The organism is Amycolatopsis sp. NPDC005232, assembly GCF_040607795.1.
In the GTDB taxonomy this organism is placed as follows: domain Bacteria; phylum Actinomycetota; class Actinomycetes; order Mycobacteriales; family Pseudonocardiaceae; genus Amycolatopsis.
This window is the reverse complement of the sequence record NZ_JBEXHL010000008.1, coordinates 225,091-334,797: the sequence shown is the minus strand read 5'-3', so window position 1 is coordinate 334,797 and position 109,707 is coordinate 225,091. Positions and strand designations below refer to the sequence as shown.

The 109,707-nt window shown below is 68.2% G+C and carries 119 protein-coding genes and 7 pseudogenes (1 of these 126 only partly in view); 46 read left to right on the top strand and 80 right to left on the bottom strand.

What is annotated here, in order from left to right; all coding sequences use genetic code 11:
• Positions 1 to 294: SDR family NAD(P)-dependent oxidoreductase (locus tag ABZU76_RS18580; RefSeq protein ID WP_354870834.1), on the bottom strand; the 294-nt coding region annotated here is incomplete at its 3' end.
• Between the two features lie 698 nt (positions 295 to 992).
• Between ABZU76_RS18580 and ABZU76_RS18575 the strand changes: the two genes are divergently transcribed.
• From ABZU76_RS18575 to ABZU76_RS18550, 6 genes are all read left to right on the top strand, one after another.
• The gene (locus tag ABZU76_RS18575; protein ID WP_354870832.1) at positions 993 to 1,511 is read left to right on the top strand and encodes a cupin domain-containing protein; all 519 of its coding nucleotides are present in this window, start codon (positions 993 to 995) and stop codon (positions 1,509 to 1,511) included.
• 142 nt (positions 1,512 to 1,653) lie between these two features.
• The gene (locus ABZU76_RS18570) at positions 1,654 to 1,797 is read left to right on the top strand and encodes a hypothetical protein (protein ID WP_354870829.1); all 144 of its coding nucleotides are present in this window, start codon (positions 1,654 to 1,656) and stop codon (positions 1,795 to 1,797) included.
• The gene (locus ABZU76_RS18565) at positions 1,797 to 2,924 is read left to right on the top strand and encodes an esterase-like activity of phytase family protein (RefSeq protein ID WP_354870826.1); all 1,128 of its coding nucleotides are present in this window, start codon (positions 1,797 to 1,799) and stop codon (positions 2,922 to 2,924) included. The genes ABZU76_RS18570 and ABZU76_RS18565 overlap by 1 nt, the downstream gene beginning before the upstream one ends.
• A 261-nt stretch (positions 2,925 to 3,185) precedes the next feature.
• A complete protein-coding gene (locus ABZU76_RS18560; protein WP_354870824.1) occupies positions 3,186 to 4,064 on the top strand; it encodes an NAD-dependent epimerase/dehydratase family protein in 879 nt (292 codons plus the stop codon).
• A 490-nt stretch (positions 4,065 to 4,554) separates the two neighbouring features.
• The gene (locus ABZU76_RS18555; RefSeq protein ID WP_354870821.1) at positions 4,555 to 5,511 is read left to right on the top strand and encodes an MBL fold metallo-hydrolase; all 957 of its coding nucleotides are present in this window, start codon (positions 4,555 to 4,557) and stop codon (positions 5,509 to 5,511) included.
• Positions 5,512 to 5,556: 45 nt separating this feature from the next.
• Positions 5,557 to 5,772, top strand: coding sequence for a hypothetical protein (locus ABZU76_RS18550; protein ID WP_354870819.1), 216 nt, complete (start codon positions 5,557 to 5,559; stop codon positions 5,770 to 5,772).
• A gap of 215 nt (positions 5,773 to 5,987) precedes the next feature.
• Here ABZU76_RS18550 and ABZU76_RS18545 read toward each other — a convergent pair whose 3' ends face one another.
• The gene (locus tag ABZU76_RS18545; protein ID WP_354870817.1) at positions 5,988 to 6,365 is read right to left on the bottom strand and encodes a hypothetical protein; all 378 of its coding nucleotides are present in this window, start codon (positions 6,363 to 6,365) and stop codon (positions 5,988 to 5,990) included.
• Between ABZU76_RS18545 and ABZU76_RS18540 the strand changes: the two genes are divergently transcribed.
• Positions 6,331 to 6,834: an IS630 family transposase gene (locus ABZU76_RS18540; RefSeq protein ID WP_354870815.1), complete on the top strand. Its 504-nt coding sequence runs from the start codon at positions 6,331 to 6,333 to the stop codon at positions 6,832 to 6,834. The two genes, ABZU76_RS18545 and ABZU76_RS18540, sit on opposite strands and share 35 nt — an antisense overlap.
• A 306-nt stretch (positions 6,835 to 7,140) precedes the next feature.
• Here the strand turns inward: ABZU76_RS18540 and ABZU76_RS18535 are convergent, their stop codons facing one another.
• A complete protein-coding gene (locus ABZU76_RS18535) occupies positions 7,141 to 7,830 on the bottom strand; it encodes a GntR family transcriptional regulator (RefSeq protein WP_354870813.1) in 690 nt (229 codons plus the stop codon).
• Positions 7,831 to 7,929: 99 nt separating this feature from the next.
• Here ABZU76_RS18535 and ABZU76_RS18530 point away from each other — a divergent pair, with 99 nt between their 5' ends.
• Positions 7,930 to 9,096: a mandelate racemase/muconate lactonizing enzyme family protein gene (locus ABZU76_RS18530; RefSeq protein WP_354870810.1), complete on the top strand. Its 1,167-nt coding sequence runs from the start codon at positions 7,930 to 7,932 to the stop codon at positions 9,094 to 9,096.
• Between the two features lie 38 nt (positions 9,097 to 9,134).
• Positions 9,135 to 10,514, top strand: a complete 1,380-nt coding sequence (locus ABZU76_RS18525; RefSeq protein WP_354870808.1) for a cation:dicarboxylase symporter family transporter — start codon at positions 9,135 to 9,137, stop codon at positions 10,512 to 10,514.
• 393 nt (positions 10,515 to 10,907) lie between these two features.
• Here the strand turns inward: ABZU76_RS18525 and ABZU76_RS18520 are convergent, their stop codons facing one another.
• Positions 10,908 to 11,222, bottom strand: a complete 315-nt coding sequence (locus ABZU76_RS18520) for a DUF2199 domain-containing protein (RefSeq protein ID WP_354870805.1) — start codon at positions 11,220 to 11,222, stop codon at positions 10,908 to 10,910.
• 148 nt (positions 11,223 to 11,370) lie between these two features.
• Here ABZU76_RS18520 and ABZU76_RS18515 point away from each other — a divergent pair, with 148 nt between their 5' ends.
• Both ABZU76_RS18515 and ABZU76_RS18510 read left to right on the top strand, forming a co-directional pair.
• Positions 11,371 to 12,909 (top strand): RHS repeat-associated core domain-containing protein, encoded by a 1,539-nt coding sequence (locus ABZU76_RS18515; protein ID WP_354870803.1) that lies wholly within the window; start codon positions 11,371 to 11,373, stop codon positions 12,907 to 12,909.
• On the top strand, positions 12,896 to 13,117 hold the full coding sequence (locus ABZU76_RS18510; RefSeq protein WP_354870800.1) for a hypothetical protein: 222 nt from the start codon (positions 12,896 to 12,898) through the stop codon (positions 13,115 to 13,117). The genes ABZU76_RS18515 and ABZU76_RS18510 overlap by 14 nt, the downstream gene beginning before the upstream one ends.
• A 691-nt stretch (positions 13,118 to 13,808) precedes the next feature.
• Here the strand turns inward: ABZU76_RS18510 and ABZU76_RS18505 are convergent.
• The 3 genes and pseudogenes from ABZU76_RS18505 to ABZU76_RS18495 form a co-directional block, all read right to left on the bottom strand.
• A complete protein-coding gene (locus tag ABZU76_RS18505) occupies positions 13,809 to 14,315 on the bottom strand; it encodes a hypothetical protein (RefSeq protein ID WP_354870883.1) in 507 nt (168 codons plus the stop codon).
• Between the two features lie 52 nt (positions 14,316 to 14,367).
• A pseudogene (locus tag ABZU76_RS18500) lies at positions 14,368 to 14,860 on the bottom strand (transposase family protein); the annotation flags it as partial.
• A 99-nt stretch (positions 14,861 to 14,959) separates the two neighbouring features.
• Positions 14,960 to 16,357 carry a M1 family metallopeptidase gene (locus tag ABZU76_RS18495; RefSeq protein WP_354870798.1) on the bottom strand — a complete coding sequence of 466 codons (1,398 nt, stop codon included), beginning with the start codon at positions 16,355 to 16,357 and terminating at the stop codon, positions 14,960 to 14,962.
• A gap of 178 nt (positions 16,358 to 16,535) precedes the next feature.
• On the opposite strand from ABZU76_RS18495, the gene ABZU76_RS18490 reads away from it, so the two are divergent.
• Entirely contained in the window at positions 16,536 to 16,775 is a 240-nt protein-coding gene (locus tag ABZU76_RS18490; protein ID WP_354870795.1) for a hypothetical protein, read from the top strand.
• A gap of 10 nt (positions 16,776 to 16,785) precedes the next feature.
• Here the strand turns inward: ABZU76_RS18490 and ABZU76_RS18485 are convergent, their stop codons facing one another.
• The 5 genes from ABZU76_RS18485 to pxpA are packed head-to-tail and all read right to left on the bottom strand — an operon-like array spanning position 16,786 to position 20,981.
• Positions 16,786 to 17,766, bottom strand: coding sequence for a biotin-dependent carboxyltransferase family protein (locus ABZU76_RS18485; RefSeq protein WP_354870792.1), 981 nt, complete (start codon positions 17,764 to 17,766; stop codon positions 16,786 to 16,788).
• Positions 17,756 to 18,661 carry a carboxyltransferase domain-containing protein gene (locus ABZU76_RS18480; protein ID WP_354870790.1) on the bottom strand — a complete coding sequence of 302 codons (906 nt, stop codon included), beginning with the start codon at positions 18,659 to 18,661 and terminating at the stop codon, positions 17,756 to 17,758. Before ABZU76_RS18480 ends, ABZU76_RS18485 begins: the two co-directional genes overlap by 11 nt.
• The gene (locus ABZU76_RS18475; RefSeq protein WP_354870788.1) at positions 18,658 to 20,007 is read right to left on the bottom strand and encodes an acetyl-CoA carboxylase biotin carboxylase subunit; all 1,350 of its coding nucleotides are present in this window, start codon (positions 20,005 to 20,007) and stop codon (positions 18,658 to 18,660) included. Before ABZU76_RS18475 ends, ABZU76_RS18480 begins: the two co-directional genes overlap by 4 nt.
• Before the next feature lie 3 nt (positions 20,008 to 20,010).
• On the bottom strand, positions 20,011 to 20,247 hold the full coding sequence (locus ABZU76_RS18470; RefSeq protein WP_220240282.1) for an acetyl-CoA carboxylase: 237 nt from the start codon (positions 20,245 to 20,247) through the stop codon (positions 20,011 to 20,013).
• A gap of 11 nt (positions 20,248 to 20,258) precedes the next feature.
• Positions 20,259 to 20,981, bottom strand: a complete 723-nt coding sequence (pxpA, locus tag ABZU76_RS18465; RefSeq protein WP_354870786.1) for a 5-oxoprolinase subunit PxpA — start codon at positions 20,979 to 20,981, stop codon at positions 20,259 to 20,261.
• A gap of 96 nt (positions 20,982 to 21,077) precedes the next feature.
• Here pxpA and ABZU76_RS18460 point away from each other — a divergent pair, with 96 nt between their 5' ends.
• Positions 21,078 to 22,508 (top strand): PucR family transcriptional regulator, encoded by a 1,431-nt coding sequence (locus ABZU76_RS18460; protein ID WP_354870783.1) that lies wholly within the window; start codon positions 21,078 to 21,080, stop codon positions 22,506 to 22,508.
• A 236-nt stretch (positions 22,509 to 22,744) separates the two neighbouring features.
• Here the strand turns inward: ABZU76_RS18460 and ABZU76_RS18455 are convergent, their stop codons facing one another.
• The 3 genes from ABZU76_RS18455 to ABZU76_RS18445 form a co-directional block, all read right to left on the bottom strand.
• Positions 22,745 to 23,008, bottom strand: a complete 264-nt coding sequence (locus ABZU76_RS18455) for a hypothetical protein (protein WP_354870781.1) — start codon at positions 23,006 to 23,008, stop codon at positions 22,745 to 22,747.
• A 281-nt stretch (positions 23,009 to 23,289) separates the two neighbouring features.
• On the bottom strand, positions 23,290 to 23,778 hold the full coding sequence (locus ABZU76_RS18450; protein ID WP_354870778.1) for a hypothetical protein: 489 nt from the start codon (positions 23,776 to 23,778) through the stop codon (positions 23,290 to 23,292).
• A gap of 70 nt (positions 23,779 to 23,848) precedes the next feature.
• On the bottom strand, positions 23,849 to 24,247 hold the full coding sequence (locus tag ABZU76_RS18445) for a hypothetical protein (RefSeq protein WP_354870776.1): 399 nt from the start codon (positions 24,245 to 24,247) through the stop codon (positions 23,849 to 23,851).
• Positions 24,248 to 24,917: 670 nt separating this feature from the next.
• Here ABZU76_RS18445 and ABZU76_RS18440 point away from each other — a divergent pair.
• Both ABZU76_RS18440 and ABZU76_RS18435 read left to right on the top strand, forming a co-directional pair.
• Positions 24,918 to 25,046: pseudogene (locus ABZU76_RS18440) on the top strand (IS630 family transposase); the annotation flags it as partial.
• Between the two features lie 587 nt (positions 25,047 to 25,633).
• Positions 25,634 to 25,792: a hypothetical protein gene (locus ABZU76_RS18435; RefSeq protein WP_354870774.1), complete on the top strand. Its 159-nt coding sequence runs from the start codon at positions 25,634 to 25,636 to the stop codon at positions 25,790 to 25,792.
• A 44-nt stretch (positions 25,793 to 25,836) separates the two neighbouring features.
• On the opposite strand, the gene ABZU76_RS18430 is transcribed toward ABZU76_RS18435, so the two are convergent.
• The 4 genes from ABZU76_RS18430 to ABZU76_RS18415 form a co-directional block, all read right to left on the bottom strand.
• Positions 25,837 to 27,027, bottom strand: a complete 1,191-nt coding sequence (locus ABZU76_RS18430) for an acyl-CoA dehydrogenase family protein (protein ID WP_354870772.1) — start codon at positions 27,025 to 27,027, stop codon at positions 25,837 to 25,839.
• A 159-nt stretch (positions 27,028 to 27,186) separates the two neighbouring features.
• Complete coding sequence (locus tag ABZU76_RS18425; protein WP_354870873.1) at positions 27,187 to 27,513, bottom strand: GMC family oxidoreductase; 327 nt, start codon at positions 27,511 to 27,513, stop codon at positions 27,187 to 27,189.
• A gap of 349 nt (positions 27,514 to 27,862) precedes the next feature.
• Positions 27,863 to 28,039, bottom strand: coding sequence for a hypothetical protein (locus ABZU76_RS18420; RefSeq protein WP_354870769.1), 177 nt, complete (start codon positions 28,037 to 28,039; stop codon positions 27,863 to 27,865).
• Between the two features lie 150 nt (positions 28,040 to 28,189).
• The gene (locus ABZU76_RS18415) at positions 28,190 to 29,050 is read right to left on the bottom strand and encodes an SDR family oxidoreductase (protein WP_354870766.1); all 861 of its coding nucleotides are present in this window, start codon (positions 29,048 to 29,050) and stop codon (positions 28,190 to 28,192) included.
• Between the two features lie 88 nt (positions 29,051 to 29,138).
• Here ABZU76_RS18415 and ABZU76_RS18410 point away from each other — a divergent pair, with 88 nt between their 5' ends.
• Entirely contained in the window at positions 29,139 to 29,867 is a 729-nt protein-coding gene (locus ABZU76_RS18410; protein ID WP_354870763.1) for a TetR/AcrR family transcriptional regulator, read from the top strand.
• 122 nt (positions 29,868 to 29,989) lie between these two features.
• Here the strand turns inward: ABZU76_RS18410 and ABZU76_RS18405 are convergent, their stop codons facing one another.
• From ABZU76_RS18405 to ABZU76_RS18365, 9 genes are all read right to left on the bottom strand, one after another.
• Positions 29,990 to 30,382 carry an ANTAR domain-containing protein gene (locus ABZU76_RS18405; RefSeq protein ID WP_354870761.1) on the bottom strand — a complete coding sequence of 131 codons (393 nt, stop codon included), beginning with the start codon at positions 30,380 to 30,382 and terminating at the stop codon, positions 29,990 to 29,992.
• Between the two features lie 113 nt (positions 30,383 to 30,495).
• Complete coding sequence (gene ligD, locus ABZU76_RS18400) at positions 30,496 to 32,487, bottom strand: DNA ligase D (protein ID WP_354870759.1); 1,992 nt, start codon at positions 32,485 to 32,487, stop codon at positions 30,496 to 30,498.
• Positions 32,488 to 32,735: 248 nt separating this feature from the next.
• Positions 32,736 to 33,512, bottom strand: coding sequence for an aldolase/citrate lyase family protein (locus ABZU76_RS18395; protein ID WP_354870757.1), 777 nt, complete (start codon positions 33,510 to 33,512; stop codon positions 32,736 to 32,738).
• Positions 33,509 to 34,342, bottom strand: a complete 834-nt coding sequence (locus ABZU76_RS18390; protein ID WP_354870755.1) for an SDR family NAD(P)-dependent oxidoreductase — start codon at positions 34,340 to 34,342, stop codon at positions 33,509 to 33,511. The genes ABZU76_RS18395 and ABZU76_RS18390 overlap by 4 nt, the downstream gene beginning before the upstream one ends.
• Positions 34,339 to 35,409, bottom strand: a complete 1,071-nt coding sequence (locus ABZU76_RS18385; RefSeq protein ID WP_354870753.1) for an alcohol dehydrogenase catalytic domain-containing protein — start codon at positions 35,407 to 35,409, stop codon at positions 34,339 to 34,341. The genes ABZU76_RS18390 and ABZU76_RS18385 overlap by 4 nt, the downstream gene beginning before the upstream one ends.
• A gap of 51 nt (positions 35,410 to 35,460) precedes the next feature.
• Positions 35,461 to 36,630, bottom strand: a complete 1,170-nt coding sequence (locus ABZU76_RS18380) for a Xaa-Pro peptidase family protein (RefSeq protein WP_354870751.1) — start codon at positions 36,628 to 36,630, stop codon at positions 35,461 to 35,463.
• A gap of 30 nt (positions 36,631 to 36,660) precedes the next feature.
• Positions 36,661 to 37,599 (bottom strand): ABC transporter permease, encoded by a 939-nt coding sequence (locus ABZU76_RS18375; RefSeq protein WP_354870748.1) that lies wholly within the window; start codon positions 37,597 to 37,599, stop codon positions 36,661 to 36,663.
• Between the two features lie 112 nt (positions 37,600 to 37,711).
• Positions 37,712 to 39,202, bottom strand: coding sequence for a sugar ABC transporter ATP-binding protein (locus ABZU76_RS18370; protein WP_354870746.1), 1,491 nt, complete (start codon positions 39,200 to 39,202; stop codon positions 37,712 to 37,714).
• Entirely contained in the window at positions 39,192 to 40,193 is a 1,002-nt protein-coding gene (locus ABZU76_RS18365) for a sugar ABC transporter substrate-binding protein (RefSeq protein ID WP_354870744.1), read from the bottom strand. The genes ABZU76_RS18370 and ABZU76_RS18365 overlap by 11 nt, the downstream gene beginning before the upstream one ends.
• 228 nt (positions 40,194 to 40,421) lie before the next feature.
• Between ABZU76_RS18365 and ABZU76_RS18360 the strand changes: the two genes are divergently transcribed.
• From ABZU76_RS18360 to ABZU76_RS18350, 3 genes are read left to right on the top strand one after another with little or no spacing between them, the layout of a single operon-like run.
• A complete protein-coding gene (locus ABZU76_RS18360; protein ID WP_354870742.1) occupies positions 40,422 to 41,138 on the top strand; it encodes a GntR family transcriptional regulator in 717 nt (238 codons plus the stop codon).
• A 14-nt stretch (positions 41,139 to 41,152) separates the two neighbouring features.
• Positions 41,153 to 42,016 (top strand): sugar phosphate isomerase/epimerase family protein, encoded by an 864-nt coding sequence (locus ABZU76_RS18355; protein ID WP_354870740.1) that lies wholly within the window; start codon positions 41,153 to 41,155, stop codon positions 42,014 to 42,016.
• 27 nt (positions 42,017 to 42,043) lie between these two features.
• The gene (locus ABZU76_RS18350) at positions 42,044 to 42,313 is read left to right on the top strand and encodes a hypothetical protein (RefSeq protein WP_354870738.1); all 270 of its coding nucleotides are present in this window, start codon (positions 42,044 to 42,046) and stop codon (positions 42,311 to 42,313) included.
• A 176-nt stretch (positions 42,314 to 42,489) separates the two neighbouring features.
• Here the strand turns inward: ABZU76_RS18350 and ABZU76_RS18345 are convergent, their stop codons facing one another.
• Positions 42,490 to 43,989: an FAD-dependent oxidoreductase gene (locus tag ABZU76_RS18345; RefSeq protein ID WP_354870736.1), complete on the bottom strand. Its 1,500-nt coding sequence runs from the start codon at positions 43,987 to 43,989 to the stop codon at positions 42,490 to 42,492.
• 71 nt (positions 43,990 to 44,060) lie between these two features.
• Here ABZU76_RS18345 and ABZU76_RS18340 point away from each other — a divergent pair, with 71 nt between their 5' ends.
• The gene (locus ABZU76_RS18340; protein WP_354870871.1) at positions 44,061 to 44,375 is read left to right on the top strand and encodes a hemerythrin domain-containing protein; all 315 of its coding nucleotides are present in this window, start codon (positions 44,061 to 44,063) and stop codon (positions 44,373 to 44,375) included.
• Positions 44,376 to 44,705: 330 nt separating this feature from the next.
• Positions 44,706 to 44,984, top strand: coding sequence for a GlsB/YeaQ/YmgE family stress response membrane protein (locus ABZU76_RS18335; protein WP_354870734.1), 279 nt, complete (start codon positions 44,706 to 44,708; stop codon positions 44,982 to 44,984).
• Positions 44,985 to 45,060: 76 nt separating this feature from the next.
• Here the strand turns inward: ABZU76_RS18335 and ABZU76_RS18330 are convergent, their stop codons facing one another.
• The gene (locus tag ABZU76_RS18330; protein WP_354870732.1) at positions 45,061 to 45,738 is read right to left on the bottom strand and encodes an HAD family hydrolase; all 678 of its coding nucleotides are present in this window, start codon (positions 45,736 to 45,738) and stop codon (positions 45,061 to 45,063) included.
• 99 nt (positions 45,739 to 45,837) lie between these two features.
• Entirely contained in the window at positions 45,838 to 46,077 is a 240-nt protein-coding gene (locus tag ABZU76_RS18325; RefSeq protein WP_354870729.1) for a hypothetical protein, read from the bottom strand.
• On the opposite strand from ABZU76_RS18325, the gene ABZU76_RS18320 reads away from it, so the two are divergent.
• Positions 46,066 to 46,233: a hypothetical protein gene (locus ABZU76_RS18320; RefSeq protein WP_354870880.1), complete on the top strand. Its 168-nt coding sequence runs from the start codon at positions 46,066 to 46,068 to the stop codon at positions 46,231 to 46,233. The two genes, ABZU76_RS18325 and ABZU76_RS18320, sit on opposite strands and share 12 nt — an antisense overlap.
• On the opposite strand, the gene ABZU76_RS18315 is transcribed toward ABZU76_RS18320, so the two are convergent.
• The 13 genes from ABZU76_RS18315 to ABZU76_RS18255 form a co-directional block, all read right to left on the bottom strand.
• The gene (locus ABZU76_RS18315; protein ID WP_354870727.1) at positions 46,155 to 46,811 is read right to left on the bottom strand and encodes a DUF2231 domain-containing protein; all 657 of its coding nucleotides are present in this window, start codon (positions 46,809 to 46,811) and stop codon (positions 46,155 to 46,157) included. The genes ABZU76_RS18320 and ABZU76_RS18315 overlap by 79 nt on opposite strands.
• 90 nt (positions 46,812 to 46,901) lie before the next feature.
• The gene (locus tag ABZU76_RS18310; RefSeq protein WP_354870725.1) at positions 46,902 to 47,102 is read right to left on the bottom strand and encodes a hypothetical protein; all 201 of its coding nucleotides are present in this window, start codon (positions 47,100 to 47,102) and stop codon (positions 46,902 to 46,904) included.
• A 99-nt stretch (positions 47,103 to 47,201) separates the two neighbouring features.
• The gene (locus ABZU76_RS18305) at positions 47,202 to 48,044 is read right to left on the bottom strand and encodes a hypothetical protein (RefSeq protein ID WP_354870723.1); all 843 of its coding nucleotides are present in this window, start codon (positions 48,042 to 48,044) and stop codon (positions 47,202 to 47,204) included.
• A 175-nt stretch (positions 48,045 to 48,219) separates the two neighbouring features.
• Positions 48,220 to 48,510 (bottom strand): gas vesicle protein K, encoded by a 291-nt coding sequence (locus ABZU76_RS18300; protein WP_354870721.1) that lies wholly within the window; start codon positions 48,508 to 48,510, stop codon positions 48,220 to 48,222.
• A complete protein-coding gene (locus ABZU76_RS18295; protein WP_220239673.1) occupies positions 48,503 to 48,685 on the bottom strand; it encodes a gas vesicle protein in 183 nt (60 codons plus the stop codon). The genes ABZU76_RS18300 and ABZU76_RS18295 overlap by 8 nt, the downstream gene beginning before the upstream one ends.
• Positions 48,682 to 49,452 (bottom strand): GvpL/GvpF family gas vesicle protein, encoded by a 771-nt coding sequence (locus ABZU76_RS18290; RefSeq protein ID WP_354870719.1) that lies wholly within the window; start codon positions 49,450 to 49,452, stop codon positions 48,682 to 48,684. The genes ABZU76_RS18295 and ABZU76_RS18290 overlap by 4 nt, the downstream gene beginning before the upstream one ends.
• Positions 49,442 to 49,795, bottom strand: coding sequence for a gas vesicle protein (locus tag ABZU76_RS18285; RefSeq protein WP_354870717.1), 354 nt, complete (start codon positions 49,793 to 49,795; stop codon positions 49,442 to 49,444). The genes ABZU76_RS18290 and ABZU76_RS18285 overlap by 11 nt, the downstream gene beginning before the upstream one ends.
• 1 nt (position 49,796) lies before the next feature.
• The gene (gene gvpO / locus ABZU76_RS18280) at positions 49,797 to 50,126 is read right to left on the bottom strand and encodes a gas vesicle protein GvpO (RefSeq protein WP_354870715.1); all 330 of its coding nucleotides are present in this window, start codon (positions 50,124 to 50,126) and stop codon (positions 49,797 to 49,799) included.
• Between the two features lie 6 nt (positions 50,127 to 50,132).
• Entirely contained in the window at positions 50,133 to 50,399 is a 267-nt protein-coding gene (locus ABZU76_RS18275) for a gas vesicle protein GvpG (RefSeq protein WP_354870712.1), read from the bottom strand.
• Between the two features lie 4 nt (positions 50,400 to 50,403).
• Positions 50,404 to 51,189: a GvpL/GvpF family gas vesicle protein gene (locus ABZU76_RS18270; protein ID WP_354870710.1), complete on the bottom strand. Its 786-nt coding sequence runs from the start codon at positions 51,187 to 51,189 to the stop codon at positions 50,404 to 50,406.
• A 5-nt stretch (positions 51,190 to 51,194) separates the two neighbouring features.
• Positions 51,195 to 51,593: a gas vesicle protein GvpJ gene (gvpJ, locus tag ABZU76_RS18265; protein WP_354870708.1), complete on the bottom strand. Its 399-nt coding sequence runs from the start codon at positions 51,591 to 51,593 to the stop codon at positions 51,195 to 51,197.
• A complete protein-coding gene (locus ABZU76_RS18260; protein ID WP_354870706.1) occupies positions 51,590 to 52,738 on the bottom strand; it encodes an SRPBCC family protein in 1,149 nt (382 codons plus the stop codon). The genes gvpJ and ABZU76_RS18260 overlap by 4 nt, the downstream gene beginning before the upstream one ends.
• A gap of 5 nt (positions 52,739 to 52,743) precedes the next feature.
• Entirely contained in the window at positions 52,744 to 53,316 is a 573-nt protein-coding gene (locus tag ABZU76_RS18255) for a hypothetical protein (protein ID WP_354870703.1), read from the bottom strand.
• A 521-nt stretch (positions 53,317 to 53,837) separates the two neighbouring features.
• Between ABZU76_RS18255 and ABZU76_RS18250 the strand changes: the two genes are divergently transcribed.
• Entirely contained in the window at positions 53,838 to 54,056 is a 219-nt protein-coding gene (locus tag ABZU76_RS18250; RefSeq protein ID WP_354870701.1) for a CDGSH iron-sulfur domain-containing protein, read from the top strand.
• Here the strand turns inward: ABZU76_RS18250 and ABZU76_RS18245 are convergent.
• Together ABZU76_RS18245 and ABZU76_RS18240 are read right to left on the bottom strand one after the other, a co-directional pair.
• Entirely contained in the window at positions 54,041 to 55,030 is a 990-nt protein-coding gene (locus ABZU76_RS18245; RefSeq protein WP_354870868.1) for an iron-containing redox enzyme family protein, read from the bottom strand. The genes ABZU76_RS18250 and ABZU76_RS18245 overlap by 16 nt on opposite strands.
• A gap of 15 nt (positions 55,031 to 55,045) precedes the next feature.
• Positions 55,046 to 55,312 carry a hypothetical protein gene (locus tag ABZU76_RS18240; RefSeq protein WP_354870699.1) on the bottom strand — a complete coding sequence of 89 codons (267 nt, stop codon included), beginning with the start codon at positions 55,310 to 55,312 and terminating at the stop codon, positions 55,046 to 55,048.
• 208 nt (positions 55,313 to 55,520) lie between these two features.
• Between ABZU76_RS18240 and ABZU76_RS18235 the strand changes: the two genes are divergently transcribed.
• Positions 55,521 to 55,802: a hypothetical protein gene (locus tag ABZU76_RS18235; protein ID WP_354870877.1), complete on the top strand. Its 282-nt coding sequence runs from the start codon at positions 55,521 to 55,523 to the stop codon at positions 55,800 to 55,802.
• Between the two features lie 52 nt (positions 55,803 to 55,854).
• Here ABZU76_RS18235 and ABZU76_RS18230 read toward each other — a convergent pair whose 3' ends face one another.
• Positions 55,855 to 56,037 carry a DUF2795 domain-containing protein gene (locus ABZU76_RS18230; RefSeq protein WP_354870696.1) on the bottom strand — a complete coding sequence of 61 codons (183 nt, stop codon included), beginning with the start codon at positions 56,035 to 56,037 and terminating at the stop codon, positions 55,855 to 55,857.
• A gap of 130 nt (positions 56,038 to 56,167) precedes the next feature.
• Between ABZU76_RS18230 and ABZU76_RS18225 the strand changes: the two genes are divergently transcribed.
• The gene (locus ABZU76_RS18225) at positions 56,168 to 56,512 is read left to right on the top strand and encodes a hypothetical protein (protein ID WP_354870694.1); all 345 of its coding nucleotides are present in this window, start codon (positions 56,168 to 56,170) and stop codon (positions 56,510 to 56,512) included.
• Positions 56,513 to 56,742: 230 nt separating this feature from the next.
• Here the strand turns inward: ABZU76_RS18225 and ABZU76_RS18220 are convergent.
• A pseudogene (locus tag ABZU76_RS18220) lies at positions 56,743 to 57,081 on the bottom strand (ferritin-like domain-containing protein); the annotation flags it as partial.
• A 69-nt stretch (positions 57,082 to 57,150) separates the two neighbouring features.
• Between ABZU76_RS18220 and ABZU76_RS18215 the strand changes: the two are divergent.
• The 3 genes from ABZU76_RS18215 (at position 57,151) to ABZU76_RS18205 (ending at position 58,724) form a co-directional block, all read left to right on the top strand.
• A complete protein-coding gene (locus ABZU76_RS18215) occupies positions 57,151 to 57,693 on the top strand; it encodes a PP2C family protein-serine/threonine phosphatase (RefSeq protein ID WP_354870866.1) in 543 nt (180 codons plus the stop codon).
• Between the two features lie 81 nt (positions 57,694 to 57,774).
• Positions 57,775 to 58,155, top strand: a complete 381-nt coding sequence (locus ABZU76_RS18210) for an STAS domain-containing protein (RefSeq protein ID WP_354870691.1) — start codon at positions 57,775 to 57,777, stop codon at positions 58,153 to 58,155.
• 89 nt (positions 58,156 to 58,244) lie between these two features.
• Positions 58,245 to 58,724, top strand: coding sequence for a hemerythrin domain-containing protein (locus ABZU76_RS18205; RefSeq protein WP_354870688.1), 480 nt, complete (start codon positions 58,245 to 58,247; stop codon positions 58,722 to 58,724).
• Between the two features lie 457 nt (positions 58,725 to 59,181).
• Here ABZU76_RS18205 and ABZU76_RS18200 read toward each other — a convergent pair whose 3' ends face one another.
• From ABZU76_RS18200 to ABZU76_RS18155, 10 genes are all read right to left on the bottom strand, one after another.
• Entirely contained in the window at positions 59,182 to 60,642 is a 1,461-nt protein-coding gene (locus tag ABZU76_RS18200; RefSeq protein ID WP_354870686.1) for a PP2C family protein-serine/threonine phosphatase, read from the bottom strand.
• On the bottom strand, positions 60,639 to 61,361 hold the full coding sequence (locus tag ABZU76_RS18195) for a GAF and ANTAR domain-containing protein (RefSeq protein ID WP_354870683.1): 723 nt from the start codon (positions 61,359 to 61,361) through the stop codon (positions 60,639 to 60,641). Before ABZU76_RS18195 ends, ABZU76_RS18200 begins: the two co-directional genes overlap by 4 nt.
• A 450-nt stretch (positions 61,362 to 61,811) precedes the next feature.
• On the bottom strand, positions 61,812 to 62,360 hold the full coding sequence (locus tag ABZU76_RS18190; protein ID WP_354870680.1) for a Clp protease N-terminal domain-containing protein: 549 nt from the start codon (positions 62,358 to 62,360) through the stop codon (positions 61,812 to 61,814).
• A gap of 415 nt (positions 62,361 to 62,775) precedes the next feature.
• Positions 62,776 to 63,324: a hypothetical protein gene (locus ABZU76_RS18185; protein WP_354870677.1), complete on the bottom strand. Its 549-nt coding sequence runs from the start codon at positions 63,322 to 63,324 to the stop codon at positions 62,776 to 62,778.
• Positions 63,325 to 63,349: 25 nt separating this feature from the next.
• The gene (locus ABZU76_RS18180) at positions 63,350 to 64,084 is read right to left on the bottom strand and encodes an FAD:protein FMN transferase (RefSeq protein ID WP_354870675.1); all 735 of its coding nucleotides are present in this window, start codon (positions 64,082 to 64,084) and stop codon (positions 63,350 to 63,352) included.
• Positions 64,081 to 64,521 carry an FMN-binding protein gene (locus ABZU76_RS18175; protein WP_354870672.1) on the bottom strand — a complete coding sequence of 147 codons (441 nt, stop codon included), beginning with the start codon at positions 64,519 to 64,521 and terminating at the stop codon, positions 64,081 to 64,083. Before ABZU76_RS18175 ends, ABZU76_RS18180 begins: the two co-directional genes overlap by 4 nt.
• An 11-nt stretch (positions 64,522 to 64,532) precedes the next feature.
• A complete protein-coding gene (locus tag ABZU76_RS18170) occupies positions 64,533 to 65,942 on the bottom strand; it encodes a ferredoxin reductase family protein (protein ID WP_354870669.1) in 1,410 nt (469 codons plus the stop codon).
• Positions 65,943 to 65,991: 49 nt separating this feature from the next.
• On the bottom strand, positions 65,992 to 67,380 hold the full coding sequence (locus tag ABZU76_RS18165) for a HAMP domain-containing sensor histidine kinase (protein WP_354870667.1): 1,389 nt from the start codon (positions 67,378 to 67,380) through the stop codon (positions 65,992 to 65,994).
• The gene (locus ABZU76_RS18160) at positions 67,377 to 68,060 is read right to left on the bottom strand and encodes a response regulator transcription factor (RefSeq protein WP_220240312.1); all 684 of its coding nucleotides are present in this window, start codon (positions 68,058 to 68,060) and stop codon (positions 67,377 to 67,379) included. The genes ABZU76_RS18165 and ABZU76_RS18160 overlap by 4 nt, the downstream gene beginning before the upstream one ends.
• A 396-nt stretch (positions 68,061 to 68,456) precedes the next feature.
• The gene (locus tag ABZU76_RS18155) at positions 68,457 to 70,487 is read right to left on the bottom strand and encodes an APC family permease (protein WP_354870665.1); all 2,031 of its coding nucleotides are present in this window, start codon (positions 70,485 to 70,487) and stop codon (positions 68,457 to 68,459) included.
• A 513-nt stretch (positions 70,488 to 71,000) separates the two neighbouring features.
• Here ABZU76_RS18155 and ABZU76_RS18150 point away from each other — a divergent pair.
• Entirely contained in the window at positions 71,001 to 71,396 is a 396-nt protein-coding gene (locus ABZU76_RS18150; protein ID WP_354870663.1) for a hypothetical protein, read from the top strand.
• Between the two features lie 60 nt (positions 71,397 to 71,456).
• On the top strand, positions 71,457 to 76,472 hold the full coding sequence (locus ABZU76_RS18145) for an AAA family ATPase (RefSeq protein WP_354870661.1): 5,016 nt from the start codon (positions 71,457 to 71,459) through the stop codon (positions 76,470 to 76,472).
• A gap of 510 nt (positions 76,473 to 76,982) precedes the next feature.
• On the opposite strand, the gene ABZU76_RS18140 is transcribed toward ABZU76_RS18145, so the two are convergent.
• Positions 76,983 to 78,389, bottom strand: coding sequence for an SdrD B-like domain-containing protein (locus ABZU76_RS18140; protein ID WP_354870658.1), 1,407 nt, complete (start codon positions 78,387 to 78,389; stop codon positions 76,983 to 76,985).
• Positions 78,390 to 78,831: 442 nt separating this feature from the next.
• Between ABZU76_RS18140 and ABZU76_RS18135 the strand changes: the two genes are divergently transcribed.
• A complete protein-coding gene (locus tag ABZU76_RS18135; RefSeq protein ID WP_354870655.1) occupies positions 78,832 to 79,671 on the top strand; it encodes a BTAD domain-containing putative transcriptional regulator in 840 nt (279 codons plus the stop codon).
• A gap of 151 nt (positions 79,672 to 79,822) precedes the next feature.
• Here ABZU76_RS18135 and ABZU76_RS18130 read toward each other — a convergent pair whose 3' ends face one another.
• Positions 79,823 to 80,062 (bottom strand): hypothetical protein, encoded by a 240-nt coding sequence (locus ABZU76_RS18130; RefSeq protein ID WP_354870653.1) that lies wholly within the window; start codon positions 80,060 to 80,062, stop codon positions 79,823 to 79,825.
• A 666-nt stretch (positions 80,063 to 80,728) separates the two neighbouring features.
• Here ABZU76_RS18130 and ABZU76_RS18125 point away from each other — a divergent pair.
• Together ABZU76_RS18125 and ABZU76_RS18120 are read left to right on the top strand one after the other, a co-directional pair.
• Entirely contained in the window at positions 80,729 to 81,130 is a 402-nt protein-coding gene (locus ABZU76_RS18125) for a hypothetical protein (RefSeq protein ID WP_354870651.1), read from the top strand.
• A 205-nt stretch (positions 81,131 to 81,335) separates the two neighbouring features.
• Positions 81,336 to 82,049, top strand: a pseudogene (locus tag ABZU76_RS18120) (DUF5984 family protein); the annotation flags it as partial.
• A 307-nt stretch (positions 82,050 to 82,356) separates the two neighbouring features.
• Here ABZU76_RS18120 and ABZU76_RS18115 read toward each other — a convergent pair.
• Together ABZU76_RS18115 and ABZU76_RS18110 are read right to left on the bottom strand one after the other, a co-directional pair.
• Positions 82,357 to 82,842 (bottom strand): GNAT family N-acetyltransferase, encoded by a 486-nt coding sequence (locus tag ABZU76_RS18115; RefSeq protein ID WP_354870649.1) that lies wholly within the window; start codon positions 82,840 to 82,842, stop codon positions 82,357 to 82,359.
• Positions 82,843 to 82,997: 155 nt separating this feature from the next.
• On the bottom strand, positions 82,998 to 83,933 hold the full coding sequence (locus ABZU76_RS18110) for an NADP-dependent oxidoreductase (protein WP_354870646.1): 936 nt from the start codon (positions 83,931 to 83,933) through the stop codon (positions 82,998 to 83,000).
• Positions 83,934 to 84,029: 96 nt separating this feature from the next.
• Between ABZU76_RS18110 and ABZU76_RS18105 the strand changes: the two genes are divergently transcribed.
• Together ABZU76_RS18105 and ABZU76_RS18100 are read left to right on the top strand one after the other, a co-directional pair.
• Entirely contained in the window at positions 84,030 to 84,632 is a 603-nt protein-coding gene (locus tag ABZU76_RS18105) for a helix-turn-helix domain-containing protein (RefSeq protein WP_354870644.1), read from the top strand.
• 558 nt (positions 84,633 to 85,190) lie between these two features.
• Positions 85,191 to 85,628, top strand: coding sequence for a hypothetical protein (locus ABZU76_RS18100; protein WP_354870641.1), 438 nt, complete (start codon positions 85,191 to 85,193; stop codon positions 85,626 to 85,628).
• Positions 85,629 to 85,900: 272 nt separating this feature from the next.
• Here the strand turns inward: ABZU76_RS18100 and ABZU76_RS18095 are convergent, their stop codons facing one another.
• From ABZU76_RS18095 to ABZU76_RS18085, 3 genes are all read right to left on the bottom strand, one after another.
• On the bottom strand, positions 85,901 to 86,911 hold the full coding sequence (locus ABZU76_RS18095) for an aldo/keto reductase (RefSeq protein WP_354870638.1): 1,011 nt from the start codon (positions 86,909 to 86,911) through the stop codon (positions 85,901 to 85,903).
• A 390-nt stretch (positions 86,912 to 87,301) separates the two neighbouring features.
• The gene (locus ABZU76_RS18090) at positions 87,302 to 87,499 is read right to left on the bottom strand and encodes a hypothetical protein (RefSeq protein ID WP_354870635.1); all 198 of its coding nucleotides are present in this window, start codon (positions 87,497 to 87,499) and stop codon (positions 87,302 to 87,304) included.
• Positions 87,500 to 87,557: 58 nt separating this feature from the next.
• A complete protein-coding gene (locus ABZU76_RS18085) occupies positions 87,558 to 87,920 on the bottom strand; it encodes a helix-turn-helix domain-containing protein (protein WP_354870632.1) in 363 nt (120 codons plus the stop codon).
• Positions 87,921 to 88,590: 670 nt separating this feature from the next.
• Between ABZU76_RS18085 and ABZU76_RS18080 the strand changes: the two genes are divergently transcribed.
• Positions 88,591 to 89,079, top strand: coding sequence for a DUF5684 domain-containing protein (locus ABZU76_RS18080; RefSeq protein WP_354870629.1), 489 nt, complete (start codon positions 88,591 to 88,593; stop codon positions 89,077 to 89,079).
• A gap of 58 nt (positions 89,080 to 89,137) precedes the next feature.
• Positions 89,138 to 89,401: pseudogene (locus ABZU76_RS18075) on the top strand (gamma-glutamyl-gamma-aminobutyrate hydrolase family protein); the annotation flags it as partial.
• Between the two features lie 282 nt (positions 89,402 to 89,683).
• Here ABZU76_RS18075 and ABZU76_RS18070 read toward each other — a convergent pair.
• Both ABZU76_RS18070 and ABZU76_RS18065 read right to left on the bottom strand, forming a co-directional pair.
• Positions 89,684 to 89,824: pseudogene (locus tag ABZU76_RS18070) on the bottom strand (LysR family transcriptional regulator); the annotation flags it as partial.
• Positions 89,825 to 90,098: 274 nt separating this feature from the next.
• On the bottom strand, positions 90,099 to 90,962 hold the full coding sequence (locus tag ABZU76_RS18065) for a LysR family transcriptional regulator (RefSeq protein WP_354870626.1): 864 nt from the start codon (positions 90,960 to 90,962) through the stop codon (positions 90,099 to 90,101).
• 300 nt (positions 90,963 to 91,262) lie between these two features.
• Between ABZU76_RS18065 and ABZU76_RS18060 the strand changes: the two genes are divergently transcribed.
• The 3 genes from ABZU76_RS18060 to ABZU76_RS18050 are packed head-to-tail and all read left to right on the top strand — an operon-like array spanning position 91,263 to position 93,277.
• Positions 91,263 to 91,553 (top strand): hypothetical protein, encoded by a 291-nt coding sequence (locus ABZU76_RS18060; RefSeq protein WP_354870623.1) that lies wholly within the window; start codon positions 91,263 to 91,265, stop codon positions 91,551 to 91,553.
• The gene (locus tag ABZU76_RS18055; RefSeq protein ID WP_354870620.1) at positions 91,550 to 92,476 is read left to right on the top strand and encodes an NAD-dependent epimerase/dehydratase family protein; all 927 of its coding nucleotides are present in this window, start codon (positions 91,550 to 91,552) and stop codon (positions 92,474 to 92,476) included. Before ABZU76_RS18060 ends, ABZU76_RS18055 begins: the two co-directional genes overlap by 4 nt.
• 51 nt (positions 92,477 to 92,527) lie before the next feature.
• Positions 92,528 to 93,277 (top strand): SDR family oxidoreductase, encoded by a 750-nt coding sequence (locus tag ABZU76_RS18050; protein WP_354870617.1) that lies wholly within the window; start codon positions 92,528 to 92,530, stop codon positions 93,275 to 93,277.
• Between the two features lie 14 nt (positions 93,278 to 93,291).
• Here ABZU76_RS18050 and ABZU76_RS18045 read toward each other — a convergent pair whose 3' ends face one another.
• The 5 genes from ABZU76_RS18045 to ABZU76_RS18025 all read right to left on the bottom strand — a co-directional run bounded on the left by ABZU76_RS18045 (position 93,292) and on the right by ABZU76_RS18025 (position 95,619).
• Entirely contained in the window at positions 93,292 to 93,645 is a 354-nt protein-coding gene (locus tag ABZU76_RS18045; RefSeq protein ID WP_354870864.1) for a hypothetical protein, read from the bottom strand.
• Positions 93,646 to 93,712: 67 nt separating this feature from the next.
• Positions 93,713 to 93,961, bottom strand: a complete 249-nt coding sequence (locus ABZU76_RS18040; RefSeq protein WP_354870614.1) for a chromate transporter — start codon at positions 93,959 to 93,961, stop codon at positions 93,713 to 93,715.
• Entirely contained in the window at positions 93,961 to 94,341 is a 381-nt protein-coding gene (locus ABZU76_RS18035) for a VOC family protein (RefSeq protein ID WP_354870611.1), read from the bottom strand. Before ABZU76_RS18035 ends, ABZU76_RS18040 begins: the two co-directional genes overlap by 1 nt.
• Positions 94,338 to 95,072 carry an ArsR family transcriptional regulator gene (locus ABZU76_RS18030; RefSeq protein WP_354870608.1) on the bottom strand — a complete coding sequence of 245 codons (735 nt, stop codon included), beginning with the start codon at positions 95,070 to 95,072 and terminating at the stop codon, positions 94,338 to 94,340. Before ABZU76_RS18030 ends, ABZU76_RS18035 begins: the two co-directional genes overlap by 4 nt.
• A gap of 34 nt (positions 95,073 to 95,106) precedes the next feature.
• Positions 95,107 to 95,619, bottom strand: coding sequence for a DUF6223 family protein (locus ABZU76_RS18025; RefSeq protein WP_354870605.1), 513 nt, complete (start codon positions 95,617 to 95,619; stop codon positions 95,107 to 95,109).
• Positions 95,620 to 95,757: 138 nt separating this feature from the next.
• Here ABZU76_RS18025 and ABZU76_RS18020 point away from each other — a divergent pair, with 138 nt between their 5' ends.
• Both ABZU76_RS18020 and ABZU76_RS18015 read left to right on the top strand, forming a co-directional pair.
• Positions 95,758 to 96,867: a histidine kinase gene (locus tag ABZU76_RS18020; RefSeq protein WP_354870602.1), complete on the top strand. Its 1,110-nt coding sequence runs from the start codon at positions 95,758 to 95,760 to the stop codon at positions 96,865 to 96,867.
• Positions 96,864 to 97,520, top strand: a complete 657-nt coding sequence (locus ABZU76_RS18015) for a response regulator transcription factor (RefSeq protein ID WP_354870599.1) — start codon at positions 96,864 to 96,866, stop codon at positions 97,518 to 97,520. The genes ABZU76_RS18020 and ABZU76_RS18015 overlap by 4 nt, the downstream gene beginning before the upstream one ends.
• 936 nt (positions 97,521 to 98,456) lie before the next feature.
• Here ABZU76_RS18015 and ABZU76_RS18010 read toward each other — a convergent pair.
• From ABZU76_RS18010 to ABZU76_RS17995, 4 genes are all read right to left on the bottom strand, one after another.
• Positions 98,457 to 99,389 (bottom strand): NADP-dependent oxidoreductase, encoded by a 933-nt coding sequence (locus ABZU76_RS18010; protein ID WP_354870596.1) that lies wholly within the window; start codon positions 99,387 to 99,389, stop codon positions 98,457 to 98,459.
• Positions 99,390 to 99,403: 14 nt separating this feature from the next.
• The gene (locus ABZU76_RS18005; RefSeq protein WP_354870594.1) at positions 99,404 to 99,874 is read right to left on the bottom strand and encodes a pyridoxamine 5'-phosphate oxidase family protein; all 471 of its coding nucleotides are present in this window, start codon (positions 99,872 to 99,874) and stop codon (positions 99,404 to 99,406) included.
• 244 nt (positions 99,875 to 100,118) lie between these two features.
• Entirely contained in the window at positions 100,119 to 100,667 is a 549-nt protein-coding gene (locus ABZU76_RS18000; RefSeq protein ID WP_354870591.1) for a carboxymuconolactone decarboxylase family protein, read from the bottom strand.
• Between the two features lie 140 nt (positions 100,668 to 100,807).
• Positions 100,808 to 101,023: a hypothetical protein gene (locus tag ABZU76_RS17995; protein WP_354870588.1), complete on the bottom strand. Its 216-nt coding sequence runs from the start codon at positions 101,021 to 101,023 to the stop codon at positions 100,808 to 100,810.
• Between the two features lie 238 nt (positions 101,024 to 101,261).
• Between ABZU76_RS17995 and ABZU76_RS17990 the strand changes: the two genes are divergently transcribed.
• Positions 101,262 to 102,119, top strand: coding sequence for a universal stress protein (locus ABZU76_RS17990; protein WP_354870585.1), 858 nt, complete (start codon positions 101,262 to 101,264; stop codon positions 102,117 to 102,119).
• Positions 102,120 to 102,651: 532 nt separating this feature from the next.
• On the opposite strand, the gene ABZU76_RS17985 is transcribed toward ABZU76_RS17990, so the two are convergent.
• Entirely contained in the window at positions 102,652 to 103,890 is a 1,239-nt protein-coding gene (locus ABZU76_RS17985) for an MFS transporter (RefSeq protein WP_354870582.1), read from the bottom strand.
• 1,016 nt (positions 103,891 to 104,906) lie between these two features.
• Between ABZU76_RS17985 and ABZU76_RS17980 the strand changes: the two genes are divergently transcribed.
• On the top strand, positions 104,907 to 105,893 hold the full coding sequence (locus ABZU76_RS17980) for a ferritin-like domain-containing protein (protein WP_354870861.1): 987 nt from the start codon (positions 104,907 to 104,909) through the stop codon (positions 105,891 to 105,893).
• 89 nt (positions 105,894 to 105,982) lie between these two features.
• On the opposite strand, the gene ABZU76_RS17975 is transcribed toward ABZU76_RS17980, so the two are convergent.
• From ABZU76_RS17975 to ABZU76_RS17965, 3 genes and pseudogenes are all read right to left on the bottom strand, one after another.
• On the bottom strand, positions 105,983 to 106,372 hold the full coding sequence (locus ABZU76_RS17975; protein ID WP_354870579.1) for a maleylpyruvate isomerase N-terminal domain-containing protein: 390 nt from the start codon (positions 106,370 to 106,372) through the stop codon (positions 105,983 to 105,985).
• Between the two features lie 136 nt (positions 106,373 to 106,508).
• A complete protein-coding gene (locus ABZU76_RS17970; protein WP_354870576.1) occupies positions 106,509 to 106,913 on the bottom strand; it encodes an OsmC family protein in 405 nt (134 codons plus the stop codon).
• Positions 106,914 to 108,042: 1,129 nt separating this feature from the next.
• A pseudogene (locus ABZU76_RS17965) lies at positions 108,043 to 108,386 on the bottom strand (IS481 family transposase); the annotation flags it as partial.
• Between ABZU76_RS17965 and ABZU76_RS17960 the strand changes: the two are divergent.
• Both ABZU76_RS17960 and ABZU76_RS17955 read left to right on the top strand, forming a co-directional pair.
• The gene (locus tag ABZU76_RS17960; RefSeq protein WP_354870573.1) at positions 108,385 to 108,672 is read left to right on the top strand and encodes a hypothetical protein; all 288 of its coding nucleotides are present in this window, start codon (positions 108,385 to 108,387) and stop codon (positions 108,670 to 108,672) included. The pseudogene ABZU76_RS17965 and the gene ABZU76_RS17960 sit on opposite strands and share 2 nt — an antisense overlap.
• A 537-nt stretch (positions 108,673 to 109,209) precedes the next feature.
• A protein-coding gene (locus tag ABZU76_RS17955) for an AAA family ATPase (RefSeq protein WP_354870570.1) crosses the window boundary here: on the top strand, positions 109,210 to 109,707 show its 5' portion. Its footprint extends 4,392 nt past the window's final position; the window shows 498 of its 4,890 coding nt (coding positions 1-498); it begins with the start codon at positions 109,210 to 109,212; its stop codon lies off the right edge, out of view.

Genomic DNA, 109,707 nt, shown 5'->3' with positions numbered 1-109,707 from the left:
GGTGGCGTAATCCTCGGCGGTGTAGTCGGTGAACGGCTTGGCGACGTAGACGCCCGCATTGTTGACCAGGGTGTCGACGCGGCCGAACCGCTCGACGGCGGCGGAGATCACCCGTTCGGCGGTGGCCGGGTCGGCGATGTCGCCCTGGACGGCGAGGACGCCGGTGTCCTCGGCGGGGGTGATGGTGCGCGAGGTGGCGACGACTGCGTGGCCGAGCTTGCGGTAGGCCTCGACCAGGCCGGCGCCGATGCCCTGCGAGGCCCCGGTGATGACGGCGACCTTCTGATTCTGCATGGTGATGACAATCCTCCGGGTGTTCGACCGAGCACGGGCACGGTGACGGGATGGGATTCCTCGACCTCGGCTGCCGCCGGCGTCGTCACTTGATTGGTGTAAGCCAACGAGGGAATCTTTCGGGGGGCGGCAAAACTTGCCCTGAAACTCGCCATTGAGCGGCTGGCGGCGCGGCGACCCGCTGCTGACGGTGTACTCGAGGGACGAATGACCAGGCCCGCGGCTGGTGTGTATCAGCCGACCTGCCAGTCTCCGCGGTCGATGAGCTTCGTCGAGCTCACACAGGACGCCGACAAGGAAGCGGCGCAGGCCGCAACGAACTTGCCCGAGGTCCAGCTCCAGTGACGCGGAGCGGACCGACTGCGGCTGAGCACCCGGCGCGCGAGCAGTTGCCTTGCCCGGATGGGCACCTCATGGGGAACTTCGGGGCGAGTTTTCGCCGACCCTCCGAAAGATTCGTCGTTCGCTTACGCCAATCAAGGATGAGGGCGGCCAACGGTGCCGCAGCCCCAACTGCGATCGGAGGCAGCGATGTCGGTGGAGACCACCGGACGGAATTTCTACCCAGACGACCCGGAGTACTTCATCGCTCAGCTCGCTCGCGACCGCGAAGCCGTGCCCGCTGAGCCGGCCTCGTCACAGAGCGAGTCGGACGACGCCTGCGACAAGTCAGATCGATGACAACGGGAGAAGCTGCCATGGGCGACACCACGCCTCCACCACTGACGATCGTGCAACCAGGAGAGGGACGGACTGAAAATCTCGGAACTACTGGAGTGACCTTCAAGCTCTGGAGCCACCAGACAGGGGGTGCTGTGTCGATCGTGGAGCACCCCTTCCCGGTCGGTGCGCTGGTCGCTCCGCATCGGCACACCCGTGAGGACGAGTACTCGATCGTGACCGAGGGGGAGATCGGTTTCCGGTCGGGCGACCGCGAGGTCGTACTCGGCGCGGGTGGGTACATCACCAAGCCGCGTGGAGAAGTTCACACGATGTGGAACGCGGGCAAAACGCCCGCGCGGATGATCGAGGTGATCACCCCGGGCGGTTTCGAAGGGTTCTTCCACAACCTGTCTGAACTGATCGCGGGCGGCCCGCCACCCGATGGGGAGCTGGTACGCCTCGGTGCTGAGTACGGACTGGAGTTCGTCACCCCCGATTGGCTGCCGGACATCGTCGCGCGGTACCAGCTCAAACCACCGCCCAGCCGTACCTAGCCTTGTCACGGTGGGCGCGCCGCCGCCGAGTGTGGCCCACTGTCCACGAGCCGACCGGCGGCAGCAGCCGAGGTCGAGAAACCCATCCCGTCATCGAGCGCGTAGTCGTGCTCGGTCGAAGAACTGGAGACATGTGATTACCATGCAAAACCAAAAAGTCGCCGTCATCGCCGGAGCCTCGCCGGGCATCGGCGCCGGCCTGGTCGAGGCCTGCCGCAAGCTTGGCCACGCCGTCGTCACCACCTCACGCACCATCCCCTCCGGCGAGGACGAGGGCGTCCTGTGATGACGATCATGAACGGGATCCGCCGAATGTCGGTGATGCTTACCGGTGCGACAGCGGCACTTATGGCCACGGCGATCACAGTGCCTGCCCCCGCCGCCGCGGTGGGTGCTACCGACGGGCCGGGAACCGGCACACGGTGCTCCCCGCGCGTGTCCGCGCTCGGTTTCAGCGACGCCCTGGACAAGCGCGTCGTCAATGGTGCCGAGGTCGGTGGGTTGTCCTCGCTGGCCTTCGACGTCCGGTCGCGTTCCTGGGCGTCTGCTGTGGACAATCACGCCAATGATCCAGCGCGCATCTGGTTCTTCAGCAACCTCGAAGACCCGAGGCCGGTTCGTGACCCGTTGGTGCTCAGGAAGCCGGATGGCACGCCGTATACCGGGACCGGCTCTGATAACGAGGGGCTCGCCGTGCTCCCGGACGGCGACTATGTGGTCAGCTCGGAAACCGAGCCGTCGATCCGGATCTTCGACCGCGCCGGTGTACAGAAAGAGTCGCTGCCGGTTCCGGCGCGGTTCGCGGTCACCGGTACCACCCCCGACGGTCAGGCAACCTCCAACGCCACTCTCGAAGGACTGACAGTCTCGCCGTCCGGGCGTGAAATCATCGCCTCCATGGAGGACGCACTCTCCGGCGACGTCTCCACGACCGGCGACGCCTCCCTGCACCGGTTTCTGGTGTACACCGTCGACGGCACCGGACAATGGCACCTCATCAAGCAGGTCGGCTACCGGGCCGAGCCCGGTATGCGCATCCCCGAAGTCGCCGCATACCGCGATGACGCGATCGTGGTCGAAGAGGCCGCTTTCGACAGCACCTCCGGCAACAGTGTCGACCTTTTCACTGTGACCGGTCTCAGAAAAGCTGCCGACGTCGGTGCCGTGACCAACCTTTCAGACGCGCCGCGTGCGGACATCGTCGCCAAGCAGCACCTGGCCGATCTGGTCAACTGCCCCACACTGGGCGCCCCTGCAAAAGAGGCCCAGGCCAACCCCCTGCTGGACAATTACGAAGGCATGGCCATCACCGGCAACGGCCCAGGCCTGATCGGCGTGAGCCTGATCAGCGACGACAACTTCTCCGCGATGCAGACCACGCGCGTGCTGAACCTGGCCGCACATCTGCCCTGAGCCCGGACGCCCCGATGTCAAGGACGAAGCGCGCGACGTTGGCTGTAATAGTCCACATCGGGGCGAATCTCGTATCCTTCGCTCGGTGAACAGCTAGGACGCCGGGATGTCCCCTTGGCCCGGCGTCCGGTGGCGGTCTGCAGTAGTGGTCGTTCAAACGGGCACTGAGCAAACCACTGATCACTGCTGGTAAGGCGTAGTCGCCCGATGTACTGCGAGTATCGCGGTGATCCCCAACAAACGTCAGCGACGAGGATAACCATGCACGTACTGCTCACAGGTGGCACCGGCTACATCGGAGCCGCGGTGCTTGATCGGCTCGTCTCCAGCGGCCACCAGGTCACTGCCTTGGTCCGCTCTGCCGAGAAGGCCGAGTCGGTACGGGCCAAGGGCGCCCAGCCCGCGATTGCCGACCTGGCAGACCGTGATGCATTGGAGGGACTCGCCGCCGCGAGCGACGGTGTGATCCACTTGGCGTCGCCAGGCGACCAGACTACTGCGACCGTCGAAGAGGTGGCCGTCACCAGCTTCCTGCGCGCGCTTGGGAACACCGACCGGCCGTTCGTATATACCACCGGCGTCTGGCTGCACGGCAGCGGTTCGGGAATCACTGAGTCGACCGGCATGAACGCCCCGCGGCTGATCGCCTGGCGCGTGCCGCTCGGCAAGCTTGTGCGCGCAGCGCAGAGCGTCCGGACCTCGGTTATTGCGCCGGCAGTGGTGTACGGCCACGGCGGCGGTTTGCTGAACCGCGTCGCCGCTGGCCCTCGAACCGCCGGAAATGCCCCGGCGCTCACCATGATCGGTCCGGGTGACCAGCACTGGAGCACCGTGCACGTGGACGACTTGGCCGAGCTATACGTGCTCGCGGTGGAGAAGGCCCCGCGCGGTTCGTACTTCATCGGCGCCAGCGGCACGAACCCGACCGTACGGGAGATCACCGAAGCAGTGAGCCGCTCTCTCGGCCTGGCCGGCCGCGTCGAGCCCGAACCCGTCGCGCGGACGCTCGACCGGCTCGGCATGCTCGGCAACGCCCTTCTCCTCGACCAGCAGGCGTCGGGCGACACGGCCCGGCGTGTCCTGGGCTGGTCTCCCATGGGACCGCCGGTCCTCGACGACATCGCGCATACGGACTTCTGAGAGACCGCGCCGGGCCCCGCCTGCGGCGGCGCCCGGCGCGGGGTGTTGGCCCGTCTGCCATCGGGCGAACCGGTCCGTTGCGCAGACCAGCGTCTTGCATCGAGGCGGGCAGACGCCGTGTGTCCGACCTGGTCCAGCGTCACCAGTTCGCTGCCGGACCAGGCGTGGTGCAGCAGCCACGGCGTGCCGACGATGTCAACGATGTAGAGCACGCCCTGCGTGCGGCGCCGATGGGGGCCGGTGAGCGTGAGCGGGGTTCTTTCGCTGTGGGGCTGAAAAGCTCCGATAGCCGGTGCGCACCCGCCTCAACGGTGAGCACCAGCCGGCGGATGCCGCCCTGCGGTACCAGCCGGGTGGGGCCGCCGGGGTGGAGGCCGAGGCGGCCGGTTCGGCCCCCTGAGGACTCGGGGTAAGAAGCTGCTCACCGAAGGCGCTCATTCTCTGAAGCGATCCAATCTCCGACAGCCAGTACTCAGCGAGGGAGCCACACGTGTCAAAGCCATTTGCCTCTGCCGGCGACACCGCCCCGAAGGCCGAGGCTCTGGAGCCCATCGGAGACGGCATTTGGGCTCTCACCGAGAGTGACAACAACGTCGGTGCCATCGAAGGCGAGGACTTCCTCGTAGCGTTCGATGCGCGTGCGACGCCGCTGATGGCGCGGCGTTGGCTTGAGGAGCTGCGCCAACACACTGACAAGCCGGTCAAGTTCCTGGTGCTGTCGCACTACCACGCCGTTAGGGTCCTCGGCGCCACAGCATTCCAGGCCGAGCAGATCGTGGCGTCCGCTGAGACCGCGCGCCTCATCGCCGAGCGGGGGAAAGAGGACTGGGACGTCGAGCTCGGCCGCCTGCCCTGGTCGTTCGACGGGCACGAGGAGATCCCGGGGCTGACGTGGCCGACGATGACCTTCGACCGGAACCTCAGCATCGACCTCGGCGGCAACCGCGGCACGGTGGAGCTGTCCTGGCTCGGCAAGGGCCACACCTCCGGCGACATCGTCGCCTATGTTCCCTCACAGAAGGTCCTGTTCACGGGTTGTATGGTGGAGAATGGTTCGGTCGTCTACAGCGGCGATGCCTACCATCGCGACTGGATGACCGGTACCCTGGACAAGATCGCCGAACTGGATGTCGAGGTGCTGGTCGGCGGTGGTGGCCAGATTGCACACACCAAGGCTGAAGCTCAGCGCGCGATCGACCTCACCAGGGACTTCATCACCAGGCTGTTCAGGGCCGTGGAGAACGTGAAGAACGCCGGCGGCGATATCAGGGACGCCTACCGGGCCGCCCGTGAACAGTTGCTTCCGGACTACGGTGGCATGCCGGTGTTCGAGCCCGCGATGGTCTTCGACGTCCAGCGCGTGTGGGAGGAACTCGACGGCAAGGCTCCCGCCATCTGGAGCCTCGAGCGGGACCACGAGGTCCGGAGCCAACTCACAAAGGACTGATTCTCTCTCCCCTGTCGAGGGACAATCGCAACGGAGGATGAGCCGATGCAGTTCGAGCAGGACATCAAGCCACTGTTCCGCGAACAGGACCGCAATGCGATGACGTTCGCCTTCGACCTCTGGTCCCTCGATGACGTTTCGGCCCACGCCGACGCCATCCTCGGCCGGCTCGAAGCCGGAACCATGCCGTGCGACGGAGCGTGGCCCGCCGACCGGATCGCCGTCTTCCGCAGCTGGATCGACGCCGGCAAACCCGCGTAGGTCTCGCCGGCCCTCGAACCAAACTCAACGCCCACGGCAGCCAAGTACGATCCGCCGGCCTCGTGCCAGCTCGCCGCCACCATGCGGCCCACAGTGCTCGGCTTGGCGTCCTCATCACCGCCGCCGTGCGCTGGAACCCGTGGTGGTATGTGTTCGTGATGTCGGTGGGTTGTTCGCCTCGTAGCAGGACCTGTTTGCTGGGCTTCGATGTCGGGTCAGCTCGTGCTGATTGCGGGCCAGAATTGGACGCACCAGATCTCTTCAATCGCGCCTGCGTCGCTGTCTTCGAGGGCGCGGGTGGCTAGGCGGCGTGCCTTGAGCTTGTAGTCGCCGGGGTGGGGCGGTGCGACGTTCTTGTCGCTCGGACTCGCTGTGATCGCGGCGATCATGACACGTCCGTTCGGGGTGTGGAATGTGTGTTCGTCGGTTCCGTCAGCATTCGGTGGCCCCGCGGGCGGCCAGATCTCGAGCGTCACTTCTGCGGACAAGGTGGTGTCAGAGGCGTGGAGCAGGGCGCCGCCGCGGCCGGTGGTGACGAGCCAGTCCGGGTTGTGCGGGATGGGGAGGTCGGAGTGGGTCTCGTCGCCGAACACGTCGACTCGGATTGTGCTGGGTTGTGCTGAGCCTGGGTTGACGAACAAGCAGGTCGCCGCGAACCTGCGGGTCGTGCCGAACACGGTGGACAAGTGGCGCCGCCGATTCATTGCCAACCGTTTGGAGGGCTTGGTGGACGAGCCGAGGCCGGGTCGTCCACCGTCGGTTCTGCTGGACGAGGTCGAAGAGGTGATCACTGCGACCATCGGGGAGACGCCGCGGAACGCGACGCAGTGGTCGCGCACGTCGATGGCGGAGAAGTCGGGGTTGTCCAAATCCACGATCTGGAGAATTTGGCGTCAGTTCGACCTCAAGCCGCACCTGGTCGACGGATTCAAGCTCTCGACCGATCCGATGTTCGTGGACAAGGTCGTCGATGTCGTTGGCCTGTACCACAATCCACCCGAGCGAGTCGTCGTGTTGTGCGTGGACGAGAAGTTGGGGATGCAGGCCCTGGATCGCTCCTAGCCGATGATGCCGGCATGCCTGAGCGGCATCGTCACGACCAAGTCCGGCACGGTGTCACCAGCCTGTTCGCCGCGTTCAACATAAAGCGGTCCCGGCCGAGTTGGACGTGCACCTGGTCTGCGACAACCTCGCCACTCACAAATGGACGCAGCGACGACGAAGCCGGCCGACCTCAGTCGCGCTGCCGATCGGGACCGCCGAAACGGGCCGGTGATGGTCGATATGCCCGTGCTAGGACGCCCGGCCCTCTGAGCCCGGTGGCCGGCTTGTGCACGATCGTTTCGATCCTCGCCGGTGATCGAAACGTCAGCCGGCCCCTGCCTCACTGTGCTCGCGCTGCTCCAGTGCTTCGATGGCCGACGCGAGCAGGCTGCGCTCGATGTGGCTGTGCATCAGTTCCCGTGCCCCGCCCTCGTCGCGGGCGGCGACGAGGGAGACGAGCTGGTGGTGCTCCTGGTGGTCGCGCGTGCGGGGTTCGTTGCCGGGCGGGAGTTGCAGCCCCGCGCGGCGATAGCGGTCGGTCTTGTCCCAGATGTCGTCGAGCAGGCGGATCAGCGTGGCGTTGTGGGACGCCACGTACAGCGCCCGGTGGAAAGCCCGGTGTGCGGTCAGCGCCTCTTCGCCCCATTCTCGGGTGACGGGCAGCAGTCGGGCCACCGCGGCGCGCAGGGCCGACAGGTCGTCGTCGGTGCGCCGCCGCGCCGCGTACATCGCGGCGGTCGGGTCGAGCGACAGGCGCACCTCGAAGAGCTGGCGGGCCTCGGCCGCGCTCATCCCGGCCACGCGGGCGTCGCGGTGGGCGTCGAGGTGGATGAGGCCTTCGCTGGACAGCCGGCGGATCGCCTCGCGCAGCGGGGTGAGGCTCATGCCCAGGTCGCCGGCGAGCTCGTTCTGCTCGAGCCGCGAGCCGGGCCGCAGGGCGCCCGACAGGATGCGGCCGCGCAGCTCGGCGTAGGCGACCTCGCCCTTGCTCGAGAACACGTTCGCGCTGCTCATCGACCTCTGCACCCTCCCTGGCGGAAACCGAGGCTTGTGCTTCGGCCTGCCGGGACTTTAGCATCCGATTGGAATTTATAATTTATAAGAGAGGCCCGGATGAAGATCCTCGACGTGCACGAAGGCGTCGTCCCGATCAGCTCGTCGATCCGCAACGCCTGGATCGACTTCAGCTCGATGGACTGCTCCATCGTCGCGGTGGTGTCCGACGTAGTGCGCGACGGCGAGCCGGTGGTCGGGTACGGCTTCAACTCCAACGGCCGTTACAGCGCGGGCGAAATCCTGCGGCGCCGCGTCGTCCCCCGTCTGCTCGTCGCCGACCCGGACGCCCTGCTCGCCGAAGACGGGCAGCTCGACCCCACGCGGGCGTGGGATTTCATGATGGCCAACGAAAAGCCGGGCGGGCACGGGGAGCGCTCGGTGGCCGTCGGCGTGGTCGACATGGCCCTGTTCGACCTCGCCGCCAAGCTCGCCGGGCAGCCGCTGTACCGCTGGCTGTCCGACCGCTACGGCGACGGCGCACCGGACGACGACGTGTTCGTCTACGCCGCCGGCGGTTACTACGCACCCGGCAAGACCCTGCGGGACCTGCAGGACGAGATGAAGGGCTTCCTCGACCGGGGCTACCGCGTGGTCAAGATAAAGATCGGCGGCGCGGACCTGGCCGAGGACCTCGAGCGGATCGAAGCCGTGCTCGACGTCCTCGGCGGCGACGGCTCCCGGCTCGCGGTGGACGTCAACGGCCGGTTCGACCTGGCCACCGCCCTCGAGTACGGTCGCGCGATCGAGCCCTACGGCCTGTTCTGGTACGAGGAGATCGGCGACCCGCTCGACTACGGTCTCAACGCGGTGATCTCCGAGCACTACGCGGGCCCGATCGCCACGGGCGAGAACCTGTTCTCCCTGCAGGACGCCCGCAACCTCATCCGCTACGGCGGGATGCGCCCCGACCGCGACTACCTCCAGTTCGACCCGGCGCTGGGCTACGGGCTCACCGAATACCTGCGCATCCAGGACATGCTCAAGCAGCACGGCTGGTCCTCGCGCCGCTGCATCCCCCACGGCGGCCACCAGTTCTCCCTGCACATCGCCGCGGCGCTCAAGCTCGGCGGCAACGAGTCCTACCCCGGCGAGTTCCAGCCGACCGGAGGGTTCGCCGACGGCGCGGTCGTCGAGCGCAGCCGCGTCGGTCTCACGGAAACGCCCGGCATCGGCTTCGAGGAGAAGGCCGCGTTCTTCAAGGTGCTGCGCCAGTTGCACAGCTGAAGGTCCCCCCGTCACAACGTCGTGCGAAGGAGCAACCCATGCCGTCCACCGCCCCCGCGGCCCGATCGCGCGTGCGCAGCCTGCTCGGACAGCTGTGGTTCCAGGTGATCGTCGCCGCGGTGCTGGGCATCGCCGTCGGGTTCCTGTTCCCGAAGGCGGGCCCAGCACTCAAACCGCTCAACGACTGGTTCATCTCGCTGGTGAGCATGATCGTCGTGCCGGTCGTCTTCTGCGTCGTCACCACCGGCATCGCGTCGATGGACAACCTGCGCAAGGCGGGCCGCATCGGCGGAAAGGCGATCGGCTACTTCGTGGTGCTGTCGCTGGTGTCCATGCTGATCGGGCTCGTCGTCGCGAACGTGTTCAAGCCCGGGGCCGGGATGCACATCGATCCCGCGACGCTGGATCCCGGTGGTGTCCCGAAGGCCGCCACGCAGGGCCACGCGTCGTTCACCGATTTCGTCTCCGGCCTCATCCCGGACTCGCTGTTCGGCGCGATCACTGGTGACAACATCCTCGCGGCCCTGCTCGTGTCCATCGTGTTCGGCGCCGCGCTCAACCTGGCCGGCCCGTCCGGCGCCCCGTTGACGCGCGGCATCACGGCCCTGTCGGGTGTGGTCTTCCGGATCGTCCGCTGGGTCATGCGGCTCGCGCCGTTCGGCACCTTCGGGGCGCTGGCGTCGGTCGTGGCGACCTACGGCGCGGAAAGCCTGCAGCAGCTGCTGTACCTGATCGTGCTGTTCACGGCCACGTGCGTGGTCTACATCGTCGTGGTGCTCGGCTCGATCATGCGCGCCTGCCAGCTCGGCCTGTTCGCCTTGATGCGGCTGCTGAAGGACGAACTGCTGGTGGCGCTGTCGACCTGCTCGAGCGAGGCGGTGCTGCCGCAATTGGTGCGCAAGCTCGAGATCCTCGGCGCTGGGCGGCCGGTGGTGGGCATCGTGGTGCCGTCCGGGTTCTCGTTCAACCTCGACGGTTCTGCCATCTACCTCACGATGGCGTCGCTGTTCCTCGCGCAGGCCCTGGGCATGGACCTGAGCTGGCAGCAGCAGCTGACCATGGTCGGGGTGATGATGCTGACGAGCAAGGGCACGGCGGGCATCGCCGGGGGCGCCTTCATCGTGCTGGCCTCCAGCATGACCGCCGTCGGCCACATGCCGCTGGCCGCGCTCGCCCTGATCGTCGGCATCGACCGCATCCTCAACGAGGGCCGGGTGTTCATCAACGTCCTCGGCAACGCCGTCGCCACGATCGTGATCGGCAAGTGGGAGAACGACTTCGACCAGGACAAAGCCCGCCGCGTCCTGTCCGCTCGGGGTGCGGCGCTGGCCGAACTGGAGGCCGAGTACGACGCGGCACAGCGCGCGGCCATCGCACCGGCGCCCGTCACCAGCGGCGCGCAGGGCGCCGACCACTGACGCGCGCGAAACCAGATGACGCCGGTGGTGCGGGGCCGGGGTCCAGGCGCCGGTCCACACAGGACTTCCGCTCGCGCCGGCAACGAGGAATGGGCTGGTTCTGTGCGCCGCAGCGCGATCGAGCAACTGTGGTTGTCCAAGCGTTTTCATATCGTTCGCCGAGTCGCCCGGTCGGAAGCAACGGTTCATCAGCCGGTGCCGCCGCGACTACAGCTGCAGGTCAACCGCGAACATGAGCGTGGGGTTCTAGATCAACTCCGCCCTCGGACACATACTTGGTTCTCTGACCTGCGGTTTCGTCGAGACTTCTGATTGGTTCCTCTGCGGATCCGCTGGTCATAGGTGTGGGGGTTCAAGTCCCCTCCCGACACGCTCGCTAAACCCACGTCGTGATCACTGGTCGGCGGGCTCACGCTGTGGTTGCCGGGTGGAGTGCAGGAGCAGTTCGGCGATGGCTTGGACGCGGGCGCGGGTGATGCTGGTCCGTTGTTCGACCGCCAGTGGGTGGTCGCTGGGTTCGAGTTCCAGGGTGGGCCGGACGCCGACGGGCTGGGTGTGCAGGTTGGTTTTGAGGTTCAGGGTGGTCGGCTCGTACGTGGGGAGTTCGGTGGCGAGCCGGCCGAAATAGGGTGGTTCCTGGACTCGTTCGGACTTGTCCCACAGTTCGGCGACTCGGCCGAAGTTGGCCCTGCTGAGGGAGACCCGCACGCCCCACTCGAAGTCGTCGCGGCGGTCTGTCCTGGTTGGTGGACGACCACCAGGGCACGACGTCGATGACCGTCGACGCTCGCACCCTGGAGGCGAAGTCGCGCCGGCAGGACCCGTTCGGCAATCCGCGTGGCGATCAGCCTTCATCGTGGGCGACGACAAGGGCTTCATCGGCGGCGCCCAGGACGAGAGCGGCCTGACGAATCTCGGCGCACGCGAGTACGACCCCGTGACCGGGCGCTTCATCTCCGTCGACCCGGTCATGGATCTCGACGACCCGCAGCAGCTCAACGGATACGCGTACGCCAACAACTCCCCGGTCACGAACTCCGACCCGAACGGCCTGTTCTGGAAGACGGTCTCGGTCCAGAAGCGGATGGCCGTGACCGTCATGGTGTGGGCGCTGGTCGCGGCCTCATTGTTCTTCCCCGTGCTCATGCTGGTCGCGGTCACCTACTGGGTTGTCCAGGTGTTCGTCTACCGCATCTGGATCGACCCGCCGTGGGGCATCGGCGGGGGCGGCGGCTCCTCGGCTCACGATCAGGCGCTGAAGGACGCCGGCCTGAGTCAGGCCGAGTCCAAGGAGGCGAAGAAGGCCGCCGCGGACAAGCGCAGTTGGGTCGACATCGCCATCCAGGTCGGGGGTGACATCCTGCAGGAGATCATCGGTGTGAAGGGCATCGTCGACAACTGCATCAAGGACTTCAACCTCGTTGCCTGCGGTTGGGAGGTCCTGACTGCGCTGCCGTGGGGCAAGATTCTCAAGGGCGGGAAGATCGTCGAGAAGATCGTCACGGCGTTCAAGGACACGCTGTCGTGGATTCGCCGCTGGGACAAGGCGATGGCGGACTTGCGAGCGGTGGAGAGCGCAGAGCAACGCCTGTCTAGCGCTGCTCGAGTCTGCAAGGTCAACAGTTTCGTCCCCGGGACGTTCGTGCTGCTGGCGGATGGGAAGAAGAAGCCAATCGAAAGTGTCCGACTCGGCGACATGGTCGTGGCAGTCGATCCTGACACCGGCGCGACTACGAAACGCTCGGTCGTGGCCACAATCGTCGGTTTCGGGGTGAAAGACCTAATCGAGGTGGGTATCGCTGGTAGTGCACCGGTGGTCGCAACCAAGGGACACCGATTTTGGTCCGTGGATCGATCGGACTGGGTGACGGCTGGTGAACTTCGGCCAGGATCGCGCTTGCGTGGGAGTGACGGCGGTGCATTAAGAGTCGCAACAATCGCTGAGAAGCTGACAGTGGCTCGTGTTCACAACTTGACTGTCGATGTCGATCACACCTACCAGGTCGCTACCGAGTCCAGTCCGGTTCTAGTGCATAACACCGGCGGCATGAATGAATGTAGTGAAGCTGCATTTCAAGGTGTTCTCCACATTCGGGAAGAGGCTGCTAAGGAAGTGGCGAAGGGAAAACCTGCAAACCACCACTTTGACATGAGTGATGACGATCTCGCCGATTATCTTGACGGCTACGTGGAGCGAGGCGGCGGGAACGCAATGTCGGATGGAACCACCGGCTGGTATGGTATAGGCCGAAGAGTGATGATAATTTTGCGCAATGAGTATTCAATGACTGCATATAAGATATCCTATGAAGATTTCGCGAAAAACCGAGAAGGTAAAAAATATGAATATTTCCAAGTCGGGGAAGCGTGTAACCGTCGAGATGGATCTCGCTGAGGCTGTGCGCATGGGGGCGGCACTCTTCGAGGCAGTCAGTGAACTCTCTTGTGCTGAGATTTTTATTCGAACAGGCGCAGCCGCCAAGTCGATAGAATCTGTGTCACTCGTTCTTCTTCATGCGAAAGAAATGGGGTTATCCGCTGTCGATATTCCATTAGGTGAAGGGGATGAGCAAATTGAGAACCCGCGTATTCATCGCAAATAAGAGTCTGTGCGGACGAGTGAAGTTGTTCGAGTGATCGCAAACAAAATGAATCAAAGATGAATTGCGTGGCCTTTCAGTGCGGCGGCGGGTCCGGATTTGGCATCGAGCCGCCTCGCCGCATCGGGAGGGTGGAGTCGATTGTGGAACCAAATTCCCGGCTACCCGTTCTTTGCGCGATGGGAGCGACGGGAGATTATTCTTGGCTTGGTGGACTTCTCGACTGAAAACGATCTACGCGCTCGGTGAGTGGCTTGTTGAGCTCGCTCAGCCAGTTTCCACAGGCGCAGGGGAAGCGCCCGGAACACCTGCGTCTCCGGCTCGCCAGACCTCCACCGAGCCGGTGCGGGTCAGTACCTCGCGGGGCCGGTGGCAGCCGTTATGCACGAACAAGCGATGGCCGTGCTCGTCGCGTTTGTCGGCGAACGCGGCGATGGAGGCGCCAACCTCTGCCTGGAGTGCTTCTCGGCCAACAGTCGGCGGGCGCCCCTCGCGGACCATCTGGTCGATCAACGACGCATTGCTCGTAGCTGGACGGTCGTTGTCATCGGATGCGGGGCCGGGAACGACGGCGAGCATAGGCTCGCCGTCCCGACCGACGCGCCAACCTCGGTTTGTTGGGACCTCTACTCGCCCCGCCGAACTTTCTCCAGCAATCACCCCGCAAGGGGCGGTTGCACGCGGATCGTCGAGGTCAGGCCCTCAGCAGCGGAACGGCGTGCCAGAAGGCCCAGCTGATGAGCACGAGCTGGCCGGCGATCCGGGCGAACGCGGGAATCGGGGTGGAGATCGAGGTTCTTGGGCGCGTTCTCGTCCAGGCCGAGAACATCACGTCCCCCGTCGGCGGATGTTCGGGTGCAGCGGAGCCCGCGCCGCCCAGGAGGCACACGGTCTCGCCGGTGCGCAGCGGGGCCTCCGCCGGGCCCTTCACGTGCGGGTTGATCCACACGGGCCGGTGTTCAGCGCGCGAGGGGTACCACTGGTTGCGCCAATGCCCACGAACGGTCCACCGGACCTGGTAGCTGCGTTCGGCGTGCTGCTCGCGCTGTGGGGTGTCGGCGCGATCGTGGATCCGCACGACGCGCACGGCGTGGGGGTTGTTGCCCTCGCGCTCGGCCCGGCGGCGGAAGGTGCGCGGCAGGGGTTGCTCGTCGGCGGCGGTGACGCCGGGCTGGGTGATCAGCAGCCACGTCGCGCGCACGGCCTGGCCCCAGGCGACGGTGGTGTTCTTGATCTATTCCCAGCCGACGTCGGTCGTGGTAAGCGGTGCAGTCGTTGCGGCTGCCCGGTTGCGGATTGCCGGTGGCGATCACCAATCTGGTCTCGGCGTCGATGGCGACCTGCACGGTGGTGGGGTAGCGGTAGTTCTTCGACGGGGTGGTCAGCCGGTGATCGCGGGTCGGGGCCAGAGTGCCGTCGACGATCGCGACTGCATCGATCCGGCGTTTGCGGACCGGGGCCAGCGCCGGCAGTGGGCCGATCGTGTCGCTTCCCCCGGTGCGCGGCGGAGTGCGATGCCCCGAACAGCGGGCCGATCTGGCGCATGGTCAGGTTCGTCCGCCAATAGGTCGCGACCAGCAGAACCCGGTCTGCCAGGGGCAATGCCCACTGCCGGCCCGGCCGTCCGTCCGCGATCTCGTTTCCGCCCCGCTTGGCGACCAGCCGTATCGGCTTGCGGAGCTGACCCGGTTCCCGCCCGGTGAACGGGGCAATCCACTCCGGCCGCGACGCTGTGATCACCTGCACCACGCCGACCGGATCAACTACCGACCCAGCCAGCCCGACACCGGGTTACGAGACATCCCTTAGGGGAGCGTGATGCGGTCGGTGCAGTCCATGACGTGGTCAGAGTGCCGGCTTGCCCGCTTGGTAGAGCCAGGCGTGGAAGAACGAGTCGAGGTTGCGGTGGGTCAGTCGCTCGACGAACTGGATGAATTGCCGCGTCGAGACGTTGCCGTATCGGTGAGCGGTCGGCCACTGCGTGAGCACTTCGAAGAAGGCGCGGTCGCCGATCTTCATGCGCAGCGCCTGCAGTGTCATCGCGCCGCGGTTGTAGACCAGGTCGTCGAAGATGTGATCACGTCCGGGGTCGGCGACTTCGCCGCTCCAGTCCTTCTCGTCGGCGTAGGCCTTCGCGAAGGTCTGTTGCACGGGGACGTTGTTGAATTTCTCCTGGTAGAGCCACTCGGAGTAGGTCGCGAAGCCTTCGTTGAGCCAGATGTCCGACCAGTGCACGGGAGTGAGGCTGTCGCCGAACCACTGGTGGCCGAGTTCGTGGGCGAGCAGGTCGCCGTCGACATCGCTGGTGCTCTGGTCGTAGACCGGCCGGCTCTGCGTTTCGAGGGCGTAGTCGACGCCGACGTCGGCGATGATGCCGCCGGTCGAGTCGAACGGGTACCGGCCGTACATCGAGGATTCCCATTGGATGACCTGCGCCGTGGTCTGGTTGAACACCTTGCCCTGACCGGGCTTGGTGTCGATCGACTTGCCGATCGCGGTGATGTTCGGCAGGCCGCCGGCCGCCACGCCGCGGGTGACGTCATAGTTGCCGATCGCGAGCATGCTCAGCTCGCTGGCCATCGGCCGGTTCATGGTCCAGCGGAAGGTGGTCTGGTGATCGTGCGTGGTGGTGGGCCCGGGTTCGCCGTTGGCCAGCACCGTGAGTCCGGTGGGGACGGTGATGGTCTGGGTGTAGGTCGCTTTGTCGTCGGTGGTGTCGTTCACCGGGTAGTAGGTCGCCGCACCGATCGGCTGGTTGAGCGCGACCGCGCCGTCCTTGGTGGCGACCCAGCCGGAGACGCCCAGCGCGGGGTCGTCGATCTTCTGCGGGACGCCGGCGTAGCTCACCGAGACGACGAACGAGCTACCCTTCCGTAGACCGTGCGGCGGGGTGATCGCCAACTCCTGGGCACCGCTGCGGCTGTAGGTGGTGTTTCGGCCGTCCACCGAGAGCCTACTGATCTTCAGCGGTCCCTGGAAGTCCAGGTCGAAGCGGGAGAGATCCTGTGTGGCCGTGGCGAGGATCGTCGTGGTCGCGTTGATTGCTTTGGTTTCGGGGTTGAACGCCAGCCGGATGTCGTAGTGACTGACGTCGTAGCCGCCGTTGCCCATGTCGGGGAAATACGGATCCCCGGCGCCTGGAGCACCGGGGGAGTACAGCGGTTCTCGTGCCGGCGCCGCATCCGCTGCCGGGCTCGTCGCGGCCAGCAGACCGGCGGCCAGTGCGCCGGAGATGATCAACAAGTGGCCACGTCTACGGTTGGCGCCTCGCATTGGTTTGGTCCTCCTCGGCAGTCGTCGACGCTGAAGAGTAGGACCGATCCGACACGCGGATCAAGTCTCGCCCGAAGCTGTGGTCCGCTCCGTCCACATCGCACAGGGGCTTGGCGCGTCCAGTGCGTACACGTGGCTGAAACTGCCCGTGATCAACGAGATGGACCGCGTGATGGCCGCGACCACGCTCCCGACCCTGCTGCTCGGCGGCGAGCCGGCCACCGAGCCCGCGGAGACCTACGAATCCTGGCGCGCCGCTCTCGCGCAGCCCGGCGTCCGCGGCCTGATCGTCGGCCGGTCCCTGCTCTGCCCGCCGGATGACGACGTGGCCGCAGCGGTCGACACGGCCGTGTCGCTGGTCCGCCCAGAACGGCGGGTCCGCTCGTGACCCGAGGCGCTCAGCCGAGCGAGCTGATCGCCGCCGCGAGGCGCTGCGCGCGGTCCTTGCGGGCGACCAGCGCGGTGTCGAGGTCGACGGGGACGAAGCGGGTTTTCGTGCCCGGCGCGGCGCGGGCCACGACGTCCATGTCGGCGCTGATCACCGTGGCCACCATCGCGTAGCCGCCACCGGAGACGGCGTCGCGGTGCAGGATGATGGGTTGCGTGCCGCCGGGGATCTGGATGGAGCCCACAGCGTAACCGGCGTCGACGATGTTCGACGGGTCGGAGCCGGCGCCGAAGGGCTGCACGCGTTCGCGCCACTCGACGCCGGGGCCGTCGTAGCGCAGGCCGGCGCGGTCGGCGACCGGGGTGAGCGTCCACTCCTGCTCGGTCAGACTGGCGAGGCCGCGTTCGGTGAGGCGGTGGTCGTAGAGCCCCAACATCACGCGGACCTGTTGCTGCGGGCCGAAAACCGGCCGGTGTTCCTCGGCGACGGTGTCGCCGGGCGGCGGGTTCGCCGGCGCGCCGATCGGCACCACGTCCCCCGGCTCCAGCTTCCGCCCTCGGAACCCGCCGAGGGCGCCGAGCAGGTACGTCGAGCGGCTGCCCAGCACTGCGGGCACGTCGATGCCACCGGAGAACGCGAGGAAGTAGCGGGAGCCGCCGCCGATGTAACCGAAGGACAGCTCGTCGCCGTCGGCCAGTGCCAGGCGGGTCCACTGAGGACGTTCCTCGCCGTTGACCTTTACCGGCACCGGCGCGCCGGTCACCGCGACCTCCAGCGAGCCGTGGGCGCGCAGGACCGGGCCGAGGTAGGTGCACTCGAGCAGCGCCTCGCCGTCGCGGTTGCCCACCAACGCGTTGGCCAGCTCGGCCGAGTATTGGTCGAGCGCCCCGCCCTGCGGGATGCCCAGGTCGTAGTAGCGGATGCGGCCGCGGTCCTGGACGGTCGTCGCCAGCCCGGGCTGGCTGATCTCGATCGCGCGCTCACTTGCCACGGAGCACCTCCAGCAGGGTGGCGTTGTAGGCCTCTGGGTCGGCGACGGCCCGCTCGGTGTCGAACTCGACGGGCACGATCCGGTAGCGGAACGTGCCTGCTGCCACTTCGGCTTCGATCGCGCGGTACTCCTCTTCGGACACCGGCGTGAACTTCACGACGTCGCCGGGCCGGAAGAACACCATGGAATCGGCGAAGTCGGCCAGCTTCTGCGCCGGGTCGAAGATCGGCGCCGCCGCGATGCCGAACATCTGGTAACCGCCCGCGCCGCGCACGGAGTAGATGCAGGCGAAGCACCCGCCGTGACCCACGGTCAGCTTCGGGGTGTCCGTGCGCGGGCTTAGGTACTTTGGCACCTCCAGCTGTTTGTCGCGGCCGACCAGCTGGAACAGGAACGGCAGGCCGGCGACGAACCCGACCATCGAGACGATCCACGGGTTCGTGTGGTGGCGCCGGATGAACTCGGCCGCGCCGTCGAGGTCGTTGATCCGCGCCGCGTAGTCGAGGTCATTGCCACTCGGGTCCTGGTGGTACCCCTCGCGAAACCGCGCGCCGACCTCGCGGGTGTACGGATCGTCGTACCACACGGGGACTTCGATGATCCGGGTCGACAGCACGGTGCTGCTTTGCCGCTGCGTCTCGGTTTCCAGCTCCCGGACGGTGGTCTCCAGGTCGGCCGGCGCCACCACGTCGGGGTCGAAGCGGATGAGCAGCGACGCGTTGGCCGGGCAGATGTCGACCACGCCGTCGAGGGACTTCGCGGCCAGCGCGCGTGCGATGCCCATGGCCCGCAGGTTCCCCGGCAGGCTCATCTCCTCCGCGATCTCGACGAACAGGAACTCGTCGCCGCCCCACGTGTAGCGGGCCTGGGCGGGCAGGGTCTGCGGTGCGCTCACGCCGTCTCCTTCAGCAGTCCGGGAGCCGTTTCGATGAACTTCGTGTGGTGCTCGACCGCGGCGAACTCGGGCCGCGCGAACAGGGTCAGGTGCAGGCTGATCGTCGTCGCGATCCCGGTGATCTCGGCGCCGCGCAGCGCCTCGGTCATCCGCGCCATCGCTGCGGCGCGGTCGGGGCCGTGCACGATCAGCTTGGCGATCATCGAGTCGTAGTACGGCGTCACCGCGTCACCCGCCTCGACCCCGCTGTCCACCCGCGCGCCGGACGGCCACGTCAGGGTTTCGACCGTGCCGGGGCTCGGCATGAACCCGCGGTCGGGGTCTTCGGCGTTGATGCGCGATTCGAAGGCGTGCCCGGTGAACGTGACGTCGTCCTGGGCCAGGCCGAGCGGTTCGCCGCGGGCGATCCGCAGCTGCTGCTCGACGAGGTCGATGCCCGTCACGAGCTCGGTCACGGGGTGCTCGACCTGCAGGCGCGTGTTCATCTCGATGAACGCCGCTTCACGGCGCACCGGGTCGTACAGGAACTCGACCGTGCCGACCCCGCGGTAGTGGCAGGCCTGCGCGAGATCGATCGACGAGTGGCGGATCCGTTCGCGGACCTCGTCGGGCAGGTCGGGCGCGGGGGCCTCCTCGAGCACCTTCTGCGAGCGGCGCTGCATCGAGCAGTCGCGGTCGCCGAGGTGGATCACGCGTTCGCCGTCGCCGAGCACCTGCACCTCGACGTGGCGCGCGCGTTCGACGAACCGCTCCAGGTACATCGTGTCGTCGCCGAAGCTCGCCCGCGCCTCGGACCGCGTGAGGTCGAGCGCGGAGAGGAAGTCGGTCGGATCGGTGACGAGCCGGATGCCCCGGCCGCCGCCACCCGCGGACGCCTTGAGCACCAACGGGAAACCGACCTCGCGGGCGACTGCGAGCGGGTCGGCGTCCGGGTCGAGCGGTCCGCCGGAACCGGCCAGCACCGGCACCCCCGCCTTGCGAGCGGCTTCGCGGGCGGCGACCTTGTCGCCCATGAGCCGGATCGCGTAGGGCGCTGGGCCGACCCACGTGAACCCGGCGTCGAGCACGGCCTGCGCGAAAGCGGCGTTCTCGGACAGGAAACCGAAACCGGGGTGCACGGCGTCGGCGCCGGTGTCGCGCGCCGCCTTCAGCACGGCGTCCTGGTCGAGGTAGCTGTCGCGGGCCGGCGGCGGGCCGATCACCACGGCTTCGTCGGCGGTCCGCGCCGCAAGCGAATCGCGATCCGCTTCACTGCACACGGCGACGGTGGTGAGGCCCAGCTCGCGGGCGGTGCGCATGATCCGGACGGCGATCTCGCCGCGGTTGGCGATGAGGAGCTTGCGCACGCGTCAGTCCTCCACCACGACGAGGACCTCGCCGGGTGTCACCGTGCCCCCGTCCACGACGTTGATCGACTTGACCGTGCCCGCCGTCTCCGCGCGGATCTCGGTGAACTGCTTCATCACCTCGACGATGCCGACGGCGGCGCCGGCCTCGATGCGGTCGCCGGGCTGCACGAACGGCTCCTTGTCGGGCCCCGGACGCGTGTAGAAGATGCCGGGAAGCGGAGAGAGGATGTCGGACACGGACCTGCCTTTCACTGGTTCTCGTCGAGCACGGCGCGCACGGCCGCGGCGACCTCGGGGGAGTTGGGGGCATCGGAGTGCACGCAGACGCTGTCGAAGCGGATGTCCAGCTCCGCGCCGCCGACCGACAGCACGGGCCGGCCCTTCAGCGCGCGGCCGACGCGCTCGGCCGCAGCGGCCGGGTCGGTGCGCCCGGGACGGCGGAGGATGATCAGGTTGCCCTCGTCGTCGTAGTTCAGGTCGACGTAGAGCTCGGCCACGAACGGCACGCCGAGCTCGGCGCACACCGTCTCGTGCGCGGTGCCGGCGATGCCGAAGAACGGTACGCCGAAGACCTTCGCCGCGCGGGCCGCACCGGCCATGAGCTCGGGATCGCCGGCGAGCATGCCGTAGAGCGCGCCGTGGGGTTTGACGTGGTTGAGCGGGGCGCCGTGCTTGGTCAGGAACGCCGTGAGCGCCCCCACCTGGTACAGCACGATCGACTCGACCTCTTCGGAAGTCAGGACCATGCGGCGCCGGCCGAAGCCGGTCAGGTCGGGCAGCCCGGGGTGCGCGCCGATGCGGACGTCGTGCGCGACGGCGGCGGCGACGGTCGCGTTCATGACGTCGGGATCGCCCGCGTGGAAGCCGCAGGCCAGGTTGATCACGTCGACGAGGACGAGGAGCGCTTCGTCGTTGCCGAAGCTGTGCAGGCCGAGTCCTTCGCCCATGTCGGAATTCAGGGTCGCGGTCATGGTGGGTAACAGTAGGCAGGATGTGGTGGCGGGCACATTGGTCAGAGTGACCTAATCGTCTGGGCTGGGTTGTGCTGAGTGCTCTACGCTGCCCGGATGCGTGTTGCCGATATGCTCGAAGATCCCGAGCGCCGCATCGACATCCGCGTCGAAGGCCCGCCCGGCGCCCTGGCGAGGCCGATCACGTGGTGCGCGCCGACCGAGTCGATCGACCCGTCGCCGTTCCTCACCCCGGGCGCGCTGATGCTGACGTCCGGGATGGCCTTGAACGTCACGGACGTCCGGATTTGGGACGCCTACGTGGAACGGCTCGCGAACGTGCCCATCGCGGCGCTTGCGTTCGGGCTAGGGCCGGCGCACGCGGCGCTGCCGGAAGGGCTCGTGGTCGCGTGCGAGAACCGCGGGGTGCCACTGCTGGTGATCCCGGACCAGGTGCCGTTCGTGCTCGTCCAGCGCGACGTGCAGGACCGCCTTTCGGCCGAGCGCTACGAAGCCCTGCGCCGTGGTTCGGAGCTGGCCGACGACTGCACGCGCATCGCGGCGGATCAGGGCACGATGCAGGACGTGTTGCACCGCATCAGCGAGGTCGTCGGCGCTCGGGTGTCCATTCAGGACTCGACCGGCGCGACATTACTCGCGGCGGGTGGCGAGGGCGCGCTCGCGGCGCGTACGGAGTTCACGCTGCCGGGCAGCAACCGCGACCGCTTCCGGCTGGTCGTCGAGGAAACCGATGCGCAGACCACGATCCGGACGCTGCTCGCGCCCGTCGCCGCCGTCGTGTCGATGCAGCTCAGCACCACACTCGGTTCCGCGGGCGTCGCGCACTCGCGCAACGCGGGCCGGCTGACCGAAGCCGTCTACGGCAACGATGCCGTGCCGACGGCCGATCTGGTCGCGCTGGCCCGCGACGCCGAGCTGGAGCCGTACCAGCGCACGGGCGTTGTCGTGCTGCAAGCCGAAGCGGGGATGTCCACGACGTATCTGCGGTCGGTGTCGTGGCGTGCTCGCGTGATCCTGGCGGGGGAGTTCTCGGCGATGCGGTTCGTCGAGGAGCCGGACCTCTCGACGATCCTGCTGCAGAGCGAGTCGCTGGAGCCCGCCCAGTTGCTGTCGGCGGCGCGCGCGGCGCTCGGGCAGGCGCGGTCGGTGTCCGCGGTGGTCGCGACCGCGGAGAACGCCGCGGAACTCGGCCTCGTGCTGCGGATGTGCCGGCGCGCGCTGGGTCCGTCCGGCGTGCGCGCCGCGCCGCAGCTGGACTTCGACGCGGTGGTCGACACGCTGCGCCACCCCGGCGCGATCAGCCTGGCCCAGCGGCTCGTCGCGCCGCTCGCGCGATCGGAGGAGCTGCTGACCACGCTCGAGGCGTACCTGCGCCACAGCGGCGCGACACCGGCGATCTGCGCCGAGCTGTTCATCCACCGCAACACGCTCGCGTACCGGCTGAAGCGGATCCGGGAGCTGCTCGTGCTCGACCTGCAGGACGGGCACGTCCGTGCGACGCTGCTGATGGCCCTGCGGCTGGCGTGAGCTTGTGCCGCGTGCACAGCCGCGCCTGCCCGGTTTGGGCACTCAGCTGCGCGCGGCCACTTCCCGCGCGGCTTCGATGAACGCGTGGCAGACCGGGTCGGTCTCGTCGGCGTGCCACGCCAGCGCGGCGCGACTCGGCGGAAAGCCCGGTGAGGGACACGTACGCGACGCCGGACCGCGGGAAGTGGCTCGGCGCCGCCGCGGTGGTCAAGGTGCCCGCCCTGGCAGCTCTTCGTTCACGTCCCCGACCTCCACGAGTGCGGCGCCGGGTGGTCCTCGCGCAGGTCGCCACCAGAACTCGGCCCACACCGGGTCGGCGGTGCGTCGATCGCGAGGGGTTCGTCGAGCAGGCCCGTGACGTCCATGCTCTCGCGGTCGGCCGGCGGGTGACCGGCCGCGCGTTGCTCGGTGCGGAGTACGAGCCGCCGCAGCTTGTCCGACCGGAACGGCGGCCCCACGAACGCCAGCGGCACCGCCCGCTCGGGCAACCCCGACTGCAAGACGACAACGTCAGGCTGCTGCTGGTGTTCGCACCGTCGATGGCGCTGTCCCTCGGCTGGGAAGCGCGGCTGAGCGCCTCCGTCTTCGCGGCGGCCGCCGCCCTGCTGATGGCAGTCTCGCCCAAGGCTCCGTCCGCTTCTACGACGACGACCACCTGGCGTTCACGCACACCGTTGCGAACCTAGGGCACGACTCGCTCGTCGAGGTGAACTCCACCGACGTCTTGCGCCGCGGCTACCGATTTCCGGTCGCGGTGCAGGCAGGCGCTCGGATGGCGGCTTCACGGACCCGGCTGCACCGGCGGGGTGAACGTCGGCGGAGTGGCCGCTGGATTGGGCAACGGCGTCGGCGTCGTCACCGGTTCGTCGGACGGGCCGGTGTCCTTGGTCTTCGTGCCGTTCTGCGGAACGATGCCCGGGCCTGTCACCTGTCCCTGCGGCCGCGCGTTGAGCGGCTGCTGGTAGACGCGATCCCGGACCCGATCCGACGGCGCCTCGTCGCTCGCGGGCGCCTGGGCCACCGCGTGCGACTTGGTCACCGGCGCGGCGGCGACGTGGACGGCGGGCGCGGCGCTCGACGAACTCGCGCCGGGCTGCACCGCCGGCACCACCGGACTCGGCACCACGACCGGCGGCGTCGGCTTCGCCACCACAACGGGCGCGACCGGCTGCGGCGCCACCGATCCGCCGCTGAATCCCATCACCACCGCGACAACCGCTCCACCCGCCACGGCCGCGACCCCAGCGGTGACCAGCTCTCTTCGACGCACGATCGGAATCAAACAGGCCGACTCAGTGCTGGGTCAACGGTTGTGCGCAACCGTGACCACGCCCCGTCCGCTATGCCCCGATTTCGACCGCTAGGCCTGCGGCAGCGCCGCTCCGAAGATCAGGCGGCGGCACAACGGCGAAATTCCAGGCCTGTCGGAAGGCGCTGACCGTCAGCCAGGCCAGCCGGGCGTTGACGGGAAACCGCTGCTGCGCCGAGGTGAGAGTGTCGAACGACGCGTCGCCTTCGGTTTTCCCTCGTTCGAGGTCGGTCGGGGAGAAGTCGGGCCCGAACACCTCCAGCACGGTGCCCAGGAAGTAGAGGTGACCGAGCGTTGCCACTTGCAGCCGATGCAACGGCGCGGTGTCGGCTGTCGCGACGGTCGTGATCGGAGGGTGCGCCGCGGCGTGTACCAGTGCCGGCTGGTCGGCGATCGCGTGTGCGTCGATGTGGCGAACGAGGTCGCTCACGAGGACGTCGTCGTACGTTCGGCGGGCCACCACCGTGGCGCAGGGCTCCGCGCTTGTCGCGCAACTCCTCGTCGACCAGTCGGCGCGCGACGTCCGCGCGCGAGCCCGAAGCGGTGACCATCTGGCGCGCCACGTGGACGAGTTCTCGGGGCAGGCCGACGAACAGGTAGTGGCACAGGCACCCGAACGCGTCGGGGAGCTGCAGCACGCGGCCTTGCAGTACTCGCCGCGAGTCCGGCAGTTTCAAGTACTCCAGCCGGAAGATGTGGTCGAAAGCGCTATCGAAGGAATCCCACACCGGCAAACCACGCCGCTCGAACGAAGCCAGTGCGTCCTCGGACACGGAGATCAAGCACAAGAACCCGGGTGCATCGAGGGTGAACAGCCCCTTGACCTCGTTGACGAAGTCCTGCGCCACCTCCGCCGAGGCGATCTTGTCCAGCTCGTCGAGGATGATCACCACCGAGGTGGGTGCGATTTTGGGGACCCGCTCAGGTAGGTCGAGTCCGTTTCCATGACTCCACCATTGGGCGGAAAACCTGTGTGCGGCAGGTGTTTCCCATGCGCAGCCGGATTTTGGTCGTCGCGGGAGATGGCCGCGTTCATCACCCGAACCGAGGGTGTGTCGGTGTCGTATCACTATGTGGCGAAACTGTGGAGGGAAAACGACATCAAGCCCTCTCGGCAGGGCACGTTCAAAGTCAGCAAGGACCCCGAGTTCGCGGACAAAGTCGCCGACATCGTCGGGTTGTACCACGAACCGCTCGGTGGTGCCGTGGTGCTGTCGATCGACGAGAAGACGTCGGAACTGGCCACGTTGTGGGCGAGTGCGCCCCGTTCCGTGACGCCGCGGCGTTCCTGGCTTTCCTGAAGAAGGCGGTGTGCCGTGCATCGTGGTGAGCTTCGGCGTGCGGAACCCGGTTGGTGCTCTTGCCCCCGCATCCTCGGCGACGTCACAGGAGGTATCAAATGAGGCACGTGGGCTGGACGGCGGTGGTCACCGCCGCCGGGCACACCACGCGGTTCCGTCCGTTCAGTGCGATCGTCCCGAAAGAAATGCTGCAGGTCGGACATCGGCCAAACGTCCACCACGCGATCGCCGAGTATCCGGCCTGGCGGACATCGCCCTGGACGACGCGATCAGGCTCGCCGACGGCGACACCGACACCGGCCTTGAATACAGCGCGGCCACCTTGACCACCGCTGACCTGATTCCCAACTCAAGCCCTGATCCGGAGGCGCATCACTGGGGCTGGCCGGCACGTCGAGCAAATCCCGTGCTGGGTAAGGAGAACATCGGGGTTGGACAGCTGCCGCCTTGGCCTGGAGCCGATTCAGCGATCGCCGGCGAGCTGCGGAGTGATCGGCCGCTGCCGCGAGTAATAGTTGGCGATCAGTCCCCGGCCGCTGGCGCTGGGTGGTGGCAGCGCCTTCGCCGGCGGCACCCAGCACGGCCAGGGCGACTCATCAAGTCCGGCCGCGGGCCACGTGCTCGATGGAGGTGTACGGGCTGACGATGTCGCGTTCAAGGTCGTCTGGAGCTGATCCGACCCACGCCCACCGGACGCGGCTGAGTCGCCAGGGCCCGGTCAGAGGTAGAAGGGATCCAGCTCCACACCGAGCAGCGCTTGACCGGCACCTCGCCAGCGGGACCGGGAAAATGCGATGTGCTGGCTCGCGACGTTCACATCGCGCCAGCACCGCTGGATCACATCGCCGGCGAGCGCCGCTGAAACGCCGGCGATCTCGAAAGCCAGGTTGACCGCCTGGACCGCGCTACTCATCGCGAACTGCGCGGCCAGCGTGGTGTCGGTCCGCAACGGCAGCGGCACCTCGTCCCCTGCGCTCACGACGGACCAAGTACGGTCGGCGGTCTCGAGCACGTAACCACGGGCGGCGCGCAGGCCGGCCTCCGCGCCGGCCACCCGAATCTGCAGGTCCTGATCCTGGATCAAGGGTGCCATCTCACGAGTCTTGTGCCGGCCCAGTTCGATCAGTTCGTCGAGGGCTCGCCTGGCGACGCCGAGGGGAATGCCCACCAGCAGCGAACGGACGCCGGTGAAGAACGGCAAGCGGTACAGCGCGCCGTCGACCCGCGGTGGCTCGAAAAACGGCATCAGGGTGCGCTCGGCGGGAACGAGCACGTCCTCGACTACCACGTCGTGGCTGCCGGAACCGCCCAGCCCCGCCGCACCAGTCCACGTGGGCACGACCTGGAGCTCACTCGCCGCGACCACCGCCCAGCGCATCACGGGCCGGCCGTCGGCCATCTGGGGCGCCCCGTCCTCACCGACCACGACGAAGCCCAGCGAGATCAGGGTGGCGTGCGGGGACCCGCTCACATACGACCACCGGCCCGAAAGCCGGTAGCCACCGTCCACGATGATCCCCTGGCCTGACGGAGCGAACGACGAGGAGACCGGCGCCCCTGCGCGGCCGTCGAGCAGGCGAGCCGCGACGTCCTGGTCGAGCCACGCGAAGAACATCGAACTGTTTCCGGTCATCGTCGCCCAGGCGGCGGAACCATCAGCGTACGCGAGGGTCTCGGCGGTACGGATGAGCGTTGCCGGGTCGGCCTCGAACCCGCCGAGGCCGCGCGGGAGCCCGAGCCGGAACATCCCCGCCGCTTCGAGGAGCTCGACGACATCGGCCTGCAGCGTCCCGTTCTCCGCCGCCTCTCGCGCCCGTTCGCGGAGCCGGGGAGCCAACGTGGCCGCGGCGGCCGGCAGATCGGTGCGCGCTGAATCGACGATCTGTTGCCTTGTTTCGCTCTCAGTCACAGTTCCCCCTACGCCCCGGCTTGCGGATGATCACTCACTCAGTATCACGCGCCGGCGCGACGAACGGTTCAGTGGGTGTCGCAGGATACAACCCGGAACGGTACAAAGTGGACACTCCTGCTCGCACGCGATCCCCGGCGAGGGCAAGACGGTCTCGGGTCAAGTGCGAGGGGCGGCAGGGACCCATTGCCGGCTGTCCCGACTACGCCAGGGCAACAGCTCCGCAGCACGCTCGGCGATGGCGATCGTGGTGGCGTGCGTGTTCGCCCGTGGGATCGTGGGCATCACCGACGCGTCGACGACAAAAAGATTTCCGACGCCCTGAACCGCCAGCCCAGGATCGACGACTGACAAGGCGCCGGAACCCATGCGCGCCGTTCCGGTCATGTGCCAGTGCGGGCCGGCATGCCGGGTGAGGCCGCGTTCTTGACCACGGTCGCGTGGTCCTCGCCCCCTCCGCGAGGTCCTCGCACATGTGTCCGCCATTGTCGATCGCGCGATCAAGGTGCGCGACCAGCCCAGGGTCTATCTGGTGCAGCAGGGCCGCAAGGTGGGTCCGCTCCGCCGGCTCCACGGTGATGTTCCGCGGCGGAGCCGTGGGTGTCTCCGGCGCCGGTGCGGACGGCCGAGCGCCGCAGCCGACGAGAAGGACGATCGCACCGAGGATCACGAGAAGTTTGCCTACAGCCGCTACAGCGTGATTCCGTTCTGTTCCGTTATGGAACGATGCGATAGCCCGCCGTACGGATCACACCAGTGCGGAGCGCGCCTGTCGCGCGCTGACAAAGACGGACGCCTCGAGGAACCGGCGCGCCGGCGCGTCAGGACGTGTGTTTCAAAGGATGATGACGGCGCGCTCCCTGGGTGAGTCCTCGTCAGCCCAAGTCTCCTTGGCCTCGGCGAGTGGGATCGGATGCGGCACGGTCGTCTCACCTGCGGCGATGGCGACGACGAGCTGGGTGAGCTCCCGCTGGTAGTTGTCAGGTTCAATGGAGCCGAATCCGGTGTTCACGGGGCGGAACGCGTTGCAGCGACGCGGCGTGTGTTCCAACGGGTGATCGCGTCGCCGATGCCGTTGATCCGCGCCCGGTCGAGCAGGCGGGATGTGCGGGGTAGCGGCCCGAGGGGGGCGCGCTGGGCAGCGGGTGCGCGCCCACCGGCTCTATTCGGCCCAGGCGCGCTCCAGCAGTGTGCGAAAGGTGGCGGGCTGTCGGCCGATCAGTTCGGCCAGGGTCGTGTTGACGGCGGCGAACTCGTCGTTCCGTGCCGCCGCGAAGATGCTCAGCATGAGGTCGGCGATCGGGGCGGGGGCGCCGTGGGCCAAGGCCTGCTCGCGGAAGGCGTCGTCGAGGACGACGGTGCGGGTGAAGGGTCGTCCGGTCGTTTGGGCCGCGATCTCGGCGCTGGCGTCGAAATCGAGCGCAGCCGGGCCGGTGAGCGGTGGGGTGGGCCCCTCGAAGCGGCCATCGTCGGTGAGGATCGCTGCCGTGGCCTCGGCGAGGTCGTCGTGGCCGGTCCAGGCGACGGGGCCGTCGGCGGGGAGGGCGATGTCGCCGGTGTGGCGGGCAGACTCGAGGAACTGCAGGGCGCTGGCCGCGTAGAAGCCGTTTCGCAGCGCGGTCCAGGGCAGGCCGGTGGCGTGCAACAGGTCCTCGGTTTCGGCGTGGTCGCGACATGCCTGGAAGAGAGATTTGTGGGCGGCGCCCATCTGGCTGGTGTAGAGGATGCGGCCGACGCCGGCCTGCACGGCGGCGTCGATGGCGGTGCGGTGGCCGGTGACGCACTCCTCGCCTGTGCGGTCGAGGGACACGAGGAGCAGTTGCTCGGCGCCCTCAAAGGCGTGCGCGAGGGACGCGGGGTCGTCGAAGCTGCCCTGCCGGACACGGACGCCACGGTCGGCGAGATCTTGGGCCTTGAGGGGGTCGCGGACGCTGACGCCGACCCGCTTGGCGGGAACGCGCTTCAGGAGGTGCTCGACGGTCAGGCGGCCAAGCTTTCCGTTGGCTCCGGTGACGATGATCATGGGTTCTCCCGACGCTGTTTCCAGTGGAATCGTTGTAACAGTATCATCGAAACTATCAGTGGAAGCAAGTATCCGATATCATCGATTCATGACTGCCCGAGACGCCACCGACAGCCCTCGCCATCGCATCGTTGGGGCGGCCATCGAGCTGCTGGAGAGTGGCGGGCCGGACGCGGTGAGTACCCGCGCAGTCGCTGCCGCGGCCGGGATGCAGCCGCCGGCGATCTACCGCCACTTCGGCGACAAGGAGGGGCTGTTGGAAGCAGTCGCCGAGCAGGGCTATGCGCAGTTCCTGGAGAGCAAGCGCGTGTCGCTCGACCCTGCGCCCGAGGATCCGGTGGAGGAGCTGCGTCGCGGCTGGGACATGGTGGTGGAGTTCGGCGTCTCGCGCCCCGAGTTGTTCGCCGTGATGAACAGGGCCACTGGCCGCATGTCGGACGTGGCGCACCGTGCCGGCCTCGAGATCCTCCGTGGCCGGGTGCGCAGACTGGCGGCCGGGGGATGGCTCCGGGTTGACGAGGACCTGGCCGCTCAGATCATCCAGGCCACCGGCCAAGGCGCGGTCATCACCTGGAACTCGACTCCGGCAGAGCGCCGCAATCCGACATTGCTGACCGTGCTCCGCGAGTCCATGGTCGCGGCCGTCACCCGCGCCGAACCGACGATCTCCGCCGGTGAGCCCGGCCCCGCCCCGGCGGCCCGCGCGCTGCGCGCCGCCCTTCCCGACGACGCCGACGTCCTGAGTGACGCCGAGCAGCGTCTGCTGCTCGAGTGGCTTGCCCGTCTAGCGATGGACCGCAGCGCGCCGCAGGCGTGAGCTCGCCTCCGTCGCTCTTGAAGGTGGCCGCCTGCGGCCGCGCGAGCAGCTGGTCACAGCGAGCGCCGACGGAGGGGCTTCACCGCCGGCATGCTCGCGATCGTTGGTTCGGCGGCGTCGATCTACAGCGCCGGGCGGTGCTCGACGAGCCATGCGGCGATCTGGTGGAGCTTCATGTTGGTGGTCTGCGACGTCTCGACGAGAAGGCGGAAAGCCTCGATGGCTCCGATGTCGTGGCGCTGCGTCAGGATGCCCTTGGCCATGCCGATGACGTCGCGGTTTTCGAGGGTTGCGTGCAGATTGGCCTCGGTGTGCGCGCCGGCCAGCGCGATCGCGGCGCGCGTGGCGAACGCACGCCTGTCCTCCTGCTCGAATGCGTCGATCTGCGAGGAGTAGAGGTTAAGCGCCGTGCTGGGCGATCGCGTCCAGAACCGCGGCCCAACTGGCAGCGTGGGCGATGGGGCGGCCGCACCGCAGCGTATCGACGATCGAGCGGGGGAACGTGCCGCTTCCACGGACGTGGATCTGAGCTGCCTGTGAGCTAAACGGAGTTCGGCAAGGCTCGTCCCGTTTGCCGGTGGTCGGCCTCGGCCGACGTGTGTCCGAGCTTCGCGGCCCACACCCGTGCCTAGCGCTTGGGCACTGGCGCGGTGGTGTTGGGTAGAGGTTGCAGGAGATCGCCGACCTCGTTGACTCGATCCAGCACGTCATCAGCGGTGAACACGAGCTGGTGAGCCTGACGGCAAGCGGAAACTTCGTCCCACGTGATCGGAGTTGAGACAGTCGGCTGGTCGCGACCTCGCAGCGAGTATGCGGCGATCGTGGTTTTGGTAGGGCTATTTTGGCTCCAGTCAATGAAAACCTTTCCGTTTCGCTGAGCTTTGGCCATCACGGCGGTGACGGTCTCAGGTGTCTCCTCAACGAGTTGCTGCGCCAGCTCTTTCGCATATGCGGCCGGAGCGACTGCGTGATCGGTAAAGATTCCGCAGTACAGCTGCATTCCCTTCGAGCCTGACGTTTTGGCGAAGGGGGTGAGTCCGTCCGCGGTCAGGATGGCGCGCAGTCGCTCGGCGACCCGGCAGCATTCGACGATGGTGGTGCCGGGTCCGGGGTCGAGATCGAACACGAGCCGGTCCGGCAGCTGCCGTTGCCCGTCGGCATCGACGGTCCATTGTGGAGTGTGGAGTTCCAGGGCGGCCATGGTGGCTGCCCACACCAGGCCCGGCAGATCGTCGATCAGCGGGTAGCTGATCGTGCCGGGGCCGCGGCCGCTGCGCGAACCGGTGCTCGGCAGCTGGACAGTGCGCAGCCATGATGGAGCCCCGCGGGGGAGGTTCTTCTCGAACCAGCTTTCGCCTTCGACGCCGTCGGGGTAGCGGATGAAGGTGATCGGACGTCCGGCAAGCTGCGGGAGCAATAGCGGTGCGATCCGGGCGTAGTAGTTGATCACCTCGCCTTTGGTGAAGCCGTCGTCCGGGTAGAGGACCTTGTCCAAGTTGGACAGCTTGAGCCGCCGATCGCCCACTTGTACCAGCTGCTCGGTGGCGGAAGGGGGCGGTGCCGGCGGCTCGTGGCGGTGGAGCGGTCTGGGCGCGACGACGTCGGCGGGCTTCTTGTCCTGGCGCAGGCCGCGCCAGGCGGTGTGGCGCACGCGGCCGGCGCGGGTGAACTGGCGGTAGACGATCTCGCCGACCAGGCGCGGCTCGACCCATCGGGCGCGGGTGGTGTCTTCCCGTGGTGGCGTCGCGCCGAACGGGTGGGTGCGGCGTTCGAGGGGCTGGAGCTGGGTCATGAGGTCGGTGCGGGCGGTCTGGGTGAAGCCGGTGCCGACGTCGCCGATGTAGACGAGGTCGCCGGTGTCGGGGTCGTGGGCGCCGAGGAGAAGGCCGCCGAGGGTGTCGGAGAAGCTGCGCTGGCCGGGGCGCCAGCCGCAGATGATGACCTCTTGGGTCTGGATGAACGGGTGCTTGAGCCACGAGTCCGGCCGGCGGCCGGGGACGTAGGTGGAGGTGCGCAGCTTCGCGACGACGCCTTCGTAGCCGGCGTGCGCGGCGTCGGCGAGGAAGTGGGCGGGGGTGCGGTGGTCGGCGTCGAGCTCGTCGAAGGTGACCGCGGGCACGACGGCGACCCGGCGTCGGTCGGGCATCGGCAGGTCAGTCAGGAGGCGGCGGCGTTCGTCGTAGGGCAGGGTCAGCAGGCTGCGTCCGTCGAGGTGGAGCAGGTCGAAGGCGAGGAACCGGACGGGCAGGTCGTCGAACGGTTCGTCGTGGCGGAGGGAGCCGGCGTGTTTGGTGTAGCGGCCGCGGCGTTCCTGCATGAGCTCGAAGTCGATTCGGCCGTCTTCGTCGTAGACGATAACCTCGCCGTCCAGCGCCGCGGAGCGTCCGTCCAACGCGGGTCCGAGCACGGTGGCGAGGTCGGCGAACTCGGCGGTGAAGTCGATGCCGTTGCGGCTGGTGAGCACGGTGGTGCCGTCCGGCGCGATCCGCATCGCCGCGCGGTAGCCGTCCAGCTTGTACTCATAGGCCCACTCCGGCCCGCTGCGGAGCGGGCCACCATCCGGTTTGGCCAGCATCGGCTCGACCCAGCCCGGGACGCGAGACCGGTCGCGAGCAGCCATGCCGACCCTCCGTCCCCACGCAGCGACCTCCTGACGGTAACCCGTTCGGCCCAGCTTTGCTGTGTTTGTCCTGGTCAACGACTGAGTTGGGAGGGCTGGCTGTGATCGGATCGGGGTTGGGCTGCCGGCCCCTGCGCGAAGGGCTGATGGCCGTGAGCTCTTTCGTCCGCGCGTTCAGCAGCTCGCGGAACGTGAACAGGATTCGGGCGCGGCCGCTCCGGCGATCCAGTGGTTGAGCTGCACCGGGGTCACGGGTGGTCCTTCCTCACCGACGCGAAGGCGTCGTGCATGATTCTGGCGAGCAGAGAAGCGTCGGACGCGAGCGACAGGAACCGGAACCCGCGCGTCAGGTAGTCGGCCGCGGCGGCGGCCGAAGGCGCCATGATCCCCGCCGTTTTCCCGTGCCGTTTCGCGGCGGCGGCCACGGTGTCGAGGGCCTGGCGGAACGCCGGCGACGTGAAGCCCAGCGGCACGCCGAGCGCGTAGGAGAGGTCCACCGGGCCGATGAACAGCACGTCGACGCCGTCGGTCGCGGCGATCGCGTCGATGTCGCGCAGCGCGCCGACGGTCTCGACTTGGATCACGCCCACGACCTCGTCGTTGCGCGTGGCGAGCACCTCGGGCCGCAGCCCGAACCGGGCCTGGCGGTTGTAGGTGGCCACTCCGCGGTCGCCCTCCGGCGGGTACCGAAGGATCCGCAGGGCGTCCTGCGTGTCAGCGATCCCGCCGATCCGGGGGATCATGATGCCGCTAGCCCCGCCGTCGAGCGCCCGCCCGGCTCGTGGCCGGTCACCGCTTTCCGTCCGGACGATCAGCGGGACCCCGTAGGCCGCCGCAGCGGTCACTGACGGCCCGACCAGTTCCTCGGAACCCCCGCCGTGTTCGAGGTCCAGCAGCACCCAGTCGGCGCCGGCCGCGGCCGCGACCTCGACTGCGACCGGGCTGCCGAGCCCCGCGAACGTCCCCAGCAGCGGACCGTCGGAGGCCAGCTTTTCCTTGAGCTGCAAGGCGAAGTGCGCGGTCATGACACCACCCCCGCCCGAACCGCGGCAGCCGCCTTCGCGAAGTCGAACGTCACGATGGTCATCCCGCCGGTGACCTTGATGGTCTCGCCCGAAATGCTGCGGGCGCCCGGCCCGAGCAGGAACACGGTGAGCGCGCCGATCTCCGCCGCGGTCTGGGCCCGGCCCAGCGGGATGGGCCGGATGTGTTCGGCGAAGACCTCTTCGGCCGGCAGGCCGGTCCGGCCGGCGTCCTCGTCGAGGATCCGGTCCCAAATCGGCGTGCGCACGATGCCGGGAGCGATGGTGTTGACGGTGATGTCGAGGGGACCGAAGTCGAACGCCAGCCCGGTGCCGAACCCGATCAGCCCGGCCTTGGACGCCGCGTAGGCCGCCTGCCACGCCGCCGGGACGACGCCCGAGATGGAGGCGATGTTCACCACCGTGCCGCCGCCGTTCTCGGTGAGGACCGTGCCGACGGCGTGCGTGGCGCGCATGGTGCCCTCCAGGTTCACCCGGAGGATCCGCGTCCACTCCTGTTCGCTGTTGTGGAGGAAGTGCTTGATCAGCGAGATCCCCGCGCAGTTCACCAGGCCCCAGGTGCCGTGGGACGCTCGGGCGGCCTCGGTGAGCCGCGTGGCCGAGGCGGGGTCGGTCAGGTCGGCGGTCAGGGTGGTGGCGTCGTCAAGTTCCGCCGCGACGCGGGCCGGTCCGGCTTCGTCGATGTCGACCAGCACGAGGCGGTAGCCGGCTTCGTGCACCGAGCGCGCGATGCCGGCGCCGATCCCCGAGGCCGCTCCGGTGACGACGACGGTCTGGTCGTGGGCCATGGTCGGCTTGTCCTTCTCCGTCACGGCTTGAAGACGATCTTCAGTCCTTCGCCGGCCTGCGCCAGCGAGAGTCCTTTGTGGATGTCCGAGAGCGGGAGCACGTGGCTCACCACGCGCTCGAGCGGGAGCTCGCCGCTCTGGATGAGGTCGAGCGACTCGCGCATGGTGTAGCGCATCAGAAACGCGCCGAGGATGCGCAGCTCCTTGATCGTCACGGTCATGGCGGACAGGTTCGCGCGGTAGCTGTTGTTGATGCCCATTACCACGATCCGAGCCTGGTCCGCCGCGACGTCGACCGCGGTGTCCAGCTGCGAGCCGACGGCCTCGAACACCAGCGTCGCGCCGCGGCCGCCGGTGGCGGCCAGGACTTCCTCGCGCACGTCGACGCTGGTCGGGTCGAGCACCACATCCGCACCGGCCTGTTTCGCCACTGCGGCGCGTTTGACGGCCGGCTCGACCAGGATGACCTGTTCCACGCCGAAGTGCTTGAGCGCGATGACGGCGAGCAGGCCCATCGGGCCGCCGCCGAGGACGACCGCGCGGTCGCCGACCATGACGCCGGCCTTGTTGATTCCATTGAGGACACAGCCGAGCGGTTCTGCGAGCACGACGTGCTCGTAGGGCAGGTCGGCGGTCACGCGGTAAGCGAAATAGGAGGGAACCTTTACGTAGGTGGCCATCCCGCCGTCCCAGAAGAACCCGGGAGTGTTGGGCCACGGAATGTCCAGGTGGGGGTTGTCGAACAACGGCTCGCAGAAGTTGCCGTTCCCGTCACGACACGGGCCGCAGCGCCCGCACGGCGGGTTCTGGTCCACCGCCACGCGATCGCCCACCGACAGCCCGCGCGCCTGCGGGCCGGCCGCGACGATCTCGCCGCAGAACTCATGTCCGAAGATCACGCCGGGCAGGCCGGGATGGGTCGGCGGCGTGTGCAGGGCGTGCAGGTCCGACCCGCAGATCCCGACCGCGCCGACCTTGATGATGACGTCGTCGGGTGCGGTGATCACGGGTACGGCGTGCTGCTCCAGGGCCAATACGCCCTCGCCTCGGAAGATGACGGCGCGCATCGTGTCGGGCAGGGTGTCGGTCATCGGGTGCTCCTCTGCTGGTCGGACGAGGTGGCCGGCTGCGGGGGTACGGCTTCAGACACGGGTGGCAGCGAGATCCACGACGTTCCAGCCGCGAACCTGATCGCCGAACGCGCGATGGCCGTCCTCGGTCACGGTCACGGTGTCCTCGAGCTTGATGAATCCGCGCCGAGGGTGCAGCATCGTCGTTTCGATCGAGAGGACCATGCCGGCCTCCAGCGCGCGCGGGCCGTCGAAGTTGGGATAGGGCACCGGCCCGGTTGAGGTGAGCCGCGGCGCCTCGTGGCTGATCAATCCCATGCCGTGGGCGACGAAGGTGGTCACGTTCCGGTGCGGGCTCGCGGCCAGAACCTGGCCCGCCCGGTCGAAGATCGCCTGACCCAGCGCGCCGTCCGCGATCGGCTCGCGCGCCACCAGCTGGATCGCGTCGACCTCGGCCAGCAGATCCTCCAGTTCGCGGTCGGGTTCGCCGAGCACGGCCATGCGCGCGAGGTCGCCGATGTAGCCGCCGACGTTGCCGCCTGAATCCAGGCACAGGACCTCACCGGGTGCCCAGCTCGCCTTCGACGGCGCGCGGTTGTGGCTGGCTCCCATGCTCACCAGGCAGTACTCGAAGGTCATTCCGAGGCGGGTTTGCTCCTGGCGCAGTGTCTGCACGATCTCGCGTTTCGTGGATCCCACCCCGTGCACGTCGAAGGTTGCCCGCATCGAGTCCACGATGGCGTCGGACGCTTCTTCGAGCAGCTTCAGCTCGTCCAGCCTCTTCACCGCACGCAAGCGTTCCAGCACGAACTGACTGTCCCGCAGCGTCACAGACGATTCGACGACCAGCCGCTGGTACGCCTCGACCGGAAGGAACGATCCTTCGATGCCGACCACGGCCTGCCCCGGAAGAACCCGGCGCAGGTGCGTGAGGGCGACCTCGATGGCGTCCTGGGCGCGCCACGTGCTCGTGTCCAGGTCGGACACCCACACCGGGTCATTGTCGAGCTGCCACGATTCCATGGCGTTGCCGACGTAGCGCGTCGCGTCCAGCTCGCCGCGGATGTACACCAGCACTGGCAGGTACCGGCTGACCCCGATGGCGTCCATGTAGTCGAAGAAGAAGAACCGGTGCCCGCCCAGCAGGTACTGGACGTTGTGCTTCGAGGTCACCAGCAGCGCGTCGAGCCCGGCGCTCTCCATGAGCTCGTCGAGGTGCCGGTGATCAAAAGGGGGGTTCACGTAGGCCTCCTGTCGTCGATGTGGTGGTGATCAGGCATCTGCGACCGAGAGCCTGCGTTGGTTGAACGCGTCCAACAGCACGGCCACGAGGATCAGCGCGCCTTGGATGAACTGGACCCAGAACGGGCTCACGTTGAGCAGGGTCAGCCCATTGTTGATGACCCCGATGAGCAGAACGCCGATGAGCGTGCCGACCATGCTGCCCTTGCCGCCGAACAGGCTGGTGCCGCCGATCACGACCGCGGCGATTACCTGGAGCTCCAGCCCGGTGCCGGCGGTGGGGGTCGCTGCTCCGAGTCGGCCCACGAGCACGAGCGCGGCCAGACCGGCGCACGCGCCGGCGATTAAGTAGGCGTAGAACAGCACCCGCTTGTCGGGGATGCCGCTCAACCGCGCCGCTTGCCGGTTACCGCCGACCGCGTAGATCTGGTGGCCGAGGGTGGTGCGCGACAGGACGAGGTGCCCGACGAGGAACATCGCGGCGAGCAGGAACACCGGGACGGGGATCGTGCCGATCGTTCCGCCACCGAGCCAGGTGAGCCCTGCCGGCAGCCCGTACACACTCTGGCCTTGACTCAGTTGCAACGTCAGGCCGCGTCCCATACCGAGTACGGCGAGGGTCACGATGAACGGTGCCAACCGCAGCCAAGCCACGGAAAACCCGTTGAACGCGCCGATCGCGGAGGCGATCACCAGGCAGGCCAGGACGCCGAGGAATCCGGCCAGTCCGCCGCTGACCAGCTGCGAGGCGATCATGCCGGACAGTGCGACGTTGGACCCGACCGACAGGTCGATGCCGCCAGTGATGATCACCAGCGTCGCCCCGACGGCGGCGATCCCGACCACCGTGGACTGGGTGAGGATGTTCGTGAAGTTGCGACTGGAGAGGAAACTGTCGGACAGGAATGCCATCGCCACGCAGGCCAGCACCAACGCGACGATGATCGGGGTGCGGGGATGCCCGGCCATTCGTCGTAGCGTGGACAGGGGTGGGTCGGGCCTGCGGGTTTCTTCCTTCTTCTCCGTGGAGGTCGTGATTACCATGGTGGCCTTCCGTTTCTCACAGGCGAGTCGGGGGAAGTCAGCCGGCCGCGGCCAGCCGGAGCACCCGTTCCCTGTCAAACTCGGCTCGGCGCAGCTCGCCGACGACCCGCCCGGCGCGCAACACGTACACGCGGTCGGCCATCGCGAGTACCTCGTCGGTGTCGGAACTGGTCAGCAGTACCGCGGCGCCGGATTCGGCGAGAGTCAGGACGTGCTCGTGAATGCCTGCTTTCGCGCCCACGTCGACGCCGCGGGTGGGGTCGTCGAGAAGCAGGACCTTGGGCGTATGCGCAGCGGCTCGCGCGAGGACGATCTTCTGCTGGTTGCCGCCGGAGAGCTTGCCCGCCGGTTGACGGGGATCGCGGGTCTTGACACCGAACCCGGCGATGGCGTGGCGGGCGAGGCGTTCCTGCCGGCCGCGGCGCAGCCAGCCGACCCGGGCGAACGAGCGGTACATGCCGTAGGTGAGATTGTCCACAATGGACGCATCGAGGACCAGGCCCTCGGCCTTGCGGTCCTCGGGTGCGTAGACCACGCCTCGGCGCACCACGTCGTGCGCTCGCGCGGGGAGGGGATGGCCGTCTACCTCGACATTCCCGCGCGAGCGCGCCGACAGACCCGCCAGCGCCTTCAGCAGCTCCGTGCGCCCGGCTCCGGCGAGACCGACCAGGCCGACGATCTCGCCGGATTTCACCTGCAGCGTCGCCCGCTTCACACCGGGCGCGTCGAGCTCGCGCACCTGGAGCCGGTCGGCGCCGACGGGCCGGTGCCGCCACGGGTAGGCGTGCGCCATGTCCTTGGCGAGCATCGCCCGCACGAGCTTCGCTTCGTTCCATTCGCCGACCGGGCCGGCACCGACGAGCTCGCCGTCGCGCAGCACCGCGATCGTGTCGGCGATCTGGAACAGCTCGTCGAGGTGGTGGCTGACGTACAGGATCGTCATGCCCTGCTGGCGCAACGATTTTATCGTGCGCAGCAGGATCCGAACGTCGTTTTCGGACAGCGCCGAGGTCGGCTCGTCGAACACCAGCACACTGGCGTCGCGGGCGAGGCATCGCGCGATCTCGGTGAGCTGCCGCTGGGCCAGGGACAGCTGCCGGACGGGCCGGTCCAGCGGCAGGCCGGTCAGCCCGACCCGGTCGAGCGCGAGGCGGGCGGCCCGTTTGGCCTCGCCGCGTCGCACCACTCCCAGCCGCGCCGGCTGACGGCCCAGCACGAGGTTGTCCAGCAGGCTCATGTCCGGGACGTCGGTCAGCTCCTGGTAGATCACGCTCACGCCGGCGTCGATCACCGCACCGGGCGAGCCGGGCACGTCCTTGCCGCCCAGCAGGATCTGGCCGGAGTCCGCCTTTTCCGCGCCGGACAGGAGTTTGATGAAGGTGGACTTGCCTGCCCCGTTCTCCCCGGCGAGCGCGGTGACGGTGCCCGGCGAGAGCGTCAAGGACACGGCGTGCAGAGCGCGGATGCCCGGGTAGGACTTCGACACGCCGCGGAACTCCACCGTCGGGGCGGGCACATCAGACTTCATCGGACCAGATCCCGTAGCTCTTGACCTCGGGCGAGTCGATGCTTTCCTTGGTGATGGTCGCCGAGGGCCAGTCGATCTGCTTCGGCACGGACTTGTGCGCCTCGAGGTCGGCGACGGTGTCCACGGCCTTCTGCATCATCTTGATCGGGTTCTGGCTGATGCTGGCGTCCTGCACGCCGGCGCGCACGTCCGCGATGGCCGGCTTGGAACCGTCCACGCCGATCACGATGATGTGCCCGGGGTCGCCCACCGGCTTGAAGCGGCCCTGTGACTTGATCGCCGCCGACACGCCCACGGCTTCGGCGTCGTTGGCCGCGAACACCGCGTCGATCTGGGGATTCGCCTGAAGTATGTCCACCATCAGCGCGTTCGACTTGGCGGTGTCGTAGCCGCCGTCCTGCGCGGCCACCACCCGCAGACCGGGGTAGCGGGCCAACTGCTGGCGGAACCCTTGTTCGCGCCGCGTCGCCGACGGCGTGCCCAGGATGCCCTGGATGTCGACGACCGTGCCGGTCGCCGAGCCCTTGCGGGCCGTCAGTTCCGCGGCGACCATGTCGACCGCGTCGCTGCCGGCCTTGACGTCGTTGATGGTGATCGTCGAGGTGATCGGCGGGATCACGCTGTCGGCGATGGAGATGATCGGCACGTGCGCCGCGTCGGCCGCGGTCACGGCCGGCGCGATGGCTTTGCCGTCGGCGGGGGACAGGAGGATGTAGTTCACGCCCCGGCTGATCAGGTTCTGGATGTCGGTGACCTGCTGTGCGGCGTCGCCGTTCGAGTTGGTGGTGACCAGTTTGTACCCGTACTTCTTGGTCCCGGCGTCCAAGCCCTTCTGCATCCCCGCGAAGAACGGGTTGGACAGCGTGTAGGTCGAGTAGCCGATCGTGACGCCGGACGAGCCGCTGCCCGAAGCACCGCCACACGCGACCAGGCCGGCCGAAACGGCCACCACGCTCATCACGGTCGCTGCCAGCGGACGAAGGTTTCTCATCTGGGCTCCTTTGCCGAGATCGATCAGGACTCCGCACCATTTCGGTCGCCTGTCGACCGGTCACCGAGAGCGTCTGGCGAGCCGTGGCGACGGGCGCCTGTCGCCTGTCGACCGATTACGCTAGAGTGGCTCCCGGAAGGTGTCAATACACCCGGCAGGAGCTGTCGAGGTCCCCACACGAGAATCGTGGTGAGCCGGGCGAGACCTGGGGCGAACGGGAGGGTGCACATGAGTGAGCCGACTGTGCAGTGGGAAACGATGCGGATCGACGAGAACGCGCCGAAACGGGCACCTTCGCTGGCGGATCAGACTTACGCCACGTTGAAGCGCTGGGTCGTGTCCGGTGAGCTCGAACCCGGTTCCGTGCTCAGTGAAAACGATCTCGCCCGCAGGTTCTCGATCAGCCGTTCACCGCTGCGCGAGGCGATCCGCCGGCTGCAGGACGAGGGCCTGCTGGACGTCTCCGGGCCGCGCGGGTTCACCGTTCCGGCGCTGTCTGTGGAACTCGTCCGGCAGGTCTACACCGTGCGCCGAGCGCTCGAGGTGGCCGCGGCCGAGAACGCCACCCGGATCCCGGCCGGCGAGCTGGCCGCCATGCGCGAGCGCATGGATCGCATCGGCGAGGCGATCGCCCGGGGTGACCTCGAACCGTTCAACGTCGCCGACTTCGACTTCCATGACCTGTTCGTGCTCAACTGCGGAAACCCCTTGCTCATCAACCACATCCACCGGCTGCGCGGACACATCCAGCGCACGATCAACTGGGCCGGCCAGTTCCACGAGCACACGGAGCTGGCGTACAAGGAGCATCGCGCGATTCTCGAGGCGATGGAGGCGGGCGACACCCGGGCGATGGGCGAAGCCGTCGACACCCACATTCGCAACGTCATGGACCGCTTGATCGACAAGCTCGACCCCGCTCGGAAAGCCGTGACCACCGACTGAAAGAGACTCTCCCCATGCCGAACCCCGATGCCTTGCTGAGCACGTGCTGGACCTCCGCGGGTGATGTGATGCCGCTGCGCAATGGCGACCTCAGCCCGTTCGACATCCGGGACCGGGTAGCGGCCGCCGCGGAGGCGGGGTTCAGCGGGTTCGGGATCACGCACACCGACCTCGTCGCGGTGCGCGACGGCATCGGGTTTCCCGCGCTCGTCAGGGAGTTCGAGCAGCACGGCATCACGACTGTCGAGGTAGAGTACATCGACGACTGGTGGTGCTCGGGGGAGCGGCGCTCGCGTTCGGACGCGATGCGGGCCGATCTGCTGCACGCCGCCGAGGCGCTGGGTGCCTCGCACATCAAAGCCGGGGTGGGGCAGGCCGGGGACACCGTCGAGCCGGACGTGTTGCGGCAGGAGTTCTCCGCGCTGGCTCGGGAAGCCGGGGCAGTGGGCACGCGGATCGCCCTCGAGCCCGCGGCTTTCTCGATGATGACGACGATCGAGCCCGGCGCGCGGCTGGTGCGCGACGTGGCGAACCCGGCAGGCGGTCTGCTGGTCGACATCTGGCACGTCCATCGCAGCGGGATGTCCTATGAGGACCTCGATTGGATCCTGCCGCCGGAGTACGTCTTCGCCGTCGAGATCAACGACGGGTACCGGGAGGTGACCGGAACCCTGTTCGAGGACACCTTCGACAACCGGCTCTACTGTGGGGAAGGGGACTTCGACGTCGCTTCCTTCGTGAAGTCGTTGCGGCGCGCCGGCTTCGCAGGCCCGTGGGGCGTGGAGATGATGTCGCGCGAGCACCGCACGCTCGACGTGCGCACCGCGACCAAACAGGCCGCGGCGGCCGCCGCTGACCTCCTGGCTTCCGCTCGATGAAAAGCGCTGCTCGCCCTGCGAGACCTGGTGGCTGCCCATGGCCAGCAGGCCGGCCCGCTCAAGATCGCCCTGGTCGCCACGCGGTCCGCCGACGACGCCGACCAGGTCGCGCTAGCCGAAGCCGCCCGAGGCGTCGCTCAGTCGCTCGCGCGGGAGCTCGGCCCGAACGTCCGCATCAATACGGTGGTGTGCGACGGAACGTCCGAAAAGGACCTGCGGCCCACCTTTAACTTCCTCGCCGGCCCGGGCTCCGGCTACGACGCCGGTGCGACGATCGACCTGCGGCGGCCACGATGACCTACCTGGTGACCGGGGCGACGGACGGACCGGCCTTGCGGCGCCGTCGGGGCCGGTTCGTCGCCGTGGCCTCCAAAGCGGGCCTGGTCGGGGCTGCAGGAAGCGCACGCTGCCCGGCACCGTGACTGGGCGCTGCGCCGGCCCTTCGGGGTTTGCCCGTTCGTGACCGCGGCGGCTCAGCGCGGATGGCGGCGCAACGGCCGGACGGCGGGGCCTTGGACGACGGAGCCGTCGGTGCCGAAGCGGGAGCCGTGGCACGGGCAGTCCCACGTGTGTTCCGCGTCGTTGAAGGCCACTAGGCAGCCGAGGTGCGTGCAGTGGGCTTCGACGGTGTGCAGATCGCCGTTTTCCGCTCGGTAGGCAGCGACCAGTTCGGCACCCACGCGGACCACGGCGCCCTGGCCCGGTCGTACCTGGCCCAGAGAGCGGCCCTGCTGCAGCACGGACACGTGGTCGCCGACGAGGTGGCGGCCGACCTCGAAGGCGTCTTCGGCGAGGCTGAGCACCGAGCGCGCGTCGAAGCGGTTGGGGTCGAACAGCGCGGCGGCGGGATGCTCCTCGCCGAGGATGCGGGCGGCGACGACCTGGCCTGCCGCAGTGCCGCCGGTCATGCCCCATTGGCCGAAGCCCGTCGCGACCCACAGCGGGAGCGAGGCGGGTAGATAGCGGCCGGCGTACGGTAATCCGTCCAAAGTAGACAGATCGTGCGCGGACCAGCGGTGGGTCACGCGGTGCAGGCCCGCGTGCTCGCCGGCCCAGGCGGCGAGGCGTTCGTAGCGCCGCTCGACGTGTGATTCGGCGCCGACGCGGTAGTGCTCGCCGCCGGCGACGACGATCGGGGTGCCGTCGGCGGTGTAGGCGCGCACCGAGTGGTGAGTGTCGGCGTCGAGGTACATGCCGTCCAGGGAGGCGTTGCCGACCGCCGGGCCCGCGACGACCAGGTCGCGCACCGGGTCGAGTCGGGCGAAGTAGACCCCTCTGTCGAACACGGGGTAGTGCGTGGCGACCACCAGGTCGTCGGCCTCGACGTCGCCCTGGGACGTCCGCACGACCCGTCCGCGCAAGTCGAGGCTCAGCGCGCGCGTGTGCTCGAGGACAGTGCCGCCGGCGCGTTCGACCTCGGCGGCGAGCCCGAGCAGCCAGCGGCGGGGGTGGAAATGCGCCTGCCCGGCGACACGCACGGCACCGAGGGCGGGCACATCCAGCTCGACATCCTTCACGTACGCCGCCGGGAGCCCGGCTTTCGTGGCCGCGTCGGCTTCCTTCTTGAGCTTGTCGACGGTCTCCGGCTGCGTCGTGTAGACGTAGCTGGGCGCGCGGGTGAACGCGCAGTCGATGCCCGTTTCGGACGCGATCCACTCCATCGCCGCGGACTGTGCTCCGGCGTAAGTCTTCGCGGCGTCGGCGCCGTGGCGCGCCTCGAGCTCGGCGTACTTCAGACCGTGTTGGGCGCTCACCTTCGCCGTCGTGTGCCCGGACACGCCGCTTGCCACCCGGCCGGCCTCCAGTACGAGCACCGACTTCCCGGCCCGCGCCAGCAGCACGGCCGTGGTGAGCCCCGCGATCCCGGCCCCGAGCACGACCACGTCGGCCCATCCGGGCGGCGGTCCCGAGCCGCGTTCGGGCGCGGGCGCGGTGTCGATCCACAACGACAGCGGGGCGGGCAAGTCCGTCATCCCCAAGTGGTTCCCCCGTGGAGTGAGCCCAAACCCGCGGCGTTTCACCGCCGCGCCCGGGGTAATCGGAGCTGACCGTCCACACGTACCTCGAAGAGGAGATCTTCTACCCAGCCGCTCGCGAAGCCGCGCCCGAGGAGAAGGACCGCGTGCTCGAAAGAGTCGAGGAGCATCACGGGATGGTCTGGCAGCTGTCGGAGCTGCAGGGTCTCGACCCCGCGGACAAGACCTTTGACGCCAAGGCCACCGTCCTCATCGAGAACGTCCGCCATCACGTCGAGAAGGAAGAGGACGAGTGGTTCCCTGGAGGTCCGCAAGGCGATGGGCCGCAAGTGCCTGCAGGAGCTCGGGCGGGAAATGCTCGACCCCCGCGCGGACGGGCCTGAGGATCCGCTCAAGATCCGCAGCGCCACCGCCGGAGCGGTGGCTCGGAGTTCGGTCCTCGCGCGGCCGGATGTCAGTGGACACCTTGGACGGCTATCCGCTCGCGCCTGATTTCGTGGAGCTCGCCGATCCCGACGGGAGCCTGAGTCACAACGCGGCGCGGCGCGGGTCCGTCAATCTATCTCGGCGCACACTTGCTCACGGTTTCTCATTTTCACGATCGAACACTTCGGGCCGATAGTCGATGTTGTTATTTGTGAATTTCCGCAAGCGCTGGTTTCGCTCGACCGCATCCGGGTATTCGAGGTCATCGCTTTGAAAGGAAGTCAGCGATGACTATCACCGGAATCATTAGTGCAGTCGTCATCGGTTTGATCATCGGCGTTCTCGGTCGGCTGCTTGCGCCGGGAAAGCAGAAGATTCCGCTGTGGCTCACGATCGTGGTCGGGATCATCGCGGCGTTCGCGGTGACCGCGATCGCGCGTGCGGCCGGATACGCCGACACCGAAGGGTTTGACTGGCTCGAGATGATCACCCAGCTCGTGCTGGCCGCACTCGGGGTTTCGCTTGCCGCTGCAGCCTTTGGCCGGAGGCGGAAAGTGCTGCGATGACCCCTGCCCGCCCAGCCCGGTCCAGTGTTCTGGACCGGGCTGGTGCATGGCGCCGTTGCATGATCGTCCGCGGCGATCAATCCCGGAGCAGTGGTGTCAGCGGGCTGTCGTCGAGCTGTGCCAGTATTTCGGCGACGTCGCGGTAGACGGCCACTGCGCCGGCATCGCGGAGTTCCGCGGCGCTGGTTCCGCCGGAGCGGACTCCGACCGTTCGGACCTCCGCGCGGCGGGCGGACTCGACGTCCCAGACGGCGTCACCGACGAAAATCGACCGTGCCGAATCGGCGCCGGCCGCGTCCAAGGCGACGACGACCGGCTCGGCGTCGGGTTTGGTCGCCTCGACGTCCTTGCCGGCGATGACCGCGGCGACCTCGTCGTCGACGTCAAGGACCTTGCGCAGGATCTCGAGCTCGTCAGGCCCTGCGGACGTGGCGAGCACGACGCGTGCTCCGTGCCCGGCCAGGGACCGGATCAGGTCGCGGGCACCCGGAAATGGCCGCAGCAGGTCCGAATCACGCAGGTAGAGCTGGGAATGCAGTTCCTTCACGCGGGAGCCGAGCTGCTCGGCGTCGGCGTGGCCGAGCAGCCGGACGAGGAGTTTGTCCGAGCCCATGCCGATCGCCCGGTGCACCCGCCAGCCGTCCACCGGACGGTCCACGGCGTGGAAGGCCTGTAGCCAGGCGTGGACGTGCAGGTAGTTCGAATCGACGAGCGTGCCGTCCACGTCGAACAGCACGGCGGTCGGCTCGGGCATGCTGTGTTCCTTTCCGAACAGTCGAAGTATCCGGTCGGCCACGCTTCGGCCGAAGAAGTGGCGGCGCGCCTTGGCTCGGGCTCCGCCCCGCAATGAGGTTTACCCGCTTCCTCGCCGGCCAAACAGCTCCGCACCGCGAGGTGTCAGTCCGAGGCGCCACAGATCGATCAGGTGCGGGCCCAGGTCGGGTAGCGCGCCGTGCTCCAGGCGCCAGCCCGTGGCCAGGTCGCCACCCAGGAACCCGCCGTGCAGGTAGCACGAGCGAGCGCCGATGACGTCGAACGTCTTCGCGCGCTCGACGAACGGGCAGGTCTCGGGGTGTACCGCGTGCGCGCTCAAGTACTCGACCTGATCACGAGCCAGGACTGGAAAGGTGGCGCCGCCGCGGCGGCCAACGCTGCCCTGCTGGCTCGGTTCTACGAGCGCTTCGGCGACCAGGCCGTGTCGGTGGCCAGACGCCTCGAATTCACCGTGACCGGAGCCGTGCTCGTCTGACTCTCTGCGCGCTGCCAGCGAAAGACCCCTGCGCCCTGGGCGTAGGAGAGGTGGCCGCCGAGCGCACCCCCGACGCTGAGGACGAGCAGGCCGAGTGCACCGAGCAACTTGCCCCCAGCCGCGCAACGGTGACGCCGGCGGTATGAGGCGGCGAAGACCACGGTTGCGACGAGGTTGAGTACGAGATGGCAGAACCCGACCCGGCGCTGTCGCTCGTCGAGGTCGTGGTAGTCGGCGGCACCGAGAACCGCGGCCGCCGGAGCCGCCAGCAAGCCGACGCCAACGAGGCGACGGGCAGCTTCGTCGTTGCCGGGTACCAAGTCGAGCAGCGACGAGCACGCCCACGCGCCGATCGGGAGAGTGACCGCGAGCGGGTGCAGTGGATGGCCGAGCCGGCGGCCTCGGAGCTCTTCGCCGGCCTGGCCGCTGAAGAGCTTGCCCACCGGGCTCACGACCGCGGCCGCGGGTGCGTCCAATGCTTGTACGTCTTCGAGGGCGGACAACAGCCGGTGCGGCGGGGACTCCGTCGCAGTCCGGGTGCTGCTGTACCTGATCGCTGATGGTGATTTGTCGGTCATGATAAGGACTTCCCCTGCGGTCGGGCTCCGACCCTCACCGCGGAATCGACTTGTTCGCGCTCCCGTCGCTGTTCCGGGAAACGGGCCGTGTCAAGGCCTTTCGTCCAGCGCGTGGTGGATGACATACCAGACATCCGATCCGTTTGCCTGGGAGTGGTGCAGCTCGATCTTCGGCCCGCAAAGGCAGTCGTTGGAGAAGTCGTGCCACACCACGTCTTCGATGGGCACCAGGTGCAAGTCGCCGCCGTCAATCCAGACGTTCGCCCACTTGGTTCGCGGCTCGGGCTTCATCAGTGCCACTCCTCTTCCCCGGCGCCCGCAACGATTCGTCGTTGCACGGGATGCCTCCGCCGGCCCGACGAGGCGCCGGCGGAGGCATCCCGCTCGGTGTCAGGATCGGTGGGCGCCCTCGGTGGTGGTCGTGGGCTGGGCCTGAACGGGTGGCTGCGCGGCGGGTGCACCGTGCTCGTGGCGACCCACCTGCTGCTCGGCCTTGTGCTTCGCGTCGGCGGCGTCCTGGGCGGTGCGCTGTTTGCCGATCGTCGGATCGGACTTGATCCGGTCGTTCTGATCCTTGGCCTTGTCGTACCCGGAATTGACCAGTTGCGCGGCGGCGTCCCGACCGCCGATGCCGAATGCCAGTGCCGCGGCCAATGCCGCTGCGCCGACCAGCGCGGCGTAGGTGATCGTGACGATCACCGGGGAGATCCCCAGCTGAGTCAGGATCATGAAAACGGCGATACCCATGATCATTGCCGGGGCGAGGGTGCGGGCGATCTTGCCGGCAGGGGTCTCGCCCATGGTGCGGTGCAGCAGCCCGCCGATCGCGCCGGCGACCGCGGCCGCGACGATGAAGATCAGCAGCGCGGCGATGACGTTGGGCAGATAGCTCAGCACCTGGTTCATGAACGCGGTCAACGCCGGAATCCCCAGCGTCCCGATGGCCGAGGAGATCACGAACAGCATGATCACCCAGAACACGACAAGACCGACGAGCCTGGAGGGACTGCCCTGCGGTGAGAGCTTCTCCACGTAATTCGCGCCGCCGCCGGACTTCAACCGGTCGTCGACCTTTGCCTTCTGCAGGCCCTTGGTGATGGCCTTGTCCAGCAGTTTGGCGATGATGAAGCCGATCAGCAGCACGAGAAGCGCGCCGATCAGCTGGGGCAGGTAGTTCACGAACGTGGTGAATGCGCTCTGCAGACTTTGCAGTATGTTGAATCCTGTATTCATCGATCTTGTCCTCTCGTGGGCAATTCTGAGAGCGGCCGTGCAGCCGCCGCTGCCCGCGCCCGGAGAAACTCAAAGCGTTATTGCGGTATTACCCGGTTGTCGGCCTGTCAAACACGCCGTTGTCACCAAACGGTGTGCGTCGTTACCCGGTCATTTGATCTCGAAATGGGAAGCTCTATTCTTCAGGAAGCAGCGACCCCAGCGGTCCGAGATCGATATTCAGGTCCCGCCGCTCCAGTCCGAAGTGATCGCACAATTCTTCCATGCGCAGATCGAGGTACATCAGCGTCCGGCCGAGCTCTTCAACCTTGTCGTCGTCCAGATCGCCGTGGTCGACGCGGCGCAGCGCCTGGCGCTCCATGAGCTGGCGCAGCAGCTCCACCACCGTCAGCACCAGACTGACGAGGCTGCGTTCCGCCGTCTCGGGATCGGCGTCGATCCGGTTCTTCCGCTCGTCGTCACCCATGGGGCTGCAATGCTGTGATCGACGTGATCAGGGTTCGCAGGGAAACATGCACGAGATCCACGTCGGCGATGGACAGGGTGATTTCGCCGCTCACCACGACGCCGCCCGCGAGTACGCGGTCGAGCAGATCGATGAGGGCGACGTTGCGGTTCCCGGCGCGTACCGGCACAGTCATGGTTCCTCCGATGAAGAGAACGAGTACGGCGGCCATGGCCCGGTCAGCTCCACGGTGAGCACGGTGCTGTCCCGGCCACGCGAGTCCACCGCCTCGGCGAATCGCCCGGCTTCCCCGGCGTCGACGAGGTACGCGCCGTTGAGCATCATCGGCCCGTCCTGGTCGGTCAGCGCCCGGCTCTGCGGGGGATGGGTGCAAGCGTCGGCCGCGAGCTCGGAGAGCGCGGCGTGGAGTCGGCTCACCTGGTCCGCGGCCCGCTGCTGACGTTCTTCCTGTGACGCCAGCGCGCTGCGCCGCCGCGCCAAGTAGGCAACTCCCGGGCCTTCGGCGTCCGGCACGGCCGCGGCGGGCTCCGGTTCGGACTGCAGGAAGGCCTTCACCCCCCACTCGACCCGGCCCGAGACGTGCTCGAGCGTCCGCTCGAAATCGGCGCCGCGCTCCTCGACGGCGACCCGCACGGAGGCATCGTCGTGGTACACCGTCGCGAGGCGGACGGGTGCCACCGGCCCCTGCTCGACGAGCGCCGCGACTACGGAGTCGTGCGCTCGCGCCACCGCGGCCAGCCAGTCGAGGTCCTCCAGGTTGCGACGCAAGGCTTCCGCGCCGAAGGAGCTCAACGGGACATCGCCCACCACCGCGGCCAGCCTGCCCGCCGTGACGGCCCGCGGGTGTTCGGCCGAGACGCCGGTCAGGCCGCCGAGTGCAGCGGCCCCGGCTTCAGGCGTCACGGCGTACAGCCACACGCCCGTCTCGTCACTAGCGTTCATCGTCTTCCCCGCCGGCCTCGATGTATTCCGGCGCTGCTTCCAGTTCGGCGACGCGCGCCCGAAGCTGCCGGTTCTCGTCTTGTAGCTTTCCGTTGTCACCGGTCAGCCACGGATCGCTCTCCCACCAGTTGATGCCCACCTCACGGGCCGTCTCGAGCGAGGCGATCACGAGCCGCAGCTTGATCGTCAGCAGTTCGATGTCGAGCAGGTTGACCTGGATGTCCCCGGCGATGACCAGTCCCTTGTCCAGCACCCGCTCGAGGATGTCGCCGAGGTTCGCGGGCTGGCCGCCGGTAGCACCGAGCGCGCCCTGGGATCGGCTGACCGGTTGCCCCGATACCATCTCAGCTCCCCTCGTTGCCGGTGCCGGACTTGCCGCGCGCGTACCGCCGCGTGCGGCGGAACGCGACCAGGTCGCCTTCGGTGTCCAGCTCGATCTCGTAGAGCGCCAGGATGTCGGCCGACGACGGGATGCGGTGCTCTTCGATCACTTCGACCTCGACGACCCAGCCGTCGTCGAGCGGCTCGACCGACGTGACGCCCACGGGTTCGTTCGTGATCAGCTCGTCCAGCTGACGCACCGCCGAGGCGGCGGCTGTCGAGGCGACCATGCCATCGCGCCCCGATCGACGGCGGGTCGGCGGGGGCCGGTCTTCACTCTTCGCGGTGGCCATAGGCCGTCACCTTTTCCTCTCGTCGCTTCGGTGCACGGGCCGGCTCGGCCCGGAGCCCGTCAGCCGGCTCAATGCCTCTTGCTGCGCTTCGGCTTCTTCTTCGGCCGAGATCTCGCCGGCGGCCCGCGCCTGCTCCGCGGCCTCCAGCTCGCGCCGGACCGACGCGGGATCGTGCAGTTCTTCGTCGACCCGCCGCCGGATCAGCTCGCCCAGGGCGAGGACCCCGCGGACCGGTGCCAGGGGCAGGCCGGCGATTCCCGACAACAGGCCCATCGCGTCACTCCGGTGTCCGCGTGACGACGAAGTCGTACGCAGCGAGCGGACCGAGCAGGCGGACCTCGACGCGGCCTTCCCAGTCCTTCGCCAGCTCGCTGATGGCGGCTTCCAGGTCCCCCTGCCGGTCGGTTTCGGCCAGCACGGCGAGGTGCACCGCTTCCTCATCGTGAGTCGGCTGCCGCGGCGCGAGCTCCACGACCGAATCGGCCAATGCGTCGGCCGTCCGTTGCGTATCGACCGCCCGCTTGGCCTCGATCGCCTGGGTGATCTGCTCGCCCAAGGTCATGCGCTCATTGCGGGTGGCATCCTTTGGCTTGCCCCGGATCGCGTCCGCGAGCTGCGCCATGCCGTCGTTCTCGGACAGGATCTCTCGCAGGATGGCCCCCTCGTCGTAGCGCGCCCGGACGAGGTACTCCGCTTTGCCCTCCAGCTCATCCAGCGCGGCTGTGAAGTCATCGCGGTTCGCGTCGAGCAGCTCGTCGACCACCGCTCGCTCGTCCGCGACCACGGCGCCGAAGCGCAGCGGCAGCACCGGGACCTCGGTTGCCGCCGCGTCCAGCAGCCTGGCGTACGCCGAGAGGTCCTCCGGCCGGCCCAGCGGTGTGTCCTGGGGGATCTCGCTGACCAGCGCGGCGATCGGTCCACTGTGCACTGTGGTCACGGCGGAAGGCGGATCGCCCACTCCACGCGCGTCGCCGTCGATCTCGACGTCGGCGGGGAGGATGCCGTAGACGTAGATCGCAGTCTCGGTCCCGGTCTCCGTCTCGGTGCCGGTTTCGGCGGTCACTCGCCTCACCGTCCCTTCCTGCCGCGGCTCACGGGTTCTGCCTCGTCTTCGTCTTCGCCGAGGATGTCGCGCAGCTTGTCGCCTGCTGCCTCGAGCGCGCCGCGCGTCTTGGCCTTGGCGCCGCCGGAGGTCACGTCCTCCAGGAGGTCGGGCAGGCCCTTCTGCTCGGTGCCCGAGATGTCGAGCCGATTCACCGCTTCCGCGAACCGCAGGTAGGTGTCGACACTGGCCACCACAACGCGGGCGTCCACGGTCACCAGTTCGATGCCCACCAGGGACACCCGCACGTACGCGTCGATCACGAGGCCCTTGTCCAGGATCGTGTCGATCACGTCGGCAAGGCTGCTCGAACTCGGCCGGTCGAGGCCGCCGCCCCCACCGGAGGGCTGTACTGCTGTTGTCATCGCCTGCTCCCTCGACCTCTGCCGGCGCCTGCGCCGGCACGCGCGCGGCCGCGGCGAGGCTGTTCTTCCTCGGCCGCCTCGTCGGATTCCTCTGCGTCTTCGGTCTCGTCGGTGTCTTCGGGCTCCTCTTCCTCCGGCTCCTCCTCGGGCTCTTCTTCGGGCTCCTCTTCGGACTCCGCGTACTCGTCCTCTTCGGAACCGGTGTCGGTGGACTCCTCGTCCTGCTCGGGCCGGGTGTCCTCGGCCTCGTCGCGGTCGGCGCCCTCGTCCTCCTGCTCGACGACCTCCCCGTCGTGGATCTCGCCGTGCCACCCCTCGATGTCGTCGGGGTGCAGCAGGTCTTCCGTCATCACGTGGCGGCGGAAATGTTTGAGCTCCAGCCGCGCCCGGCGGCCCTGCGCCCGCCAGATGTTGCCGGTGCGCTCGAACAGCCCCTGCGGGTGGTACGCGAGCACCAGCACGACCTTGGTGAGGTCCGGCGTGAGCTCGTGGAACGTCACCGCTCCGTCAACGTGACCCTTCGCCGCCTTGGAACGCCAGACGATCCGCTCGAACGGCACCTGCTCCAGGATGGTCGCCTCCCAGGTGCGGTGCGACCAGAAGACCTGCGCCTTCCACTCGGTCTTCTCATCGCTGACCTGCTCGACGTTGTTGACCTTCTTCATGAACGCCGGGAAGTCGGTGAACCGGGTCCACTGGTCGTACACGAGGTCGATCGGCGCACCGATGTCGATCTCCTCGACGATGTTGGTGAGCTTGATCTTGTTGCCCTTGCCGCTGCCACGGCCGCCCCCGCCGCTGAACGCGTCCTTCACCTTCTGCGCGATACCGGACAGGCCGCCCTTGACGGCGCCCATCATCGCCTTGCCCTTGACGCTGCCCTTGCCACCGGTCGCCGCTTCGAGAAGGCCACCGCCGCCGCCTTCGGCGAAGTCGGTCAGGCGCCCGGCCGTCGAAGAGATCTTCTTCGTGATGGAACCCGTCGCCCGGGTCACGGCCGCTTGACCCAGCCCGCGCAGGGCATCGGTCAGCTCACTCGTGTTGCCACCGGTCGCGTTCGACGCGGCGCCGGTGACCGTGCCGGTCGCTTTGCCGGCCGCGCTCGTGGCCTTGTCGGTGGTGTTCTTCAAGGTTTTGGTGACCACTGCGTTCACCTCCTCGCCCGGCGGACAGGCGCGCGCTTGGTGGCGGTGCGTGTACTGCCAGAACTCTTGTCGCCGTCATCGGACGGCGTGGACCGCCGGCTCGATGAACGCCGCTGTGTCTGCCGTCCGTCGCCGTCGCCGTCGCTTGAGCGGCGGGCCGCCGCACGGCGGCGCTGGGGCTTCTCGGGCTCCGGCTCTTCCTGATCTTCGTCCTCGTCCTCGTCCACGACTTCGGCTTCGTCTTCGTCTTGCGGCGTGGCGTTGTGCTCGTCGTTTGCCTTGGACTTCTTGCCGCGGGTGAGCGCACTGCCGTCCTGGAGGCGTTCGCTCAGTGATTCAATCTTCCCGCTGGCCGCCGTCACCGCCGCAGCCTTCGCCGCGGAGAGCAACTCGTCACGCGCCAGCGACGTCAGCTGGCCGATTTCCGCGGACGAGCCCAGCTGCTTGAGACCACCTTGGACGAGCTTCGTCGGCGACACCCCGGCCTTGCCGGTGGCCCCGGCGGCCGCGATCATCAACGCGAGGCGCCCTTTTTTCGTCCGTCCCAGTAGATAACCGGCCGCGACTCCGATCGCCATCCGTGTTCCTGCCTTCATGGCCGCTCCTCCTGACTCTTGCGGTAGCGAGTCCGTCACGCACCACCCGCACGCCGCCCCCGAAACAAGGCGAACAGGAATGTGACTTCGTTTGATTCGGCTACCCGCAACGTTCCGCGTGAAAACGCGAGAAAATGGAAAATACATTTCTTCATTGTGCGGTGATGGGGAGAAAGAATCACGAAATCGGTTCCAGCGATTTCGCCTGCTTACTGACAGGTAGCTTTTGTTGAAAGCATATTTCACCTGCGAGTGATCGATAAATGCAGTGATCGTTGCGGAGAGGTAAGACGGGTTCGGCGGACTGACCCCGCTGAGGAGCGTTACTACCCGTCGCCGCTGTGGCACTGAAATCGGCTGTTCGGTCCGGCCATCGGTTTTTCACCGCTCCCGGGTCCGGCGACTTCGGCCGGCCAAATTTCGGATTCCCGGCCGGCAACGTCACGTTTGCCCGGCCGGGCGGCGGGTAAACGGCGAGGATCCCGAACGACGAGGAGGGCGTGATGAGGAGCGTTGCCGAGGAAGGTGGCTACCGCCGGGCCTGGCTCGTGCCGGGCGGCCCGCTGCTGGTGGACGGGCCGATCGAACTGCAGACGCCGGACGGGGACGTCGTGCGCTCGGACCGCTTCGTCGTCGCGGTGTGCACGTGCCGGCGTAGCAAGCGGTTCCCGCTGTGTGACACGAGCCACCGCAAGCGGGTCAGGAATCAGGACAACGGTTGACGCAGCGAAGAACGCCCGGCGCGCCAGCAAGCCAGGAGGTGCTCGCTGAGGCGCTCTTCGAGGAGGTTGGTCGCCTGGATGCCGAACACGACGTCGGCTGCGAGCTCGGGTTCCTGGATGAGCAGCTCACCGACGACGTCGTGGCGCATCACCTGCTCGTGGACGGCGTCGGCCTCGATGTGCTCGGTGTAGAAGAGCTTGCACGCCTCGGCGGCACCCAGCCGGGTCAGCGCTTGCACCATCCGGTGCGCTGACGGTCCCGTGGTCACCTCGGTCGCGGCGAAATGACCGACGAGGGCTCCCCGCAGAGAACGGTGCAGACCGAACAGCGACATCATGTTGACGATCGCGATCATCGGTGCGGGCACGTGCTCCAGCAGAGCGAGGTAGCCGTCCGGCAACTCGGCGCCGCGCAAGAGGTCGGCGAACAAGCGCGAATGGGCGGATTCCGCCCGGCCGCCGCCGAACTCGTCGAACTCGACGGCCACGAGTGCGGCCTTGGCCCGGCCGCGCAATCTCGGAATGACCCACGCGTGGGGGTCGCCTTCCTTGAGGTGGTAGACCGAGCGGTGGGCGAAGACCTCCCGCACGTGCCACCATTTTCCTTCGTCTCGAAGGAAGTGGGAAACGCCGGAGCCGTCGATCGGCTCGACGAGCAGGGCCGCGAACTCGGCGGCGACGTCGTGGCCACCGGGTACCGCGCCCCGCAGGCCGGTCAGGAACCGTTGCTCCAGTGCCGCGCGGGCCCGCAGCAGGTTCGGATCCCACTCCCACGTCTCGTCAACGCCCGGCGTTCCCTGGTAGTGCTGTTCGTAGCAGAGGTGCAGCGCGAGTTGCAGGTCGTTGCCGAACGGCTGGGCGTCCGCGAGAACGTCGAGCATCAACGGCCGCCCAGTCGGCGGAGCGGACAGCGCCGCGGCGACCGTGGCGGAAAGCGGGCCGCGGGTGGCGGGCAGTACGAGCGAGGGCAGCATCGTCATGGCCTCCGGTTACCCCGCGGCGGCGGCTTCATGCCCGGTGGCCGGCACGGTCCGCTCGGCGAGCAGGCGGAGTACAACGGGCAGCCCGGCGGTGGCGGCGGCACGCTGCGCGACCGAGCCCGTGCCGTCCGCGAGGAGGGCGAGCGCGTGTACCTCGGCGGAGGCTCGGTCGGCTGCGTGCTCGAGTGCGTCGGCCACGTGCCCGATCAGCTCGCGGACGAGATCCGCGGCCGGGGCTGTCAGCGAACGGCGAGTTGGCGACAGCGCCAGCAGCACGGGCGGCCAGGGTGCGAGATGGTTGACAACGCGACGGCCGTGTCGGGGTCGGCGACGCCGACGTGCACGTGGCCGCCGCACCCCGACCTGCCCTGACGCGGACCGCTTCACCCCGGACATCTGGCTCGACGGCCGCGCCCCGGCCAACCCGGCCGTCGTCCCGTTCATCGCGGGCCCCGCGGTGTGCCCCGGCTACTACGTTCCGTCCATGGGCAGGTATCTCGCGATCCTGAATGGCGCGGCCGACGACGCCGACAAGGCGGAGATCACCGAACAGCATCGGAGCGAGTTCATGAACGTGTGGGCGGTTTGGGCTCAGAAGAATGCGCAGGCGCCGGTAGATCCCGATGCGCCGTTGGTTCGCAAGAAGCTCGTGACGACCAGGGGCGTCGAAGACTTCACCGATTCGAAGACCGCATCCGCGATCGTGGAGGCTGCGTCAGCCGATGACGCCGCGCGGCTCCCGCTGATCACCCTCATCTCACCGTGATGCCGGTGTACTCGATCGAGGTCCTCGAGTGCCCCGCCATCCCTGGTTGAGCTCACGGCGATTCGTGGCCGAGGAGCTTGTGGACGGCGTCGACGTCGGTGTACTCCTGCTCGGGCAGCGTGCCCAGGTGGCCGATGATCTGGTTACCGGCTCCGTGGGCGGTGGCGCAACGGAGCAGTTCGTCGCGTCCGCAGGGGTATTCGACGTCGGTCAGGTAGTCGCGGACATCGGGCACAGGGGCTCCTCCTCGTGGCTGGCGCAGTTGTACCGCCCAGGAATTCCCCCGGACGCGCCGAGTAAACACGCGTCCATTTGGTCCGATGTGGACTACCGCTCGTTGTCGGTGCGGCGGCGGTAGCGGCAGGATGTGCAGACCACAGTCTGCCCGATCTCACCCCCGCCGTCGGCTGAACGAACAAGATCATCGCACCCTGCTGGACATCGAAGCCGACCTGCACCCGCAGTCCTTCACCGCACGCGCTTTTGCCCTCCGCGGCGCGTTCGAACGCATCAGCTGGCAGGCGGTGCTCATCTCCGCCGAGGGCACGGCAGTGCTCACCGCCCTGACCGGAGTGTTCGCCGGGCGCGGAGCGCTCGCGTTCGCGGGCTTCCTCGGCGGGTGCGCGCTCGTGCCGCTTCACACCGTGCGCTTCGGGGGTGCCCGAGCGAGTAGGCCGCCGGGACGAGAAGATCAGGACGAACGATCGTGACGGCAGTTGTGGGGCACGGCGTCGGCGACCTCCGGCTCTACGACGTACCGGATCCGAAGATCCTCGAACCTGCCGACGCGACCGTGCGCATCACCCGCAGCGCGATCTGCGGCACCGACCTGCACATGGTCCGCGGCACGATGCCTGGGATGGTCGCGGGCGCGATCCTCGGCCACGACGTCTTCGAACAGGTACCCGGCGAGCAGGAAGTTCTCTTCGCACGCGAAGGCGTCGAACGTGTGCCCGGGCTTCACGATCCCGGCCGCCTGCGCGGCCGCGGTGAAGCTGGACTGCAGGTCGATCGCGGGCCGGCTGACCGCGGCCGAGCCCAGCGCGCGGGTGCCGGTGCCGCTGGTCATGGAGTCGGCCAGGCCCTTGCCGGTCACGGCGTGCAGGCAGAACTCGGGTTCGAGGTATTCGAGGTTGAGGGCGAAGTTCAGCACCGCCCCGTCACTCACCTCGGCGTCGGCTTCGGCCACCGGCGCGGACCGCCGCGTCGCCGCGGTAGCGCGGCTCGCCAGGCCGAGGCCCCCGAGCGCCCCGACGCCGACGACACCGAGCCCGGTCATGCCCGCCGCCCGGAGGAACTTCCGCCGATCCTGGGGATTCTCCGCGCTCCGGGCGATCATGGAGGCGGCATGGCGTTTGCCAAACACAGACGATCTCCTTCCGACCCGGCACCGCAAAACGGCCGTACCCGCGCCGGACGTGTGCGGCACGCGCTGCGCGCCTACGCCGTCGAGGGCCACGACCTCGTGGGCATCCTCGACCGCCTCGACGCGATGCTGCAGCGCTTCCACCCGCGCGACCTCACCACGATGTGTCTGATCCTCGTCGATCCGGAGAGCGGAGCCGTCGAGATCGCCTCGGCCGGGCACATCCCGCCGTTGACCGCCGACGCGCGCGGCGTCCGCTACCTCGACGTCCGCGGCCCGGTCCTGGGCATCGGCCTCGACCGGCCCGCCGCGACCTCATGGCACCTCGAACCCGGCGCACTGGTGCTCCTGGTCACCGACGGCCTCATCGAGCGCCGCGGCGAAACCGTCGACGACGGCATGGCCTCCCTCGCCACGGCCGTCACCCAGGACACCGACCTCGACGAGCTGTGCGACGACCTGCTCGAACGCTTCGGCCGCAACGCCCAGGACGACATCGCGTTGCTGGCCTTCCGCCGCCGGTGATCTGCACGTCCCCGGCTTCCTGGATAAACTGAGACGCCTACTCCGGCGGCCAACGTCGGCCACCTGCCGAAGGAGACGAACATGAACACCCCGCCCGCCGGTTTCCCCAGACCGCCGTTCGAGGCGGAAACCTACACCGACGGTCTCGTCACGATCGTCCGGGTTCGCGGCGACGTCGACCTCGCCACCGCGGAGGAGTTCGACACCGCGTTGGACTCGGGCCTCCAAGCCTCCGGCCCGGCGCTCGTCGTCGACATGTCCGCTGTGGACTTCCTGGGTTCGAGCGGCATCGCCAGCCTGGTATTGCTTCGCCGCCGCGCCGCCCGTGAGAACACCTCGGTCGCCATCGCGAGCGGCAACCGGCATGTTGTGCGCATCCTGGATCTGCTGGGGCTCAGCGAGGAGTTGACGGTGCACGGCGATGTCGCCTCGGCTGTCCACGCTGTCACGCCTGCCGGTTGATCAGTTCCTCGGCAGGTTTCCACGCCGTTGGCCGGGGTATTCCGGCGTGAGCCGGCGGCTGCCGGACGGAGCCGGACCGAGGAGGGCCTGTGTCCACGGACGCGATCGTGCTGCTGAAAAAGGACCACAAGACGGTGGAGGGCTTGTTCAAGCGGTTCGAGAAGGCGGGGGAGAAGGCCTACGAGGAGAAGCGCCGGATCGCCGACTCGATCATCGAGGAACTGACGATCCACGCCTATATCGAGGAAGAGATCTTCTATTCGGCCGCTCGTGAGGCCGTGCCCGAGACGAAGGACCACGTGCTGGAAAGCGTTGAGGAGCACCACGTGGTGGTGTGGATGCTTTCGGAGCTCACGGGCCTCGCTGCCACGGACGAGACGTTCGACGCGAAGGTCACGGTGCTGACGGAGAACGTCCGCCACCACGTGGATGAGGAGGAGGATGATTGGTTCCCGCAGGTGCGCGCGGCGATGGGGCGCAAGCGCCTGCAGGAGCTCGGCCAACAGATGCTGGACGCGCGGGCGCGGGCGCCGAAGGACCCGCTGAAGCTGAGCAGCGCGACTGCCTGAGCCAGGTCGTCGTCGGCGGACCGGGGTTGGGGTTCGGCTCGAGCGGGCACCCGGCGCCTGACCGCGGTCCGGCCCGACTGGGCGGAGCGCTGATCATCGCCTGGCGGGCCTACCTTGGATCAGCTCTGCAACGCGGCGAAAAATGCAACATCAAGGCTGGTCGAACATGACGAAGAAGGAGCTGCGGAACGCATTGGGTCGCTGATCCCGGGCCGATCCGAGGTTAGCTGGCCTGGCACCACTCGGTGATTTTCGAGCCGGCGATAACGGCAAACGGGCACAGAGCCGTTCGCGGCGAACTCAAGCTGCCGGGCAACCGAAACCGCGTGGTTGCCGATGCGTTCGCTCCGGCGGCGCCGGCCGTGGGCGTTGCGTTCCCCAGCCTCGCCGTCCTCGGTGTGGATCAGGTGCTTCGCGGGGCGCATCCGCTTGGAACTTCTTTCATCCGGTGGGGACGTCACCCTTTTGGAATGAGGTCGCGTGGGTCGGTCCACCGCGCGAGCAGGACAGTGGCGTCGTCCTGCAATGAGCCGTCGTGATGGGTGAGCACGGCCTGGATCAGCCGCCGCACGGTCTCGGGCGGCGGGTACCCGGCGGACGCTTCGCGTCGCAGGAAGTCCGCCAGCCGCGCCTCTCCGAAGAACTCGCCTTCGCCGTTTCGGGCCTCGGTGATGCCGTCGGTGTACAGGACCAGCCAGTCGTCGGGCTGCAGCTGTTCCTCTCCGACCACCAGCTCGCCGGAGCCCAGCCCCAGCGCGGCGCGCCTACCGCCGGTCAGCTGCTTGACGACCCTGCCGCCGCGCATGAGCAGCGGTTCCGGGTGACCCGCGTTGATGTACCGCATCCTCCCGGTCGCGAGATCGACCTCGACGAACACGGCCGTGGCGAATAGGGCGTTGCCGAACGCCGCGTCGATCGTTTCGTCGATCTGGCGGGCCTGCTCGAAGAGTCCGTAGCCGGCGCGGCGGGCGCTGCGGTGGGTGGCCAGCGCGGTGGCGGCGATGTGGCCGCTGCGCAGGTCGTGCCCGACGGCGTCGACGATGAACAGCAGAGCGGTGGTGTCCGAGAGCGAGTAGTCGAAGGCGTCTCCGGCGACGGCGTGCCGCGGCTCCAGCACACCGGTGACGACGAAACCGTCCACGCCCGCGGTCAGCGGCGGCAGCAAGGACCAGATCAGCTCGCCCGGAACCGTCCGGCCCCTGCGCCGGCGCACCGCGTCCAGCCCGTCGCCGTACTGCGTCATCAGCACCACGAGGTGCCCGATGAGCAAAGCCGTCCACCGGCACTGCGCACGCAGGCCGGGGTCCTGGAGCGTGTCCTCGTCGGCGACATCGGCCCGCAGGACGCCGATCCGCTCGACACCGTCGACGAGCGGCACCCACAGGCACCGCGATCCGGCCGAATCCGCGGGCAGCACCTCGAGACTGCGGAAAGCGCGCCCGGCCAGCGTGCTGTCGATCGGCATTGGCGGTCCGGGATCTCCGGAGGCGGACAGCGGGTGCAGGTACTGCTGGGCGTAGTCGACGAGGTAGGCGCTGAACCCGACGCCGATCAGCCTGCCCGCGGCCTCGACGAGGTGGGCGAGCCGTTCGGGCGGCGCCAGCTCCGTACCTTCGAGCAAGTGCACCAACGCGGCCAGCGAATCATCGCGCGGCCGGCTGGGGCGGAGGGTTCGGCTGTAGGGGGCACGGCGGGTCCAGGAAATCTCGTCGAGGCGCTCGTTGACCGCCTGGGCCAGCAGGTCGCACTGGTGCCGTGGCAGCTCCGCGACACCGTCCAGGTACGCCTCGACCGCCATCAGGCCGTGGCTGCCGCGTAGTGCGAAGTAACGGGTCCAGAGCTGTTCCGCTGTCAGGTCCGCGTGCCGGTAGGCCAGGAGGATCTCGCGTTGCTGCCCACCCCGATCGGGCGCGCTCATCGGCGTGGCCGCACGGCTGAGCCCACCACTGCCTCGGCGGTTTCCTGCAGCGGCGTGTGGGCTCGCGATGCGTCGTCCGCCAGCAGGAGAAAGGCCATCTCCTCGGGCACGTGGTCGCGCCCCATCACGACTCCCACGGCCATGCTGACGACGTCCCGGGCTCGCAGCGCCGACCGCAGCTGGGTGCTGAGCCGCCCGGCGGCATCGGCCGCCTGCACGTTCGCCACCAGCACCGCGGCTTGTGCCGCGAACAGGGTGAGCAGCATCCGATCCCGCTCCTCGAATGCGTGCGGCCGACCAGCGTAGACCTTGAGGGCGCCGAAGCTCCGGCAGCCCGTGACCATGGGAGCGCTCAGCACGGACCGCAGACCGAGGTCCACCGCCGAAGCGGTCCAACCCGGCCAGCGGTCCTCGTCGCGCAGGTCGCGGACGTCGATCACCGACCTCTCCTGCCACGCCGTCAGACACGGCCCCGACCCCAGCTCGTACTGCAGGCGGTCCGCTCGTTCGACCTCTTTGCCAGTGGCCGCCCAGGTCACCGGCGTGCCCTGGTCCCCGGCGATCGTCACCCCCGCCCCGACGGCGGAAGGGAACACCTCCCGCGACGCTGCGGTGATCAGCCTCAACACCGACTGAACGGTCTCGGCGGTGAGCAGTAGGCCGGACAGTCTGGCGAACACGCCGGCGAGCTCGTCGGCCAAGGGCAGCTCGGGCTTCATCGGGTCCTTCTTCTCCGTAATACGGCGTTGCCGAGGCGGCTACCCTGCCAGGGTCGCGTCCAATCGGCCGCGCCGGCACGAGAAAATGAAGCCGGGTAGGCGCGTCATCACTTTGTCGGCTGACCCTGGCGATGCCGGGCCACCGGGACGCGCGGCTCGAAGATCGAGGACGACACGACCTTCCGGTGGGTCCAGCTGAGCGCGATCGACGATGTGCTTCCCGATGCGGAGCCTGTTTTGGACGGGGGAGCCGGCTCACCTTTGTGTACGACTGGAATTGCGCGGGAAGCGGCGCGCACGATTTCCAGACGACGACGAACGGCTATGTCGAGATGCTCGGAGAGGGATACCAGGCAAGCGCGTACGACGAAGAAGACTCTGTCAGCTGCTGAAAGCTGCTCCAGATGCGGACCGCTGGACCCGAGGCGACGCGTAGCGGCCCCTCGGGTCTCAGTGGTACCGCAGTTCTCGGTCAACTTTCGAGGCGGGCTGTCGACTGTCGCTTTCGTCCCGCCTCGGAAGTTCTCGATCTCCGCCTGTCGGCTCCGCATGACTGAGTGCCCTGGCGAGGGCGCCGATATCAATCGATAGCGAGGAGAATGACCTCCTGCCAACCTCATTGTCCATGAACGCTTGGGTGATGTGGTCGGTTCCCACGGCCAATCCCGCCCCGCTGGTGGCCTTGCGCCAAGACTGTTTTAGGACATCTTTTGCGGGCGCTGAGAAGCCGGCATGAACATCATTGTTGCCACCAGTTCCGCCGGAGGGGGAACGTGCATCGAGTAATTCACGATCAACGCCGACCGTTTCCAAAATCCGCCGGCCACAGCCGTCTGCGGCGAGTAAACCGCGCAGCAGATGGATCATGTTCACGGTTTCCGCACCGGCGACGTCAGCTTCCCGCTGTGCTACCGACACAACCTGTGTGGCAGCTGTGCTGAATCGCTCGAACATGACATTCGACTCCTGCAGATGAGGCCGTGCGGATTTCCCCGTCAACCCGATCAGTGTATCGCAGCTCCGAAGGGCTGGAGGAAACCGAACCCGACGGCCGGGCGCGCGCCACGGACCGTAAACCATCAGCTGGCAGTAATGCGGGGCTTCTACGCATTCGCGCTGGGCGAAGTGCTGGGGTCGCGGACTACGCCCGACGCATCCGCTCCGCATCCGCGCAGAACGCGGCCTTCCAACACGCCACTGCGTGTGGCTCACCAAGCAACGAGCCGTTTTGCTGACGCGCGGGCGAACAATTGGACATGTCGTCGGCTTCCTGGGCTGCATCGTCCTTGTGAGTACCCTGCCGTGGCCCTCAATCGTCGCGGGATTTCGGTTTCCGCAGTCCGGCCTCGCCGGCCGGTTCGTCGTGCCGGCTAGGAGGCGCTGGAGCCGCGAAGAGAGTGCGTGACGGCGGTGGTCACCGGTGGCCGCTGCGCGGTGCGGGTGCGGCGGAGAATTGACCTTGCCAGCTGGCTTGCGCACCGGAGTCGCCGATGCGGTAGATGTCGTAAGCGGCGGCGCCGGCGATCAGGATCGCCGCGACCGCGATGACGGTGGTGACCGGCGTCGAGCGGGGAGCGAGGAAGGTCCGGCGGGGGACCGGCAGTCGCAGCACGCGCTTGGGGCTGTTGTCTTCCGGGTAGGTGCTTTCGCGGTGGCGCCACCAGATCACGAGGGCGAGCGCGGCGACGGCGATGGCCGCGTAGACGGCGGTGTCGCCGAGTTCGGTGTGTGCGCGCACGAGTGGCGTGGTGGGCACGCGTCGCTCAAGCCATTCGCCGGCGTCGGTGGTGATCGGGACGAGGATCAGCACGAGGACGGCGAGCACTGCGTTGGGGCCGGCCAGCTTGCGTCGCGCCGCGGGCCACAGCGCGCACAGGACGAGGAGCAGCGCGGCGAGGGGGAGCAGCACGACGATCGCGTGTACGAGCAGGATGTGAGCGGGCAGACCGTTGAGTGTGGTCATCGGTTCCTTCGAGCGGTGACGGTGTTCAGGGACAGCGGACGACGGCGCAGGCTTCGTAGTCGGGAGCTCGGGCGCGCACCCAGCGTTCGACGTTCCCGCCGCGGGCGACGGCGGCGGTGGCGTAGACGTCGGCCCACAGCAGACTCGGGCCGACGACCGTCGCGGACATCAGGGCCTGCGTAGGGGTGCCAGTGCGGGGATCGACGATGTGGTGTCCGCGGGCCGCCGTGCCGGACGTGGCCACGCCGCCCTCGCGCACGGTTCGCACGGCCAGCAGGCGGCCGCGGTCGCGGGGGTCTTCGACGCCGACCCGCCACGCCGCCGATTCCGGGACGCGCACGGCGACCACGACGTCGCCGCCCGCGTTGAGGCAGTAGTCGTGGTCCGGCATCCGGTCGAGCAGAGCGGCTGCGGTCTGGGCGGCCCAGCCCTTGACCAGTCCGGACGGGTCGTACCCGCCGGGGAGGTCGGCGTCGAACCAGCCGTCGGTGCGCTCACGGGCTTCGACGCACAGCCGAGCGACTTCGCGAACCCACGGATGCCGATCGCCGGGTGGAAGTTCGCCTCGGCGGAGGCGGTTCACCTCGCTCCCGGGCCGGTGCAGGCTGAACAGCCGGTCGATCGTGCGCAGGTACGAGAACACTTCCGCGACAACGGATTCCGCCGCTGCGTTGGTTCGGACGCCGGGGCCTCGCAGGTGCAGGCTGATCGGCATCCCCATGATCACCCGCGTCCACGCGCGCCGGTCTGGCAAGGTCATCGGTGCGCGGCGTCGATCGCGGACTGCAGGGACTGGATGTAGCCCTCCGACGTGTAGGTGGCGCCGCTGACGGTGTCGATCTCGGCGTTCTGCGCCTGGAGCGTCTCCTGGTTGAGCACGGGCACGGCGGCGGAGTTGATGCGCACGTCGCGGCCGGACTCCTGTGGCACCTGCACGACGCGTGCGGCCGTAATCCGTCCGCCGGACACGGTGATCTCGACCTGGACCGGTCCGTACGGGGTGTCGGCGGCTTGGCCGGTGAACGTGCCACCACCCGACCCGGTTCCGGAGGCGGTCGGCGGTGCCGACGGCGACCGGACGACGCCGGGCACCTGTGCGGGTGCGGCGACCGGGTCCTGGTTCGTGCTCGTGCGGTAGCTGAACAGCAGTACGACGATCGAGACGGTGGCCGCGATGGCGATGGCGATTCTTCGCATGTCGGGAGCTCCTACCAGGCGAAGTGTTCGAAGTGGATCCGCTGCCGTGCAACTCCGCACTGCGAGGCGCACTCGATTGCGGCGCTTGCCCACGCGGTGGGGCCGCAGACGTACACGTCGTGCTCGGCGATGTCAGGGACGAAGTGCCGCAGCACAGTGCGGTCGGGCACGGGCGCGTAGCCCGCGGGCAGCCACGAGACGCGGTCGCGGGCGCGGTGGCCCGGCAGATAGTGGATCCGCACGCCTCGGGTCCGCGCGAGGTGCTCGAGCTCGTGGTGGAACAGTGGCTGCGCGGGGGAGGAGAACCGGTAAAAGAGGACGGCTTCGCCGGGTTCGTAGGGCAGTTCTTCGAGCAAGGCGCGCAATGGCGTGATGCCGATCCCGGACGCGAACATGGTGATCTTGCGGCTGGTTCGGACCGCGCCGGTGACGGTGCCGTAGGGGCCTTCGAACCACACCCGCGTCCCGACCGGGAGGTTCGCGAGTCGCGCGCTGCCGGGGCCGAGGTCGCGAGCGGTGATCCGGAGGCGGTGACCGTCCGGGGCGGCGGACAGGGAGAACGGCTTGCCGCGCGTCCAGCCGGTGCCGTGCCGGAACCGCCACACAAAGAACTGCCCGGCCACCACTGGCAGCCGGTCGAGCCAGCGGCCGCGCAGGTGGACGGAGACGACCCCGTTCCCTTCCCGCACCACGCGATCGACCACGAGCCTGTGCCGCAGGCTGCACGTCAGCGGCAGCACCACCCGGAACACCAGCACCGCGGTGGCCGCGGTGGCGTAGGCGGTCCACCAGAACATCGTCGCCGCGGCCGAGGCGGTGAAGTCCGCGCCCGTCCACAGCTGGTGCGGCAGGACGAGGCCGACACCGAGGTAGGCGTAGAGGTGCAGCAGGTGCCAAGACTCGTACCGCAACCGGCGCCGCGCGGCCCGGACCGACGTGACGACGACCAGGACAAGCGCGGCCGTGCCCGCGGTCGCCAGCAGCATGCCCGGGTACGTCGTCACGAGGTCCCACACTTCGGCGATCAGTCCGGTGTGGTCGGTCGCGGCGTAGCCGAGGGAGATCAGGACGATGTGCAGGCACAGCAGCACGAACGAGGTGAACCCGGTGAGCCGGTGCCGGCGCGCCAGCGCGTCCTGGCCGTAGCTGCGCTCGACCCACGGGATCCGCGCCATGAGCAGCACTTGCAGCAGCAACAGGGCGGCCGACAGCAGGCCGGTCAGGCGCCCGGCCGACGTGAGTCCGGACGCGACGGAGTTCAGCTGTTGCACGCCGTGGCCGGCGACCCACAGCGCCGTCACGAACAGCACTATCGTCCAGGCCGCCAAACCGGCGGCGTCGCGCCACCACCGGCGGACCGGGCGGGCGCGGCGCTGGGCGCGAGCCTCGCCGGGCCGGATCGAGAGGGGAACGGTGGACATCGGGTGCTCCTGGTGGCGTTCGTGGTGTCACCACCCTTGCGGAGCCCGGTTAGTGCCCGGCGTGATCCGGGTGAGAAGACGGTAAGAGCCGATCACCGCCGACGGTGAACCCCACGACGGCCCCGCCACCCGGGCGCGGACGGGCGAGGACTTCGCCTTGGTGGGCAACGGCCGTTTCGCGCACGATCGCCAGTCCGAGTCCGGAACCCGGCAACGCCCGGGCGGCGTCCGCGCGGTGGAAGCGGTCGAAAACGTGCGGCAGGTCCTGCTCAGGAATCCCCGGGCCGCGGTCGAGGACTTCGATCTGTCCGCTTCGGACGGTCAGCTTGATCGGCTCGGTTCCACCGGCGTCGAACTTGACCGCGTTCTCCAGCAGGTTCGTCACCGCGCGTTCCAGCCGCCTCTCCTGACCCGACGCGACGGTGTCATCGGCGTCGACCACGACCGTTCGGCCGGACCGGCGCCGCACCCGTTCGGCGGCGCGTTCGGAGACCACGGCCAGCTCGACCGGTCCGGCGTCTTCGCTGTCATACCGTCGGGTCGCGAGGTCGACGATCTCGGTGATGAGGTGCGTCAGCTCGCGCGTTTCGCCGTCGACGTCGTCGAGCAGCCGGGTGCGGGAGTCGGGGGACAGCTCGTCGAAGCGCCGCATCACCTGCGCGTTGGTCCGCAGGCTCGTCAACGGTGTCCGTAGCTCGTGCGCGGCGTCTTGAACGAGCCGTTCCTGGTCGGCGCGGGCGTCGGCGAGCCGGCCGAGCATGCGGTCGAAGGACGTCGCCAGGCGGCCGACCTCATCACGTCCGTCGGCGGGGACGTCTGCCTGCACGAGGCCGCCGTCGCTCACCTGCTCGGTGACGGCCGTGAGCCGCACGAGCCGGCGGGTTATCTGGCGGGCCAGCAGCCAGCCGGCCAGCGCGGCGGCGGCGAGAACCGCCGCGCTGACCAGTGTGATCCGCGTGGCGAGTGAGGTCAGGACGTGACGGGACTCGTCGACGTCGACGCCGAGCTGGATCGCCCCGCGGCCCTGGCCGAGTGCGACGGTGATCACGCGATAGTCGTCGGGGCCGACGGTCAGGTCGCGGTAGGCGTGGTCACCCGGGTGGCCGTTCGCCGCCAGTGCCCGGTCGGTGCCGTCGACGGTGTAGGAGACCGCCGGGCGGCCGCCTATCCGCCGCATTTCGCCGTCGGGAGCGATGGACTGCGCGACCATGGGCTGCGCCTCGTCGTGGTCGTTGTCGTGGGGGCCGCGGGTGAACGGGCTGGGCGCGAGCACCTGCGTCGCGCCGGCCTGGATCTCGGCCGAGGTCGTGAGCAGCGAGCGGTCGAGCTCGTCACTGATCCGCTGCGACGCCGTCTGGTAGCTGAACACGCCGACCAGCACGCTCGCGGCGGCGCCGACCCCGGCGAACGCGATGACCAGCTTGCTGCGCAGGTTCACGACACCCGCACCGAATACCCGACGCCGCGCACGGTCCGGATCAGGTCGGTCGCCCCGGCCTTCTCGAGCTTGCGGCGCAGGTATCCGATGTAGACGGCCAGGTTCTTCGAGTCCGAGCCGAACTCGTAGCCCCAGATGCGCTGGTAGATCGTGGTGCGGTCGAGCACGATCCCGGCGTTGCGGACCAGCAGTTCCAGCAGGTCGAACTCGGTCTTCGACAGGTCGACCTCCACGTCCTGCCACCGCACCCGTCGTGCTGCCGGATCCACGGTCAGCGCGCCGAGTCGCAGGACCCGCGGCGCGGTGGCGTCGGGCGATGTTCGCCGCAGCAGCGCCCGCAGGCGAGCGAGCAGCTCGTCGAGATCGAACGGTTTGACCAGGTAGTCGTCCGCGCCCGCGTCGAGCCCGGCGACGCGGTCGGGCGGTTCGACGCGGGCGGTGAGCATCAGGATCGGTGTCGGGTCACCGTCGGCGCGCAGCACGCGACACACGCCGAGCCCGTCGACGCCGGGCATCATCACATCGAGGATCAGCACGTCGAAGCGATCCCGCCGCGCCAGGGCGAGCGCGGCGACCCCGTCGGTCACCTCCGTGACCTCGTAGCTCTCCAGCTCCAGCGCGCGTAGCAGTGACTCGCGGATGGCGCGGTCGTCGTCGGCGAGCAGGACGCGGGGCTGCATGCCGCCATCATGCCCCGGGTGCTTCGTGGGGTGCCGGAGCTGACGGTCCGCGCGGGCGAATGAAAGGTAAGAAGACGGTAAATTTCAGTTCATTGACACCTGCGCACCGGCGCCACTTAGGTGACGTTGGTCCTTCGTTCCGATGCCTCGTGGCCGGCGGTTGAGCTGAGCGAAGTCAGGTCCGCACAGATCTCTGCTGAGACGGCTACGTGGGATGGAACTGTGCGATCCCGTGACTCGGCGCCGTCCACGTAGTCGCCGGCGATGAGTTGAGCGCATGGAATCGATCACGTCACCGGACATATCGGCATGCCGCTGCCTCGTGACAGTCCCACCGCCGCCATCTGTCCGACATCCCCGAGATCACCGTGCAGGTTCACCAGTTCACAGAGCCGTTCACCGTGTCTTGACACGCCGGTGCGCTGAGGAGCGGCGCTGCGGGGTGATGCCGCGGCGGGTGTCGCCGGGCAGGGCCCGGACGCGCTGGAGGTCGCGGCGGCTGGTCGAGTGCAACTGCCAGGGCACGCTGGTGACCATGACTCCGGGTTCGAACAGCAGCCGGCCCTTGAGTCGCAACGAGCTCTGGTTGTGGAGGATATTCTCCCACCAGCGGCCGACGACGTATTCGGGAATGTAGACGCAGACGACGTCGCGTGGGCTGGCGCGGCGGAGGTTTTCGACGTACGCGACCACCGGGCGAGTGATCTCGCGGTAGGGCGACTCGAGCACCTTGAGCGGGATCTTCATGCCCCGTTGCTCCCATTCCCGTTGCAACGTGCGGGTGTCGGCGTCGTCGACGTTCACCGTGATCGCGGTGACGGTGTCGGGCCGTGTCGCACGGGCGAAGGCGATTGCGCGCTGACTGGGTTTGTGCAAAGTGGACACCAGCACGATCGCCTGGACCCGGCTGGGCAACAGCTCGCTCGCGTCGTCCGCCTGGAGCTCTTTACGGACGTCGCTGTAGTGGCGGTGGATTGCGCGCATCATCACCCACAGCACCGGTATCGCGATGACGACCAGGTAGGCGCCGTGGGTGAACTTCGTGATCATGACGACGACGAGCACGATCGCGGTGAGTGTCGCGCCGACGGCGTTGATCAGCCGCGAACGCTGTATCGTCCGGCGCTGCCGGGTCTCGGTCGCGGTGGCGAGTTCGTGGTTCCAATGCCGGACCATCCCCGCCTGGCACAGCGTGAACGACGTGAACACGCCGAGGATGTAGAGCTGGATCAGCCGGGTCGTGGAGCCGTCGAACGCGAAGATCAGCACCCCGGCGACCAGCGCGAGGGCAATGATGCCGTTGGAGAACGCGAGCCGGTCGCCGCGCGTGTGCAACTGCCGGGGCAGGTACCAGTCCTGGGCGAGGATCGAGGCCAGCGAAGGAAATCCGTTGAACGCGGTGTTGGCCGCGAGGATCAGGATCAGCGCGGTGGCGGCCTGCAGGAAGTAGAACAGAACCGAATGGTCGCCGCCGAAGACAGCGGCGGCGATCTGGCTGATCACGGTCCGCTGCGGGTCGCTGACGCAGTTCCCCTGGAAGCCGATGAGGTCACAGGTGTTCTCGGCGATCCGGACCCGTGTGATCATCGCGAGCGCGGTGATGCCGCCGAACATGACGACGGCGATGCCGCCCATCGCGGTCATCGTGCGCGCGGCGTTGGCGCTCTTGGGTCTGCGGAACGCGGGGACGCCGTTGGAGATGGCTTCGACGCCGGTGAGGGCGGTGCAGCCGGAGGAGAAAGCCCGCAGCACCAGGAAGACCAGCGCCAGGCCGGTCAGGCCGACCTGTTCGGGCCGGATGCCGTAGCCGGCGCTTTCGGCCACGGGGGCGTGTCCGGTGAGCACCTGCGTGATCCCGAGCACGATCATCAGCACGACCCCGCCGACGAACAGGTAGGTCGGGATGGCGAACGTGCGGCCGGATTCGCGGATTCCACGCAGATTCATCGCCGTCAGCAGCACGATGAAACCGATGTCCAGGCCGATGCGGTAGGCGTTCAGCGCGGGAACGGCTGAGATGATGTTGTCGACGCCGGAGGCCACCGAGACCGCGACGGTCATGATGTAGTCGACGATCAGCGCCGCTGCCACGACAAGCCCGGCGGAGCTGCCCAGGTTCTTCGACGCCACTTCGTAGGACCCGCCGCCGGTGGGGTAGGCGCGCACGACCTGCCGGTAGGATACGACCACGACGGTCAGGAGCGCGGCGACTGCCAGGCCGATCCACGGCGCCAGAGTCAGGTAGGCCAGGCCGCCGATGCTGAGGATGAGCAGGATCTGCTGGGTCGCGTAGGCCACCGAGGAGAGCGGGTCGCTGGCGAAGATCGGCAGGGCGAGCCACTTGGGCAGCAGGGTCTCGCCGAGGGTGTCGGTCCGGAACGGCCGTCCGAGCACCAACCTTTTGAGCCATGACGCGGGTGCTGACACGTAACGCAGCGTGCATCGCTGTCTTGACGACCAGTGTAAGGAAAATATCAACATCCGTGGCTCGGCGTAGGGATTTCGTCAAGAGACCTCAAGCCTGGTCATCAGGGGCGCGTCAAAGGCGGCCGCGCCATCGGCTCGACTGCGTCCAGCGTCGTCGCCCCTGTCCCGGCGGAAGCCGGTAGGCATGCTCCGCACGCCGGCGGCCGATGGTGCGCTCACGCGGTGCCGCGAGCCCGGCAGCCGGGATCTGTCACGGGCACGGAGGACGCGGTACGCGGTGACTCCACCCGGCCACGAACTCGTCGCCGTCATGTTCGATTTGGAGATCTCGGTCGCGATCTACGAGTCCTCTCTCGACGGGAGTCCAACTGGTCACAGGCCTCTTGGCACGCTCCGGCCGGCACCGCAGGAGCCCCGCCGATCGCCAGCTACTACGGCGCGGGCGGCGATATCGTCTCGATCGACTACGCCGCTTCTGACTGCGGGTACGGGATCAGCCAGGCCACCGACGGGATGCACATCGGCGACCATTCGCTGTCCGAGCACGGCCAGTGGAAGGTCGCGGTCGACTACCAGGAGAACATCGCCGCCGGCCTGCAGATCTTGGAGACGACCTGGAACCAGCTCTACTCCGCCGGGATCACCGCCAACAACGCCGACCCGCGTTACCTGGAGAACTGGTACTTCGCGGCCTGGGCGTACAACTCGGGCGTCCAGCCGAACGCGGCCAACGACAACACCACCGGCTGCACACCGGGCCCGTCCTGCACCAGCGCGCACGGCACGGCCAAGATCTTGACGCAAGACAAATCAGGTCTGCCGACGCGCTCGTCGGGCCCGATGCTTGTGACGGTGATCTTTATTTGCACTGGTGAGCGGTATCCGTCACCAGCTTGGCTCTTGTCTTGAGGGACGTGCCGCGATGGGCAGGAACTTGTGGAAGCAGGTGGCCAAGCGTAGACACTGTGGATGGGGACAGGCGTGGCCCTGCCGGGCCGGGATCCGCCCGACGCCGTCGTGCTGCAGCAGAGCGCGCGCACTCGGGTGACTCGAGTGTCCCTGCCGGGTGGCGTCGCCTTCGTCTGCAAGGAGCCACTCGGGCCGGACGCGCAGCGGCGGCTGCGGCACGAGGTAGCGATTCTGGAGCGGCTGCGCGGTGTCGACGGGGTCGCGCAACTGATGGATGCGCCGCGGTACCCGGGATCGATCGTGCTGGCGGACGCCGGTGACACCACCCTTTCCGGGCCGGCCGAGCCACTGGCCATCGATGAGCTGATCCGGCTGGCCGGCAAACTGGCCGAGGCGGTCGCAGGAATGCATCGCCGCGGAGTACTGCACCGTGACATCACTCCGGCCAACATCGTCGTCTCCGGGGACGGGGACCCGTGCCTGGTGGATTTCGCGCTGGCGACGCCGTTCGCCGAGATCCGTCCCGAGTTCACCCACCACAGCGAGATCGTCGGGTCGCTCGCCTACCTCGCTCCCGAGCAGACCGGGCGCACCGGCCGTTCGGTGGACCAGCGTGCGGACCTGTATGCGTTGGGCGCAACGCTCTACGAACTGGCCACGGGCCGGCCACCGTTCGGCTCCGGCGACCCGCTGCGCCTGACCCACGATCACCTGGCACGGGTGCCGGTGGCGCCGGTCCAACTGAACCCGGCAGTACCCGCTCCGCTGTCCGAAATCGTGATGCGGCTGCTGGAGAAGGAGCCCGACCACCGCTACCAGTCCGCCGAGGGCCTGGCCCACGACCTGCACCAGGTCCGCGACGTCCAGGCGCATCCGGCGGCGGCTCGGGTGCACATCGGCGAGCACGACGTTCCGCAGCGGCTGCTGCCGCCCTCACGGCTGGTGGGACGCGATGCCGAGGTGACAGCGCTGGAGGTGGCGTTCGACGAGGCGCTGGCCGGCCGCTGCCAGGGTGTGCTGGTCGGCGGGGCGCCGGGGGTGGGCAAGACCGCGTTGGTCGATCAGCTGCGGTCGGTGGTGACGGGCCGGGACGGCTGGTTCGTGGCCGGCAAGTTCGACCAGTACCGGCGGGATATCGAGTTCAACGCGGGATATCAGGCGTTCCGGGCGCTGGGTCGGCTGTTGCTGGCCGAGCCGGAGGATGTGCTCGCCGCGATTCGTGAACGGATCGTCGATTCGGTCGGGGCGACCGCAGGTCTGTTGAGCACGGTGGTGCCGGAGTTCGCGGTGCTGCTGGGGGTGCCGCCGGATGCGGGGGATCCGCTGACCGCGCAGGCGCGCATGCAGCAAGCAGGTGTGCAGGGGCTGCGGGCGGTCGCGTCGCGGAACCGGCCGGTGGTGGTGTTCCTCGATGACTTGCAGTGGGGTGGGCGCACCCCGCTCGGCTTCGTCGATCTCGTGCTGTCGGAGGAACCGGTCGAAGGCCTGTTGCTGGTCGGCGCCTACCGCGACGTCGAGGTGGACGCGGCGCATCCGCTGACCACGCTGCTGTCCCGGTGGCGCGAGCAGGCCGGCGTGCGCTGGCTGGGGCTGGACAACTTGGCGGTGCCGAGCCTGGTCGCCATGGTGGCGGAGGTGCTGCGCGCGGATCGGGCCACCGTGGCGGGACTGGCCGAGATGCTCAGTGAGCGCACCTCCGGCAACCCGTACGAGACGGCGGAGCTGCTCAACGCGCTGCAGCGGGAGGGCGTGCTGGCGGCGACCGCCGCCGGGTGGCGGTGGGATGACGCGGCGGTGCGGGCTCGGCTGGGCCAGTCCGAGGTGGCCGGACTGCTGGCGGCGCGGGTCGCGGCGATGCCGCCGCCCTCGCGGGCGCTGGTCGAGGCGATGGCGTGCCTGGGCGGGCGAGCCGAGGTGAGTCTGCTGCAGACCGCCACCGCCGCACAGGCGGGCGTGGTGGACCAACAGCTAGCGCCCGCCCTCGACGAGGGCGTCCTGGTGATCGAGCCGGGACTGCGAGAGGCCGTGCGGTTTCGCCACGACCGCACCCGCGAGGTCATCCTGAGTGGGCTGGACCCGCCGCGGCGAGGTGCCCTGCAGCTGGCGATCGCGCGGCGGCTGGCCGGGCTACCGGAGCTCTTCGCGGTGGCGGCCGAGCAGTACCTGCCGGTGATCGACGCCGTCGTCGATGCGGCGGAGCGCCGGCAAGTGGTGGGGCTGCTGCGCCGCGCCGCAGACGAAGCGGCGTTGATCGGCGAGTACACACTGGTGAACGCGCTGCTGGTCGCCGCGCTGCGGCTGATCGGCCCGGGGGAGACCGCCACACTGATCCAGGTGCACACCGGCCGCCACGCCGCCCTCTACAGCGTCGGGCGACTGGACGAGGCGGACGCGGAGTACCACACGATCGCGCGGCTGTGTCCCAGCACGATCCGACGCGCCGACGCGACCGCGGTACAGATACGCAGCTTGACCCACCGCAAACGGTTCACAGAGGCGATCGATCTGGGCCTGAAGTCGCTGCGCGCGTGCGGCATCACCATCCCGGCCGCCGACCAGCTCGCCGCCGATCTCGACCACCAGTACGAGTACCTGTACCGGTGGCTGGAAACCGACACCGCCGAGGATCTGGTTCGGCCGGAGATCACCGACCCCACGCTGCTCGCTGCGACCCGCCTGCTCGACGCGACCCTGCCGCCGGTCTCTTTCCTCGCCGACCACACCAGGCTCGCCTGGCTGAGCCTGGAAGCCCTGCGGATCTGGCTCGAGCACGGACCCGGCCGCACCCTGGTCTGCCCCGCCTGCTTCGCCTCTTACTACACCGTGGTACAGCGCGGCGACAGCGCCGGATATCGAGCGTTGCGGCGGTTCCTGGCGTGGGGCGAAGCCCGCGGCTATGAGCCCGAGACCTCGTACGCGCACTACTACTTCGCCATCCTCAGTTGCTGGTTCGAGCCCCTCGAAAACGGTCTCCACGCCATGCTGCGTGCCCGCGAGGGGCTGATCGCAGGTGGCGACCTGGCGTACGCCGGCTACACCTACCACTCGATCGAGTACTTCTTGCTCGACTGCCCGCCAACCCTCGACCACCTCGTCGAGCAGCTGGAGGCGGGCGTCGCCTTTGCACGGCGCACCGGCAACGAACAGATCGGCCAGGTACTCGACGGTCACCGGTGGCTGGCCGGTGTGCTGCGCGGCGGAAGCCCGGACGCGATTGGTACGGCGGATCCCACCGACAGGTACGCCGACAATCCGATGGCGCTTTTGTACGCCCATCTCACCCGGGCGCTCGCCGCCGCCGTCTTCGGCGATCCATCCGGCTTGGCACAGCACACCGCGGCGGCGATGCCGCTACTACCGGCCATCCTGGGCCACTACTCGACCGCCGTGGCCCGCCTGCTGCGTGGGTTGGCCCTGGCCGGGCAAGCCCGCAACACGGCCGGTGACGAGCGCGCCGCTCTGCTGGCCGAGCTGGACGAGACGACGCGGTGGCTGGCTGCACGTGCCGCAGCCGCGCCGGACAACTTCCTGCATCTGCAGCGGTGGCTGGAGGCCGAGCGGGCGTGGGTACTGGGGGATTACCGGGCCGCTGAGCTGGCGTTCGACGCTGCTCGACGCGAGGTCGCCGGCCGTGCGCGGCCGTGGCACCGGGCGTTGATCACCGAACGCGCGGCCCGCTTCTACCTGGCCCGCGGCTTGGACCGCGTCGGCGGTGAGCTGCTCGCCCAAGCCCGCCACACCTATGCCGCCTGGGGCGCGAGCGCGAAGGTCGACCAACTCGACTGGGCTTACCCCACACTGCGGCCACACTCCGACGCGACCGGTGGGCCGGGCGGCGACCAGCCCGCTGATCCGGCGCAGCAAACCGGCCCGGTCACCACCGGCACCCTGGATCTGCTGGGCATCCTGGCCGCCTCCCAGGCCCTGAGCTCCGAGACCAGCATCGAACGCCTGCGCGCCCGCGTCGTCGAGGTTCTGAGTGCGATGACCGGCGCCACCGGTGTGCAGCTGCTGCTGTGGAACCCCGAACGCGACGACTGGCTGCTCCCCGCTCCCGACAGCGACACCGGCACCACCCAGATCCAAGACATCACTCAGATCGGACGCACCGCCCCGAGCGCCGCCGGGGAACCCATGGTCCCGCTGTCTGTGCTGCGCTATGTCCAACGCCTCGGCGAATCGGTGCTGGTCGCCGACGCCGCCGAGGACGACCGCTTCGCCCGTGACCCCTACTTCTCCGACATCGACCGCTGCGCCCTCCTGGCCGTGCCCATCCTCAGCCGCGGCAGCCTGCGGGCGGTGTTGCTGCTGGAGAACCGGCTCATCCGCGCCGCGTTCACTGCCGAGCGGCTCGACGCGGTCAGCCTCATCGCCGGGCAACTGGCTGTGTCGCTGGACAACGCGCAGCTCTACGCCGAGCTGACCACCTCACGCGCCCGCGTCGTCACCACCGCCGACCAGACCCGCCAGCGCATCGAGCGCGATCTTCACGACGGCGCGCAACAACGGCTGGTCTCCCTCGCTCTCCACGCCCGCACGGCACAAGCATCAGCACATCTCGACGCCACTGAGCTCCGAGCCCAGCTGGACAATCTCGCCACCGAAGCGATCACCGCACTCGACGAACTGCGCGAGCTCGCCCGCGGCATTCACCCGGCCGTCCTCGCCGACGGCGGGCTGCACTCCGCACTCAAAGCTCTGGCCCGCCGCTCGTCGGTCCCGGTCGAGCTGGACGTAACCATCCCGCGGCGGCTACCCGAACAATTCGAGATCGCCGCCTACTACCTGGTCGCCGAAGCTCTGACCAACACCGCCAAACACGCGCACGCCACCACCGTCGGCGTCACGGTCGACACCACCGACCAGGAGACCGGCGACGTCCTGCGCGTCTGCGTCCGCGACGACGGCCGCGGCGGCGCCGACCTCACCCGCGGCACCGGCCTCGTCGGACTCAAAGACCGGGCCGAAGCACTCGGCGGCCGCCTGGTGGTGCACAGCGCCCCCGGCGCAGGCACCACCCTGCATGCCGAACTCCCGTTGTCACACGCCCACAAGGCCCGGGACCACCGAAGATGACCTGAGCCGCAAGGTGAGGGCTTCTCGCTGTCAGGTCGGGGTGCGAACGGTCTCGGCAGGTCCTACTTCATCACTACTTGGCCGTCGCCAAGCACCACAGCGCCGAGCTGGCAGTCGCCTTTCGACGTGCGTCCCAACCCAGCTGGGAATGCAGACGCGCAGCATTGATGACGCGCCTCGTGGTCATCGGCCGCTGTCGGCGTCGAACCCGCGGTTGGCACGCTGGGCGGTGTGCGCTCGAGCTCGCCGTTGGCTCGCCGCTCACGGCGACCTCGGACATCGGTGAGGACAGAAACCATGCGCACCAGGTGAAAACTGTCGCACACACGACGACCAAACCGCGACGTCGCTGACGTCGCTGGCGGGATTCGGCCAGGGTGGCGAGCGAGGTCTCGAAGCAGCGGAACCCGAGCGTCTTCTCGCTGAGCTTGCGGCGCTCACCGTCGCTGCGCGCGCTTTCAGCGGAGCCCAACCGGACCGGGGCGAGGGTGACCCCGGGCTCGCCTGGGCTCAGCCGCGTTTCACCATGATGGCCCAGCCGTCCGCGCAGTAGAACTGGCAAGTGCCGACGAGCACCTGCCCTTCATAGGGCCGCGCGGGGACCCAGCCGTGGGCGAGCTGCACCTGGTAGCGGCCGGCGGGCACGGCGGTGAAGGCGACGTGTCCGCCGGAGTCGGTCCGCTGGGTGGCCACCGAGTGGCCGTCGGCCAGGTCGAGCAGGGTGACGGCTGTGTGGGCGACTGCTTCGCCGGGATCCTGGATCAGGTTGTGGTTGTCGTCGTGGTAGATCGAGCCGTTGGTGTCCTGCGCAGTGCCGGGCACGTGTGCCCACAGATTCACGCGAGGGAAGCCCGTGGGGTCGCCGAACACAGTGCCGAAGTCGCAGTCCACCATGAACCCGCCGTACTGGTCCGACACGGAGGGAACCGTGCCGGTCTCGACGAAGGTGCGGCTTTCCCCGGGCGCGAACGTCAGCATCGCGGGATAGGTGAGGTCCGACCAGTTCCGCCAGCCGGACAAGTGGTCCGGACTGTCCCCGACTCGGTCGCACTCGCCCGTGATACCCGACAGCGGCTGGGATCCGACGTTGGTCAGCGTGATCGTCACCTGCGCACTGTCTCCGGGCACGTAGGTGCCGCGATCCAGAGTGGCCGTGGCGTGCAACTGGTCCGACAACGGCCGCACCGCGCGCAGGACCACGTTCGTGTTCTGATCGCCGATGTCGAGCGTGGTGTCCTGGTAGTCGTACACCCAGCTGTCGGGTAACGCGTTGGCATAAAGGTTGTAGCGCTGCACCGGGACACCCATGAAGGTGAACGCCCCGTCTACGCCGGAAACAGTCTCGAAAGTCGAGTTCCCGGTGGAGAGCTGTACCGTCACCCCGGCCAGGCCTTCGCCGGGGTCGAAGACATGGTTGCCGTTGCGGTCGCCGTAGACGGCTCCACCGCCCGACCCCGAGGTCGTGGTCGGATCGACCATCGGGACAGTGAGGTCGGCGGGGCTTTGGCCCCAGTCAGGGAAGGCGGCGCTGAACCGGACCTGCGGCGGACCGTCGACCCAGTCGTACACCACCGCGGTCACGGTGACGGTGGCAGTTGCGCCGGGATCGAGCGTGACGCCGGGCTCGGAATAGTCCAGGCCGTGCCAGTCCGTGACCGAGAGCCAGGAACCGCCCAGTTGGGTCGTCGTCGCGTGGAGCGCGGTGAGCGGGGAGACCCCGACATTGTGCAGCGAAAGCGCGATCGGGAACGGCTTCCCGATGATGCGCGCGCTGTCGTCGACGGAGGCGGACAGTTCGACCTGGATGCCGGGGCCGTCGTCGGCGAGGGCGGCCGGAGTGGTGAGGGCAGCGATGGTCAGCGCAGTGGTCAACCCGGCGACCAGCCGGGCGACCCCGCGCGAAAATCTGCGGGACAAGTGTTTCCCCCTGGAGCAGGCCGTCCGTGAGCGTTCCCCGATGCACGCTTGCCGGGCCGGCATGTTGCGCAGAATGTCTGCGATCTCCGGAAACGTAACCCCGCCCGGGAGGCCTGCGCCAGCAGATATGCCCGGTTGGAGCAGCGCCCAATGCTCACCCGAATTCGGCTTCGTTGCGCCCGCGTCGCGGAAGCGGATCGTCGCGGGTGTCGGCATCATCAGCGTGGGTCGATCCCGATCGGGCCGGCACCACGGTCCCGGTGCTCGATGACGGCCGTCGCGTCGTCGCGGTGCTCGTCTCGCAGGGCGTCGGCAGCGAGCCGGACCTCGTGCACCAACTGCAACCAGATCGCCGGGGCGACCAACTGGGCGAACGACCGGTACCCCTCCCTCCGGCTGCCCTACGCTGGTGATCTGCGTGGGTTCGGGGAGGGACGGCGCGGTGCTGAGAGTGCTTGGCGAGGTCGAGGCCTGTGTCGGCGGCCGGGTGGTGGATCTGGGGCACCCCAAGCAGCGCTGCGTTCTGGCCGTGCTGATCGTGGCCCGGGGCCGCCCGGTGCCCATCGACATCCTCGTCGACCGGGTCTGGGGCGCGGCCGCGCCGTCGCGGGGCCGCGAGACGGTGCACAGCCACCTGTCGCGGCTGCGGCAGGCCCTCGGTGCGGGCGACGTCTCCATCACTCGCCGGCCCGGCGGGTACACGGTCGACTCCGACGAGTCCACAGTGGACCTCTACGCGTTCTGGGACGCTTGCGCTACCGCGATCGCCGAGAACGACGACTCTCGCGTGGTGACGCTGCTGACCGGAGCGCTCGCCCTGTGGCGAGGCCGGGCCCTGGCGGGGCTGCCGGGCGAGTGGGCGGAAGCGGAACGCGAGCGACTCGGACGCGAACGGCTGGCGGCTCGTACCGAACTGGCAGAGGCCCGGCTCCGCCTCGGCGAAGGCGCCCGGCTCGTCCCGGAGCTCGAAGCGTTCGCCGCCGAGCACCCTTACGACGAGCGGATCGCGCGCCTGTGCATGACGGCGCTGCACCGGGCCGGGCGAACCGCGGACGCACTCGGCCACTACCGCGGAATCCGTGTGCGGCTGGCCGACGACCTCGGCGTCGACCCCGCCGAACCGCTGGCCGCTCTGCACCAGGAGCTGCTCGGCACGCATCGGTCCGTGACAACTGTGCCGCGGCAGCTCCCGCTCGCAATCCGCGACTTCACCGGGCGCGAGGACCACCTGGCCGCGCCGGTGTGGCTGCTCAGCTTGTCCGACCACGCGTCGAACGTGTAGTGCCCGCTCACGCCGACGAAGTTCGGCGTCCAGCACCGCGTCTGACCGGGTTCGATGTGCTCGTTGCCACCGGCGCTGTCGCACGAGAGGTCCCAGGTCCAGGACCCGTCGCGGTAGACCTGCAAAAGGACCTGCGCGTACTCGCTCGCCATCATCGGGCTCGAGTAGATCGCGAACCCCAGTAGTTGTACGCGCTGTCGCGGCAGAGCTCCACCGTGCCGACCCGTGCGCCGCCGGTAACCGCGCTGATGGGCACGGTCGCGACAACGGTCCCGTACCCACTGGAGTTCTGGCAGTTCGGCGCTGCCAGGGGCTGCGCACCCGCGGGAACCGCGAGCCCCACCGTGACCGCGCCGGCGGCCCCCAGCGCAGCGATAACCTTCTTCAACATCAGTTTCCTCCCGGTTCGAGGCGCGGCCCTCGCCGCACCGGCCCCGAGCTTGGCCAGGGGGTGTTGCGGTTTCCTTGCGGTGGCGGCAACCGGCTTCCAGTACCGGTCCTAAGGCGTGTCCGTGCAGACGGGTGCCGATCGGGGGCAGGACGCCGTCCAGCAGCCAGCGGGCCTCGGTCTCCTTCGCGCTCGGGTTGTTCGTGCCGGAGAGACCCTGCAAGCAGTACAGCGCGTTCTGTTGCGATCACCGGAAGTCTCGCGATGCGGCCTCGGCGCTTTGAGGTCGAGCGGGGTGACTTGGTCGGCGACGAGGGACACGGTGCCCTGCCCGACGTGGGCCTTCCCGCGCACGAGCAGTGCCGGGCTGGTCAGCCACACCTACCGGTACCGGCGCCACACCGTTGACCGGACGACGGGGCGACACGCCGTGGCGCTGGCCGCATCTGCGTGCCGAGGTGCGCGCTGCGGCCGTTCGGCGCGAGACTGCGGCGAGCTGGCGTGCCACAGGACTGGGCGCTCGCGGGGAGTGTCCCCTATGGAGCGTGCCGGGCGGTTCGTTCCGGTGGGTGTGGGCCATTCGGCTGTTGACAGCGGGAAAGTTCGCGTCTGTGATCTGATGCTGGCACGGGGTGTTCACGCCGGTGGTTCTTTTCCTGTTCTCGGCCGATGAGGTGCGATGTCCACAGCCCCGGCTACTCGGCTCGGGGACGGTCTTCGGCGGTTCCCAAGCGCGTCGTCGTGCGGTCGGTCACCGCGATCTTCGCCGCGGTCACTCTCGCCGGTGGCGGGGTGATCGTCACCGGTGGTGTCGCCCTGGCCGCGACCTGTTCCCAGTCCCGTCTGCCGCTGCCCGATGCGAGCTGCACCCCGGGCACCTACTACCCGGACGTCACCCAGTCGAATATCCACAGCACGATCTGTGTGACCGGCTGGACTGCCACCGTGCGCCCGCCGACCTCCTACACCAACCCGTTGAAGGTGCAGGGCATCGCCGGCTACGGCTGCAGCGACACCAGCCTCGCCGACTACGAAGAAGACCACATGCTATCCAGCGCTCTCGCGGCGTGACTGCGAAAACTAGGAGTTCAGAACGATAGCGGCGTACCGCCGACGTTGACTGTCGTCGGCATCGGCTTCTGCCGATGAGCAGGTGGCTCAGGGCGAACTCGGTCGTCAGCGTGTGGTGCGATCCGGTTGTATGGAGGCATGATGCGATTCCGGTTCGAGCCGGTGCCGGTCGACGAGGTCGGTCCGTGGGGGTCGGGTCGAAGCGCGCCTGCACTGGTTCGCGCTCACCCAGGGCTGGTTCTGCCTGGATGTGGGTGGAATTGAGTTGCTGCGATACGCCGAGCGGACCGTGGCCTTGTTCCCATTCGAGGGCAGCCGAGCGGCGTCGCCGTGGGTGGACTATTACGTGGTCCGGCTGTGGGAGGACGTGCTGCAGGCGTTGCCGTACATTCTCGAACCCGTGCCGGACGATCTGGCGGACTTTGTGGCTGCCGGATCCGCAGAATGGGTTGACACCGACGACCCGGAGATCCTGCACAACACGCTGATCGACGCCGCCTACGATGCCTGCGGTCAGCGGTGCGTCGACACCGGGTATCTGCGCTTCGGGCCCGTGCTGCGGTGGTGGCGCACCGTCGATCCCGTGGACACTGTCACCGTGGATTGGCAGTTCGCTGCTGATCCTGACTGCGAAATCGCGTTCACCGCACCGCTGTCGGGACGGGCGTCGGTCAGCACGGATGAATTCATCTCCGCTGTGACTGATTTCGATCATCGACTGTTCGAGGCCATGCAGCAGCGGGTGGACCGGCTGGCTGCAACCGGCGCTCCCGCAGAGATCGAACTCGATATTCCCCGCCTGATCCAGGAGCAGGCGGAGCGGCGGACCTGGTTGCCGCGGGCGTTGGCGCAGCAGGTGAGCACCGACTGGGATGTGGTGCGGGCAGGTGTGCCGATCCTGGCTCCGCACCGGGTGTGAGCCAGCAACCGCACCTCGAGATCGAATACCAGATTGGGACCAACCTGTATCGGCGGCGTAAGCGGCATACGCACGCATCTGCCGCCGAGCGTGATGAGGCGGGAACCCCGACACCTCCCGTCGAGGCGTGAGTTCCCCGGACTCGGCCCGGCTCGAACGGGCTGCCACCCCCACCATGCGACGGGCAGGACGCACCCTTACCGGGTAGATGCGCCTTGGGCGAGCTCGTTGTGATGGTAGGTCGGAGGCAAGGACAGCGGCGACCCAGTTTCGCCCGCAGGATCCGCGCGCTCATGCCGCTTATGGATCAGTCGCTCTGACGGGTGTGCGACGCCTCAGATCGTGAGCCATCGGCCACCCGTCGCCGGAGCAGAAGCGGCTCACCTTGCGCGGTCTCCAGCGCTCGGTGGAGTTCGGCGACCTCCTCCCGATGCGACGTGGTCTCCAGAACCCGGGTGGCGATGCCTCGCACCCGGGCCTGGGCCGCTGTCCAGTAGCCGACTTCGGCCACGCCGGCGGTCACCACCTTCATGCCTACGTGGCCGAGGGGTGTCTGGTCGTCGTCCTCGGCCGCCGCCGCGAAACTGAACCGTGTTGCGGACTTACAGCCGGCTGCCTGTGCGTCCAGCCATTGTCGGGCCTCGGCTTCGTCGGCCAGGGAGGTGGTCAGTCGCCGGCGCAGCACCGGATCGCGATGTGCCGCGACCAGCGCCGGCAGGTCGTCCAGTCGCCATGGGCTAAGGCATAACGCGGCCGCGGACTCGGTCTGTGATACGGCCAGGGTGATTGTCACGTCGTCCATTTTGCGCGAGCGGCGCGACTCGCGTGGATCGCGATCGACGACACACGCTCAATGCGGCATGAGAGTGCGTCCCAGCCTGCGGCATGGGGGAGACCCCGCGCTCGTGATGGCCGGCGGACGCCGCGGCTTGCTGTTCGGGATTCGGCTCACCGCGGCTCGGCGACCTGGAGGACGATCTTGCCCCCGGGGTGTTGTGACTGACTTAGTTCGATGGCTTCGCGCCAGTCGGGGAGGGGGATGGTGCGGGCGACGGGGATACCGAAGCGGCCCTGGGCCGCGAGTTGGGCGCACGCCTCGACGACGTCGTAGCGGTGGCCGAGTGGTCCTTCGGTGAACGCGTCGCGGGCGCCGGACTCGCGTGCCTGGGCCAGGTTGCTGATGGTCAGGACGTGCGGGGGGTCGGTGACCGTGCGGAGGAGTTCCGGGATGGTGGCGTCGTCGGGTGGCGAGACGTCGAGGACGACGTCGACGGGGCCGCCTGCCAGCTCGCGTATCCGCTCGGCCATGCCCTTGCCGTAGGAGGTGACCTCGGCTCCGGTGGCGCGCAGGGCTGCGGTGTGGGTGGGGCCGGCGGTGGTGAGCACCCGTGCCCCGGTCCGGCGGGCGAGTTGCACGGCGGCGAAGCCGGTGGTGGTGCCGCCTCCGCTGACGAGCAGGGTCGTGTCGGAGATGATGCGGAGCAGGTCCAGGCCGAGTTGCGCGGTGTCCACGGCCATGGGCAGTGCGGCGGCGGCCGCCGGATCGAGGGCGGGTGGCCGCGGGAACCAGATGTCGAGAAGCGCGTGGTCGGCGGCGCCCGCCGTCGGTCCGGTGAACGGGGCAGGACCGAACACCGCGTCCCCGGGCTGGACGCCCGTCACGTTGTCGCCGATGACGTCGACGGTGCCGGCGACCTCGAGCCCAACTCCGCGGGGCAGGTCGCCGGGGTACAGGCCCCGGCACAGGGCCAGGTCTGCGGGGTTGATCGTGCAGACCTCCACGGCGACCCGGATCTGCCCCGGGGCCGGTCGGGGCTGCTCGGCCTCCTCGAGCCGCAGGACGTCGAGGGGCTCACCGGTGTGGTGGAAACGCAGAGCGCGCATGGCGATCTCCTGGTTTCGATCCGAGTGACAGCAGATGCTGTCATCACTCGACGGTAGCACGGTGACGACAGCATCTGCTGTCACTATGCTGGGACCATGGCTCGTTGGGAGGGCAACACCCGTGAGCGACTCGAGCGCGCCGCGTTGGAGTTGTTCCGCGATCAGGGCTACGACCGCACGTCGGTGGCGCAGATCGCCAAGCACGCCGGCTTGACCGAGCGATCGTTCTACCGCTGGTTCGCCGACAAGCGGGAGGTGCTCTTCGCCGGCGACGAGCTGCAGGCCTGCCTGGAAGCGGGCATCGCCGAGGTGACCGCGGGAACCGGCGCGCTCGCGACGCTGATGGCCGCGTTCACCGCCGTGCCCGAGATACTGCGTCCGCGCGAACTGCTGATCGAGCTGCGCGCCGTCATCGCGGCCAACCCGCCGCTGCGGGAACGCAGCCTGATCAAGGAAGCGATGCTGTCCGAAGTGACCGCCGCGGCGCTGCGCCGCCGTGGCCATGACGAGCAGACCGCGCGGCTGGCCACCGCTCTCGGCATGGCGATCCTGGGGTCGGCCACCAGGCGATGGGTGCTCGGCGAAGAGGCCGACTTCGCCACCCTGCTGGCCGACAGCGCCGCCGACCTCCTCGCTGTCGCCGCCGACCTGCCACCGGCCCACACCCCGACCGGCCACGCGCCACGCAAGGGGAGGTAGCGGGAGACTGGCGACACCTCGGTCCGTCGATCTCGCCGATGCCTGCTCATCGGCGTGACAGGACGTTGGCTCGTGTCCTTAGGTTGCCCACTGTCGTCCAGTGGCGCGCCGACCTCACTGAGGCCGGACGCGCCAGTCTGCTCAGTTCCTCATCCAGGTGAGTCGGTGATGACCGGTACCCCCAGATCGACGGGGCCAGTTGGACCACGAGCGCGTGCTCGGTCGAGGTTGGTCAACTTCCGAGTCGCTTCGTTGAGGCTGGTCTGCAGGCCAGCGACCTCGCCGAGTCAGCCGTTGAGCTGGGCTTCCTGGATGCGGTCCCGGAGGTTGGCGATGATCTCGACCAGCCGTGGCCGGGCTGACGGGTTCAGGCGCATGCTGGGGCAGCGGATGTCCCGTTGACCGAAATAGTGTGGGACGTTCGGGGCGGTTCTCGATGTCAACGGATAGTGACTGTCGAGCCTGTCGAGGCCATTCTAGGAGCCGTAGGTCACTGCGCGTAACGGCTAGATCTGCTGTCATCTCGGTCGTCGATCACGGCGGCGCACGGAGGTATGGATGGCGGCGCACGGCTCAACGGTCCGGGATGTCGCGAACCTGGTGGTGCCCCGGGGTGGCCGGGTGGAGGAGACCGGCGACAGGTCGCTGCCGTTCCGGCTCCTTGACGACCAGGGGGTGGAGGTGGCCGCGGTTACCGAGTTCCTGCACCACATGCTCGCTGACGATGCCAGCCCAGCATCACTGCGGTCTTATGCCTACGAATTGCTTTCGTGGCAACGGTTTCTGCGCGCTGTCGAGGTTCCGTGGCATCTCGCTGGCCGCGCGGAGGCCCGTGATTTCGCGCTGTGGCTGAAGACTAGCAAGAAGCCGCCCCGGCAGCGCCGCCCCGACGCGCCGGCACCAGGATCGGTGAACCCGGTCACCGGCAAGGCGACTTCTGGCGTCAACAACGCAGCCGCGCGCGGCAAGGGCCCCGCCGAGCGATACTGCAGGTGAACCACGTGCTGCGGCTCAAGGCACCGGACACGTCTTACTAATTGACCAAACTCAGGAGCAGTCGGTGGACGTCGGCTACTCGGTGCCCACGGGCACGTTCCGCTGCCCGTGGCCCTGCTGCTGGCCGCGGTGGCGGGCATCCTGCTCACCGCGCTGGCGGGCAGCGCGCGATCATGCAGTTGCGCGCGACCGCCCGCAAACACCGCCGGGCCCACCACAGGGCTGTGAAGGCCAAGGCCAAGGACTCGTCGAAGGCCCGGCGGTAGCGCGGACTACCGGGAGCCCGCCACAGGGTGTGGCTTGTAGAAGGACTCCTCCAGGTAGGCGGCCTCGTGCGGCTGGTAGGGCTCCTCCAAGTAGGCGGCCTCGTCTTCGTCGAGTTCGACGTCCACCGCGGCGACCGCGTCGGCCAGCTGGGCCGGCTTGGTGACCCCGACGATGGGCGAGGTCACCGCCGGGTTGCGCATGACCCAGGCCAGGGCGACCTGGGCCGGGGACAGACCCCGCTTGCCCGCGATCTCGTGGACGCGTTCGGCCACTGCCTGGTTTTCGTCGCGGTAGAGGATCTTGCCGCCCTCGTCGGTCTCGGCACGCGCCGTGGCGGTGTCCTGAACCCGGGTCAGCCTGCCCCGCGCCAGCGGGCTCCATGGGATCACGCCGATGCCCTGGTCGGCGCAGAGCGGGAACATCTCCCGCTCTGCTTCCCGGTGGATGAGATTGTAGTGGTCCTGCATCGACACGAACCGGGTCCAGCCGTTCAGGTCAGCCAAGTACAGGGCCTTGGCGAACTGCCAGGCGTACATGGAAGAGGCTCCGAGGTAGCGGACCTTCCCGGACCTGACCGCGTCGTGCAGCGCCTCGAGGGTTTCCTCGATCGGGGTGTCGTAGTCCCAGCGGTGGATCTGGTACAGGTCGATGTAGTCGGTCCCCAGTCGCTTCAGGGAGGCGTCGAGCTCGGCGAAGATCGCTTTGCGGGACAGCCCGGCGCCGTTCGGGCCGGGGCGCATCCGCATCCAGACCTTGGTGGAGAGAACGACCTCCTCGCGCCGGGTGAAGTCCTTGACTGCCTGGCCGACGATCTCCTCGCTGCTTCCGGCGCTGTACCCATTGGCCGTGTCGAGGAAGTTGACGCCGCCCTCGAGCGCCTGCTTGATGATGTCCCGGCTGGCGTGCGCGCCCAGCGACCAGGGCTCGCCGCCCCGATCCGGCTCGCCGAAGCTCATGCAGCCGAGCGTGATCGCGGAGACTTCCAGTCCGGTCGTTCCGAGTTTGATGTATCGCATGCTTTCGAATCTAGGAGCTGGAGTGCGCTCTAACGCAATACGTCTCGGTCCGGAATTCGGAGGCGTGGGGCATGTGGGCCCTGTCAGGTTTCGGCCGTTTCGGCCAGCCGTACCAGAGAACCCAGTGGTAGCGAGTACAAACTGTCAATTCTCGGCCGAGCGCGTGGGGCACTACTCAGCCCCCCGACGGCAAACCGCCCTCGCGGGTCCGTCGCCACGACCGATCATCGCTCGATCACTAAGAGATTCCGCTGGTCCGGGCGGCGGTGTCGCGGCGTTCGCGACGGCGCCCCTACCCGCTGCATCTCTTGGTAAGTGCTGCAGCCAGCAGCGCCAGCGCAGCCAAGTCCATGCGGTGTCGAGCACGCAGGAGCTGGCTCGATCATCCCTTCAAGATGGTTGGTTCCGTCGTGCAATCACGTAGCGTATCCAAGCTAAGATTGCGCCTACGGTGACGAAGACGGCAAGATACTGGGCTGCATCGAACCAGTTCGGGCTGACGATGAACAAGATCCACAGCACGACAGCGATGAGTGTTTGGACAGTGGGTAATACAAGATCGGGCCTTTCTTCGATTTTTCGCGTCACTCACGGAACGGTCCTCTCTGCTAGCCGCCTCCGACGTGCTGGCGTCCGGTGGCGCTGATCAGGCCGACGTGGCCGTCACCGGCGCGGTGTCGGGCTTGCCCAGGTGCCGGTAGATGGTGGGACGGGTGACGCCGAACACCGCGGCGATCTGGGCGACCGTGTAACGACGCTTGCCGTCATCGCCTCGTTCGTCGTACATCTGCCGGGCCAGCTGCACCTGGCGGGCGCCGAGCTTCGGCTTCTGCCCGCCGGTGCGACCGCGTGCACGGGCAGCGGCCAGGCCGTCCTGAGCGGCGGCGTCGAACTGAGTAAGCGAAAGTGCTCCGTGGATTGGTGTAGGCGGGGCAGTTTCGCTGTCAGGTGAGGGATATCGATTGGCGGTCGCGGTGCGGGCGTCTTGCTCGGCACGCGGGTAATCCACACGGTGTTACTGCGCTCCTCAGCCTAACCGTATTCGCCTTTCGAACCGACCGGGCCGGAGTACACAAACCACTCGGCCACGCTCGCCACCAGGTCGGCACGCGTCCAGGTTTCCTTGCCCTGCATGACTTCCTCTTCCAGTTGCTCGGTCCGACTCCGCGGAAGGAGGTAGCGGGGCCGGAGATTGGGTGCCTGCCCCCGGCGGGGCGGGAAGGGGGTGCCGGGCCGGGGGCAGGCATGTCGGTGCGGCGAGCGGGCGCGGGGATGCTCTAGCCGGACCGAGGCGGGCGGGGCGGGCCCTGAAGTGAGTGGAGAAGATCGGAGAAGGCTCGGCTGAGCTTCGTGCCCGCGAAGTCGAGCAGCGCGTCCGGTGCGGCCGGCGCCCCGAGAACCACGCACCCGCACAGCACCGGTGGAGCCTCACCGCGCTGCCCACACGTCGGCGCGTGCTCACGAGAGCCGAATACGAAGACGCTCATGCGATTGACTGCGATCTTGGCGCCGACCGAGGACGCGGGGTGAGAGCTCACACGAAAAAGAGGAACAATGTACCTGCCCCGGGACCAGCTCATCGAGCCGGGATCCCACTGGGTAGCGGCGGGCAAAGCTACCCGTAAGAACGCGCAGCCGCGGAACGGGCAGCACGGCAGTGCCGGAGATTGATCGCTATCGTGCCACCGAACGCCTCGAATACCCCCGAAATCAACCTGCGCGCAGCACGTCGCATCGCGTCGGGAGTCGCAGTCGGCCACGAGGCACGATCCCCCACCAGAAGAAAGCAGCAATCGATGAATTCCAGTTTCACCTCGGCTGTCGGCGTCGTCGGGGCACTGCTCGCGATCGTCAGCCTCTGGCGCATTTTCACCAAGGCGGGCGCGGCCGGTTGGAAGGCCATCATCCCCTTCTACAACATCTACACGCTCCTCAAGATCGTCGGCAGGCCCGGCTGGTGGCTCGTGCTGTACATCATTCCGCTGGTCAATGTCGTCGTCCACGCCATCGTCTCGATCGACCTCGCCCGCAGCTTCGGCAAGGGTAAGGTGTTCGGCCTCATCGGACTGTGGCTGTTCAGCCTCATCGGCTTCCTGATCCTCGCGTTCGGCAGCGCCCAGTACACCCGCGCAAACCGGCAGGACACCGCCGCACCGGCGCTGGTCTGACGAAACCACCTGTTCCTCTGAGCCCGTCGAGTCCGAACCGGTTCCCGGTGCTGCGGCAGTGTGGATCGTCCAGCCGCGGCACCGGGACCGACCGGAGCACGGGCTCGTCAGCTGCACCGCACCTGGGGTGCCGGTCAACTCTCCACTGGATACCACCGATCGGGGTGCCCCGCGAACCGGTTGTCGTTGTCTGGCAACGCTTCGGCCACCCGGACCCGACAGAAGTAATTCCTGGCACCACCAGGCGGTGGCCGGCCTCGGCGCGGGAGTCGTGGCCTCCGGGCACACCGCGAACGGGGTCGTGGAAGCGATCGAAGTTTCGGGCCGACCGGTGTTGGGGGTTCAGTGGCATCCCGAGTGGATGCGGACGCCGAGCCAGCCTTCGGCTGGCTGGTCGCCGAGGTGGGCGTTGAACGCTCGTACCGAGGACGTCCCGATGATCCCGGGCATGAACCCGAGTGAGAACGACGACGAATCGCGCGCGGCCACCAGCACTCGCGGACGGAGGGCGGCCGCGGCGGCCGGAAGAGGACGAGCATCGTCCAAGCAGTTGGCGTCCGGCGGGCGTCAGTTCAGTCGACCGCCTGTTTCGCCGGAAGGCCGGGGCGTTGAGCTCGGTCTCGAGTGCACGGATCTGCCGTGACAGCACCGGTTGCGCGATGTGCAAGCGATCGGCTGCACGGCCGAAGTGGAGCTCTTCGGCGAGTGCCACGAAGTACCGCAGCTTCCGCAGGTCGACATCCATTCGAACTCCTTGTCGCGTGGCGCAGGAATGGGGAGGACGAACCGCCCGCTTGCCCCGGGGCCGGAGCTCGCAGTCACACAGCGGGATTCGGCACGCAGTGCGAGACCTTCACCTCTCATCCGAGATTGTTGCCGCCTATGGGGTGTTTGAGCGGGTGGCGGACGGATCGGCTGAGAAGGGTGTGCGCAAGCGAGGTGCACGAAAAAGGTTGCGGCCGCGGAAGCGGAGCTGAGGTTGGCACCGGGGCTGCATTCGACTACCGCCGTGACGCCGTTCATTTCGTGAGGCGCAGGGGCGTGTTCTGCAAAACATCGACATATCCCTGCGCCAGCGGCGAGAACGTCATCCTCGCGTACACCGACAACTGACGGCGAAAGGGCTTCCGCAGTCGCATCACGGGGGCTCTCAACTCCGGCGGCACGACGTTGTCGGGAATGATCATGGGCCCCAGGCCGGCAGCGGCCAGGCGTACCCCGGCGGAGATCTGGGTCGTGTGGAGGACTCCTCGGGGCACGAACCCGGCAGCCCTGCAGAGTCCTTCGACGATGTCCGACAGCCCGTTCTGACGATCGAACAGCACCCAGCTGCGATCCGCCAGCATCTCGAGATCAATCACACCGCCGTGCTCGGCGACAGGGTCGTGCGGCGGGAGGACCACCACGAACTCCTCGGCGCCCAACGGGACCACCGGCCCCTCCCACCCGACAGGCGTCGGACCCACCGCGAGATCGGCCACGCCGTTGGCGACGTCCTTGGCCAAACGATCGGCGTGGGTGTATTCGAACAGTCGGATAGTCACACCCGGGGCACGCTTGTTCCACTCCGCGACCGAGGCCGGCAGTACGCCGGCGGCCACGGAAAGTACCGTGGCGATCTCGAGGTCTCCGCTGCCGGTGTCGGTCGCCACAGCCGCACGCTTCGCCTGGCGGGCCGCAGTGACCGCCCGCCTGGCGTCCGGCAGGAACGCGCGGCCGGCCGGAGTCAGGCAGGCCAACCTTGGCAGTCGTTCGACGAGTACCGCCCCGATCTCACGCTCGAGCTGCTTGATCTGTTGCGACAAGCCGGGTTGCGAGACGTTCAGCGACTCGGCGGCCCGGGAGAACGATCCCGTCTCCGCTACCGCGATGAGGTACTCCATCTGCCTGAGGGTCACTCGTGCGAAGATAACAGATGATTATGGATTCAGTCGAAGACTGTGATTGGACTTATCAATCGGTCCTCCGCAGACTGGTCGTGACACCTGAAGCAGTCACCTCTGGAGAGACTTGAAAGCCATATGCCACCACTGAGAACATCGCCCAACGAGCTTGCCGGGACACTCGTCTCGACCGGGTTCGCAGGCTGGAGTCCCGCGCTCCGCGCAGAGTTCGCTCGAAACGAGATGAACGGCAGAGTCGGCACCACGTTGTTGAGCCAAAGCGACCGCGTCCGGGTTTGGATGATCACCGTCGGCCCCGGGGAGCGGGTGCCGGCGCATCGGCACGTCCTCGACTACTTCTGGACGGCGCTGGCACCCGGCGTGAGTGTCCAGCACACGTCCGACGGGACCACCCGACGCGTGTCGTACGAACGCGGCGCGACAAAGCACTTCACGTTTCGTCGCGGCGAGTACCTCCTGCACGATCTCGAAAACGCCGGCACGGACAACCTCACCTTCGTCACCGTCGAATTTCTCGACAGCGCCAACGCACCCTTGCCGCTAACCGACACCTCTGAGGAAGAATCATGAAAGTTCTCGTCACCGGAGCCAACGGGTACCTCGGCCTCGCCATCGCCGCGGCGCTCGACAGGCATGGCCACGAAGTGCACGGGATGGCTCGCACCGAAGCCGGCCGCCGGACCGTAGCCGCCGCCGGGATCTTCGCCGTCGCCGGAGATCTTGACTCCCCGGAAGAACTCCAGCAGCTCGCCGCCGGCTACGACGCGGTGGTCGAGACCGCTAACGCCGATCACTCGGCCTCGGCCCACGCCCTGGTGGCGGCGCTCTCCGGAACCGACAAAACCCTCATCCGCACGTCCGGAACGGGTGTCTACAGTGACCTCGCCGGTGGGAACCCCAGCGCGGTCGTGCACACAGAAGACGCACCTTTCGAGCCCCTCGAACCGATCCGGCCGCGGTACGAGCTTGATGACCTCGTACTCAACGCCACTGGCCTTCGCGGCATCGTGATCCGGCCCTCGTTGGTCTACGGGTACGGCGGGAGCCAGCAGCTGCCCGTGATGCTGCGCGCTGCGCTCCGACACGGATTCAGTGGATTCCTCGGCGCCGGGCTCAACGTGTACGGCAACGTGTATCTCGAAGATCAAGCTGAGGTCTACGCGCTCGCTCTGGAAATGGCCGAAGCCGGTTCCGCGTACAACGTGGCAGCCGATGAGATGCCCTTCGCGCAGATCGCGTCCCTGATCGGATCGCTCGCCGATGTTCCGACGCGGCCCTTCGCTGACGACGCGGAAGCCGCCAAGGTGTGGGGTTCGTGGGTGCACGGTCTCGGGTCGAACACCCGCGTGGACTCCGCCAAGGCCGTCGCCGAGCTCGGCTGGTTGCCGGTTGGCCCTTCGCTGGAACAAGAACTCACGAGCGGCTCGTACAAGAAGATCTGGGGCGACGCGCCGCTGATCATCGAGAGCACCGCCACCTCGGCGGCTCGCTGACTGCCGATCTCTTTTGACTGCTCGACTACCAACCTCAGCAAGGAACGAAGAATGAGCACGCAATCACTCACCGTCGGAGCTCTTTCCGGTCGCACCGCCGTGATCTACGGTGGCAGCGCCGGGATCGGGTTCGCAACGGCACGGCTTTTCATCGCCGAAGGCGCACAGGTCTACCTCACCGGCCGCCGCGAGGCCGAGCTCGATGCCGCCACCGACGACCTGGGGACGAGCGCCCACGCGGTGCCGGGAGATCTCGCCTCCGCAGAAGATCGCACTCGCTTGTACGACCGAATCCGCGCAGACGGCCATCGCATCGATGTGCTGTTCCTCAACGCCGGCGTCGGAGCCTGGGGCACGGTCGAAAACACAACCCCAGCCGACTTCGACCACGTCATGTCGATCAACCTCAAGGGCTCGCTTTTCGCCCTGCAGGAGGCTGTTCCTCTGCTGAACGAGCGCGCGTCGGTCATCATCACCGGATCCATCGCCGCGCAGAAGGCCAATCCTCAGCTCCTCGTCTACTCCGCTTCCAAGGCCGCTCTCCGATCGGTGGTCCGCAACGCGGCAGTCACGCTGGCCGACCGGGGCATCCGGGTCAACATGCTCACCCCCGGAACGACCGACACCGACATCATCGCGCCCTTCGATCCGAATTTCCGGGAACAGCTCAAGGCCGGGATCCTCGCCGGTCGGTTCGGCACGCCTCGAGAACTCGCCGAAGGGGCGCTGTTCCTGGCGTCTGACCGATCGAGCTTCATGACCGGGGCCGAACTGGTCATGGACGGCGGCGTGCAGCTCTGAACGCCGCTCGCGCACTATGAAACGCACTCGCTACGAGCCTGCCAGTCGATGAAGACCTTTCCAGTCCGCTGGGCTTTGGCCATCACGGAGGTGAGGGCGTCGGGTGTCTCGTTGGCGAGGTGTTGCGCGAACTGTTTGGCGTAGGTGGCCGGTGCGCTGGCGTGGTTGGTCGTGATTTCGCAGTACAGCTGCAGATCCCTTCGAGCCGCTGGTCTTCGGCGTCGGGGTGAGCCCGTCGGCGGTGAGGACCGCGAGGAGGCGCCCGGCCACACGGGCGTACGCCACCATTGCGGCACCGGGCCCGGGACGTATAACGATCTATTCGTCGACGCTGCAGAGGCCGTCCAGGTCCTGCGGAAGGAGAGCATCACCGGCTGAGCTGGCCGACGACGACGAGTCTCCGGGTCGGTGGCAGCCAGGGTCGCCGCGCACCCGTCAGGCGGTGAAGATCGCCAGCTGGGTGGAAGCCGGGCCGGGCAGCAGGTTGCAGGCCGCGATCGCGTCCTCGAACTCCTGCTCCGACAACCATTTCCGCCGCTGCACGAACAACGCGCGCAGCAGGGTGATGTGCGTCGGCGGCCCGCCGAATCCGATACACCCGATCCGGCCCCATTCCTCCAGGACCGTGCCGAGGCCCGGCGCCCTGTCGAGTGTGGACGGTTGGGAGGCGGTGTCGTCGGTCATCAGGTGGCGGGCTGGAACACTTCGACCGGGTTGCCGGATGGGTCGTCGAACACGATCTGGCGGCCACCGGGGCCGGTAACGACGTCGCTGCGGAACCTGACGCCGGCCTCGCGCAACCGGGTGACCTCGGCGTCGATGTCCTCGACGATGAGATGGATGCGGTTCCAGCCGCCCGGGCCGGGTGTGGTCCCATCGGGCATCGGCCTCCCCGCGGAACTGGCCGGGCCGCTCAGGAGCAGCCGCAGATTCCCGCGGGTCACGTCCGCGAACGCCGGAACCGCGTTCATGCGCGCGGTGAAGCCGAGGGTGGAGGTGTAGAAGTCGAGGGCGGCTTGGACGTCGTCGACCAGATATCGAACGCTGACCAGATCTGTGGTCATGGCTTGCTCACCTCTCCGGGAATGGTTTTCACCAGGAAGCTGATCCGGGTGTCCAGTTCCGCGGCGACACGGCGGAACGCCGGGTAGCCGTCCGCTTCGCGAGCCGGGTCGGGGATGCTCCAGTGGATCATCCGTGGTCGCCCGGGGAACGTCGGGCTGACCTCGCGGACGCGGTCGCACAGGCTGATCACCCAGTGGAAACGTCGCTGCCGAACCGAGTCGAGGTGCGTCGGTTCGTGGGTGAGCGTGATGCCGTAGTCGGCCATTGCCCGCACTGCGTCCAGGTGTAACGGCTTAGGGTGGCTGCCCGCGCTCGCCGTTTTCGCTCCGGTGCGGTGCCGAAGTAGTGCTGCGGCCATCGGAGACCGGCCGCTGTTGCCGGTGCAGAGGAACAGCACTCGCGGCTTGGCCGGTTTCCGTTCGGTGCGCGGGGTGACGAGGCTGGGATGCAGCGCGGTCCCGGCCTCGGCGAACGCGTCGGCGCAGCGCTGCAGGTCGAGGTGGTAGTAGGTGTCGCGCCCGTCGAAGTTGCTTCGCCGCGCGGTGACCAGCTCCGCCGCCCGGAGTTTCCCCAGGTGGTAGGACACTAGGTTCTGCGGCTGGCCGACCGCGTCGACCAGCTCCCGCACCCGGCGGTCGCTCCGCGCGAGCTCGCGCATCAGCTGCCAGCGCAACGGGTCGCCGGCCAGCCGCACGAACGGCGGCGGTTCGGTCGCATCAGCGGTCGGCACGCGGCCGACGATACATCAACCTGGTTTGATGTATCTACCGTTGAGGCCGGCTGGTCATCTGGTCGGCCGGCGAAACGGTCCGACGGGTGCGAGTCATCGCGAGCCCGCCGAGCACCAATGCGATCAGCCCCAGCACTGCAGCCGCAGCGCCACCGACCACGCCGTTGCCGGTGCCGGGACCGCCGTCGGCGACAACCAGGTTCACCGCGCCGCCGACCGCGGCGATCAGCCCCGACGCCAGGGCCACGATGGCTCCTCTCCCTCCTCCGTTGCCGATACGGCGGATGGCGCGGGCCAGAGCCCGGCCGCCGATGATCGTGCCGATCAGGCCCAGCAGTGCGGCCGCGGTGGCCCAGAAGCGCGCGGCCGTCAGGGTGTAGGCGCCCACATCGGCTGCCTGGACCGAGACGTGCGCGGCAGCCGGTGTGGCCACCAGGACAACCCCGAGTAGAGCGGCAGCGGGGGCGGCGAGCAGGTGGCGGGCGGACATGAGGTGCTCCTTCTTCTCCGAAGACGGGACGTCGTCGAGCATGTCCGCCGGGTCCACCGCGTGTCGTCGTGCGGGCGCAGGCAAGTCCCGCTGCCGCGGGCGCCGCAGGAGTCACGGAACTACTACAAGTGCGGTAGTGCGTGAATCCTCTTCGTGCAGGAGTCGCTCGCGCGGATCCCCGGTTAGGGTGCGGGGATGAGCCGCGGACGGATCGTGGACGGGGTGATCGCCGTCGGTGTGGCGGCGGCGCTGCTGATCGCCGGGCGGTCCGTGCAGCACCTGCCCACGGATCTCGACCCGCTGGGGTACGCGCTGCTGGTCCTCGGCGGTCTGGTGCTAGCCGCGCGCCGCCGGGCGCCGATCGCGGTGCTGGCGGTGACGGCCTCGTGCGCGGTGGGGTACCAGGCCGTCGGGTTCGAAGTGCCCGTCGTCGCGTACCTGTTCGCCGTGTACGCCGCGGTCCGGGCCGGACACCGCGTCGCCGCGGTGGCGGCTTCGGTGCTCATGCTGCTCGCGGTTCCGCTCGCGCTCCTGGCGTCGGGTCTGCACGACGCCGGCGAGGCGTTCACGCAGTCCCGCGACGTCCTCCAGCTGGCGTGGCTGATCGCCGCCGGCGCGGCGGGGGAAGCGTTGCGGCAGGCCGAGCGCCGGGCGGACGAGGCCGAGCGCACCCGCGAGGAGACCGCACGCCGGCGCGCCGACGAGGAGCGGCTGCACATCGCGCGGGAACTGCACGATTCGCTCACCCACCAGATCTCCGTCATCAAGGTGCAGGCTGAAGTCGCCGTCCACCTCGCCCGCAAGCGGGGCGAGGACGTGCCGGACGCCTTGCTGGCGATCCGGGACGCCGGTCGCGAGGCGGCCCGGGAGCTGCGCGCGACGCTGGAGGCGCTGCGCGACGACGACAAGAAGCCGCCGCACGGAGTCGACGACGTTCCGGAACTCGTCCGCCGGGCTCGGGCCGCCGGCCTTGACGCACAGCTGACGATCGAGGGCGATTGCGACGACGTGCCGGCCGCGGTGGACCGGACCGCCTACCGGATCGTCCAGGAGTCGCTGAACAACGTCGCCCGGCACGCCGCCGCGGCCACCGCGTCGGTCCGGATCGACTACCGGCCCGGCACACTGGTCATCCGGGTAGACGACGACGGTAAGGCCACTGTGGACACTGCGTCGGAGCCGGGTGTCGGCCTGCTCGGGATGCGCGAGCGCGTCTCGGCCCTCGGCGGGCGCCTCCGGGCGGCACCGCGCAGTGAAGGCGGCTTCAGTGTCCAGGCGGAACTGCCCGTGGACCACTCGGCATGATCCGTGTCCTGCTGGCCGACGATCAGCCGCTCATCCGCAGCGGGTTCCGCGCGCTCCTCGACATCGAGGACGACATCGAGATAGTGGCCGAGGCTGCTGACGGCCGCGAGGCGGTCGCGCTGGCGCTGGCGCACCTTCCCGACATCGCGATCCTCGATGTCCAGATGCCGGGCGTCGACGGCATCGAGGCGACCCGCCGTATCGCCGCGGACCCGGCACTGGCGGGTGTGCATGTCGTCATCCTGACCAACTACGGCCTGGACGAGTACGTCTTCGAAGCTTTGCGCGCCGGCGCAGCCGGGTTCCTCGTCAAGGACATCCGGCCGGAAGACTTCCTGCACGCCGTGCGCGTGGCAGCGCGGGGTGACGCCCTGCTGGCGCCGTCGATCACCCGCAAGCTGATCGACCGCTATGTCACCCGGCCGCCGACTCTCGGCGCCGGACTCGCGGAACTGACCAACCGAGAGCGCGAGGCTGTCGCTCTCGTCGCGCAGGGCCTGTCCAACGACCAGATCGCAGCCCGGATGGTGATCAGCCCGCTGACCGCCAAGACGCACGTCAACCGGGCGATGGTCAAGCTCCACGCCCGTGACCGCGCCCAGCTCGTCGTGTTCGCTTACGAATCCGGTCTGGCAGCCCCAGGCAACCCTTAATCCAGAGCCGGTTCGGAGCCGGGACACCCCCGCGGCGCGTCTGCCCCGGCCGCGGCGGCGCGAGAACCGTGAGTCCGACAGCACGAACTGCGTCTGTTCGCAGCGCGTCGCCGGCCAGGCGTCGCCGCCGTAGGGGAGGCTGGACCACCATCGCCTCATCGTGCGGCACGCGTGCGCCGTGGCGAATCGCCCATCGGTGGTCACTTGTGGACGTCCATGGTGCCTGAGCCGCGGTGAGCGTGGACGACGGGGGGAATCGGTGGAGTGACGGGTCCACGCCGTGTTCCCGCCGGCGTCAAGCACGTATCAGTTTGTGCAAGAGACTTAAGGTCTTGGTCGCGGAGGGATGGGACTTCGCAGGAATCTGCCGCGGCGTCGGCAGCCACGGCCCAAGGCGACTGCCGACGCGATCGCAGACTAACCTGCAGATTGCCTTATCCAGCCCGGGCGATGATGCCGTGCAGATCCCCTCAAGGGTGCAGCCGGACGGGTGGCCTCGACGAGGAACCCGGTGAGGCCCGCGAAACTCGACGAATTCCGAGACCCACCAGGCGGCCTCAGCCATCAGATGTGCAGGGAACGACCACGCGCAGGTAGTCCGCCGCATCCTGATCAAGGAGACCACTGCCGCGGCACCGTGATGCACAGCCCAGGATTTCGACACGACGGACGTCGGGTGGCACCAGATCAAGACGGCCACCATCGCCTGGGTCAGGCAATGGTGACACGACGTCACTGCTGATCACCCAATCCGGTGTCACCGCCGCCGACAAGCAACCGCTGCCGCGCGCGGCAGAAATGGACGCGCGAAGTCCTACCTTCCCAGCACGGCCATCCTCATACGGATAGTTTCAATCCGCCGGCATCGGCAACCGATCAGGCCGGCGCTGGCGCGCATTGTGGTGCGCTTCAGCGCCTGCACTGAAAGGTGAGGGTTCAGTCTCCCGTGCGTGCGGGCTTGACCTGAAGGACGACTGGACCGCCTTTGACACCCGAAACAGCGCGCTCGAGCGCTGTCGCCGCCTCGGCGAGTGGCAGTGCGGCACCCACTGACACCGTCAGTCGGCCATCACCCAGCAGCGCACAGAGCTCTGCCAGCTGGGTCGCATCCGGGCGGACGTAGACGTCGGCGACACTGATGCCACGCTCGGCCGCCGGCGGGTCGCCGGTGATGGTCGCCATCCGGCCCCCCTCCCGCAAAGCCACGATGACCTCAGCGCTGCCTCCGGGAACCGCGTTGATGGCGGTGTCGATGCCGGCGCCGCCGGTCAGTTCACGGACGCGATCGGGCCACCTGCTGTCGTGGTAGTCGACGACCTCGGCCGCTCCCGCCTGCGCTACTCGAGCTGCGCTCGAGGGGCCGGCAGTGGCGATCACCCGGACCCCGCGCATTGCGGCGAGCTGCACGATCAACCCACCGGTCGTGCCGCCGGCGCCGTGGACGAGCAGCGTCTCGTTCTCGGTGACCTTGAGCGCCTCGGCGAGCACCTGCTCCGCCGTCAGCGCAGGAACGGGGAACGCCGTCGCCGTCTCCCACGGCACGCCACGAGGCTTCAGCACGACCAGACCCGCGTCCACAACCACACGCTCCGCCCAGCAGCCCTGGTGACGCAGCGGAAGCGGATGACCGACAACCTCGTCGCCGAGCCGAAGGTCAGTGACCTGAGAACCGACCGCGACAACGGTGCCGGCGACTTCCACACCCAGCGCCATCGGTGGAGTCAGCCCGACATTCCACGCCCCTGCTCGGACGATGTCGTCCCAGTTGCCGACTCCGGCTGTCTCAACCTCGATCACCACTTCGTCCGGACCGGGGCTGGCCGGGTCCGGGAACTCAAGCAGCTCGACTTGACCACCGATTTCACGCACTCCAGCAGCACGCATCACATTTTCTCCATTTCACTCTGGCCAACCTGGTATTTCTTCGACCACTCGGCGACGAGCGCGGTTTCATCGGCACCACCGAACGCGTAAGCGGGTGACATGATCGGTTGGACGCGGTCGACGTGCACCAAGACAGCCTCGTGCGCGGGGTAGCCTGGTCCGTTCAGGTCGAGCAGCCAGCGGTGCAGCCACTGGTAAACCGGCGATTCGTGATCATGAATCGCCGCTGTTCCGGTGAACCGATAGCCCCGGCGCCGGAAGATGTCTACCGCATTCATCTCAATACGCGGGTCCGCGGTCAGGTTCTCGATGGTCCCGGGCGAGGCGATGTTCATGAACGCGATGTGCTCGTCGTCGTACACCCGCGCCGACGCCTTGGGCGACAGGCTGGGCGAACCGTCTGGCCGCACCGTCGCGACAAAGGTGAGTTTCGCGGCCTCCACGATCAGCCTCATATCGGCGTCGATCATGTTCGCGGCTCCTTTCGTTTCGAATGTGGCCCAACTGTGAGGTAGTGGCCCGGAGAAGTGGAAAGCGCTGACAGACAAGCCGACCTGGGTTGACGTTGGCGGGCAGCCCGGCCGAGCGCGGCCACGATGTCGCGGCGGCCTCGAAACCGGCATCGGCCGACATCAACGCCGAGAGCCGATCCCCAGCGTTCGCAAGACGAGGTCTTTCCCGAGCCGTGCGCGCCGCCTTACCAGGGGCCGCCGGTCAGCTGGGCGCACCGGCCGAGTCGACGGCGGGGATGTCGATGTCGGTCTCGTTGACGTTGTTGATGAAGTTGGTGAACAGGGCCTGCACCGTGACCGCGACGATCGCCAAGATCTGCGAGTCGGTGTACCCAGCGCCTCGCACAGCCGCGAGATCTGCGTCACTGACCCGCCCACGACTCTCAACCACTCGCTGGGCGAATCGAGCGACCGCAGCACGCTGGGGATCGACCGAGCTCCCGGCACGACCGAGGGCGATGTCCTCACTCGACATACGACCGAATTCGGAGGATACGTACGTGTGGATCGCCAAGCAGTAATCGCAGCCGTTGGCCTCCGACACGGCGAGCGCGATGCTGTGCCGGGTCTTCGCGTCCAGCACTCGGCTCAAGGTGCCCTGCAGAGTCGTGACAGCCTCAAGAACAGCCGGGTTCGACGCAATGACCTTGAACATGTCCGGCACGAAACCGAGCTGCGCGCCAACACCGGCGAGAATCCGCTGCACGCTGGGCGACGCATCGTCTGGAGCGGGAACATTCAGTCGTGACAAGGCGAATCCACCTCCGATAGATGTGTGCATGGTCGGCGTCGAGCCTACGTCGACTCTTACCGTCGCAGGGTCACCGTCACGTTTTCGGCCGTGAACCCTGGCGTCTACCGGGCCAGGAAAATCTGGGCCAAGCTGAACCGTCACGGGTGGATGTGGCGCGAGGCGCAGCCGAGCGGCTCATGCGCGAGACCGGTTTCGCGGTTGCTGCGGCTGAACGCCTCATCCATCGCGTTGTCGTAGGAGTCGTCTCCGGACCCGACCGAGGCGAGCGCGCCGGCGTCGGCGTCGGCGGATCGCCCGGTGCTGCACTCCGAGGCGAGGGATCGACGACCTGAAATTGCGACGGTGGAGTGCATTGACTGGTACGGTAACCGGCGTCTGCTCGGCGAACTCGGACACTTCTCCCGCCGAATACCATGGCTCGGCAAAGCGCTCGATCACACGTCTCAGTGTTTGGAGAACCGACTTCGATTGGCAAGATCTTTTGCTCGATCAACCGGGGCGATCGTAGATCTTGCTCCCCAGTAGCGATTGTATCCTTACAACGGTGTAGGTGTGCTCGCCCAAGCCGTACTCGGACAAGGAGTGGACCTCATGACAGACCCCGCGATCGTCGTCGGCGTCGATGGATCGGACCAGGCGCTGGACGCCGTACGCTGGGCCGCCGCCGAGGCGGCACCCCGTGCCCTCCCGCTGCGGTTGGTGTCCGCCATCGACCCGGCGATCGCCGTCGCCACAGCCGGGCCGCCCGTCGTGGCAGAGGCGGTCGAGGCCATCGAGCAGGTCGCACAGGCGGACCTTGAGAAGGCCGTGCAGCTCGCCCGTGAGACCGCAAACATCACCGCCCGCACCGAGTACCTCCCCAACCCGGCTATCCCGGTACTGATCGAGCAGTCCAAGCACGCCCGCCTGCTCGCCCTCGGCGCGTCCGGGCGCGGCGGATACGCCGGCATGCTGCTCGGGTCCACCGCGGTGTCCGTGGTGGCGCACAGCGAATGCCCCGTCGTGATCGTCCGCCCGGCCGCCGAGCCCGCGGGCCCTGTGGTGGTCGGCGTCGACGGCAGCGAGACCAGCCTCGGAGCGCTGGCGGCCGCCTTCGACGAGGCGGCCTGGCGGCGGGCGCCCTTGGTCGCCGTGCACTCCTGGTTCGACTCGGACTACCTGCTCGCAACCCAGTACGGCGTGCTCGAGGGTGAGCCGGAAGAGGAGGAGCAGGCTCAGGTGCTGGCCGAAAGCCTCGCGGGGTGGCAGGAGAAGTACCCGGACGTGAGGGTCCAGCGCGTCGTGGTCCGTGACCAGCCTCGCCACCAGCTGCTGGATTGGAGCCGCAAGGCCCAGCTCGTCGTGGTCGGTAGCCGGGGCCGCGGCGGGTTCAAGGGACTGGTGCTCGGTTCGACGAGCCAGGCGCTGATTCAGCACGCGCCTTGCCCCGTGATGGTCGTGCGTGGGTAGCGGGAGAGTTCGCGCGCAAGGCGAGCGACGTCAAGGCCGGCAGCCGCACAATCCGTTACCTCGTGACCCGCAGGTCTAGGTAGGACGGCGCTGGCAACGCCGAACCTCCGGGGCCAAGCGCCCCGGAGGTTGTTCCTCACACTGTCGACGCTGGAGATGATCCAGCGGCGCAGGGCGCGGCTTCAGTACGGCGGCTGTACGGTCCGGACAGGCGCCACCAGCCACCCCTCGCGAGGGTGGCCACGATAGACCCTGGTGGCCTGACTGGAAACGGCCATGAGAACTCGTGTCCGGGCGCTGACTCCCGGCGCGGTGAATGGAGAACCGGCCCTGGCCGACCTCGGTCGATCAGGCCCTCGCGAAGCTCGGCGGCGGTCTGCTCGGACATGGTTCCGGCGCGTGACGAGCCTGCCAACTGTGTGACCTGCGCGCGCAACCGGGTGAGGTGTTGCCGGTCACCCCAGTCCAGTTTGGATCTGAACGCTTGCGTCGGCCAGCGCGGACGGACCGGCACCGGCGATCTTCCGGTCGGCTAATTGCCATCCCAGCTGTTCCTGGTCGTCGCGGCGTGCGGATTGCGTGCAGCGATGACGGTGAACAGGGTGGCGATGAGGGCGAGTCCGCCGTAGCCGAGGGCGATCTGTGGCAGCGAGAAGGTGGTGGAAAGTTGCCCGGCGATCAGCGCCGGGATCGTGGCGCCGCTGTAACTGAGCAGGTAGACGACGCTGAAGATCGGTGCGCGGTCGGCCAGGGTGCTGCCGGACAGGAGGCAGCGGGTGGAGGCGCTCATGGCGATGCCTTGGCTGGCGCCCGCGACGATGGTCGCGGTGATGAACAGCACCAGTGTGCCCGTGGCGATCGCGGTGATGATGCCGATCATTCCGGCCAGGAAGGCGATCATGCCGAGGCGTTGGGCCGCCGCCGGGGTGAACCGGCCGCTGAGGGGAGCGCCGAGAACGCTGGGGCCCATGTAAGCGGCGAACACGAGTCCGAGGACGAGCGGGCTACGGGTATGGAGCTGGTCTTCGACCAGCGCGGGCACAAAGGCTTGGTAGAAGGCCCCGGTCGCCCAGGTGGCCAGCAACACCGCTGCCGCAACGGGAAGCAGGTGCCGGGCCCGCGCGGGTACCCCGACCCGGGGGCGCAGCGACCGCCACGCGCCCGGCGTCGGAGTGGCCGTTTCGGGGCTGACGACAATGAGTGCGATGGAAACGAGAAGCAGGCCGATCACGACCAGGTAGATGAGATCACGCGGCCACGGTCCGAACTGGACCAGGGCGCCGGAGGCGATCGCGCCGACGGCGAGGCCGAGCATGACTGTCTGACTGGAGGCGACCGACGCCAGCCAAGCCGGCCTGGCCGGTGCGGCGTCGACGATGTAGGAGGTGAGGCTGCTGCTGGCCAGCCCGGCGCCGAAGCCCATCAGGAGCCGACCGGCGATCAAGATGCCGATGTGGTGCACGTTCAACAGCAGCAGACAGCCCAGCAGGAGCAGTCCGAGGCTGGCGATCGAAGTTGGCCGGCGCCCCAGATGATTGGACAACCGCCCCAGCACCAACAGTGTGCTGAGGGTGGCGGCGGAGTAGGCGACGACGGTGATCGAGATGTCGGCGTTGGTGAACCCGTCCTCGGCCCGGTAGATGTTGAACAGCGGGATCGTCGAACCCACCGCCGCAAACACGGCCACCAGGGAGACCACAGCCGATACGAATGCCAGCCGGAGCGTCCTGACCTTGCCGGCCGGGTTGGTCACTGGTGCCGCGTTGTGCATCGAGCCACGTCTTTCTCGTCTTGCGCCTAAAGGTTTTGTGCGGTTCCGATCGACCTGCACGGATGTCTCACGACCAGGAGCCTCGCGGGCGGTGAGCAGGTGTCCCGAGCGACCGCGCCGGCCGAGACACAGATCGAGGTGCCTTCAGGCCCCTGGTACGCGTCGGTGCGCGGGGCTTCTGCTCCGCGCCATCGGCGAGCGCATCTCTGAAGCACGCGGCATCGCCGGCCTGGCCGGTCTCGACGAAGTGAAGGTTGAGCGGCTCGAGGATCGCCAGATCCTCGAGTGACTGCTTGCTTTCGCTCATTGTCCCTTGCCCCTCCGGCGTGTGGCCAAGCGGTTGTCGTAGGCGCGCGCAGCGACCAACGCCATCGTGCAAGTGCTTAGCGCCGGTCCCTCGCGCCGTCTTACCAACAGTGAGGTCTTCTCGGTGAGTCGATCAAGCGTGGATGGTCCTGGCCGGCGCGCGATGAAACGCAGGGCAACCTCCGGGCAGGGCGTCACACGGAGACTCGCCGGCGGCCTGCGTCTGGCCAGTGACCCCGATACCGTTGTCGACATCACCCGCGAAGACGACGATCTCGAGTAACACCCGGGCACAGCGCGTGATGGTGGGACGCCGTCCGCTCTGTATCACCCGAACTTGCGGGTGTCCCTGCCTTGGCCGCAGGCGAAGCAGCGGCTGCCGGCACATCGTCGGTAAGAACCGCCGCCCGCACGGCGCGAACCAGCCAGCGCGTGTTCCGATCGAGGACGAGCACCCCGACGACCCCGGAGGTTTTGCTGATGACGCGGACCTCACAGGGATACCGAACGCGCGGTGCTCGCGGACCTGTCGCCGATGCGTCACTTTGTCTCCAACGGGTGAGCAAAACGCCCTTGGGGACGATTTGTGCCGTTATCACTGGGTAGCCCGCCGACCGGACAACGGTCGTATCTGGGGCCGCCACAGCCTTGAACCAACAATGTCCACTGAGGATCCGCCCGCCATTCGCGGGCGGAAGAGGAGCTTGCCCGTGTTTGGAAAACGCTACGCCGCGTCGATGATCGCCCGGAGTGCAGAGAACGTCCGGGACCGTCGCCGCTTCATGAAAGCAGCAGGGATGGCCAGCTTGGGTGTTGTCGGCGCCGGAGCTCTTGGCGGGCTCGCCGCAAGACCTGCAACAGCAGCGACCGCTGCGGGAGCCGAAGGTGCCGTCAGCGACAGTGCGGTGCTCAACTTCGCCCTCAACCTCGAGTACCTCGAGGCCGAGTTCTACTTGCACGCCGTCACAGGCACAGGACTTGTCGACTCGATGACCACCGGCACCGGGACCCACGGCGGTGTCACGGGCGGTCACGCGGTCAAGTTCAAGTCCAAAGCGACTCGCCAGTTCGCCCAGGAGATCGCGTCGGACGAGAAGGCCCACGTCCATTTCCTGCGGACCGCGCTGGGCTCCGCGGCGGTGAGCCGCCCTCCGATCGATCTGCAGTCCAGCTTCACCGCGGCCGCCCAGGCCGCCGGCCTGGTCAAACCCGGCCACGGCTTCGACGCCTTCGCCTGTGAAGAGAACTTCCTGCTCGCCGCGTTCCTCTTCGAGGACGTCGGTGTCACCGCCTTCAAGGGCGCCGCGCCCCTGATCAGCAACAAGACGTACCTCGAAGCCGCCGCCGGCATCCTCGCAGTCGAGGCGTACCACGCCGCTGGTATCCGCAGCGCGCTGTACCAGCACAGCGGCAGCCTCAGCGGTCTGGGCCACCTCGGCCACGACCTCAAGGAGGCCAGTGTCAAGCTTTCCAACGCCCGTGACAGCCTCGACGGTTCGGTCGACGACGACCAAGGCGTCGTCGACAACGAGGGCAATGTCAACATCGTCCCGGCCGACGCCAACGGCATCGCCTACAGTCGCTCGCCGGGCCAGGTCCTCAACATCGTCTACCTCACGCCGAAGGCGGCCACCTCAGGCGGGTTCTTCCCCAAGGGCCTGAATGGCGAGGTCAACACCAGCGCTGCCAGTAGCTGATCCCAACAGGGCGGGCGCCGGGGGTCTTGCGAGACGCCCGGCGCCCGTCGACTGGGTTGGCATGGGAAACCTTGCGTGCGGGATCTCGGCTATAAAAGGCTCGTCCGAGGGTCGCTTGGCGATCGCCTTGGCGGTCGCGCTTCTTCCACTACCAACCGGCTGAGCTCGGTCATTGTCCGGCTCGGCGATTCGCAGTTGGAGAAGGTAAGCCATTCATCGGGTGTTGACGTGGGGTCGAACGGTTTCGTTGCCCCGAAGGGCGACGGGAACCCGGCGAGCCTTGCCACGTGGTTCGAGGCGATATCCTGCACGTGTCGCACGACCTGGCGCACCGCCCAGTCGGCGCACCGCGACTTCGCCTGCCGCTGCCGAGCGTCGAGAGCGGAGATCTGCCGGGGGAACGTGGCGCGCTGTGCGGCGAAAGCCGCCAGTACCGGCGCGCTTCTGACGTCGAGCCCCGTTCGCTCGTCCAAGACCACCGCATCTGCGCTTCTTCCCCTGTTCGAATCCGCCTTCGAGCCTGGATAACCAGATCTCAGAAGCCTCGTTCACGCAGTGGTCGCCGAGCACTGAGCCGCCCGAGGGTTCCCCGGGCGGCTCAGTGCGTGGTGCCGCTCAGGCGGTCGGGAAGGTCTCCGTCACAGGGATGCCCGTCTTGAGGGTCCGGCTGACCGTGCACAAGCGGTCGATGGCGCGGTCCACCGCTACGGCGAGGGATTCCCGCTGGCCGGCGTCGAGAGAGGACACATCGACATCGAAGGCGACGTGCACCGCGTCCAGTTCGGACGCTCCTTCGCGGCGGTCGGCGGTCACCGAAACCGTGAACTTCGAGTCGTCACCGATGCGGCGGGTGATCAGGTGTTCCGCGGTGACCGCGGAGCAGCCGGCAGCCGCGATCTGCAACAGTTCGGCGGGGGAGAATGCACCCTCGGAGTCCTTGTGGCCGATGCGTACCTCAGCTCCGCGCTCGTTGCGCCCGACGAAATCGTGTTCGCCTTCACGCTGCACTTCCAGGGTCATCGCTCGCTCCTCCTGACGTTGTCACTCTTGAAAACCACCCGCACGACTCCGATGTTTCGGGAAGCGCCGCGCGGCACTGGGACGATCAGGCTGGGTGCTGCGCGAGCACCGTGATCATGCGTGCCGACCACGGCGAAGCCCGCATCTCGGACGGCGATCACGTGGTCGCCGTGCCAGCCGGTCTCGGCCAGCCAGCAGGCAACAGCCTGAGGTCCGCTCCGGGGAGCCGACGCTGGCGCACGTGCCGCACTGGCCGGTGCCGGTCCGCCGTGGCCGGAGCTCAGTCGTACGCGCCGATCGCGCCGGTCGGACACAACTTCTCGGACGTCGTCGGTGGTGACGATCCGCACCGTGGTCGCGCCAACCTGAATCCGGGCGCCTGGCAAGGACCGTGCCCGCGGTCCACGCACCGGTTCGTGCCAGAACCACTGGCCTTCGGCGAGATCCTCCGCGGCCACGCCCGACTCCCGAATGTCCACAGTCCACCAGCGTCGCCGCGGCCGTCGACCTTACCGCGCAGCCGATCACGGCACTCCGCGAGCAGGTCCTCGCCAGGGACGTGTCGCGGCGAAGGCAGGAGAAGCCATCACCGCGCGGCGGGCGCCGGACCTTTCGGCCGCCACCCAGCGAACCCGAGCTTCCCGATGACGTTGAGCTCACGCTCGAGCTGGGGGTAAGCCTGCGGGTTGTCCGCGCGGGTGCCGCTGTCGTGCGCCCCTGATGGTGAGGTGGGGCAGGAACTCGCCCCCGCCTGCGAACCCATCGGGCACCGGGACAGGCGGCAGCCGCGGCGCCGACAACGGCAGATCAACCGCCACCGCCACGCCCAGCAGCGAGGCGCGCCGCTCTGCGCCCGGATACCGGACGAACCGCAAGCCTGTTCCGCACCGGCGTGCACAGCGGCCGCCGCGGCCCGCTTGCGTCGACGACCACCTGCCGCGCGGTCCCCTTGCGGCAGTAGGTGAGTACCAGTACGTGCCGTCGTGGGCCATGGACACCGTCCGCGGTCCCACGTCTGTTCTCGGGCGAGTTCGCCGGTCAGGAAGTGGACGGAACCCCTTGCCGAACGACCAGTCCGCCCCTGTGTTCTGGACGTCCGTGATCACGAGGTCCTGCGGATCGATCCCGCATCGGCGCGGCCTTCGGCGTAGGCGACGCGGGAGTGGTCGTCGATGACGTGCGCAGGTAGGCGGTGCCCAGGCGTGGGCCGCGACAGTGGTCGCGCATGCCGGTGCGCTCCGCGGCGGCCGTGCGGTGACGTTTGCCCTGTTGCTCGCCGACGTAGCGCCGGCCGTCGTCGGGGATGTTGCCGAACTTGCTGACGTCGGTCGGAATGAGGGAGTCGGGGTGGTCGGGTTCGTAACGGCGTAACGGTTCGCCGGTAGTGCGCTCGATGCGGGAGAGCCGGTTGATCCGGCAGCGCACCAGCACCGCGTTGACGGTCGAGGCGGGCAGGCCGACGCGGCCGGCGATGAGCATGTTCGCCGCGGTGGGTGGCCGTCCAGCCGTCCTCAAATCGCAGGCCGAAATCCTCACCGGCCGGCTCGCTCAGGCCTGCACCAAGGCCACCATCCTGCGTGGACAGCTCGACGCCTCGTCCCGGCGGACCTGGCCGCGGTCGGCTCGAAGCCGAAGCGCCTTCGCCCTGGCCCGGTCGGAAGGCGTCGCACGCAAGCGCACGGCCCGGCTGGAACGGGGTACCGCGACGGCTGGGGCTGACGGCGGGATGGCTGAGCCGTTCCCCGAGATCTGGTCCTGAGCTGGGGAAACTGTCGTTTGGACGGGCTGGGCGGCGGTACGATCGCGCTGGCAGGCCTGGCGCAGCCACGTCAGCGTGGGTGACGCGGCCGGGATCGACGAACGCGACGTCTGCCGGGGCCAGGGTGAAGAACTGGAACAAGTCCTCCCGGCCGATGTCCGGGAACCGCCGCAGCCCCTCCAGCTCCTCGCCCGTGAACGCCGCGGCGAGCACCGGCAACTTCCCACCAGATCCCGTGCTCAGAAACCTGCCCAGCCCTATCCACCCGACTTTCCCGAGTACTTCGGGACCCCTCGTCGTCGGCGAGAGCGCGATAGAACGAGGCGACTGAAGAGGGGTTGGCCGGCTGCTTCTGGGTGTGGCCAGCGGGATGTGCCGTGTCGCGGTGTTACGAACAGTCGCCTTCGCCCTCGAACAGGTGTAGGCAAGGTGTGAGCGAAATCCGTCCCGTGCGTGGAGGTGTCGGATGGGGTAGGCGAGGTTTTGCCGGGCCGAGATCCGCAGGCCGAGGTACTGCACGAGAGCGACCGCACGCGCGTGAGTCGGCTGTTCTTGCGCGGGCGCACGATCATCCGCAAGGAGCCGCTGGGGCCGGACGCCGAGAGCCGGCTGCGGCACGAGCGGGCGATGCTGGAGCGGCTGCGCGATGTCGCGGGGGTGGCGCAGCTGGAGGCGCCCCTGTACCCGGGGTCCATCGTGCTGGCGGATGTTGGTGGCAGCAGCCTGGCGGGGCTGGCCAAGCCGCTGCCGGTCGATGTCCTGATCGGGCTGGCCGTGGGGTTGGCCCAGGCGGTGGCGGGGATGCACCGGCGGAGTGTGATGCACCGTGACATCACCCCGGACAACATCGTGATCTCCGGCGACGGTGTCCCGTGCCTGGTCGATTTCGCGTTGGCGACCTCGTTCGCCGAGATCCGCCCGGAATTCACCCACCACACGCTGATCGTGGGGACGTTGGCCTATCTGGCGCCGGAGCAGACAGGGCGTACCGGTCGGTCGGTGGACCAGCGGGCCGACCTTTACGCACTGGGCGCG

Bases quoted from the DNA above. Each gene is read 5' to 3' on its own strand.
- ABZU76_RS18575 (WP_354870832.1), top strand. From the start codon at position 993: ATGGGCGACACCACGCCTCCACCACTGACGATCGTGCAACCAGGAGAG.
- ABZU76_RS18570 (WP_354870829.1), top strand. From the start codon at position 1,654: ATGCAAAACCAAAAAGTCGCCGTCATCGCCGGAGCCTCGCCGGGCATC.
- ABZU76_RS18565 (WP_354870826.1), top strand. From the start codon at position 1,797: ATGACGATCATGAACGGGATCCGCCGAATGTCGGTGATGCTTACCGGT.
- ABZU76_RS18560 (WP_354870824.1), top strand. From the start codon at position 3,186: ATGCACGTACTGCTCACAGGTGGCACCGGCTACATCGGAGCCGCGGTG.
- ABZU76_RS18550 (WP_354870819.1), top strand. From the start codon at position 5,557: ATGCAGTTCGAGCAGGACATCAAGCCACTGTTCCGCGAACAGGACCGC.
- ABZU76_RS18540 (WP_354870815.1), top strand. From the start codon at position 6,331: ATGGGGAGGTCGGAGTGGGTCTCGTCGCCGAACACGTCGACTCGGATT.
- ABZU76_RS18535 (WP_354870813.1), bottom strand. From the start codon at position 7,830: ATGAGCAGCGCGAACGTGTTCTCGAGCAAGGGCGAGGTCGCCTACGCC.
- ABZU76_RS18530 (WP_354870810.1), top strand. From the start codon at position 7,930: ATGAAGATCCTCGACGTGCACGAAGGCGTCGTCCCGATCAGCTCGTCG.
- ABZU76_RS18525 (WP_354870808.1), top strand. From the start codon at position 9,135: ATGCCGTCCACCGCCCCCGCGGCCCGATCGCGCGTGCGCAGCCTGCTC.
- ABZU76_RS18510 (WP_354870800.1), top strand. From the start codon at position 12,896: ATGGATCTCGCTGAGGCTGTGCGCATGGGGGCGGCACTCTTCGAGGCA.
- pxpA (WP_354870786.1), bottom strand. From the start codon at position 20,981: ATGACCGCGACCCTGAATTCCGACATGGGCGAAGGACTCGGCCTGCAC.
- ABZU76_RS18460 (WP_354870783.1), top strand. From the start codon at position 21,078: ATGCGTGTTGCCGATATGCTCGAAGATCCCGAGCGCCGCATCGACATC.
- ABZU76_RS18425 (WP_354870873.1), bottom strand. From the start codon at position 27,513: ATGGCGGACACATGTGCGAGGACCTCGCGGAGGGGGCGAGGACCACGC.
- ABZU76_RS18415 (WP_354870766.1), bottom strand. From the start codon at position 29,050: ATGATCATCGTCACCGGAGCCAACGGAAAGCTTGGCCGCCTGACCGTC.
- ABZU76_RS18410 (WP_354870763.1), top strand. From the start codon at position 29,139: ATGACTGCCCGAGACGCCACCGACAGCCCTCGCCATCGCATCGTTGGG.
- ligD (WP_354870759.1), bottom strand. From the start codon at position 32,487: ATGGCTGCTCGCGACCGGTCTCGCGTCCCGGGCTGGGTCGAGCCGATG.
- ABZU76_RS18395 (WP_354870757.1), bottom strand. From the start codon at position 33,512: ATGACCGCGCACTTCGCCTTGCAGCTCAAGGAAAAGCTGGCCTCCGAC.
- ABZU76_RS18385 (WP_354870753.1), bottom strand. From the start codon at position 35,409: ATGACCGACACCCTGCCCGACACGATGCGCGCCGTCATCTTCCGAGGC.
- ABZU76_RS18375 (WP_354870748.1), bottom strand. From the start codon at position 37,599: ATGGCCGGGCATCCCCGCACCCCGATCATCGTCGCGTTGGTGCTGGCC.
- ABZU76_RS18370 (WP_354870746.1), bottom strand. From the start codon at position 39,202: ATGAAGTCTGATGTGCCCGCCCCGACGGTGGAGTTCCGCGGCGTGTCG.
- ABZU76_RS18365 (WP_354870744.1), bottom strand. From the start codon at position 40,193: ATGAGAAACCTTCGTCCGCTGGCAGCGACCGTGATGAGCGTGGTGGCC.
- ABZU76_RS18360 (WP_354870742.1), top strand. From the start codon at position 40,422: ATGAGTGAGCCGACTGTGCAGTGGGAAACGATGCGGATCGACGAGAAC.
- ABZU76_RS18355 (WP_354870740.1), top strand. From the start codon at position 41,153: ATGCCGAACCCCGATGCCTTGCTGAGCACGTGCTGGACCTCCGCGGGT.
- ABZU76_RS18345 (WP_354870736.1), bottom strand. From the start codon at position 43,989: ATGACGGACTTGCCCGCCCCGCTGTCGTTGTGGATCGACACCGCGCCC.
- ABZU76_RS18335 (WP_354870734.1), top strand. From the start codon at position 44,706: ATGACTATCACCGGAATCATTAGTGCAGTCGTCATCGGTTTGATCATC.
- ABZU76_RS18330 (WP_354870732.1), bottom strand. From the start codon at position 45,738: ATGCCCGAGCCGACCGCCGTGCTGTTCGACGTGGACGGCACGCTCGTC.
- ABZU76_RS18315 (WP_354870727.1), bottom strand. From the start codon at position 46,811: ATGACCGACAAATCACCATCAGCGATCAGGTACAGCAGCACCCGGACT.
- ABZU76_RS18310 (WP_354870725.1), bottom strand. From the start codon at position 47,102: ATGAAGCCCGAGCCGCGAACCAAGTGGGCGAACGTCTGGATTGACGGC.
- ABZU76_RS18305 (WP_354870723.1), bottom strand. From the start codon at position 48,044: ATGAATACAGGATTCAACATACTGCAAAGTCTGCAGAGCGCATTCACC.
- ABZU76_RS18300 (WP_354870721.1), bottom strand. From the start codon at position 48,510: ATGGGTGACGACGAGCGGAAGAACCGGATCGACGCCGATCCCGAGACG.
- ABZU76_RS18295 (WP_220239673.1), bottom strand. From the start codon at position 48,685: ATGACTGTGCCGGTACGCGCCGGGAACCGCAACGTCGCCCTCATCGAT.
- ABZU76_RS18290 (WP_354870719.1), bottom strand. From the start codon at position 49,452: ATGAACGCTAGTGACGAGACGGGCGTGTGGCTGTACGCCGTGACGCCT.
- ABZU76_RS18285 (WP_354870717.1), bottom strand. From the start codon at position 49,795: ATGGTATCGGGGCAACCGGTCAGCCGATCCCAGGGCGCGCTCGGTGCT.
- gvpO (WP_354870715.1), bottom strand. From the start codon at position 50,126: ATGGCCACCGCGAAGAGTGAAGACCGGCCCCCGCCGACCCGCCGTCGA.
- ABZU76_RS18275 (WP_354870712.1), bottom strand. From the start codon at position 50,399: ATGGGCCTGTTGTCGGGAATCGCCGGCCTGCCCCTGGCACCGGTCCGC.
- gvpJ (WP_354870708.1), bottom strand. From the start codon at position 51,593: ATGACAACAGCAGTACAGCCCTCCGGTGGGGGCGGCGGCCTCGACCGG.
- ABZU76_RS18255 (WP_354870703.1), bottom strand. From the start codon at position 53,316: ATGGCGATCGGAGTCGCGGCCGGTTATCTACTGGGACGGACGAAAAAA.
- ABZU76_RS18250 (WP_354870701.1), top strand. From the start codon at position 53,838: ATGAGGAGCGTTGCCGAGGAAGGTGGCTACCGCCGGGCCTGGCTCGTG.
- ABZU76_RS18245 (WP_354870868.1), bottom strand. From the start codon at position 55,030: ATGCTGCCCTCGCTCGTACTGCCCGCCACCCGCGGCCCGCTTTCCGCC.
- ABZU76_RS18235 (WP_354870877.1), top strand. From the start codon at position 55,521: ATGGGCAGGTATCTCGCGATCCTGAATGGCGCGGCCGACGACGCCGAC.
- ABZU76_RS18225 (WP_354870694.1), top strand. From the start codon at position 56,168: ATGTGCAGACCACAGTCTGCCCGATCTCACCCCCGCCGTCGGCTGAAC.
- ABZU76_RS18215 (WP_354870866.1), top strand. From the start codon at position 57,151: ATGGCGTTTGCCAAACACAGACGATCTCCTTCCGACCCGGCACCGCAA.
- ABZU76_RS18210 (WP_354870691.1), top strand. From the start codon at position 57,775: ATGAACACCCCGCCCGCCGGTTTCCCCAGACCGCCGTTCGAGGCGGAA.
- ABZU76_RS18200 (WP_354870686.1), bottom strand. From the start codon at position 60,642: ATGAGCGCGCCCGATCGGGGTGGGCAGCAACGCGAGATCCTCCTGGCC.
- ABZU76_RS18195 (WP_354870683.1), bottom strand. From the start codon at position 61,361: ATGAAGCCCGAGCTGCCCTTGGCCGACGAGCTCGCCGGCGTGTTCGCC.
- ABZU76_RS18185 (WP_354870677.1), bottom strand. From the start codon at position 63,324: ATGACCACACTCAACGGTCTGCCCGCTCACATCCTGCTCGTACACGCG.
- ABZU76_RS18180 (WP_354870675.1), bottom strand. From the start codon at position 64,084: ATGACCTTGCCAGACCGGCGCGCGTGGACGCGGGTGATCATGGGGATG.
- ABZU76_RS18175 (WP_354870672.1), bottom strand. From the start codon at position 64,521: ATGCGAAGAATCGCCATCGCCATCGCGGCCACCGTCTCGATCGTCGTA.
- ABZU76_RS18170 (WP_354870669.1), bottom strand. From the start codon at position 65,942: ATGTCCACCGTTCCCCTCTCGATCCGGCCCGGCGAGGCTCGCGCCCAG.
- ABZU76_RS18160 (WP_220240312.1), bottom strand. From the start codon at position 68,060: ATGCAGCCCCGCGTCCTGCTCGCCGACGACGACCGCGCCATCCGCGAG.
- ABZU76_RS18150 (WP_354870663.1), top strand. From the start codon at position 71,001: ATGCACATCGGCGACCATTCGCTGTCCGAGCACGGCCAGTGGAAGGTC.
- ABZU76_RS18145 (WP_354870661.1), top strand. From the start codon at position 71,457: ATGGGGACAGGCGTGGCCCTGCCGGGCCGGGATCCGCCCGACGCCGTC.
- ABZU76_RS18130 (WP_354870653.1), bottom strand. From the start codon at position 80,062: ATGTTGAAGAAGGTTATCGCTGCGCTGGGGGCCGCCGGCGCGGTCACG.
- ABZU76_RS18125 (WP_354870651.1), top strand. From the start codon at position 80,729: ATGAGGTGCGATGTCCACAGCCCCGGCTACTCGGCTCGGGGACGGTCT.
- ABZU76_RS18110 (WP_354870646.1), bottom strand. From the start codon at position 83,933: ATGCGCGCTCTGCGTTTCCACCACACCGGTGAGCCCCTCGACGTCCTG.
- ABZU76_RS18105 (WP_354870644.1), top strand. From the start codon at position 84,030: ATGGCTCGTTGGGAGGGCAACACCCGTGAGCGACTCGAGCGCGCCGCG.
- ABZU76_RS18100 (WP_354870641.1), top strand. From the start codon at position 85,191: ATGGCGGCGCACGGCTCAACGGTCCGGGATGTCGCGAACCTGGTGGTG.
- ABZU76_RS18095 (WP_354870638.1), bottom strand. From the start codon at position 86,911: ATGCGATACATCAAACTCGGAACGACCGGACTGGAAGTCTCCGCGATC.
- ABZU76_RS18065 (WP_354870626.1), bottom strand. From the start codon at position 90,962: ATGGAGTACCTCATCGCGGTAGCGGAGACGGGATCGTTCTCCCGGGCC.
- ABZU76_RS18060 (WP_354870623.1), top strand. From the start codon at position 91,263: ATGATCACCGTCGGCCCCGGGGAGCGGGTGCCGGCGCATCGGCACGTC.
- ABZU76_RS18055 (WP_354870620.1), top strand. From the start codon at position 91,550: ATGAAAGTTCTCGTCACCGGAGCCAACGGGTACCTCGGCCTCGCCATC.
- ABZU76_RS18050 (WP_354870617.1), top strand. From the start codon at position 92,528: ATGAGCACGCAATCACTCACCGTCGGAGCTCTTTCCGGTCGCACCGCC.
- ABZU76_RS18045 (WP_354870864.1), bottom strand. From the start codon at position 93,645: ATGCTCTCCTTCCGCAGGACCTGGACGGCCTCTGCAGCGTCGACGAAT.
- ABZU76_RS18040 (WP_354870614.1), bottom strand. From the start codon at position 93,961: ATGACCGACGACACCGCCTCCCAACCGTCCACACTCGACAGGGCGCCG.
- ABZU76_RS18035 (WP_354870611.1), bottom strand. From the start codon at position 94,341: ATGACCACAGATCTGGTCAGCGTTCGATATCTGGTCGACGACGTCCAA.
- ABZU76_RS18020 (WP_354870602.1), top strand. From the start codon at position 95,758: ATGAGCCGCGGACGGATCGTGGACGGGGTGATCGCCGTCGGTGTGGCG.
- ABZU76_RS18015 (WP_354870599.1), top strand. From the start codon at position 96,864: ATGATCCGTGTCCTGCTGGCCGACGATCAGCCGCTCATCCGCAGCGGG.
- ABZU76_RS18005 (WP_354870594.1), bottom strand. From the start codon at position 99,874: ATGATCGACGCCGATATGAGGCTGATCGTGGAGGCCGCGAAACTCACC.
- ABZU76_RS17995 (WP_354870588.1), bottom strand. From the start codon at position 101,023: ATGCACTCCACCGTCGCAATTTCAGGTCGTCGATCCCTCGCCTCGGAG.
- ABZU76_RS17990 (WP_354870585.1), top strand. From the start codon at position 101,262: ATGACAGACCCCGCGATCGTCGTCGGCGTCGATGGATCGGACCAGGCG.
- ABZU76_RS17985 (WP_354870582.1), bottom strand. From the start codon at position 103,890: ATGCACAACGCGGCACCAGTGACCAACCCGGCCGGCAAGGTCAGGACG.
- ABZU76_RS17970 (WP_354870576.1), bottom strand. From the start codon at position 106,913: ATGACCCTGGAAGTGCAGCGTGAAGGCGAACACGATTTCGTCGGGCGC.
- ABZU76_RS17960 (WP_354870573.1), top strand. From the start codon at position 108,385: ATGAGCATGTTCGCCGCGGTGGGTGGCCGTCCAGCCGTCCTCAAATCG.